Genomic DNA, 113427 nt, shown 5'->3' on the forward strand with positions numbered 1-113427 from the left:
GCCCGTCGGGCGATTCCCAGGGCCCGCCGACGAGGCCGAGTCGCCGCGCCTCGCCCAAGTCGCTCTAGGCGGGATCGCGGGCTTCTGGTAGAGATCCCGCCTGCCCGAGGCCCGATCGCGGACTTCCGGGCGACATCTCGCGAAGATCGAACGAATTCCCCGGGCGGGGGGCCGGACGCCACGTCTTCTTCCGGCGACCCTCGCGCCCCGTCGACGGCCGGCGCGGCCGGACCTTTCCGACCGCGCGTCGCGACGTATCCGCCAAGGAGACTGGTGTGATGGACCGCCGCCGATTCATTCCCGGGCCGGAAGGCATGGAGACCCGGATGATGCTCTCCACGGCGACCACCGCCAACCCCGTCCCGACCAACGCCGCGTCGACCACGGCCGCCGGCAACGTGCCCTACACGATCCAGCAGAAGCTGGAGCGGATCGACCGGATCCCGATCAACATGCGGGCCACCGCGCCCAACCGGGTCCTGCCGCAGTCGCTGATCGGCGGGATCCAGGACGGCATGCGTCAGACGATCAGCACCCTGGGCGCGGCCGCCCCGGAGACGATCGAGACGTTCAACGGCGTCCTTCGCGACGTCGTCAGCCGGCCCTCGCTCCGCGCCCAGGACGCCCGGGCGCTGAACAACGCGTTCACGCAGGTCCTCGTCTCGGCGGGGGCGTCGACCGAGGCGATCGACACGATCGCGACCAACCTGGAATCGCTGGCGACGACCGTCAACACGTCGCAGGGGCTGCCCGTCTTCCTCACGACCAACGACTACGCGCTGGTCCTGCAGATGACCCTGATCGTCGGCCGGCCGATGCCCGCGCCCGCCGCGCCCACGATCGCCCGGGACTCCGGCACCCAGGCCGACCCCCGCACCAACATCTCGAGGGTGGCCCAGCCGACGTTCGTGGGCTCCTACGAGTCACGCGCCCAGCTGCAGATCTTCGACGACGCCAGCGGCGAGGTCTACGGCGAGGCCCAGTCGGGGACGAACGGCCGCTACTCCATCACGTTCAGCCGGCCGCTCGACCTGGGGACGTACCGCCTGCGCATCCGGGCGCTCGACGAGATGGGCCACGTCGGCCAATCCAGCGGGGTCTTCACCCTAAGGATCGTCGAGCCCCGCGGCCCGCAAGGTTGACTCGGGTTGCATCCGGGGCGGGGCGATGGCATAATCGCCTCTCTTCGAAACGGGTTCGAATCGAGATTCCGGATAGAAACGGGCAGGGCGCCATGAAGTCCAAGACGAAGAATCGCAAGAGCAGCAAGTGGCGGAAGAAGGCCAATTCTTCGCCCATCGCCAAGGGCCGCCGCCCCAAGTTCCACGGCGTCCGCAGCCCCCGCAAGCGCAAGCACCTGGGCGGCAAGGGCCTCTGATCGAGGCCCCGGCCCCCGGCCGGGGCGTCAGGCCTCGTCGAATGAGGCCACCGTGCGTCGCAGGCCTTCGGCGAAGTCGACCGAGGGCCTGTACCCCAGCTCCCGCTCGATCAGCTCCAACCCGGCGAGCGAATCGCGCACGTCCCCCGCGCGGGGCGGGAGCAGCTCGGGCTCCAGGTCCGTCCCCAGGATCTGGTTGAGCGCGGCGACCAGGTCGAGCAGGCTGACCCGCCTGCCGCCGCCGACGTTGAACGCCCGGCCCTGGATCGGCGCCTCCCGCCGCATCGCCAGCAGGTTCGCCCGCACCGCGTCGGCGACGTAGGTGAAGTCGCGCGTCTGGAGCCCGTCGCCGTAGATCCTCGGCCGCTCGCCGCGCGACATCGCCTTGATGAACAGCGAGATCACGCCCGAGTACGGGCTCGACGGGTCCTGCCGCGGCCCGAAGACGTTGAAGTAGCGCAGGCTCACGGCGTCCAGCCCCATCGTCCGCGCGTAGACCCGGACGTAGTGCTCCCCGGCGAGCTTCCCCGCGGCGTACGGGCTGAGCGGGTCCGGGACCATCGTCTCGACCTTCGGCAGCGTCGCGGACTCGCCGTACGCGCTGCTGGACGCGGCGAACATCACCCGCCGTACGCCGGCCCGTCGCGAGGCCTCCAGCACGTTGAGCGTCGCCGTCGGCCCGCTCGCGTGCGAGGGGAGCGGCTCGGCCACCGACCGGGGCACGCTGGGGATCGCCGCCTCGTGGAAGACGTACGCGGCCCCCTCGACGGCGCGCTCGCAGGCCGAGAAGTCGGACGCGCTCGCCTCGATCAGCTCGACGCGCTCGCGTACCGGTTCAAGGTTCGACGCCCGGCCGGTCGACAGGTCGTCGAGCACGCGGACGCGATGTCCTTCGGCCAGCAAGGCCTCGACGAGGTGGGAGCCGATGAACCCGGCGCCGCCGGTGACGAGGATCAGTTCATTCTCGGTTCGACTCATGCAGTCCTCAAAAGGGAAGAAGGCGGCCCGGCGTCACGCCCGCACGATCTTCGCGCGGCCGCCCGACAAGCCCCGGAGCGCGCCGCGGGTGTCGACGATGAGGGCCGCTTCGGCGACGAGGCCGGGCCAGTCGTAGGCGGAATGATCGGTGACGATCAGCAGCACGTCGCGCGAGCGGACGTATTCCGGGGTCAGTTCGCGGCTGGACATGTTCAGGTCGGGATATTTCCGCATGGGCGGCAGGGTCGGGATGTGGGGGTCGTTGTAGTCGACCTCGGCCCCCTTGTGCATCAAAAGCTCCATCAGCTCGAACCCGGGCGACTCGCGGGGGTCGTCGACGTCCTTCTTGTAGGCCATGCCCAGGATCGTGACCTTGCTGCCGCGCACCGGCTTGCCCAGGTCGTTGAGCGCGTCGGCGATCCGGCCGACAACGTACGCGGGCATCGACGTGTTGATCTCGCCGGCCAGCTCGATGAACCGCGTGGCTAGGCCGTGCTTGCGGGCGACCCACGTCAGGTAGAACGGGTCGATCGGGATGCAGTGCCCCCCCAGGCCGGGCCCGGGGTAGAACGCCTGGAAGCCGAACGGCTTGGTCTTGGCAGCCGCGATCACCTCCCAGACGTCCACGCCCATCCGGTCGTAGAGCACCTTCAGCTCGTTGACCAGGGCGATGTTCACGGCGCGGTAGGTGTTCTCCAGGATCTTGCAGGCCTCGGCGACCTCGACCGTCGACACCGGCACCACGCTCACGACGATCCGGGAGTAGAGGGCGACGGCCGCCTCGCGGCTGGCCTCGTCGAGCCCGCCGACCACTTTGGGGATCGTCGGCGCCGAGAAGTCGGGGTTGCCGGGGTCCTCGCGCTCGGGGCTGTACGCCAGCAGGAAGTCCTCGCCGGGGCGGAGGCCGGACTCGGCCAGGATCGGCAGGACCACGTCGCGGGTGGTGCCGGGGTAGGTCGTGCTCTCCAGCACGACCAGCTGCCCCGGCCGCAGCCGGGCGGCGATCGCGCGGGCCGAGGCCTCGACGTAGCCCAGGTCGGGGTCGCGCGACTCGCTCAGGGGGGTCGGCACGCAGATCAGGATCGCGTCGGGCTCGTCGAGCCGGCCGAAGTCGGTCGTGGCGTCGAACCCCTTCGCCCGCATGGCGGCGACGACTTGGGAGTCGATGTGGCCGATGTAGCTGCGGCCCTCGCGGAGCTTGGCGACCTTGGCCGGATCGACGTCGAACCCCAGGACCGAGACCCCCTTCTCGATGAACGCGCGGGCCAGCGGCAGCCCCACGTATCCCAGGCCGATCACCCCGACCTTGACGTCGCCCGACCCGAACTTCGCCGTCAGGGCCGAATTGGCACCCATGAATCGCTCCCCCCTACACCGACGATCCTCGGCTGCACGCATCACTCCGAACAGGAGTATACCGTACCGTTTCGGCACCAAGTAAGCGGCCTCTCCTCATGTTGCCCAGCCGCGACGCCCCGTTTGATCTGGACGGGATCGCGGGCCCGGCGCATTGTAGGCCGCCATTTCGCAAGGACGACCCGTCGCGGGCCCACGCCCTCGGCCGTCGTGAAGATCAGGACAGCGATCCGCCCGCCGCGACGGTCGTCCGAACCGCCCGGGGCCCGGCTCGCCCAAGACAAGGATGACATGGCCATGCGGCGACGCACACTCGGCCCGGCGATTCTTCTGACCGCCTGCGCGACCCTCGCGACGGGCTGCGACACCCTGCGGCCCTCGTCCCGCAAGCGGGCCGAGGCCGCCGAGCCCGTCGAGGCCCGGTCGGTCGACCAGCCCGAGGCCGTCGACTTCTCCGGATCCAAGGTCCCCGGCATCGACTCCACCGCCAAGAACCCGACGCCGTTCTTCAAGAACAGCCGGCTCTCCGGCGGCCTGAGCGAGGAAGCCCGCGACATCGAGCGCAGCCTCGGCGTAAAATGAGGCCATGAACCCGATCCTCCGCGCCCTGCTCAACCGGGCCTTCGGCGATCGCGGCGAGCGCGCGGCCGCCCGTCACCTGAGGCGCGAGGGCCTGCGCGTCCTCCGCCGCGGCTACCGTACCGCGCACGGCGAGATCGACCTCGTCGCGCGCGACGGCGACGTCCTCGTCTTCGTCGAGGTCAAGGCCCGCCGCCGCGGCGTCCCCGCCGAGGCGGTCACCCTCGAAAAGCAGCGCCGGCTGACCCTCGCCGCGCTCCACTTCCTCAAGCGTTACAAGCTCCTCGAACACCCGTCCCGCTTCGACGTCGTCTCCGTCCTCTGGCCCGACGACGACGGCGAGCCGACCATCGAACACCTCCGCAACGCCTTCGAAGCCGTCGGACGAGGGCAGATGCATCGCTGATCGGGCCCGGCCCCCCGCCTAGGCCCGGCCGAACAGCCGCGCCCAGAGCGACGAGCGTTCCACCTCGCCGCCCTCGGGGACGAACAGGTGGAACTGGCGGCGCGAATCGTAGCTCGCGGTCGCGCCCGGCCACCGGCTCGCATCGTCCGCGAGGATCCGACGGCCCGGGGCCCAGTCCTTGTTGTCGAGGCGGCAGGTGGCGTCGATCGAGCCGTCCGCCGTGCGGATCACGAAGCTCTCCAGCCAGTGCAGCCGCCGCTTGAGCTTCGCCCGCGCCAGCGGCCCGCCGAGCATCGCGAGGAAGGCCCCCACCTCCGGGTGCGTCCCCCCGTCGCACTCGCCTCGGCTGACGACCGGGCCGGCGATCACGTCGAACCGGCCGGACGGGGCGAGGAACGAATCCGCGGCGACGAGGCAGGAATGGCCCCCCTTCCAGCGGGCGAGTACCGGCAGCACGCCCAGGCACCAGTTGGCCGCCGCGTCCTTGATGCTCTCCGGCGGGAGCCCCACGCACGTGACGCCGATGCCCCGGCGTCGGGCGTCCTCGGAGGCGTCGAACAGGCCGATGAAGACGCCGCCCGCCTCGTCATGCCCCTTGACGGCGCGCACTCGGACGTGCAGGCCGAGCTCGCCCAGACGCAGCGTCTCCGGGTCCGCGAACTGCGGACCGTACTCCTCCGTCGCTTCGGCGATGACCTTCAGGGCTGCACTGCTCATCGAACGACCCCCTCGGATCGGGAACGGGCTCGGAAGCGACGTCGAGCATTTTCCGCGGCGGGGGGCCGTCTCACAAGCGGCCCGTGGGCCGCCCTCGCGGTGATCGTCCTTACCGCGCCTTCACGCCTCGCAGGACCGCGTCGAGGACGCGCATCTGCGCGACGCCGTCTTCGGCCGGGGCTTCAAGAGCGCCGGCGGCGACGGAGCGGTCGAAGGCGTCGACCATCGCGGCGTACTGGTCGACGGCGGGGAACGTCAGCGACTCGGTCCGATCGTCGGACGCCGCCACGTCGCTCGGCGCGGCCATCGTGCGGAGGGTGGCGCCGGGGCCCTCGACCGGCGGCAGGAAGCCGTCGGGGACGGTCAGGACGCCCCGGCTGCCGACCAGTTCATACACGCACTGAAACGGCTGTTCGAAGCTGCAATCGACGGTCGCCAGCACGTCGCCCGGGAACTGCAAGACGGCCGCGACGGTCAGGTCCACGCCGTTCGGGGCCAGCCGGCCGACCGCCTCGACCCGCGTCGGCTCCCCCTTCGCGAACAGCCGGGCCGCGTTCACGCCGTAGCAGCCGACGTCCCACATCGGCCCGCCTCCGCGTTTCGGGTCGAGCCGCCAGTCGCCCGGATCGATCGGGAACGAGAACGTCGCGCGGACCTGCCGAAGCTCGCCGATCGCGCCGTCGTCCACCAGCTTCCGGACCGCGTGCGTGCGGGGCTGGTGCCGCCACATGAACGCTTCCATCAGCAAGACCCCGCGCGACCGGCAGTGCTCGGCCATCGCCCGCGCCTCGTCGGCGTCCAGCGCTAGCGGCTTCTCGCAAAGCACGTGCTTCCCCGCGTCGGCCGCCTTCTCGGACCAGGGCTTGTGCAGCTCGTTCGGCAGCGGGATGTAGACCGCGTCGATCTCCGGATCCGCGAGCAATTCCTCATACGACGCGTAAGCCTTCGGGATGCCGAACTCCGCGGCCCAGGCCTTCGCCTGATCCCCGCTCCGACTCGCCAACGCGGCCAGCGTCCCCGACTCCGACGCCCGGATCCCCGGGATCAAGCCCCGACGGCAGATCCGCGCACAGCCCAGCAATCCCCATCGCAGACTCATGACGTCCACCCCCGCCCCGACCCATCGTCTCAAGCCAGGCCCGCCGCCTGGAGGTGAGGATACCGTGAAAGAACGTCCATTTCGACCGGAGACGCCGGTGTCGGATCGAGGCTTATGTCGATGAAGAGGCCGCCCGAGGGCCATTCTGTACGGTAGCATTGGCCAGGTGCGTGGCGTACGAGCAACGGCGATTGTGACCCGAGAGGTGGTCCAAGCATGAACAATGCTCGGGGGCGACCGACGGAATTGTCGGCCAGGCGAAGATGGCTGAGGCGTGGCTGCCTCTTCGTGATCGTCCTCGTCACGGGCCTGGGCTTCTTGATTTGGGGATTGATCGCTCCTTCGGATTGGGTGGTGGTCACTGTCGGGCCTTTCGACGAAGACGCCCTGGGTTTCTGCCTGTTCGCCGAAGATCGTTCGGGAATCGAAGCCCTTTCCTGGTATCGGTCCAAGCTCTTCGTTGACGAAGAGCCCCCTTTCATTGGGGACGAGGATCTGGACCTGGGCGGGAACTATGACCACGACGGCGACGGATACATCGAGGCCGACGTGAAATGGCGGGAAGCGGATCGATACGGAATCCTCGTGCGGTACAAGGACGACGTGTGGCGACCGTGGTGGTTGGCCCCTGCGGACTTGCAACGTCCGTCGATGCTGGCTCGACTGCTCGGCCGTGGCGAGGCGTCGATGAGGGTTCCACCCGCGAAGGAATCCGTCGTCCCGGACGAGGCGTTACTGGGACGACTCCCGCGTCTATGATCGATCGGATCGCGCCCGGCCCGGCTCGAAGGTGGCTCGATGAGAGGCCGCCCTCCAGGAGTTCGGCCGCATACCGTCGCGTTGCAGGTCGATCGACGTCAACGTCTCGGGATCGCGTCGGGCCAACGAGCCGTCCCCTCAAGAACCTCCGATTCGAGGATGATTATGGAGAGCAAATTTCAATTTTATGAGATCGTTCGAGTCATGGCGAAAGTACCTCGCATTCGTCAAGACCTCATCCACAAGGAAGGCATGGTGGTTGGAATGAGCGACCCCGATGCCGATGGCAAGAGAGATTACGGCGTTCATTTCGACGAGCTTATGGAGACCTTCGCATTATCCGAGGATCTCCTTGCGTCTTGTGGCCGGATCGGCAGGCGAGAGGACGCCGTCACGAGGCCACTCCGCCGAAAAGGAGACTCGTAAAAGTTGGGCGGCGGAATCGGTACGGCACCAGGCGACGCCCCTGCCTCACCACGACAGCCCCTCCCGCCTGGCCGCTCCCCGCCGCCGCCCGCGATCAAGCCCGGGCGGCGACGCGAGCGATCGCGACGGGTCGGCCGCTCCGTCACTGCGGCTCTAGGACCAGCGTCACCTCCTCGACTTGGCCTTCGGCGAGCTTCAAGGTCCGGCTCGCCGGTTGGAAGCCCCCGGCGGTCGCGGTGACCTTGACCTCGCGATCGGGGAGCATCTGCGTGGTGCGATAGCGGCCGTCGTTCTGCTCGTCCTGGATCGACTCGGTCTTCCGCTTGCCGCCCGAGAGGTAGATGTGTCGTTCCTCGCCCACCTCGTCGCCGACGTACTCCGCGACCGCCCGGAAGCCCTCGACGTGGCGGCCGTCCTTATCGACGGCGTTGATCACGACGACCGGCGAGTCGTAGCGGACGATCTCGATCCCCTTGACGTCGCGCTCTAGAGTCCCGAGCTGAACGGCGCGTCCCTCCTGAAGCGGCGCGTCTGGTGCCATCCGATAGAGGGCCGACGCGTGCTCGTTCGTCATGAAGTCGAACTGGGCCTCCTTGAGGCCGAGCGGGGCCTTCACGGTGAACCGCCCCTGCAGGTCGGGGTGCGTCTGGCTGATCCAGAACGTCTCGTCCAGCCGCCCCCAGAAGAAGCTGCTCCAGCCGGACCTCGGGCGACCCTGGCTGTCGACCCAGCCAGCTTCCACGACGACGTGAGGCACCTCGCGCAGGTCGATCTCGAGGGGCGGCGCTCCTTCCGGGATCCTCGCGCTCATCGTCGGGAAGACGCCGGGAATCTCGCGACGCGACCAGCCGGCCGACTTCGGCTGCCGGGCGTCGTAATCCGTAGCCTGGATCTCGTATCTTCCGGGGGGCAGGGGGGCGAACGCAAACCGGCCATCGGCGTCGGTCTCAGTCGTCCGCGTGATCGCGTCGGCGACCCCCAAGCGGCCCAGGACCTCGCCTCGCCCGCGTCGAGCTTCGAGCAGGAGGCCGGCTACCGGGCCGCCTTCGGTGTTCACGGCCCGGCCGGAGAGCTTCACGCCGACCTTCAGGCGGAACGCCCCCAGGTCGCCGCGTCGGCCGCCGGCGAGGACGTGCATCTCCGGCGCGAACGATTCCGGGAGGATCCAGAACACGCCGTCGCCGGGGGTGGTGATCGGCAGGCGAAAGCTCCCGTCGGCGGCCGTCTTCGTCCGCGCGAACGAGCCGTATCCGATCTGCTGGGCGTATTGGATCTGCTCGGGAGGGACCTTGACCGTCCTGGAGTAGGCGAGGACCTCGACCCCTCCGGCCGGTCCCCCCTCGGGCGTCTCGACCTTGCCGGTGATCGGCTTCGCCGGGCGCAGCTCCACCATCTCGAAGAATGGCCGCTCGCCCAGCCCCTCGTTCTTGCGGATCATCCCCAGGGAGTAGCCGACCCCGGCGCGGGTGGCGTAGTCGGGATGTTCCACGTTCAGGTCGATGTAGAGCAGGCGCTCGGCCGTCTGCTCGGGGGGGATCGTGAAGGCGTACGTCCCGTCCTCGGCGGTCGTGTGCCGGGTTTCTTCGAGAATTCGGTTCCCCTGGCCGGACAGGATCGACCGCCCGACCGTCACGACGGCCCCGGCGATGGGCTGGCCGGTGTCCTTGTCCTTCACGGTCCCCTTGTAGTTCAGCGTCTCGCCGGCCGGCTTCGGTGTCTCGGCCGGTTTCGGCTCGTCCTGCACCAACGCCTCCTTCGCGAGAGGTTCTCCGGCGGGCGCGGCGTCGAGGCGGAGGCCCGAGGCGGCGACCAGGACGACGGCCGCCGCGAGGGCGACGGCCAGGGTCCAAGCGGCTCGACAGCGCGTCTCCAGCGGTTCACGGTCCTGCACGAGCATGACGATCCTCCGATACAGGTTCGAACGACGGTCGCCGATCCCCAGGGCGGCCCACGACGGTCCGCCTCCGTGGGCTCGCGTTAGACTCACGAGGAACGCGGCGTAGTCCTCGGCCGAGCCCGAGGCCGCGGCGCGGGCGTCGGCCAGGTGGTCCTGGCTGATCCGCAGCTGACGCCGGAGCCACCAGTAGAGCGGCTGATAGAGCAGGACCAGCCCCGCCAGGCCGGCGAGGTTCCACGCCACCGCGTCGCGGCGGGCGACGTGCGACCACTCGTGCGCCAGGGCGTAGCGAAGGGCCCGCGCCTCGGATGCGTCGGCCATCGCCGAGGGGAGCAGGATCACCGGCCGGGCCCAGGTGTAGGTGAAGGGCAGGGCGATCCGGTCGCTCTCCAGCAGCCGAACTCCCTCGCCGTCGGGCCCCGCCAGTTCGCGGAAGACGTCGCGGACCCTCGGCGAGACCGCCCGCGCCGACCTCGCGACCCGCCACAGGGCGACCTGTCCGATCAGCCACCACGCGGCCCATCCGGCCGCCGCGAACGCGTAAGCCCCGATCGCGATGCCCCGCCAGGAAGGAGCGGTGAACGGGATCGCGGGGAGCGGGATCGGTGCCGGCCGAGCGGCGAGGGGCCCTGCCGTTGGCGGGTACGCCTCGGATCGCTCGACGATGTTCGGCGACGCCCTCGAATAAGCCCCGTCCGTGGGCCCCATCCGGACCGAGGCGGACGGCGTTTCGCCCTGGCGAGCGATCGACCCAGCACCCGAGGCCGGCCAAAGCCCGACCGACCATCGGGGGACGTAGGGGAGGGCGGCCAGGCCGGGGAGCACGGCCGCCCCCAGCAGGGTCAGGACGGCGAGCCGGGCGCGTCGCACCGGCTGCCGGCTGAGGCGGACGGCCAGGCTCCCCGCCGCCAGGACGATCAGGGCCCCGAGTGCGGCTTCCGCCGGCCGGGGCGATTCCAGGATTTGCCAGTCCATGTCAGCCTCCCTTCGAGGAGTCGCCGCCCGCCGCCTTCCGCTCCCGCGCCGCCGCGATCAGCCGCTCCAGCTCGCGAAGCTCGGCCTCGCTCGCGTCCTTGACCTGCAAGAGGCTGAGCACGACCTGGTCGAGCGCGCCGTCGAACGTCCGATGCAAAAGCCGCGAGGTCACCCGATCGCGGCTGTACGTCGGCTCGTACACGAAGACCCGCCCGTCGGCCCGATGCTTCACGAGCCCCTTCGTCTCCATGATCCGCAACAGCGTCTGGATCGTGTTGAACGCCAGCTCGCCCCCCGGACACATCCGCTGGTGCACCTCTCGCACGCTCCCGGAGCCCAACTCCCAGAGCGCCTTGAGGACGTCCAGCTCCCTCGGACTCGGATCCGTCTCGGACATGGCTCCCCTCCCACCTGACTTATTAAGTTAGGTGGATTGTGGCCATACCCACGACGTCCGTCAAGGGCCTCACCTAAAAATCCAGGTGAAGCCTTCGGGCGTGCTTGCGAGGCGAGAGCCGCCTCTCGGGGCGGCCAGGCCGGGGGGATGTCGTGATCCGAAGACGCGTCCGGGGATTAGACGCGGACGAGCGAGGTGGGGGAGAGGTCGTTGATCCTCTTCCAGCCGGATGTAGGATCCCAACGCCAGACGCCCTGGGGGCCGTAGTCGAGGATCGCGTCGGGCGCGCCGGGCGACGTCTTCACGAGGGTCGGCGCGACGCCGTTGAGCTGGGTCCAGCCCCCCGAGGCCGTCCAACGGCGGAGGCCGCCAGCGTCGAAGCTCGCGAAGAGCGAGCCGTCGGCGATCGCCAGCGAGCGGGCGTCGGCGGGGGTCAGCCGGGACGCCTCGCCCGCGGCGTCCCACGTCCAGACACCGTGCGGCCCGTAATCCACGAAGAGGCCCCCCGCGCCGGCGACCAGGGCCTCCGGGTCGGCCCCGTTGATCCAGGTCCAGCCGCCGCCCGCTCCCCAGCTCCAGAGGCCGGACGACCCGTAGTCCAGGTAGACGACCCCTCCGTGGCTCGTCATGGCCTCGGGATGCGGCCCGTCCGGGCTGATCGCCGCGTATCCGCCAGTCGGGGTCCAGGCCCACAGGCCGCCGCGTGTGAAGTCGACGTAGAGCGACCGGTCGTCGCCGGTCATCGCCCGCGGGTCGACGTCATTCAGGTGGGCCCAGCCTTCCGACTCCGACCAGGACCAGAGCCCGCGGGGCCCGAAGTCCAGGAAGGCGCGGCCCGCCCCTTGGATCATGGCCTCGGGCGAGACGTCGTTGATCCGCCGCCATGCCGAATCTCCGCCCCGGGCCCACAGGCCCTCGGCGCCGAAGTCGGCGACGGCCGCCCCCCCGGGGAGGGCGAGCACGCGAGTCGGGTCGAGCGCGGCCAGACGCCGCCAGGCGCCGGCGTCGTCGAGGCTCCAGAGTCCGGAGGGGCCGTAGTCGAACAGGGTCAGGTCCCCCCGGGCCGGGCCGGGCTCGTCGTCGACGATGGTGACGACCGCGGACGCCGCGAGGCCGCTCGTCGGAGCGGTGGCGACCAGCCGGAAGCGGCGCTCGCCGTTCGAGGCGTCGTCGTCGCGGATCGGGACTTCGACCGTCGCCCGGGACTGGCCGGCCTCGAGGACGATCACGCCCGAGACCGGCGTGTAATCGACGCCCGGAATCGCCGCCGGGGGGCCGGACATCCCGCCGCCCGGGTCGGCCGTCTCGTAATGGACGCTGAGGGGCTGCGACAGGTCCCCGGTGCGGGAGATCCCCACGACCGCCCGACCGACGGACTCGGTCACGTCGATCGACCAGGCGCGCAGGGCCTCCTCGGTCGACGGGAGGCGCTGGGCGAACACCTCGCCCGACGCGTCGACGTGCATGAGCCACGACTCGTCGAGGGCGGTCGGCTGGATCGTGAACGAACGCGACGAGGCCCGCCGGGCCTCCGGCGTGGCGATGCGCGAGCCCGCCTGCCAGGCGCTGGGGATCGAGGGGTACGCCCGATGGGCGGTCCAGGTCCGGAGGTAGCTCTCCGCGGGACCACCGGCCCCCGCAGGCCGGACGAAATGCACCTTCAGCTCGCCGACCCCGGAGACCGCCGTGGGGACGCCCCCGGACTCGTCCGAGAACTGCAGGACGTCCCCCCCCGGGGTCAGCTCGCCGAACGAGCCGTAGCGGCCCTGGAGCAGCTCGCGGCCCCGGATCACCGGCCCGTGCGTGGACCCGTCCCGCCAGGTCACGAGCAGGGCCCCGCCGATGTACAGGGGGGGGCCGCCGGTCCCCGCGTCGCGGACCCCGGGGTCCAGCCCGGTCGCCTCGTCCAGGGAGGGGAGCCCGACCTCGTCGGCGACGACGAACGTCCGGCTCTCGAATTCGGGGGAGAGGTAGGCGGCCACGAGCTGCGCGTCGTAGACCGTGACCCTCGCCTGCTCGCGGGCGCGATAGCGAGACCAGGTGACGACCGTGTTCTCGCCGAAGCCGACCGCCGCGCGGGCCGGGTCGGTCGACTCCACCGTCGTCCAGCCTTCCAGGTCCGAGGAGAGCGTCCGCACGGCCTGAGGCGCGCCGTCGAGGCCGTAGCGGCGGAGCTGAAAGCCCCGGGAGTAGACCGTGAACCCCTCGTCGTCCAGGTCGAAGATCTCGAAATCGGGGGAGGTCCCGAGCGTTCCCATGAGCGGGCTCGCGGCGCCCAGCGGCCGCCCCTGGTCGTCGTATCGGCGGTAGTAGAGGCGCGAGTCGGACCACCAGGCCACGATCGCGAGCCCCGGGGCGACGGCCAGGCGGGGGGAGGACTGGTCGCCGGCCGTCTCCGAATTGACCAGGAAAGGGTCTTCCAGCGGCCGGCCCCCGTCGTCGAATCGGCGGGCGTAGATGCCCAGGCCCGAGCCGTCGTCGGCCTCCCAGGCGACCGTCACGAGGCCGCCGCCCGCGTCGCTCCGATAGGCCCCCGTCGCCGTCTCGGCGACTTCGAAGACCGGCCCCGGGGCCCCGTCGGCGAGGAGAGTCCGGCCCTCCAGGAACTCGAGGCGGAGGTCGCGCCGGCCGCGACGGGGGGAGCGTCGAGGGGTGGATTTCATGGCAGGGCCTGGCTTCGAGTGGCCGAGGGGCTGCGCGAACGCCGCCGGCCTCGGCGGGGGTTTGCGTCCCGTACTCCACAAAGCCTAGCGCTTCCGACCGCCCCGCTCCACGAGATTCCGCGGGGCCGGGGGAATTTCCCCGTCGGACCCGGCTCGTCTCGGACCGGCTTCGTCAGGCGGCGAAGCCGTCGCGGACGGCGATGATGGAGATGCCGTAGCGGTCGGCGAGGGCGACGACGTCCGGCTGGTCGACGACGATGGTGCGGTCGGCCTCGATGGCGAGGACCCGGCCGCCCGCCTTGTGGAGGTTCTCGACGGTGGTCAGGCCGATGGTGGGGACGTCGAACCGCATGTCCTGCTGGGGCTTGGCCACCTTCACGAGGGTCCAGCCCCCGGCGCGGCAGAGCTGGCCGGCGCGCTCGATGCAGCGGTCGGTCCCCTCGATGGCCTCGATCGCCAGGGTGGCCTTCTCCTTGACCGCGACCGACTGGCCGACGTCCAGGCGGCCCATCTCCTTGGCCATCATCCAGCCGAACTGGACGTCCGCGCGCTCGGCGGGGCTCGGGACGCGGCGCGTCAGGACGCCTTCCTTGACGAGGAGTTCGGGGGCGTAGTCGAGTGCCGAGGTGAAGGTCATACCGTCCCTCTCGAATTCGGCGATGACGGAGAGAAGCAGGGAGTCGTCGCGGTTGTCGGCCCGGTCGCGGCGGTACCACCACTGGACCGTCCGCAGGTCGGGGCAGAGGTGGAGCCAGCGCATGGGGGTGTAGATCACGTTCTTGGTGACCTTCCCCGCCATGACGATCTCCTTCACGCCGCGGCGGCGGAAGGTGCGGATCATCCGGCCCATCTTGGCGACGCCCGCCACGTCGAACGTGGCGCAGAGGTCGCGCAGCTCGGCGGGGGCCTCGTACTGGATCCCCACGCAGCAGACGGCGTAGCCCTGGCGGCGGGCGGCCTCGGCGAAGAGGATCGGGAACCGGCCGCTCCCGGCCAGCAGGCCGATCACGGGCGCGTCGGGGGCGATCCGGTCGGGGGCCCGGCGGAGGCGTCCGAGGCCCAGCCCCGATACGCTTCGGCTCGTTTCCTGCAAGGTCGGCGAGGGCAACGTCCTGTCTCCCTGGGTTCGTCCCGGCCCCCGAGGGGGCGCGGGGAGTCCTCAGAAGCCGGTCGGGTCGACGGGCTCATCGGCGTCGCCGAAGCCGCCGACGGTGCCGTCGTGATGGGGCGTCATGGGCAGGAGCGCCGAGACGGCCTCGATCTGGGCGGTCAGCTCGCGGAGCTGCTTGTGCATGTCCGGCAGCCGGGCGATCATCTGGAACAGCCGGCGCTGCTCGCGGACGGGGATCGCGGGGGAGCCGAGGACCTGCTGGCCGCTGGGGATGTTGCGGTGGACGCCCGCCTGGGCGCCGATGACGACGCCGTCGCCGATGGTCGTCTTGTCCTTGATCCCGGCCTGGCCGGCCATGACGACGTAGTCGCCGGTCTTGCAGCTGCCGGCGATGCCGACCTGGGCGCAGAGCAGGTTGTGGCGGCCGATCTGGTTGTTGTGGGCGACCATGACGAGGTTGTCGATCTTGGTCCCCTCGCCGATCCGGGTGGCCTCGAAGGTGGCCCGGTCGACGGTGCAGTTGGCGCCGATTTCGACGTCGGAGCCGACCTCGAGCCGGCCGGTGTGAGGGACCTTGACGTGCTTGCCGTCGACCTGGCGGTAGCCGAAGCCGTCGGCCCCGAGGACGGTGCCGGAATGGACCTCGACCCGGTCCTCCAGCACGACGTCGGGATAGAGCACGACGTTGGGGTGAATGACGCAGTCGCGGCCGATCTTCACGCGGTCGCCGAGCACCGCGCCGGGGTGGATCGTCGAGCCCTCGCCGACCTCCGCCTGGTCGCCGACGTAGGCGAAGGGGTAGATGGCGGCGTCGGGGCCGACCTGGGCCGTGGGGGCGACCCAGGCCTGGGGATGGACGCCGACCCAGCGGGCCTTGCCGCCGCCGCTGAGGTGCTTGCGCACGGCGATGAACGCGGCGATCGGGTCGTCGACCTCGATCACGGCCAGGTGCTCCTTGACGGGCGTCCGCTTGGCCCGGAAGTGCGGGCCGACGATGGCGGCCGACGCCGGAGACGTGCGCAGGAGCTTGGCGTACCGCTCGTTCTCGATGAACGTGATGTCGCCGGGGCCCGCCTCGTCCACGGTCCTCGCCGAACGGATGGGGACGTTGCCGTCGCCCTCGAGGCGACCGCTGACCAAGGCCGCGAGTTGTTCGACCGTTGCGACCACTGGCGATTCCTTTCTTCCCTGAAAGGAGCAGACCAGGACACTTGGCGACGAATCAGGAGGTCGAGCTTCCGTCCAGTCCGGTCTCTGGAAATCCGTTTCCCTGGGAGCGATCCGATCCGTCGGCGGCCGTCCTGGCCGAGCGGGAATCTAATCCAACTCGGCCCGTCCGGCAAGCCGAGTCGGGGCCCGCCCTGGGGCGAGGGCCGCCGTTGTCGGGGCCCGCTCGCCGCTCCTCATCGTCCATCGTCCAGCGACCCCGCCGAACTTCAGGCTTCCGCCGCGCGAAGCGCCGCGACCGACGTCAGGTCGGGCACGCTGGGGAGCCCGGCCGGGTCCCCCTCGCGGCTCAGGTAGAGGGCCGAGAGCCCCGCTCGGTGCGCCCCCACGACGTCGTTCTCCAGGTCGTCCCCGACCGAGAGCACCCGATCCGCCGGCAGACCCAGGCGCTCGCAGACCGCCCCGAAGAACGCCGCATGCGGCTTGCGGTAGCCGACTTCCGAGGAAACCACGATGACCTCGACCGCGTCCGCCAGCTCGGGCAGCCCGGCCACCACCTTGTGCAGCCGGCCGTCGAAGTTGGAGCCGATGCAGACCTTCATCCCGGCTTCGCGGATCGCCTCGACCGCCGGCGCAGCGTCCGGGAAGACCCTCCAGTTATCGGGACGGCCGAAATGATCCCACAGCTCGTCGAACGCCCGGTCCGGGTCCGGCACCTCGGGGAGCACCCGGGCCACAATCTCGCGCCATCGCCGCCGCTCGACGCCCTCGTCGGTCGACAGGAATCCGGCCTCGCCCTCCACCAGGTCGCTCCGGAACGCCGCGTTGAACCGGCCCTTGACCTCCTTGGGGTCCAGCTCGACCCCCTGCCGCGCGGCGGCCTGCGTGTAGGCCTCGGCCACAGAAGGCGTGGGTTGGATTAAAGTCCCCACGGCGTCGAGGACGATACCCTGGATACGTTCCCACTTGAGTTGCTTATTCATCGACGTCCAATGGCTCGCATCGTGGATTCGTCCGAAGGTCGTCAAGGCTTCCCTCGCCGCCCCTCCATCGTGACGGCTCGCCAGTCTGGGCAAGCCGCACAAACATTGTCGGGCAAAGTCGGCGGCGGGCAAGTCGCATCTGGTCCAAGTCGGCTGCTCCCCGTCCTTTCACCCTCGGAGGCCGCGCCCATGCGTTCGCTTCACCACGGCCCGAACTCGTTCCGCCAGGGTCCGCACATCCCGGCGCAGGAGCTTCCCCCCGGCCAGGTGCAGGCGCTCGACCGCCGCCGCACGCTGGATGATCAGCAACGCGCATACCAGGGCATGCACCTCAAGCCGGGCGGCGGTGCCGCCGGCCGCCGGCCCCCTTCCTGACAGACCGGCCCGGTCCGCCCGCTCGATCAGGCCCGCTGAGCGGGCCTGACGAGGCCGGCGGTCACGTCCACGTCGAGGTCGGCGGTCTGGCCGGCGGCCAGCTTGAGCAGGGCGACGCCGGCCATGGCCGCGTTGTCGGTGCAGAGGGCCAGGGGGGGGATGAAGGTCTCGATCCCCTTCTTCGCCATGGCTGCGCCCAGCTTCTCCCGGAAACGGCCGTTCGCGGCCACGCCCCCCCCCACGCCGAGACGGGCCAGCCCGGTGCGATCCAGGGCCTGGAGCGTCTTGGCGACCAGGACGTCGACCACCGCCTCCTGGAAGCTGGCGGCGAGGTCGGCGGTCAGCTCGGGCGAGGGCTCGACGGCCCCTCGCTCCTCGTTCTGGCCCCGCAGGGCGTACAGGACGGCCGTCTTGAGCCCCGAGAAGCTGAACGCCAGCCGGGGGTCGCGCAGGAACGACCGGGGAAAGGCGAACGCCTTCGGGTTCCCGGCCTTCGCCGCGCGTTCGATCTCGGGGCCGCCGGGATAGCCCAGGCCGAGCAGGCTGGCGACCTTATCGAAGGCCTCGCCGGCCGCGTCGTCGATCGTGCCGCCGAGCAGTTCGCAATCGACCGGGCCGTTGCAGGCGTAGAGGCTGGAGTGGCCCCCGGAGACCACCAGGCCCACGCAGGGGTAGACCTGGCGGTCGGGGTGGGCGAGCTGGCAGGCGTAGAGGTGCCCCTCCAGGTGGTCCACGGCGACCAAGGGGACGTCGAGCGCCAGGGCCAGGGCCTTGGCGGCGGTCAGGCCGACGACCAGGGCGCCGACCAGGCCGGGGCGGGTGGCGACGGCGATCGCGCCGACGTCCTTCAGGCCGAGCCCCGCCTGCTTCAGAGCCTCGTCGATCATCGGCACGACCTGGCGGACGTGGGCCCGCGAGGCGATCTCGGGGACCACCCCGCCGAACCGCTGGTGCAGGCCGATCTGCGAGGAGACCACGCTCGACAGGATGCGCGGGACGGCGAGGGGCCCCGCGTCCGGGAACGTCGGCCCTTCGAGGACCGCCGCCCCGGTCTCGTCGCAGGTCGTCTCGATCGCCAACAGAATCACGCGGCCTTCTTCTCCTCGGCGGCCGGGGCCTGCGCCGGGGCTTCGAGCTTGCCCTTCAGGACTTCCAGGGCCTTGTCGAGCACCTTGTCGACGAACGGGGGGACGCCGTCGGCCGCCACGGCCTCCTTGGGGGGCTCGGGCTTGGTCGGATCGGCGGCGGGCTTGTCGTCCTTCGGCACGTCCTTGGCCTGCGACTTCTCCTGGTTCTCCTGGGCCTTGGCGGCGTCGGACTGGGCCTCGACCGGCTTCTTGGGGTCGAGCTTGGCGAGGGCCGGCAGGTCGCGGGCGCGTCGGGCGAGGAACCAGTCTCGGTACTCGGCCGGCGCGAGCTTCACCTCCATGTCCGGGTCGGGCGAGACGCCCCACTTGTCGGTGGTCTTGGCGTCGCGGAACCGGTGGATGTTCTCGCCGGAGGGGCGGTGGTAGCTGGCGACGGTCAGCTTGAGCACGCTATTGCCGTCCTCCAGCTCCATGATGTTCTGGACCGAGCCCTTGCCGTAGCTGCGGTGGCCCACCACCACGGCCCGCTTGTGGTCCTGCAGCGCGGCCGAGACGATCTCAGACGCCGAGGCCGAGTTCTGGTTGACCAGCACGACCATCGGCAGGGCCTCGTACGGGCTGTCCTGCTGGGCGACGTACGACTTGGGGATCGTGTTGCGTCCCTTGGTGCTGACGATGTCCCCCTTGTCCAGGAACAGGTCGGAGACCTCGACCGCCGCGCTCAGGAGACCGCCCGGGTTGTCGCGGAGGTCAAGGACCAGGGCCTTCACGTCCTGCTCCTTGAGCGCGTCGAGGGCCTTGCGGACCTCGTCGCCGGTGGACTGGATGAAGCTGGAGATGCGGATGTAGCCGATCTTCTTCTCTTTATCGAGCATGTAGTCCCAGCTGCCGTCCTTCTGGCGGCTCTCGCCCAGGACGCTGGGGACCTCGATGATCGCGCGGGTGAGCTTGATGTCGGTCGGCTGGTCGGAGCCGTCGTGCAGGACCTTCAGCTCGACGTCGGTGCCGGGGCGGCCGGTCAGGGTCTCCACGGCCTTGTCCGAGCTCATCCCCTCGGTCGAGTGGCCGTCGATCTCCAGGATCAGGTCGCCGGCCAGGACGCCGGCCTCGTACGCCGGGGTGCCGACCATCGGCGCGATGACCCGGAGCCGGCCGGTGTCGCGGTCGATGCCGACCTGGATGCCCAGGCCGCCGAACTTCCCCTCGATCTGCTTGCGGAACTGCTGCCATTCGCCCATGTTGATGTACGACGAATGCTGGTCGAGGTTCTGGAGCATCCCCTCCAACGCACTCTCCAGCAGCTCCTTGCGGTTCACCGGCCGGACGTAGTTGGCCTCGACCTTCTCGACGGCGTCGACGAACAGCCCGTAGAGTTCGAGCATCTCGTCCTTGGGCTTGGCCCCCTGGGTCGTCCCCATGCCGGCCACCCAGCAAAGCGGGCTCACGACGGCCGCTGCGGCCAGGGCCAGATAGATCCGTCTCCGTCTCGACATCGGCGAGCCTCCCAGTTTGCGGCTACCAACCCGGCCGGCTCGCCCGCAGATCGTCGGCGGCCGGCCCTCCTACCATTCAAGTCTAGTCGAGGTTCGATCGGACCGGCAAGCTCACCCGGGCTTCCCGGCCGAGAGCGACGCGACGGCCGCCGCGGCCCCGACGACCGGCGCGCGGCAGGCGCGGGCCTCGCAATCGTAGAAGGTCACGCGGTCGTCGACGGCGGTGCGGTCCCGGAGGAGCGGGACGAGGTCGGCCAGGGCCTCGCGGCCTCCGGCCGGGGCCGGGGCGACGACGGCGTGGGGGAGGAACCGGCCGAAGGCGGCGTCGACAACGGCTTCGAACTCGCGGCGGTCGGCCCCGGCGACGATCGCCAGCTCCCGGCCCGGGGCGAGCGCGATGTCCAGTGCGATCAGGGTCTGGCCGCCGGCCGTCGGGGCCGATACGAGCACGGGCGCGGCGGCCTCGATCGCCTCGCGGCCGATCCGCTCGAAGTCCTCGCGGCCCGTCAAGGCGGCCAGGCGGAGCAGGGCGGTCGCCGCCATGCCGTTGCCCGAGGGGGTCGCGTCGTCGAACAGCCCCTTCTGGCGGGCGATGAGCGTCTCGTGACTCTTGCCGGTGAAGAAGAAGCCGCCGTGGGACTCGTCCAGGAACTCGGCGATCATAACCCCGGCCAGCTCCACGGCCGACGCGATCCAGCGTGCCGTGCCGGTGGCCTCGTAGAGGCGCGTGAGGCCGTCGATCAGGCAGGCGTAGTCGTCGAGGTAGGCGTCCAGCTTGGCCACCCCGTCCTTGGAGGTGTGCAGGAGCCGGCCGTCCGGGGCCCGCAGTCGGTCCAGCAGGAACGCCGAGGCGCGCTCGGCGGCCTCCAGGAAGCGAGGCTCGGCCAGAGCCCGGCCGGCCTGGGCCATCGCGGCGATGGCCAGGCCGTTCCACGAGACCAGCACCTTCGTGTCCTTGGCCGGGGCGACCCGGCGCTCGCGGACGGCCAGGAGCTTCGCTCGCGACTCGGCCAGCTCGATCTCCAGCTCCTCGGGGTCCCGCCTCAGGCCTTTGGCGGCCTCGGCGATCGACCGGGGGAGGTTCGGGACGTTCTTCCGATCCCAGTTCCCCTGGGCCGAGACGTCGTAGGTCAGCGCGAAGTTCCGCCCCTGCTCGACGCCCAGGACTTCCAGGACCTCGCCCAGCGACCAGACGTAGTACTTGCCCTCCTCGCCCTCGCTGTCGGCGTCCTCGGTCGAGTAGAAGGGGCCGTCGGGGTCGGTCATCCGGTCCAGAACGTAGTTCAGGGTATGCCGCGCGGTGCGGGCGAACGAGGCCTCGCCGGTCGCCTGGAAGGCCTCGACGTAGGCCGAGGCGAGCAGGGCGTTGTCGTACAGCATCTTCTCGAAGTGGGGGACCAGCCAGCGCTCGTCGGTCGAGTAGCGGGCGAAGCCCCCGCCCAGGTGGTCGTAGATCCCCCCTCGCGCCATCTTGCCCAGGGTGAGGGTCGCGGCGTGCAGGGCCTGGGCGTCGCCGGTGCGGGCGTACTGGCGGAGGAGCACCCGCAGGTTCATCGGGTTCGGGAACTTGGGTGCGCGACCGAAGCCGCCGTGCTGCGCGTCGAGCGAGTGGATCAAGGCCGTCGCCGCGTTGTCGAGCAGGCCCGTCGAGAGCGGTGCGGCGACGCCCTCGCGACGGCCGACGTCGGCCGCGTTGCGCAGGTGAGCCGTCATCTCGGCGGCCGACTTGCGGATGTCCTCGCGGCGATCGGCCCAGGCCCGGTGGACGCTCAGGAGCACGCGGGGGAATCCCGGCATCCCGCGCGAGTCGGTGGGGGGGAAGTAGGTGCCGCCGTAGAAGGGCTCCAGCTCGGGCGTCAGGAAGACCGACATCGGCCAGCCGCCGTGGCCGGTCATCGCCTGCACGGCGTTCATGTAGATCTGGTCGAGGTCGGGGCGTTCCTCGCGGTCCACCTTGATGTTCACGAAGTGGGCGTTCATGATCCGGGCGATGTCCGGATTCTCGAAGCTCTCCCGTTCCATGACGTGGCACCAGTGGCACGCCGAGTAGCCGATCGACAGGAAGATCGGCCGGTCCTCGGCCTTCGCCAGCGCGAGGGCCTCGGGCCCCCAGGGGAGCCAGTCCACCGGGTTCCGCGCATGCTGGAGCAGGTAGGGGCTGGTCTCGCCCGCCAGGCGGTTGGCGGGGCGGGAGGACGTTCCGACGCGATCGGGGCTTGCATGTGATGGCGACATGACGGGATTCTAGGCCCCGTCGCGCGTCGAGGTCAACGACCCGCCGCAAGGCCCCCGCGACGACTTCGCCACCTGGTCAGATCTCGTTGGCGAGCGAGTAGACGCCGCCCCCTTCGCGGCGGAGCTTGCCGTCGGCGACGAGTTCCTCCCAGATGCCGGCCGGGTGGCCGGCGGGGGGGGTGATGCCGCCGATGTGCGAGGTCTTGCTGCCGGGGCTGAGCCCGGAATGGTCGTCGAGGCGGGCGATCTTGAGCCGCTTCTTGAACGCCTTGTACGCGCGCTTGCGCTCTTCTTCGGTCGCCATGTTCATGATCCTGGGCGAATGGAGGGGGCGGGGGGGAGGACGACCCGCCGCGATGGGGATGACGGGTCAGACCGCGTCGGCGAGCCGGCGGCTGAGGACGTCGAGCAGGCGCCCGACTTCCTCGGTCTGGAAGTTGCGATTGAACCGGACGCTGTACGTCGTCTCGTCCGGTCGGGGATGGTTGCCCGCGTCGTCACGGGAGTGGATGACGACGCCCTGAAACGTGGTGCGGCCGAGGAGTTCCTCGATGAGATCCTCGGTCGCATAGAGCTCCAGCTCGCGAACGGTCATTCTCGTCCTCGATGAGAATGGGGAGCCCGACCGACGCCCCGCGACCGCGCCGTTGCGGTGACGCATCCGGGTCGGCGAACTCCGCTGCGCATTCTAGCGGCCCCCCGCGACCCCGGGAAGGTCAACGCCGGCCCCGGCCCCGCATGCTCCGGGAAAGCGACGAAGATCCCTCCCGTCGGCTGCGGCGGCACGAGGTCTGCATCGGATGAAGTGATTGAACGATCACCCGTTGAAGAGACGAGGACCGACCGCGATGGTGCATCCCGACGAAGACCTGATCGTGGCGATCGCCGACCGGCCCGGAGACCCCGACAAGGGGATCGCCGAGGCGCTCGGCCACCTGGACCTGGACGATTTCCGCGACAAGGTCGTCTGCATCAAGCCCAACGACACGACGGCCGAGCCTGACGACACGAAGGCCTGCACCCAGGCCGACACGCTCCGGGCGACGATCCGCCACATCAAGACCCTCCGCCCGAAGTCGATCGTCGTCTCGGGAGGCTCGGGGGCGAAGAAGACGCCCGAAGTCTTCAAGATCCTGGGCTACGACGAGGTGATCGCGGCCGAGGGGGTCGAGTTCTTCGACCACAACCAGCCGCCGTTCCTCGAGGTCGACTTGCCGTACGGGCCCCAGCGGAAGATCGTGGTGAACCCCCGCGTGCTGGAGTACGAGCGGGTGGTCTCGCTCGCCCAGCTCAAGGTGCACCGCACGGCCACGGTGACCATGGCGATCAAGAACATCGCCATGAGCTACCCCTGCGCGGAGTTCTACGGCTACCCCCGCGTGGAGCAGAAGAAGCACCCGCACAACATCCTCAAGGATAAGCAGGCGTTCCTGGTCGGGATGGCGATGCGGTTCCCGATCCACCTGGCGATCGTCTCCGGCCACCCGGCGATGATCGGCACGGGGCCGATCGACGGCAAGGCGGTGGAGACGGGCCTGGTGATCGCCGGCCGCAACGCGACGGCCGTCGACTCGGTGGGGGCGTTCCTGCTGGGCTTCGAGACCAACGGCGTGCAGCACCTGCGGCAGGCCGAGGAAGTGGGCCTCGGAGAGACGTACAGGCCCTCCACTCGCGACGGGGGAGATGGCCGGCTGAAGATCAAGGGCCTGGCGGTCGAGAAGGCCGTGGAGGTCTTCCGCACGGCGGCCTACGGCGAGGCGTTCTGAACGGCGCGCCTCGCCCGGGGCGGTTCACGACGAGAGCGACGAGATTTCGACGTCGCGATACATCCGAATCCGAGATCGAGCTTCCCCACGCTCGACGGACGTGCCGTCCGGATATTCGATGGCCAACCGCACCCGGTCGCCCCGAATCTCCACGACCGTGACGACCACGTCGTCGCCGATCATGACGCCTTCGCCCTCTTCCCTGGGGATGATGATCACGATTCACCTCGTTGTAAGCCTTGTGGGTCCGAGCCGGGCCCCGTCCGGTGCGGACGGGGCCGGCGACGACGATCCCGATTGTAGCGAGGCGCCCCACCCCGTCAATCGCTTACCAATCACGTTGCCGGAGCGGCCTGGAGTCAACCGCCTTGCGCCCCGTCGGCGCGGCGCTTTTCCGCACGCCCCGGGCGCCGCGAGATCGCGGCCCCGGTCCTCGCGGCGGGATTCAGGCCCCGCGCCAGGCCAGTTCGGCCCGCTCGCCGTGCTTCGAACGATCGCCGCCGATGCACCGCAGCTCGATCGTCGCGCCCCGGCCGTCTTGATGGGATTCGAGCCGGCACCAGCCCAGCGGCTGGGGCTCGTCGAAGGGGTAGGCGACCGCCGGCAGGTTGACGAGGTGGAGCCCGTCGTCCAGGCCCCGCCGCCAGGCGTGCGTGTGGCCGAACACCAGGGCCTTCACCTGCTTGCGGGGCCGGAGGATCTCCATCAAGAGATCGGTGTCGGCCAGCGCCTTCAGGCTCGCGAGCGAGTCGGCCGCGGGATTGTGGTGGACGAGCACCAGGGTCGCCGCGTCGGGCTCGGCGTCGAGGGCCTTCGCCAGCCAGGCCCTTTGGGGGTCGCCGAGCAGGCCGGGCGCGAGGTTCACCACGTCCAGCGAGTCCAGCAGCACGAGCCGCATCCCGGCCGCCTCGACGACCCCCACGCAGCGGTCCTCGACCGTCCCCGGACGCGCCGCGCCGGGATCGGCGACGACCTTCCGGAAGTTCTCGCGGTCGTCGTGGTTCCCCAGGATCAGGTGCACGGGGACGCCTCGATCGCGCAGCGGCTGGACCAGGGAGAGGAACTGGCGATAGTCCCCCTCCCGACCGTCCTTGATCGCCAGGTCGCCGGCCACGACCACGGCGACGGGGGGGCGAGGCCGGGAGAGGACGTCGACGACCGCCGCTCGCAGGTTGTCGCTCGGGTTGTACGCCTCGCCGACCACCATGCCGGGGTCGTGGCTGATGTGCGTGTCGGCCAGCAGGGCCAGGTAATCGCCCCCCCGATCGGGCTCGTCGGCCTCAGCTCGTCGGCGGGGGTGGGGCAGGATCATCGCGGCCCCGCCAAAGGCGACGCCCCCGAGGAACGAGCGACGCGAGGTGGGGGGCAGGTGGATCGGCATCGGCGGGGTTATCCTCGGAATGGTCGTTTCGGGGTTCGGCCGTCGCGACGGCCGGACTTCCGAGCCCGCCGACGCGACGGCTCCCATCCCTTGCAAGGATCGAGCCGAGTCCCGGCCGGGCGAGGGCCTCGGCCGGGGATCCCGGGTGGCGGGGCGCGTCGACGTTCCGTTATGGTGGCTTGACGCTTCGCGTCGGGCCGCCCGCGATGCGGACTCGCGGGCGACGGCCCGACCCCCAGGCCGCCCCGGAAGGCCGGACCATGAGCTTCGAAGTCGAGGTGAAGTATCGCGACGTCGACCACGATCGGCTGGCCGACGCGCTGAGGGCGCTCGGCGCCGAGGCGGTCGCGGGCGTGGACCAGGAGGACTCCTACCTGAACCACCCCGCGCGCGACTTCGCGGCGACCAACGAGGCGTTCCGCCTCCGTCGCGTCGGCCACGACAACCGGGTCACCTACAAGGGGCCCAAGGAAGCCGGCCCGACGAAGACCCGCGAGGAGATCGAGATCCCCTTCGACGCCGGCCCGGAACGCTACGAGGAGCTGGCCCGGATGTTCGACCGGCTGGGCTTCCGGCGCGTGGCCGTGGTCCGCAAGCGGCGGACCTCGTTCCGCCTGCGGTTCGAGGACCTCGACCTGGAGATCGCCCTCGACCGCGCGGAGGGCCTCGGCGACTTCGCCGAGATCGAGGCCCTCGCCCACGGCCGCGACGACCTGCCGAACGCCCAGCAGGCCGTCCTGGACCTGGCCGCGAAGCTGGGGCTGACCGCCGTCGAGCCCCGATCCTACCTGAGGATGCACATGGAAGCACGCGAACGGGCTGGGTCCTGAGCCCCGCCCGGCCCGCACGGATTCAAGCCGCGCCGGGGTCCTCGACGGACTCCAGGCTGACGGCGCGGGAGTGCGGGCCGCGATACGCCGCGTCGTCCGGCGCCGGGCCGCGGAGCCGGGCGAGGATCGCCTCGGCCGCCCGCGAGGTCGCGCCCGGACGGGCCGCCGTGTAGCGGAGCGCGGCCAGGTCGGCCGTGGTGCGGGCCATGGCCTCGGGATCGCCCAACCACTTCTCGGCGTGGCCGACCAGGTCGTCGGAGACGTCCTTGCTGGTCAGGTATTCGGGCATCAGCTCGGAGTCGGCCAGCAGGTTGACGAGGGTGATGTACTTCGCCTTGATGAACGGCCGGGCGATCACCAGGTCGATCGGCCGGACCTTGTACAGGATGACGGTCGGCAGGGCCTCCATCATCAGCTCCAGGCTGACCGAGCCGGAGACCGACCAGGCGACGTCGGCGACCCGGATCAGCTCGGGAGTCCGGCCGGCGAAAACTTCCAGGTCGGGCGAGGGGAGGCCGTCCACCGCGGCGTCGGCCAGCGCGTCGGCGAGGATCGATTCGGACAGGGTGCGATGCTTCTCGTGCAGGCAGGCCACGGCGAACCGGACGTCGGGCCGGGACCTCGTCAGCTTGGCCGCGGCGCGGGCCAGGATCGGCAGGTTCCGCTTCAGCTCCAGCGTCCGCGATCCCGGCAGGATCGCCAGCAGCGGCCGGCCGAGGGCCTCCTGCGACGTCGTGAACTTCTCGTCGAGGTCGCGCTCGCACAGCTCGTCGAAGTAGGGGTGGCCGACGTGCACGGCGTTCGGATACCCGCGCTCGCGATACCAGGCCGGCTCGAACGGCAGGCTGCACAGCACCATGTCCACGAACCGGCGGACCTTCTCCACCCGCCAGCCGGCCCACGCCCAGAGCTGGGGAGGGACGAAATAGAAGACCGGGACCCCCCGCGCGTGGGCCTTGCGGGCGATCCACCAGTTGAACCCCGGGTAGTCCACCAGGACGACGGCGTCGGGCTTCTCGTCGCGGAAATAGCGGTCGGCCTGGGCGAGCAGCCTCAGGAAGGTGGCGATGTTCAGGAACACGGAGAGGAACCACATGATCGCCAGGTTGACCAGCGGGTAGAGCAGGGTCGCCCCCGCCTCGGTCATCTTCGGGCCGCCGAAGCCGACGAACTCGGCGTCCGGGGCGCGCTCGCGGATGGCGTGGATCAGGTTGGCGGCGTGCAGATCGCCGCTGGGCTCTCCGGCCGAGATGAAGATCTTCATCCGAGGTCGCTCGCTTCCGTGCTCGGTGTGGAGGGGCCCCTGGGGACCTGCCAGGGATCGTCGCGGCGCGGTCGCTCGCGCCGACGGTTTCCGTACCAGAAAACCGGGCCCCTGAGAAGGCGAACCGAGGCTCAGCCCTCCTCCTCGACGTCCGGGAAGCCCAGCTCCTTGAGGCGTCGGTAGAGTCTCGGCCGGGAGACGCCGAGGATCTCGGCGGCCCGCGACTTGTTCCGGCGGCAGCGCGCCAGGGCGTCCTCGATCAGCCGCCGCTCGACCTCGACCAGGGTCTCGTCGAGGGGACGGGGCGGGGCTGGTTTCGGGGCCGGGTAGGCGTCGCCCAGATGGCCCCGGATGTCGGCCGGCAGGTCTTCGACGACGATCAGGCTCGGGCCGCCCCGGCCGTGCGCGTGCTCGACGACCCGCGCCAGCTCGCGGAGGTTGCCCGGCCAGTGGTAGGCGGCCAGAATGTCCTCGGCGGCCCTCGCGAAGCCGGGGCGCTGGCGGCCTCCCCGGCGATTCAGGCGCTCCAGGAAGTTCTGGGCGAGCAGGGGGATGTCATCGCGGCGGTCGCGGAGCGGGGAGAGGTGGACGACCAGGACCGAGAGGGCCAGGTACAGGTCTTCCCGGAGGATCTCCGAGCGGACGGCGGCCTCGGGATCGCCGGTCGCCACGGCCAGGACCCGGACGCGGCCCTCGTCGCCCTCGAGCGCGGCGGCAAGCCTGGCCTGGAGGTCGCGCGGCAGGGCCGCGAGGTCGCCGACGAGGATCGACGAGCCGTCGGCCGCGGCGAGGCGGGGCCGCGAGGGGGGGGCCTCGGGATCGACCGGCCCGAATAGCTCGCGATCCAGGATCGCGGCGGGGAGGGCCTCGCAGTCGAAGGCGCGGAGGGTCGAGCCGTCGCCCGCCCCGAGCTGGTGCACGACGCGCGCGGCGTGCCGCTTGCCGACCCCGGGCTCGCCGACGAACAGGGTCGGCCGCCCCGACCCGGCGGCGACCCGGAGCTGCTCCAGCAGCCGGCGATGCGCCGGCCCGCCTCCCAGCAGGGAGTCGAAACCGTGGCGGGCCCGGAGCGCCGCACGCGCGTCCATCAGGCGGACGCGGAGGGCGTGGGCCTCCGATTCGGCCTCGGCCGGCGACGGCTCGGGCCGCGCGTCGGCGTCGAGCACCCGGCCCAGCACGCCGAGCAGTTCGCCCTGGGGGTCGCAAAACGGCAGGAAGGCCAGGACCCGTCGCACGCCCGCGCCGTCGGGACGGACGAGGAGCGAGGGGGCCCAGGAGGCACGCCCCGCGAGGGCCTCGGGCGGCGGCGCGAGGCCGGCCGCCAGTTCCACGACGTCCCCATCGCCCGACGGCCCGTGAGCCGGGCAGGAGACGCCGACGATCGCATCGGCCGGAAACCCGGTCAGTTCCTCGAAGGCCGGGTTCACCCAGGCGACGCGGAGGTCCGGGTCGAGCCAAAACAGCGGCTCGCGCGCCGATCGCCAGATTTGTTCCGGGCGCAAGGGGGAGGGGCGGGGGGGCGGCATGGCTCGCCTCGCTCGGGGAGCCGGCTCAGTCCTCGGCGAACCGGCTCCAGGACCAGACGACCCGGCCGACGAGGAAATCGGCCGGCTGCTCGTCGACCTCGACGGCCACGAGCGGATGATCGCGTCCCGGTTGGTTGGGCCGGAGGATGACGTGGCGACCGCTGACGTCCAGCCAGCGGATGAGCAGCCGGCCCTCATGTCGTGCGGCGACGATCCTCCCCTGGAGCGAGGTCGGGTCCTGCTCGGTCCGGTCGATGGCGACGATCGAGCCTTCGGGCAGGATCGGGCTCATCGAATCGTCGCCGACGCGGACGGCGATCGTCTCCGACGGGTTCGGGAACCAGTGGGGGTAGGCCAGCACCCGGCCCTCCACGTGCGTCGGGTCGGGCGTCGGGCGGGCCAGCTCCTCGAGAGGGTAGATGCTCACCGCCAGGAATTCCATCGCCTCGACATCGCCGGAGTGGTCGGCGGCGGGCTTCGGGGTCGGCTGGACCGCCCGCTCCCGCTCCAGCTTCTCCAGCCCTCGGCGGATCAGCTCGACCGAGGAGAGGTCGGCCACGCGGTGATCCTCGAGCGGGCTGACGTAACGGGCGCCTTCGCCCGAGACGAGGTAGGTCGGCGAGGCCCCGGTCAGCTCGATGAACGCCAGCAGGACCTCGGCGGGGACGGTCACGCCGGTCTCGTAGTTGTACCAGGTGCGCGCGGGCAGGTTCAGCCGGCGCGCCAGTTCCGGCCCACCGTGATCGCCGAAGAGTTCCTGTCGGATCTCCCGGAGGCGTCGCGAAAGGGACGTTTTGATGCTGAGGCGGACTTTAGGAGTCTTCTTCCGAGCCACGGCGCTCGATCCCGTAAAAGGGAGCCACTGGGCCCCACACCCTGGGTCGTTGGTCTCGAAAAGATAGGCTTGAAGCGAAGAGCCCCAAAACCTTATGGACGGCAGGACTTCACGCCCGAGACGACCTTGAGGGATTCCCGGCGGATCGACGCTCGCTCACCTCCCACCCATGCTGGGCCAACTTAACACACCGGGACCACGCCGTCAGTATCGGCGCAGCTTTTTACAGGACCGAACGTCCGCCGCGTGGCGTCCGGGCAACGCATCCACGCGCCCAGGGTGCCCAGGAGCGACAATCGCCATATTTATCAACCTAACCTTCCCATTCCGCGAGATCACCCGCCGCGGCGGCGCGGGGATGCAAACTCGCTGGCGATCATGGGAGGGCGGGATCAATACATGCCCAGCTCGTCGCGGGCGTCGTCGGACATTCGGTCGGGGGTCCACGGCGGGGACATGACGAGCTTGACGTTGGCCTTGGCCACCCCCTCGACCTTCTCGAGCGCGGCGACCGCGTTGCGGAGGATTTCCGGCCCCATCGGGCAGGCCGGCGAGGTCAGGGTCATCTCGACGTCGGCGTGGTCTTCCCCCGCCTGGATCGAGTAGACCAGGCCCAGGTCGACTACGTTGACGTTCAACTCGGGGTCGATGACGGTCTTCAGGGCCTGGACGAGCGTCTCATGCTCGATCATCGCGGGGCTCCTCGCTCGGTGTCGGGTCGGATCGGGTCGTTCGGTTCAGTCGTCGATCCGCACGTAGACGCCGTCGTCGCGGACTTCGACCGGGTGGGTGGGGACCGGCTCGACGGCCGGGAAGCAGGTCACGGCCCCGGTGCGGACGTCGAAGCGGGCGCCGTGGCGGGGGCACTCGATCTCCGTCCCCTCCAGGTCGCCTTCGGCGAGCGGGCCGCCGTCGTGCGTGCAGACGTCGTCGACGGCGTAGTAGTCGTCGCCGACGCGGAACAGGGCGAGCGCGTGGCCGTCGACGTCGACCAGTTTCTTGCCGCCGGGGGCCAGCTCGGCCGTCTCGGCGATCTTCACGGCTTCCGACATGGGTGTTCGTCCCGTCCGATCAGGTCAAGATGTGGAGCCGTTGTGGGCGAACGCGACCCGGGTCACGTCGCGCTTGATGCGCCGCAGGACGCCGCTCAAACCGCGGACCCGGAGCATGCCCAGGACCTCGGTCAGTCCGCAGAGGTCGACGAGGTCGCCGGGGACCTTCAGGACCTCTTCCGGGGAGGCCCCGTTGAGCCCCTCCAGCAGGAGCGAGACGAAGCCGCGGACGGTCGGGGCCTCGGCGGGGGCGTCGCCGTACAGGGCCACGCGGTCGCCGATCATCTCGACGAAGAGGTAGACCGGCGACTGGCACTCCTCGACGCGGTGCTCGGCGTCCCTGCGGGCTTCCAGCTCCGGCGGCAGCGGGGGCAGGTTCTTGGAGAAGTCGATGAGCAGGTCGATCCGCTCCTGGCGGTCGGACTCGCGGAGTTCCGTGAGGATGGCGTCGAGTGCGGCGGGCATGGGATTCGTCTGCTCCTTCCGGCTGGGGGAGAGGGCCGGGGCCGGGGCCGGCGAGGGCGGCGTCCGGCCTCGACCTGCGCCGCACGTCGCACGCGCGACGCCGGCGGATCGGGCGGATCGCCGTCCTTCCGGGTTCGTTTCCATTCTTCACCACAGGGCGGGGGTCGGGCAAGTCGGGTTCTTCAGGCGCCGGCCCCGCGCTCGATGGGGACGCGGACCAGGTTGCCCCATTCGGTCCACGAGCCGTCGTAGTTCCGGACCCGGGGGTAGCCCAGCAGGTAGGTCAGGGCGAACCAGGCCAGGCTGGAGCGCTCGCCGATCCGGCAGTAGGCGACCACGTCGTCGCTCGGCTTCAGGCCGGCCTCGCCCTCGTACAGGGCCCTCAGCTCGGCGGCCGACTTGAACGTGCCGTCCTCGTTGACGGCGCGGCTCCAGGGGACGCTCTTCGCGCCCGGGATGTGGCCGCCGCGGAGCGAACCCTCCTGCGGATAGTCCTCCATGTGGAGCATCTCGCCGGTGTATTCCTTGGGGCTGCGCACGTCGATCAGGGGCCGCTTGGCGCGGATGTGCTCGAGCACGTCGTCGCGGAAGGCGCGGATGGCCGGCTCGTCGCCGCCGGCGACCTTGTACTCGGTCCTCGGGTACTTCGGCGTCTCGCGGGAGATCGGCCGGCTCTCGTCGATCCAGAGCTTCCGGCCGCCGTTCATGACCCTCAGGTCCTTGTGGCCGAACAGGGTGAAGGCCCAGAAGGCGTAGCAGGCCCACCAGTTCGACTTGTCGCCGTAGAAGACGACCGTCGTGTCCTCGGCGATGCCGTTCTTCGAGCAGAGTTCGGCGAACTTCTCGGCGTCGATGTAGTCGCGGAGGACCTGGTCCTGCAGGTCGCCCTGCCAGTCGATCCGCACCGCCCCCGGGACGTGGCCCAGGTCGTAGAGCAGCAGGTCCTCGTCGCTCTCGACGATCCGCACCTTGGGATCGTCCAGGTGGTCCAGCACCCACTGGGTCGAGACCAGGACTTCGGGACGCGCGTAATCTTCCCCCATCGGAACAAACTCCCTGGCTTTCCGTGCGATCAAGAATTGCCGAGCTTCTCGGCGACGGCGCGCCGGAGCGTCTCGCGGACGGGCTCGAGCGTGATGCGGTCGTAGACGTTGGCGAAGAAGCCCTCGACGATCAGCCGGACCGCCGTCGCCCGGGGGATGCCGCGGGCCTGGCAGAGGAAGACCATCTCCTCGTCGACCCGGCCGGCCGTCGCCCCGTGCGTGCAGCGGACGTCGTTGGCCTCGATCTCCAGGCCGGGGATCGAGTCGGCGCGGGCGGAGTCGGACAGGATCAGGCTGTCGTTCTTCTGGTAGGCGTCGGTGCGCTGGGCGTCCTTCTCGACGCGGATCATGCCCTTCCAGACGACCCGCGAGCGGTCCTTGAGGCCCCCCTTGTAGAGGAGGTCGCTGGTCGTGTGGGGGGCCTGGTGATCCTGCCGGGTGAAGTAGGCCAGGTGCTGCCTGCCGGTCGTGAACATGACGCCGTTGACCTGGGCCGCGGAGCCCTCTCCGGCCAGGGCGACCTCCTGATTCACCTTCGACAGCCGCGACCCGAGGGCGCCCACGGTCCACTGCAGCGACGCGTCCTTGCCCACCACCGCCCGCTCGCGGGTGAAGTGCCAGGTGGCGTCGTCCCAGTTCTGGATGTTGACCAGGGTGAGCTTCGACGCCGCCCCCTGGAGCACCTCGAGCGCCCCGACGTGGAGCCCCGGCGTCTCGCCCCGGCCGACGCTGGCGGTCTCGCGGACGAGCGTCGCCTCGGCCCCGTCCTCCAGCACGACGAGCGTGTGGCCGAAATCGACCCGGCCGTCCGCCGAGAGGCCCGCGATGCTGAAGAGCGGCAGCTCGACCTTGACCCCCTCGGGGACGTAGAGCAGCGAGCCGCCGCTCCAGAAGGCCCCGTGGAGCGCCGCGAAGACGTCGTCGGAGGGCTTCACGACGTCGGTCAGGAGGTGCTTCCGGAGGATCTCGGGATGGTCCTTGACGGCCGTCTCCAGGTCGACGAAGACCGCGCCGCCGAGACTGGCCGGGTCGGGCTTGCGGACGACCGCGCCGTCGACGTGCGCGACGCCGGTCCCGTAGTGCGAGCTGAGCGACTTCCACAGGGGCTCGAACGCGGCCTTCGCGGCCGGGCCCGGCTCGTGGAGGGCGGGGGGGGCGAAGGCGTCGAGCTTGAACGCGCGGACGTCGGTCCGCCGCCACTCCTCGTCGCGCGAGGTCGGCCAGGCGAAGGCCTTGAACCGCGCGAACGCCTCGCGGCGGCGGTCGACCAGCCACCCGGGCTCGTCGCGGCCCTGCAGGAAGGTTTCGAAGGCTTCTTCCGAGAAACCGGTCGGCGCCGTCGTCGTCGCGGGGGAGGTGCTGCTCATGTTGCTTCCAGAACTTGAACGTCGTCAAAATGATTCGATGGATCGATTTCAGGCCCGGCGGGGGGCTCGACGGCGGTTATTCTTGACGGGCTCGTTGGCCTCGCGGATCAGCAGACCGATGAAGACGGCGAGGGCGCCCAGGCAGCCCAGGAAGAGGAAGACCGGGGCAAGCTGCCGATTCCCCGCCAGCCGTACGGCGTATTCGGAGCCCGGGACGTACTGGACCGGCACCTCGTCGCCGACCGAGATCTCGGAGTCGCCGTGGACGACGTCGGTCGCCGACCTCGCCCCGCCGTCCTGGTCGCGAAAGGTCACGGTGACGATCAAGGCTTCGGCCCGACCTCGTCGATTCGGGTCGGGCCCGACGTAGGCTTCGGCCACCTGCCCTGGCGCGGTCCGGCCCCAGATGAGGTAACGCAGCTCGTTGACCGAGTAGAAGCCCGAGATCATGAACGCCAGGAAGGCCCCGAAGGCCAGCCGGATCTTCAAGGTCTCCACGCTTCGGCGCCTCCCGGAGCCCGCGCCCGAGCCTCCCCCGCCGCGGCCGGGGGACGGATCGGCCCGATCGAATCGAGCCGCCCCGGTCCGGTCGCCGCGCGGAAGGCTCGTCAGCCGACGGAGCCTTCCATCTGGAGCTGGATGAGCTTGTTCATCTCGACGGCGTACTCCATCGGCAGCTCCTTGACGAGGGGCTCGATGAAGCCGCTGACGATCAGCGTGGAGGCCTCGGCCTCGGAGAGCCCGCGGCTCCGCAGGTAGAAGAGCTGCTCCTCGCCGATCTTGGAGACGCTGGCCTCGTGGCCGATCTTGACGTCGTCCTCGTCGATCTCGATGTACGGGTACGTGTCGGACCGGCTGGCGGGGTCGAGGATGAGCGCGTCGCAGACGACGTTCGACTTCGAGCCCTTGGCGCCGTCGGTGACCTTCAGGAGGCCGCGGTAGCTGGCCCGGCCGCCGTTCTTGCTGATGCTCTTGGAGATGATCCGCGAGCTGGTGTGGGGGGCGGCGTGGACCACCTTGCCGCCGGCGTCCTGGTGCTGGCCCTTGCCGGCGAAGGCGATCGAGAGGATCTCGCCGCGGGCGCCCGGGCCGACCATGTAGACGGCCGGGTACTTCATCGTCAGCTTGCTGCCGAGGTTGCCGTCGACCCACTCCATGAGCGCGTCTTCGTGGGCCACGGCCCGCTTGGTGACGAGGTTGTAGATGTTGTTGGCCCAGTTCTGGATCGTCGTGTAGCGGCAGCGGCCGCCCTTCTTGACGACGATCTCGACCACGGCCGAGTGGAGGCTCTCGGAGGAGTACATCGGGGCGGTGCAGCCCTCAACGTAGTGCACCTGGGCGCCCTCCTCGACGAGGATCAGCGTCCGCTCGAACTGGCCCATGTTCTCGGCGTTGATCCGGAAGTAGGCCTGGAGCGGGATGTCGACCTTCACGCCGGCGGGGATGTACACGAACGAGCCGCCGCTCCAGACCGCCGAGTTGAGGGCCGCGAACTTGTTGTCGCCGATCGGGATGATCGTGCCCAGGTACTCGCGGACGAGGTCGGGGTAATCGCGGACGGCCGTGTCGGTGTCGGTGAAGATGACCCCCTTCGCCTGGAGGTCCTCGCGGAGGCTGTGGTAGACCACCTCGGACTCGTACTGGGCGCCGACGCCGGCCAGGAACTTGCGCTCGGCCTCGGGGATGCCGAGCTTGTCGAACGTGTTCTTGATCTCGGCCGGGACGTCGTCCCAGGTGCGGCCCTGGCGGTCGGTGGCCTTCATGAAGTAGCGGATGTCGTCGAAGTTCAGCTCCGAGAGGTCGCCGCCCCAGGTGGGGGTGGGCTTCTTGAGGAACGTCTCCAGCCCCTTGAGGCGGAACTCCCGCATCCAGGCGGGCTCGTTCTTCATCTCGGAGATCTGCTCGACGACGGCCTTCGTGAGCCCCTTGCCGCTCTTGAAGGCGTAGTTGTCGTCGGAGTCGCGGAAGCCGTACTTGTACTCGTCCTTGATGCCCGCAACCTGCAGGTTCAGATCGGTCGCCATGTCGGTTCCCTTCGTCGTAGGGGGGTCGTCCCCGCGTCTCTTCCCTTCGCGTGTGTTCGGAACGGCCGCGACGCCGGTGGCGGGCGTCGCGGGGTCGGTCGGCGGGGCCGGGGGCGTCGGGTCGGTCAGACGCCCACGCCCTGGTCCTGCTGGGAGGCCTCGAGCTCCGCAGCGAGGCGGGCCGCCTCGGGATACTTGGCGCGGATCCAGTCGTAGCCCTCGGCCTCGAGCTGCTTGACCAGCTCCGGGCCCCCTTCTTCGACGATTTGGCCGCCGAAGAGGATGTGGACGAACTGGGGCTTGATGTAGGTCAGGATCCGCTCGTAGTGGGTGATGACCAGGACGCCGGTCGAGTGCTTGGCCGAGACCCGGTTGACCCCCTCGGAGACGATCCGCACGGCGTCGATGTCCAGGCCGCTGTCGGTCTCGTCGAGGACGGCGAAGGCGGGGCGGAGCATGGCGAGCTGGAGGATCTCGGCCCGCTTCTTCTCGCCGCCGGAGAAGCCCTCGTTGAGGTACCGGCGGGCGAACTCGTGGTCCATGCCCAGCTCGTCCATCTCCTGGCGCATCTCCTTGCGGAAGTCGCGCATCGGGATCAGGTCCTGGCCTTCCTTGCGCTCCGGGTTGCGGACGTTGGTGACCGCGTGGCGGAGGAAGTTGGCCACGGTGACGCCGGGGATCGCCGTGGGGTACTGGAAGGCCAGGAAGACCCCGGCCTTGGCCCGCTCGTCGGGCTCCATGCCGAGGACGTCCTCGCCGTCGATCGTGACCGAGCCCCCCGTCACCTCGTAGTTGGGGTGGCCCATCAGGGCGTAGCTCAGGGTGCTCTTGCCCGAGCCGTTGGGGCCCATCAGCGCGTGGACCTCGCCCTGCTTGATGGTCAGGTCGACCCCGCGGAGGATCTCCTTGCCCTCGATGGCGACGCGCAGATTCTCGATCCGAAGTACCTTGCTCATCAGCATTAGACCCTGTTGACGTCCTCTTCGTATGATCGCGACGCGAACCCCGGGGGCTTCGGCTCCAGGACCAGCGAGGCCGGGACCGTCGGCTTGGCCTCGAAGTCGCACGAGCGGCCGCCGTCGAGCCGGCACTGGCTGAGCTTCAGGCCCCGCCCCAGCACCTTCTCGAACATCTTCCGCTCCAGGGCGCAGATGGCCCGATCCAGCTCGGCCAGCTCGTAGTACGGGCAGGAGTGCTGGCGGAGGTAGGGCGGCAGGCCCTCATGGTCCCGCGCCACCTCGGCCTCGACCCCCCGGACCTGGAGCAGGCCGCTGAGTTGCGTCAGCCGACCCTCCCACCCGTCCCCCTTGACCTGGGTCCGATACATCTCGGCCAGGCGTTCGGTGATCCTCGTGAACAGGGCGCGGCGGAGCTTGCGGTCCTCCACCGTCCCCATCATCTCCTCCCAGAGCGCCACGGCGAGGTCGGCGTAGTTCTGGCCCAGCCGCTTGTGGGCCTCCACGCTGGCCTGGTAGGTGTGCTTGGGGCGTCCCCGGCCGTCCTGGCGAGTCTTCCTCTCCACCAACCCGGCCCCGAGCAGCCGCGACAGCCGGTTCCGCACCGCGGTCCCGGTCACGCCCGTCTCCTCGGACATCTCGCAGACGGTCAGCGGGCCCCGGCGGCGGATGAGGTCCAGCAAGGCCCGATCCGACGATTCCGACATCGAATCCGCCCCCCATGGCTCGTCGACTCGCCGGGGGCGGACCTCCCGCCCCCGCCCCTTCGCGGAACCTTATTGTAGACGCCCCCTTCCGCTCCGTCCACTCGCCCGGCGGGGCATTCTCCAATTTTTGACACCAAGAATTGCGAAAATTCGAGCCGGGGGCCTCGGCCCGATCCGCGCGGCCCGTTGCCCGCGGCCTCGTGATCGTTCAGAATGCAGGCGTGAGGGTCCCGACGGGCGACGGGCCGGGGGGCCTTCGAGGTTTCCGGGGGAGGGGTCCGGTGGGCCAGGGCGACGACGAACAGGTCCTGGGGACCGTGCTCGCGGGGCTGACGGGGGCGATCTCCCGCGAGTCGGCCGCGTCGCTGCTGGCCAGCTGGTCGATCGCGCCGGGGAACTCGCTGGTCGCCATGCTCCGCGAGGCGGGCGGGCTCGACGAGGACCGGATGCGCGCCCTGGCGAACCTGGCCTCGGCCCACTACGAGGCCCACGGCCGCGACCTGGAGCGGAGCCTGGCCGCCTGGAACGTCGCCACGATCCCGATCGACGGGTCGAGGGCCGTGGACCCGACGTCGATGCTCACGACCCTGGCGGAAGGCGGCCTCGGGGCGACGGCCCCCGCCGGCCCGGGGCGACACCCGCTCGACGAGCGCTACGAGCTGATCAGGATCCACGCGAAGGGGGGGATCGGCCAGGTCTGGAAGGCCCGCGACCGCCAGCTCCAGCGCGAGGTCGCCCTGAAGGAGCTGCAGCCCCGGCTCGCCGACCGCGAGGACCTCCGGGGCCGGTTCCTGCTGGAGGCCGAGATCACCGGCAAGCTGGAGCACCCGGGGATCGTCCCGGTCTACAGCCTCGGCGAGGACGAGGCGGGCCGGCCCTTCTACGCGATGCGGTTCGTCCAGGGCGACAGCCTGTCCGCGGCGATCCGCGAGTTCCACAAGGCCCGCAAGCAGGCCGAGGCCGCCGGCTCGCCGCCCGAGCAGGCCTGGGGCGTCGAGTTCCGCCAGCTCCTCCGGCGGTTCCTGGGCGCGTGCGAGACCCTGGAATACGCTCACAGCAAGGGCGTCATCCACCGCGACCTCAAGCCCGGCAACATCATGGTCGGCCCCTACGGCGAGACCCTGGTGGTGGATTGGGGGCTGGCGAAGGTGGTCGGCACGGGCGAGGCGGGCGAAGTCCCCCCCTCGGGCGAGGGCTCCTGGACGCCGTCGGGGTCGGGGACGAGCCCGGGCGACTGGATCGGCACGCCGTCCTACATGAGCCCCGAGCAGGCCCGCGGCGACCTGGATCGGGTGGGGCCGAAGAGCGACGTCTACAGCCTGGGGGCGACCCTGTACGAGCTGCTCACCGGCGAGCCGCCGTTCCGGGGCCCCGACCACCACATGATCATCGTCGCGGTCCTGCGGGGGTCCCCGTCGCCGAGGGACGCCGTGCGGTCGATCCCCCCGGCGCTGGAGTCCATCTGCCTCAAGGCGATGGCGCTGAAGCGGGGGGACCGCTACGCATCGGCCAAGGCCCTGGCCCGCGACGTCGAGAACTGGCTGGCCGACGAGCCGGTCGCCGCCTACCCCGAGGGCCGCCGCGAGCGGCTCTCGCGCTGGATCCGACGGCATCGCACCTGGGCGTACGCCACGGCCGCCGCGCTCCTGGGGGTCAGCCTGATCGCCACCGCCGCCGCCTTCGCCATCAACCGCGCCTGGCGGAACGAGCGGGTCGCCCGCGGCGAGGCCGAGACCAGCTTCGACCAGGCGCAGCGGGCCGTCGACGAATACTTCACCCAGGTCAGCCAGGACACCCTCCTGCGCGAGGGGGACTCCGTGGACCTGCGTCGGCTCCGGGGCGAGCTGCTGGGGACGGCCCTGAAGTACTACGAGGGCTTCCTGGTGGAGCGTCGGGACGACCCCAGGCTGCGACGGCGGCTGGCCGCGGCCTACCACAACGTGGGGGTGATCCGGGGGGTGATCGCCACCCCCCAGGACGCGATCGCCCCGCTCGACTCCGCCCTGGCGACCTGGAACGGCCTGCTGGCGGCCGCGCCGGGCGACGCCGACCTGATCGCCCGACGGGCCGACACGCTCGTCTGCCTCGCCAACGCCCGGAACGACCTGGACGACCCCCGCGCCGCCTACGACGCCCTGACCCGCGCGGTCGCCGACCTGGAGGCCCTGATCGCGGTCCCGACCTCGGAGACGGCGCTGGAGGTCGACCTTGCGAAAGGCCTCTCGGTCCTCGCGGCCACGTCGGCCAGGCTGGGCCGGCTGGACGAGAGCCGGGCGGCCTCCGACCGCGCGCGGAGGCTCCTCCGCCGGCTCCTCGACGCCGACCCCCGCAACGCCGCCTATCGGAAGACCCTGGCCGAGTTGGCCAACAACCAGGGCTACGCAGCCTATCGGGCGGGGGACCACGACGCGGCCCTGCGGTCGTTCCGCGAGTTCCAGGGTCTCTGCCTGGACTTGCTCGACGACGCGCCGGCGGGCGAGCCCCGGCCGATCCGCCTCGTCGAGCTGCTCGCCGTCAGCTACGAGAACGAGGGGGACATCCTGACGGACCGGGGGCGGTTCGCCGAGGCGCGGGGGCCCTACGAGCGCAGCCTCGGCTACGCGACGGAGCTGGCGGCGGCCCACCCCTCGGTCCAGCGTTATCGACTCCAGCTCGGCCGGGTCCATCGCGAGCTGGGCCTCGTCGAGCACCGGGCGGGGGACGACGCCGACGCCTTTCGCTCGCTGGCCCGCGCCCGCGAGGCCTTCGAGGGCCTCATACGCCAGGACCCCGACCGCCCGTCGCTCCACCATCAACTCGCCCGGACCTGGAACACCCTCGGCTGCGTCCACGACGACCTCCGCGACCACGAGGCGGCCGCCGGGCCGTTCCGGTCGGCCATCGCCGAGCACCGCCTGGCGATCGCCGGGGCGGCCGACACGCCCGACTATCGCTACCACCTGGTCCTGAGCCTCGCGAACCTCGCCGAGCAGGACGCCGACCGGGGCGACCTTGAAAGCGCCCTGCCGGCCGCCGAGGAGGCGGCGCGGGCCGCCCTGGACGTCCTCCGGTCCGACACCGCCCGGCCCGGCTCCTTCTCGATCTGCGTGGACGTGGCGACGACGGCCGGCGAGCTGGCGCTGCAGGCCGGCGACGCCCCCCGCGCCCTGGCCCGGTTCGACGAACTGGCCTCGACGATCCGCGAGACCCGGGCCGCCCCGTCCGCCCCGGCGCGGGCCGACGCCCTGGCCGCCGTCCAGGCCCGCCGCGCCGCCGCATTGCTCGCCGAGGAGAAGGCCGCCGAGGCCGCCGCGACCCTGAGGGACGCCGAGGCCGACCTGGCCGCGAAGGCCGAGACCGACGCGGCCGCCCGCTCCCGTCTCTCCGAGATCCTCTGGCTCCGGGCCCGCGCCGCCCGTCTCGCGGGCCGCGCCGAGGTGGCTGGGGCCGCAGAGGCCGCCCGCCTGTCCCTCTGGGACGTCCGAAACGCCCCGGGGCTCGTAGCTTCCGCGTCGCGGGCGGCCGCGCGGGCCTGCCTCGTGGGCTACGGCCGGTCCCCGCTCGCCGACGCCGGCGAGGCCGCCCGCCGGCTCGACGCCGACCGGGCCGTCGACGACCTCCGACTCGCCCTTTCCCTCGGGTACGAAGACCGGCCCCGCCTCCGCGCCGACCTCGGCCTGATGACGATCCTCGACCGCGAGCCCACCCGGACGCTCCGCGACGACCTGGCCTTCCCCGACCCGCCCTTCGACCTCTCGCCGTCGCCCGAGGGCCGTTCGCCTCGATGACTGTAAGACGGGCCTCTAGGCCGCGTAAGATAGGGGTGGATCGCGACCCCGCACCCTTCGATTCCGCGAGAGGAGGACGACATGGCCGAACCTGGCGACGAGACCCCTGACACGACCGAAACGACCCAGGACGAATCGACGAGCCCGGCCCCGAGTTCCGTGGTCGGCTCGCCCGACCCGGTCCCGACCCCCCCGGACCGCGACGACAAGGACAAGGGGCCCAGGAGCGACAAGTGATCCCGAGCCGCCGGCAGGCCGCCTCGTCTTCAGGCGGGGCGGTCCACGGCGTCGGGGGCGACCGCCGGCGGGACGTCGGCGATCGGCGTCGGTGACGGCGGGGCGGCCGGCGTAGCGGTCGAGGAGGGGGCCGGGAACGCCGCGCGGGCGGGCGGCGCGACGGGCGGGATCGTCCAGGGCGTGGCGCCGGGGGCCGGCGCGACGGCCGTCGCCGGGCGGCCCGCCTCGACGGCGCGGATGATGACCTCGGCCGCGATCTCCAGGCCGAGGCTGTTCGAGTCGAGCACCAGGTCGTAGTTGTGCGGGTCCGCGCAGTTGACCCGGTGCATCGTCCGTTCGAACGCCGCGCGGCGGGCGTCGAGGTCCTTGGCGGCCCGCCTGGCCGTCCGCGTCGAGACGCCCATGCGCTCGCCCAGCCGGGACGCTCGCGTCTTGAGCGGGGCGACGACCCGGACCGACAGCGTCGTCTCGCGGGGGAGCAGGAACCCGGCGCCGCGGCCGACCAGCACCGACTGCCCGGCCCGGCCGATCGCCTCCAGGAGCTTCGCCAGGTGGTCGAGGTAAGCTTCCTGGGGGGCGTAATGCTCCTCGCGGAGCGGCAGCAGCCAGTCCTGGATGACGCTGGGGGCCAGCTCGTCGAAGGTGCGGACCTCGTCGACCGTGGCCTGCATCCGGTGGGCGATCGCCTCCAGCAGCTCGTGGTCGAACACCTTCCAGCCCAGCCGGCGGCCGACCATCCGCGCGATCGCGCCGCCGCCGGCGCCCGCCTCGCGGCTGATGCAGATGTTCTGGAACCGGGCCGAGCGGCCGGTGGTCAGGGGCAGCTCGCGCTCGTCCTCGCCCCAGCCCAGCAGCCAGCGGACGACCGACCGGGGCCACTCTCCGAGCCCGCCCCAGCCCCGATCCGGGGCCGGCGTCTCCGACGTCGAGATCGAGAACGGTTCCCACGCGCCCATGTCCGTTCCTCCAGCTGGGGAGCCCTGTCTTCCCGCCACTCTAGGGGATCGGAGGCCCCCCTGGAAAGACGTCACGCCCCCCGGCTCGCGTCGAGCCGCGCGGTCGTTCCGACCGAAATCCCGCCCGGGTGTAACTCTTACAAGTCTGAAGGGGCGGACGCAACCCCTCGCGAAAATTGTCGATTTTCGCTCAAGTTCCGAGCACGACCCAATTTGAGCCAAGGCATCGACGACCTGCCCGGTGCCGGCACGCCGCTTGCTTTTCAGGGGTGACGTCGGCGACGGCCGGAGGCGTCGGCGGCCCCCGCGGAGGCGGATCGGCCGCGTTCCCCGATCACGATGGACCCGGATGAAGGATCATTCCACGATGAGAAATCGGCGACACACCCTCCTGTGGATGAAGGATTTGCTCGAGCACATGTCCCAGTGCCACGACCAGCTCCAGTGGGCCGAGGACGACCCGACCCAGTCCTTCCTGGCCGAGTCCCTCCTCGGCGACCTGGTCGAATGCCAGAAGCTCTGCCAGGAGCTGCGAGGCGACCCGAAGTCGCGCAAGGCCGCCCGCGAGCTGGCCCTGTCCTGAGCCCTCCGCGACGTCCGCCGTGCCCGTTCGACGCCGAACGGTGGCGGACTCGGGCGGAGTTCGCTATCGTCTAGGGGTCGATCCGGACCGTCCGACGCCCCGATGACGAGGCTTAGCCGCCCAACATGACGCCGCCCCACCCCGATCCGCTCGCCCGTTTCGCCGTCGATCAACTCCAGGTCCTGGTCTTCGAGGACCGCGGGCAAGCCGGCAGGGCGGCCGCCGGGGCCGTGGCCCACGCCATCGCCGATCGCTGCAAGGTCGCGGGCCGGGCGAACGTCGTCTTCGCCGCGGCCCCCAGCCAGAACGAGTTCCTCGCCGGCCTCGTCGCCGAGGAGATCGACTGGCCGCGCGTCGACGCCTTCCACATGGACGAGTATCTGGGCCTCTCCGGCGACCATCCCGCCTCATTCCGCCGCTACCTGTACGAGCATCTGTTCGGCCTCGTCGACCTGCACGCCCTCCACCTGATCCCCGGCGAGCAGACCGAGCGGCCCATGCTCGCCTGCCTAGCGTACGAGGATCTGCTCCTCGCCAACCCCACCGACGTCGTCTGCGCGGGGATCGGCGAGAACGGCCACCTGGCGTTCAACGACCCTCCGGTCGCCGACTTCCACGACCCGGTCCTCATCAAGGTCGTCAAGCTCGACGAGCCCTGCCGCATCCAGCAGGTCCACGACGGCTGCTTCGAGCAACTCGACGACGTGCCCCGGCACGCCTACACGCTGACCGTCCCCGCCTTGCTCCGCGCGCCGGTCGTCTCGGTGGTCGCCGTCGGGCCGAGGAAGGCCGAGGCCGTGCTGAGCACGCTCAAGGGCCCGATCGGCGAGGCCTGCCCCGCGACCGGCCTCCGCAGACACCCCGGCGCGGTCCTCTACCTGGACCGCGACGCCGCCAAGCTCGTCCTCTGATCGACCCGATCGGACCGAATCTCTCCACCTTCAAGCCATCGCCATTGGGAAGGGAGCCGGAACCGTGCGCTTCGTCACCGTCGAGACCGATCGAGGGCCGCGCGCGTGCGGCGTCCGCGAAGATGGATACGTCGACCTGAACGCGGCCGACCCGTCCCTCCCCGCCAGCCTCAAGGCCGTCCTCGCCCTGGGCCCCGACGGCGTCCGACGCGCCGCCGAGGCGACCGTCGGGGCCCCGACCGCGATCGCCCCGGCCTCCGCGAAGCTCCTGCCGCCGATCCCGGACCCCCAGAAGATCCTCTGCATCGGCCTGAACTACCGCGACCACGCCATCGAGAGCGGCGCGGAGATCCCCCCCGAGCCGGTGCTCTTCAGCAAGTACCCCAACACCCTGATCGCCCACGGCGAGCCGATCGTCCTCCCCCCCGAGAGCGCCGAGGTCGACTTCGAAGCCGAGCTGGTCGTGGTCATCGGCCGCGGCGGCCGGCGCATCCCCCGCGAGTGGGCCTTGAAGCACGTCGGCGGCTACATGCCCGGCCACGACGTCTCGGCCCGCGACTGGCAGCTCAACAAGCCCGCCAAGCAGTGGACCGCCGGGAAGACCTTCGACACCTTCGCCCCTACCGGCCCGATGCTCACCTCGGCCGACGAGGTCCCCGACCCCCAGGCCCTGGGCATCCGCCTCCGCCTCAACGGCGAGACCATGCAGGACTCGTCCACCTCGCAGTTCATCTTCCCGGTGGCCGAGGTCGTCGCCTACCTCTCGAACATCATGACCCTCCAGCCCGGCGACCTGATCTTCACCGGGACCCCCCCGGGCGTCGGCATGGCCCGCAAGCCCCCCCGCTGGCTCAGGCCCGGCGACGAGGTCGAGGTCGAGATCGACGGCCTCGGCACCCTCAAGAACCCCGTCGCCGCCGAGGTCCAGATCCGGGCCGGCACCGGCGCAGGGTGAAAGTCGGGATGCGAGTGGTGAGGGAAAGCGATCCCGGAATCGCCCGTCCGACCTCGAACGATTCCTGACTTTCGAGAAGGATCCCGACATGCGTGCGTCCCTGCCTTGCGGAGCCGTTGCGCTGGCCCTCGTCCTAATCGGAGCCATGGTCGGGGCGAGTGGGCTCCGGGCCCCCCAGAAGCCCGACGACCTGGCGAGGGCTCGGGTCGACCTCGCCCGCCGGATCTACGGACAAACCGAGGAGCAGCTCAAGAACCTCCCGGCGGTCGGGGCCGAGGGCGATCGCCTCTCCCAGACGTTCGCGGAACTGGCCCTCTGGTCTCGCCGCTGGATGGAGGCGGAGCACGACCTGGACGGCGCCAGGGCGTCCCGCGTCACGGCCCTGGAGGCTCATCTCAAGCGGCTCAAGTCCTGGGAGGACGTCGGCGTCGAGCTGATCCGCGGCGAGGCTTCGAGCCTGACCCAGCTCGCCCTCGACAAGCTCAGCTACGATCGCCTCGGGGCGGAATACGAGCTGTCCAGGCTGAAGATCGGCGACTAAGCTTCTTCTGACATGTGAACAAGTCCATGATCTGCCATTTGCGGCGCCAACCCCGGGGGCTGAGCATGTCGGCGTTCTGGAATCTCGCGACAGGCCGAATCCTGGGAGCGATGCTCCTCGTCGCCCTGGGTTTTGCTTCCGCCGCCGAGCCGGGGCCGGACTATCCGACGATCGGGCCGCCGCTCGCGGGAACGAGGCCGCTTGAAAAAGACGGCGACCTGGCCGACCGGCTGGTCGCGGGGGCCGATCGGTTCCTGCTCCGGATGCTCGACGAATCCAGGGGGAGGCGCGAGTCGCACTGGAAGCGCGACCTCGGCTCTCCCGAGGCTTACGCCAGGTCGATCGAGCCCAACCGCCAGCGGCTGGCCCACATCCTGGGCGTCCGCGACCCGCGCGTGCCGTTCGCCTCGCCCGACGTGATCCGGGGCGAGGGCCGAGCGTCGTTCGTCGGCGAGGGGCTGGAAGTCGATTCGATCCGATGGCCCGTGATCGGCGACGTGACCGGCGAAGGGCTCCGCATCAGAGCCGGGGCGGGCGGGCCGTCGCGGGGGCTGGCGATCGTCGTCCCCGACGCCGACCAGACGCCCGAGCAGCTCGCCGGCGTCGCCCCCGGACTCGCGCCCGAGCGGCAGGTCGCGCGAAGGTTGGCCGAGAGCCGCTTCGTCGTCATCGTCCCGACCCTGATCGACCGCACGGTCGCGCCCCGCATGGGAGGCGCGAAGCTGACGAGCCGCGAGTTCCTCCACCGCCCCGCGTTCGTGCTGGGACGGACCCTGATTGGGATCGAGGTGCAGAAGGTCCTGGCCCTCGTGGACTGGGCGATGGGGTCGAAGGCGACCGAGGGCGGATCGCGAGGGCCGGTCGGCGTCTTCGGCTACGGCGAGGGGGGCGGGATCGCGCTCGATGCCGCGGCGCTCGACCCGAGGATCGACGCCGCCTGCGTGAGCGGCTACTTCGACGATCGCAACGACGTCTGGCGCCAGCCGCTTGATCGCAACGTCTTCGGCCTCCTCGACACGTTCGGTGACGCCGAGCTGGCCGCGATGATCGCCCCCCGGCCGCTCGTCGTCGAGGCCGCGCGGGCCCCGGAGTTCGAGTTCGCCCCGGGGCAGGGCGGGGCGCCGGGGAGAATCGCGACGCCCGCGATCGAGACGGTGCGGGCCGAGGTCGAACGGGCCCGAAAGCTCGTCGAGGGCCTCACGCCGAAATCCAGCCTTTCGCTGGTCGCCAGCGGCGACGACGGCCGGGGCCCGTTCGGATCCGAGCCGGCGCTGGCGGCGTTCGTCGAGGCCCTCGGGCCGGGCCTCCGGCTCGCGCCGGCGGGGCCGCCGCCGTCGGTGCCGAGCGAGGCCCAGGGGGACCCCGCCGCCCGCCAGGCCCGGCAGCTCCACGAAATCGACCGCCACACGCAGCAGCTCCTGGCCGAGAGCGCCGACGTGCGCCGCGCGTTCCTCAAGGACCTCGACTTCAGCTCGATCGCGGCCTATGAGAAGTCGACCGAGCCCTATCGCGAGAAGTTCGCGAGGGACGTGATCGGCCGGTTCGACATCGACCGACTCCCGCCGAACGTCCGCTCCCGGCGGATCTTCGACGAGCCGGCCTTCGAGGGCTACGAGGTCGTGATGGACGTCTTCCCCGACCTGTTCGCGACCGGGATCCTGCTAATGCCCAAGGGGATCCAGGAGGGCGAGCGGCGGCCGGTGGTCGTCTGCCAGCACGGCCTGGAAGGACGGCCGACGGACCTGGCCGACCCGAACGTGGAGAATTCGGCGTACCACAAATTCGCGGTCAGGCTGGCGGAGCGGGGCTTCATCACGTTCGCCCCCCAGAATTTGTACCTCTTCGAGGACCGCTTCCGCACCCTCCAGCGCAAGGCCAACCCGCTGGGCAAGACCCTGTTCTCGATGATCATCCCCCAGCATCGACAGATCACCGACTGGCTGAAATCCCTGCAACAGGTCGACCCGGCCCGGATCGCCTTCTACGGCCTGAGCTACGGCGGGAAGTCGGCCATGCGGATCCCGCCGCTGGTGGAGAACTATTGCCTGTCGATCTGCTCGGCCGACTTCAACGAGTGGGTCTGGAAGAACGCCTCGACCCACAGCCCATACAGCTACGTGAAGACGGGCGAGTACGAGATCTTCGAGTTCGACCTGGGGAGCACGTTCAATTACGCGGAGATGGCCGCGCTGATCGCCCCCCGGCCTTTCATGGTCGAGCGCGGCCACTTCGACACGGTCTCGTCCGACGAGGCCGTGGCGTACGAATTCGCCAAGGTGTTCCACCTCTACGACGCCCGGCTGAAGATCGGCGACCGCTGCGCGATCGAGGTCTTCGACGGCCCCCACACCATCAACGGCAAGGGCACGTTCCGATTCCTCCACAAGCACCTGGGCCGGCCCGAACCCGAGTGACCCGGGCCGGCGCAGGGGCGATCACGGACGGGGTCCGCCCATCGAGCGGAGCACGTCGACCATCGCCTGCTGGCCGACGCGCAAGACCCCTTCGTGCGCGCGGTCCAGGTCGACGATGAGGAAGAGCACCGCGGCGAAGCCCAGCGTGAGGATCGGCATCTCGGGCGAGCGGCGGGTTTCCGACAGCCCCGCCTGATAGCCGACCGAGGCCATGCCGAGCGTGGAAAGGCCGAACAGGACCAGCCAGATGCTCAGGGGGATCCGGCTGCGAAGCCCCACCATCACGCGCTTGGCGTGCAGGTCGATGAGGGTGTTGAGCGACTGAACGTAGAGCCCGGTCGTGATCGCCTCCGGGTTCCGCTCGGCGACGGCCACGGCTCGCGACCACAGTTCCTCGTGCAGCTCGCCGGACCTTGCGAGGACCTCGGCGATCCCGGCCTCCGTGAGGCCGCGAATCCGAAGGTCGGCATATTCGCGAAGCCGATCCATGCTCTCGGTCCGCTGCGGCTCGGGCAGCAGTCGACAGCGAAGGAACGTCGTGCCGATGGCGTTCGCCTCCTCGAGGACGGCCTGCCGGCGTGCGTCGAATCGCGACGCCGCCAGGCTGAACGTGAAGCCGAGCAGCAAGGCCAGCAGGCCGAGCACCGCCACCATCGCGGCCACCGGCGCGGGCAGTTCCTCCGACGCCCTCGCGTGTCGCCATCGCCCGAATCGATACCCCGACTCCACCGCGGCCAGGCCGGCGGCGAGGGCCAGCGGCAGGAACAGCCACATCGGGATCGCATCGAGAGGTTGGTGATTCATGGCGTCTCCGATTCTCCGCATCGGGGGCGGTCGAGGCATGAACCGGGCGGGCGCCCGTCGCCGCGTCAGGCGCGTCGGTCGCTCCCCGGGCGATCGCCGCCGAGGAGGCTCCGCAATCGGGCGAGGACGGCCTCGGGGTCGAGCCCGGCCTCGAGGCTGGCGTATTCGAGGGACTTGCCGCCGCAATGCTGGTCGACGCCGAGTTCCTGGAAGACCGCCAGGGTCTCGGGGTGTTCGATCAGCCAGTCCGGGACCGTGTCGTCCAGGTCGCATTCCGTCATCGCCGTTCCCTCCATCGCGTTCGCTCCATCATGCCGCATCTCCGGGGCCCGGGGCAGGGCCGACCGCGCGACGCGGGGTGGTTGAACGAAGGCGGCCGACGTGGCATCTTGCCGGCAGACGTCTTGAAGTCGAGCCGGTCGGTCGAGGGAGGCGGGATGATGAGCGGTCTGGTCGAAGCCCTGGTCGCGCGTTGCCGCGCGAAGGCCGGAGTCACGGACGGAGAGCGTGACGATTTCAAGCTCCTGGACGGCTTCCTCGACACCTTCGCGCGGTTCCATCGCGACGAGCAGCCGCCGATGGTGATGGTGCGATGCCCCGACGCGCTTCGCGAGCGTCTGGCCGCGGACCATCCCGGCATCGTGGTCTCCGAGCGCATGTGCTGGGAGACCGAGGGCTGGGCCTGGGCCGACGTCCCGATCGACGGCTCGATCCCAGTCGCGACGCTCCTGGAGCTGATCGACGAATCGCACACGCTCCTCCACGAAGGGCTGGACGATTCCAAGCGATTCTTGATCGAGCTGATCGCCCGCGACGCCGCTCCGGCCGAGGCCCTGTCAGACCTGATCGAGCACCACGGCCTGGAAAGCCGTCGAGGCGAGATCGAGTCGCTCGCGCGGCCGGCGTTCGCGATCGTCACCTCGGCCGCCGGCGACGACGAGCCGCCGGTCGGGTCGACGCGGATCGGCGGCCGGCCGGACCTCGACGACTCGACCGAATGGCCCCGTCACGAGGACGGCCGGCCGATGACGTTCCTCGCGCAGATCAACCTCGACGAACTCCCCGAGGGGGCCGACCGGGGCCCGCTGCCGCCGCGAGGCCTGCTCTCGATCTTCTCGGCCTGGGGTCGGCAGGATGAGGACGGCGCCGATCCCCTGCCGCCCGACGGCGAGCCGACGCCCGAGTGGACGTGCATCTTCCACTTCCGGGACCCGTCCGGGCTGCGACGGAGGTCCACGCCCGACGGCGTGAACGATTTCCCGGCCGCCCCGGGCGTGATCGTGCCGATCGTGAGCCTGCCCCAGGATCCCGAGGAGCCGGACGTCGAGGCCCTCGGCTGGGACGAGGCGACGTGGGACGCCTTCTCCGGGCTGCTCTGTTCCTACGACTTCCTCCAGGCGCGGCGGGTCGGACGCCCCCTCCACAACCAGCTGCTGGGCTACGCCTCTTTCATCCAGGGGTTCGACCCCGCGGCGGGCGAAGGTCGTCGCCTCCTGTTCCAGCTCGGCAGCGACGACGAGGCCGCGATGTGCTGGGGGGACGGCGGCTGCCTGTACTTCTTCGCGGATCCCGAGGCGAGGGCTCGCGGCGACTTCTCGCGCGTCGAGTCCGCCTATCAATGCAACTGATCGTCGGGGCCCGCGAGGGACGGCCGCCCCGCCCTAGCGGCGGAGGCGTTCGCTGAGGCTGAGGGCGTCGAGGTCGTCGGGGGCGAGGCGGAGGGCCTCCTCCACGGCTTCGAGGGCGGCGGCGGGGCGGCGGGCGGCGTCGAGGGCGAGGGCCAGGGAGAGGTGGACGTCGGGGCGGTCGGGCAGCCGCTGGGAGGCGTTGCGCAGGTCCTCCACCGCCTGGGGGACGTGGCGGAGGGCCAGGTGGGCCCGGCCCCGCAGGAAGACGGCCTCGGAGTCGCCGGGGGCGGATTCGATGGTCTGATCGAGCCGCACGAGGGCCTGGTCGGCCTCCCCCCGCGAGAGCTGGATGGAGGCGATGCGGCGGTTGGCCTCGGCGAGGAACGGGTCGTTCTCCAGGGCCCGGAAGTAGGCCGCGAGGGCCTCGTCGGTCCTCCCGAGCGCCTCCAGGACGGCGGCCAGGGCGAGGTGGCCGGAGGCGTCGTGGGGCTCGATCTCGATGGCGGTCTCGAGCCGCTTGAGGGCCGAATCGAGCTGGCCGCGACCGGCCTCGATCCGTCCCATGCCGATGAGCGCGGAGACGTAGTCGGAGTCGAGGTCCAGGGCCTTGCGGAAGCCGGCCTCGGCCTCGGCGGGCCGGCCCCGCAGGAGCAGCACGGCGGCCAGCCGCTGGTAGGCCTCTGGCGACCGCGGGGAGACGGCGACGAGCTGGTTCAGCTCGGCTTCGGCGCGTTCGAGGTCGCCGGCGTCGACGGCCGCCTGGGCGCGAACGCTGATCGCCTGGGCCTGGGCCGCCTTCTCGGGGCTGAGCCCATCCTTCGGCCCCCCCCGGCGCGTGCCGGACCAGCTGCAGCCGGGAAGCCCCGGGAGCAGCCAGAACAGGACGCCGACGAAGGCGATCATGCCCTTGCGCCGCATGCGATCGATCCCCCCTCCCTGGGGTGGGCTGACACCGTCCAGCCCCGGCGCGATCGCGGCCGGACGCACCCGGCCGACCCGCCCGCTCCTCCGTCACCGCGAGCCTCGAAGGCTACGCCCAATCGGGCGGATGGTCAATGGCGATCGGCCTCGGTCCGACGGGCCCCCCGCGAGTGGGCCGGCGGCGGCGGCGACGGGGCGGCCCGGGGGAAGACGACGCGGACGACGACGCCGCAGCCCTCCTCCGAATCCAGGATGATCCGGCCCTGGAGCTGGTTCGCCAGCTCCAGGCCGATCGAGAGCCCCAGGCCGTTGCCGTCCGCGGACGAGTGCTCCTCGCGGTTGAGGCGGTAGAACGGCTCGAAGATGCGCTGGTGCTGGGCCGAGGGGACGCCCGGGCCGTCGTCCGCCACGGTGAGGCTCCAGGAGTCGGCCTCGGCCCTCCCCTCGACGCGCACGCGGCCCCCGGCCGGCGTGAACTTGATGGCGTTGGAGACCAGAGCGGCGAAGATCTGCTGGCAACGCGAGGCGTCGGTGACCACCAGGACCTCGCCGTCGACGGCCTCGGCGCTCCAGTCCAGCCCCTTGTCCCGCGCCGAGGCGCCGAACGTCCGGTCGACCTCGTGGACGAGGGCCCGGATCGAGAAGGTGCCCAGGCTGGGCGCGCGCGTTCCTCGGATGACCTCGGCGTAGTCCAGATAGCTGCGGGTCAGTCGGAGCAGGTCGTCGCAGAGGGTCCGCATGGTCCCGACGTGCCCCTTCTGGGTCGCCGAGAACTCGGCCGGGCCGTCGCCCAGGAGCAGGTCGAAGCCCGTCCGCAGCGAGGCGAGCGGCCGGCAAAGCTCGTCGCTGAGGCTGCACAGGAGATTGTGCAGCTCCTGCTGGTCGAATCGCGGCTGGGGGACGCCGGCGTCGGGTTGCGCATCCATGGCGGGCTCGGGGTTGGGGCTCCGGATCGGATTCACGCACGCGGGCCACTCACCCGCGGTCCGGGCGCGGGGCGGATCGGCCCGCCGCGGGTCAGGAGACGACGATCTGGTTGGCCAGCAGCGGATAGCCGTCGGTCAGGTCGAGGACCGCCTGCTGGGCGATCTGCTTCGCGTGGTAGGTGCGGGACCGCCCCCGGAGCAGGATGCGGTCGTCGCTGCAGTCCACGCGCAGGTCGCGGATCCGGCCGTTGGCGATCCGGTTGACGTGGCCTTCGATGAACGCGGCGAGTTCCTGATGGGTCCGGCCCGGGCCCGGCCGCGCGAGTTCGGCATGGGTGTGTTGTGTCGTCATGACCGTCTCCTCATCCTTGGCGTCGCGATGTCATGCTGCCGATCCGGGCGGGATCCCGACGGTTCGGGGCCGATCGCGGGCCTCGAAAGGCCGGCCCTCCGCCCTCGCGCCGGGCCGGAGCCCCGTCGTCCGATCGGGAGCTCCGCGGCGAGACGAGAACGCCGGCGGCCGGGCTCGGGGGGGGTCCCCATGAACTCGATCGCCGGCGCATTGCAGACTAACTCGCCCGGGGGGCGGCGTCAACTCAGTCGAGCGGCGGCTCGACGGGGCGGCGCAGGGGCCGCGAGACGGGGGCGGCGGAGGGGCCCGAATTCGAATCCAGCAGCAGCTCGTCGGTCTGGATGATCGACTCGGCCAGCTTGGCCATCGGCACGCGACGATCCTGGCTCTGACGCTGGAGGAGCCGGAAGGCTTCGTTCTCGTTCAGCCCCTTGCGGGACATCAGGATCCCCTTGGCCCGCTCGATCAGCTTCCGCTCCCGCAGGGTCATCTTGAGGTTGTCGACGTTCTCCTGGAGCGCCTGGATCTCGCGGGCGCGGGCCACGGCGATCTCGACGGCGGCCTGGAGGCTGGGGGTGGTCATCGGCTTGAGGAGATACGAGATCACGCCGTCCTCGACGGCCTGGTCGATCAGGTTCGGGTGGCCGTGGGCGGTGACGATGATGACCGGGGTGCCGGGGTCCTCGGCGATCTGCCGCGCCGCGGCGAGTCCGTCGAGGCCGGGCATCTCGATGTCGAGGAAGATGGCGTCGGGCATGAGCCGGCGGCACATCTCCACCGCCCGCTGGCCGTCGTGGACCACCGCGACGACGTCGTACCCCAGCGACTCGAGCTGGTTCTGCAAGCCCGCGGCGACCGCCTTCTCGTCGTCCGCGATCACGAATCGATAGACCTGTGACATCGTCGTTCGGACCCTCCCGCTGGTGGACGCCTTGATTGACCTGGACTGCCGATCGGGCCGTCGCCCGTCGACGCGAGCCGGATGCTGGAGATGAACGCGGGGCGGCGTCCCCCCCCCGAGCCTCGCGCTTCCGCCCTCGCGGCGGAGCGGTTAGACTCGCGAAGGGCGCCTCGGCCCACCACTCACGGATGAGGAGCAGGACGAAGATGACGCGACATCGCAACGACCCGCTGGGATACAACGACCTCAAGCTCGGCGACGAGTGGGAGAGCCCGGCGAGGACGGTGACGGAGACCGACGTGGTGACCTTCGCCGGCCTCTCCGGAGACTTCAACGCCCTGCACGTCGATCACGACTGGGCGTCGAAGGGTCCGTTCGGGAAGCCGGTCGCGCACGGGCTCTTGGGGTTGGCCCTCGTCTCCGGGCTCGCCAGCCACGCCCCTCGCGTCGACACGCAGGCGTTCCTGGCGATCCTGGAGTGGAAGTTCCTGCTCCCCATCGCGTTCGGCGACACCGTCCGGGTGATCTCCCGGGTCGAGTCCGTCGAGCCCCAGGCTCGGGGTCGACGGGCGCTTGTGGTCTGGCGTCGCCGCCTGCTGAACCAGGACGACCAGGTGGTCCAGGAGGGGCTCACCCGGACCCTCGTCCGGGCCCGCGCCCTCGCCACCGAGGCCGAACCGTCGCAAGACTGACGAGGCCGTCTCCCTCGTTCGCCCCCCTTCGCCGGATTCCTTCGTTTTCGAGCTTCCCTATTTCATCGCCACATCGAAGGAATTCAAGCAAATTCGGGGCCGGCGCCCGGGATTCCCCCAAGCCGCGCCGGGTTCATTCCCACTCGATGGTGCCGGGCGGCTTGCTGGTGACGTCGTAAACGACCCGGTTGACGCCCTTGACCTCGTTGATGATGCGGGTCGAGGTCCGGGCGAGCATCTCGTGCGGGAGCCGCGACCAGTCGGCCGTCATGAAGTCCTCGGTCTCGACGGCGCGGACGGCGATCACGTTCTCATAAGTGCGCGCGTCGCCCATGACGCCGACCGACTGCACCGGCAGCAGCACGGCGAACGCCTGGGCCGTCTGGCGTTCCAGCCCGGCGGCCCGCAGCTCGTCGAGGAAGATGGCGTCGGCCTGGCGGAGGACGTCCAGGCGGGGGGCGGTGACCTCTCCCAGGCAGCGGACGGCGAGGCCCGGCCCGGGGAACGGGTGCCGCCAGACCAGGGAGTCGGGCAGGCCCAGCTCCAGGCCCAGGCGGCGGACCTCGTCCTTGAAAAGGTCGCGCAGGGGCTCGATCAGCTCGAAGCCCAGCTCGGCGGGGAGCCCGCCGACGTTGTGGTGGATCTTGATGGTGGCGGCCGGGCCGTCGGGCTCGCCGCCGCTCTCGATGACGTCCGGGTAGAGAGTCCCCTGGGCGAGGAAGTGCGCGCCCGGGATGGAGCGGGCCTCCTCGCGGAAGACCTCGATGAAGACGTGGCCGATCCGCCGCCGCTTCTCCTGGGGGTCGGTCACCCCGGCGAGCGCCGCGAGGAACTGGGCCGAAGCGTCGACGACCCGAAGCTCGGCGTCGCTGTGGCCCCGGAAGACCTCCTCGACCTGGGCGCGCTCGCCGCCGCGCAGCAGGCCGTTGTCGACGAACACGCAGACGACCCGCGGCCCCAGGGCCTTCGCCAGGAGCGCCGCGCAGACGGCCGAGTCCACGCCGCCGGAGAGCCCGCAGACGACCCGCTGGTCGGCGCCGACCTGGCCCTGAATCCGCTCGATCGCCTGCTCGATGAACGCCTCCATCGTCCAGGCGCGGGGGTTGCCGCAGATCCGGTCGAGGAAGTTCCCGAGCATCAGGGCCCCGTAGGGGGTGTGCGAGACCTCGGGGTGGAACTGGAGGCCGTAGAACGGGTAGGTCCGGTGCTTGGCCGCGGCGATCGGGCAGGTGGCGGTCGCCGCGAGGGGGAGGAAGTCCGAGCCGGCGTCGAGGATCTGGTCGCCGTGGCTCATCCAGACGGTCGTCTCGCGGGGGACGTCGTGGAAGAGGGGCTCGGCGGGGTCGATCACCTTGCAGTCGGTCCGGCCGTACTCTCGGGCCGGGGGGGCGTCGACCTTGCCCCCCAGCGCCTGCACCGCCAGCTGCATCCCGTAGCAGATCCCCAGGACCGGGACGCCGAGCTGGAAAAGCTCCGGGTCGCACTGAGGGGCGCCGGGCTCGTAAACGCTGCTGGGGCCCCCGGAGAGGATCAGGGCCAGGGGGTCGAGCTCGCGGACGCGGTCCGCCGTGATGTCGTGGCGGACGATGCGGGCGAAGGCGTGACGCTCGCGGACCCGGCGCGCGATCAGCTGGACGTACTGCGCGCCGAAGTCGAGCACCAACACCGGCCGCGACGAGGGATCGGAGGGACCCATATCTGGCTTGTCTTCCCAGCGACGAGGTTGAGGATATCCCGGCCCCGGGGCGTCGCCTCGCGGGCCGGCAAATCGCCAGTCTAGCACGCGGGCGCGCGATCGAGAACCCGCCCCGGGTGCCTTTCGCCGCCGAGCGGGCCGGCGACGCCGGTCGTCCGGCCGCCCCCGACGTCCCCGCCCGCTTGACAGGCGCGATCGGGCGAAGTCAGATAAGCTTAACGGCGAAAGCCCTCGCGGACGACTCGTGCGAAAGGTGGCAGGCGATGGCATCGGCATCCGGCGGCGCAAACCCCGCGACCCCCACGGCCCACGTGTCGGCGCCGACGCCGACGCCGACTCCCGCGCCGGCCCGCCTCCCGGGCGCCCCGCCCCCGCGCCCCCAATACGAGTTCAACGAGCCCGAGAACCGGATCATCCGCGACCTCGGCTCGAAGATGAGCTTCGTCGGCCTGTACATGGTCGGCATCGGCCTCTGCTTCGCCCTGGTGACCATCCAGCGCTGGTCGCGCTACCAGCAGATGGAGATCGGGTTCCTGTTCCTGGCCATGCTGTTCATGGTCTTCGGCGCCTGGACCCACCGCGCCGGCCGGGACTTCCGCCAGGTGGTCGACTCCCAGGGCCGCGACGTCGCCCACCTGATGGCCGCCCTTTCCTCGCTGCTGAAGTGCTACCGCCTCATCTACATGCTCTTCTTCGTCGGCCTGATCTTCGCCATGATCCTCCTCGCCTCCACCCACCTGGGGGGGTGAGCGACCGTCGCCGGGTCGATCGATCCCGGCGACGATCAATCGGGCGGGAAGACTCCTTCCTCGATCAGCGCCTCGCGCAGGGCGACGCGATACTCGTCATTGATGTCGAGCAAGGCCACCGTGACGCGACCGATCGCGGAACGGCCAACCAGGACCGCCCCCTCCCAACGGAAGTTGGCCGACCATTTGTGGCGGCGAGGGTTGAACAGGGGCGTCAGCTTGCGTCCACGGCCGTCCAGCCCGGCGATGTCTGACCCTTTATGCGAGTTGCAGTAGTAGCAACTCAGGCAGAGGTTGCCGGGCGAAGAGGGGCCGCCGTGCTTCCGGGCGATGACGTGGTCGATCTCGAAGCCGGCGTCGTCGAAGGCCTGAGGCATCCGACATTATTCGCAGCGGTCGTCCACGCGATTCCGAACGAGCCTCGCCAGAGCGGCTTCCATGCGTTCAGGCCTTCGGAGGGCGCGTGGCGGAGGTGCGAAGGGTTCGCCGGGCCTTCGATTTCAGGATCGACAGGAGCGAAGCGGCCTTGGCGAAGGCGAGCATCTCTTCCTTCTCCATCTGCGACAGAGCGTCGTCCTGATTGCGGACGGCCAGTTCGTGCATCCGGGCCTTGTCGCTCTCGCTGAGGTTCAATTCCAGGAAGTGGCGAGCGAGGGCGTCGGACATGCGACCCGACTGGTCGCCGAGGATCCGCGCGAGGATCGCCACCTCGGTCTCGCCCGAACGCCGAGTCGCCGTAGCCATCGTCTCCCTCCCCACAGATGGGACCGCCATTCGATCAGACCACGCGAAGCGACGTCCGTCCAGAGCCCCGGACCATTGGATGGTGTCGCGAGCGACACCCCGTCAAGACCGCGCGATGGCCGCCAGCTCGGCCGAGCGGCGGGAGGCGGCCTCCACGGCGTCGATGAGGGCGCCGCGGAGGGCCCGGCGTTCGAGGACCTGCACGCCGGCGATCGTCGTGCCGCCGGGGCTGGTCACCTGGTCCTTCAGGGCGCCGGGGTGGAGCTTCGTCTCCAGGACCATCTTCGCCGCGCCCAGGACCGTCTGGGCGGCGAGGGTCGTGGCCACGTCCCGAGGGAGCCCGGCGCGGACGCCGCCGTCGGACAGGGCCTCGATGATCATGTAGACGAACGCCGGGCCGCTGCCGGAGAGCCCCGTCACGGCGTCGAGCTGCGATTCCGGCACCCGCACCGCCCGGCCCACCGAGTCCAGGAGGCGATGGACGGCCTCGGCGTCGGCGTCGGTCGCGTTGGGGCCGAGCGCGAAGGCCGAGGCGCCCTCGCCCAGCAGGGCCGGGGTGTTGGGCATCACCCGGACGATCCGGGCCGAGGCCCCCAGCGCGTCGGCCATCGTCACGATCGAGACGCCGGCCGCGATCGAGACGATCAGATGTCGCGGGGCGAGCGCCGGGGCGATCTCGGCGAGCACCGCCGCCATGCTCTGCGGCTTGACCGCCAGGACGATCACGTCGGCGGAGTCGAGCACCGGCCGGTTCGTCGGATGCACGGAGATCCCGGCCTCGCGGCCCAGCTCGTCCCGGGCGGCGGAGATCGGGTCGCTGGCGGCGATCCGGTCGGGCGTCGCCACCCCGGCGCGGATCATGCCCTTCACCAGGGCCGAGGCCATGCGGCCCGCGCCGAGGAAGCCCCAGCGGAGGGCGTTGGGTTCGGACGTTGGGGTCGCGGTCGCTTGGTTGGTCATGGTTGGCTCGGGAAGGCGGCGTGGGCGAGGCCCTGGAGGACGAGGTCGGGGACGACGCGGGCGGCGGGCCCTTCCACGGCCGGGGCGAGGCGGAAGGCGTCGCCGCCGGTCCAGACGACCATCGGGTCGCCCAGGTCGGGCCGCTGGCGCGCCAGCAGCTCGCGGACGGCCCCCGCCGTCCCCCAGAAGACGCCGGCCTCCAGCGAGGGGACCGTCGATCGGCCCCAGGCCGGGGCGTCGGGTCCCGGCGCGACCATCGGGAGCTGCGCGGTGAAGTGGTGCAGGGCCCGGGCGCACAGGCCGAGGCCCATGGCGATGACGCCCCCTTGCCAGACGCCGTCGGCGGTGACGCGCTCGATGGTGATCGCGGTCCCGCACGAGACGACCAGGATCGGCCGTCCCGCCCCCAGGAGCCGCAGGGCCCCGAGCACGGCAAGGGCGCGGTCGGAGCCGCCGGTCTCGGCCCCCTCGACGTCCTTCGCCAGGGGGACCTCGGCGGCGGTGCGGAACCAGCGGAACTCGGCGGGCCCGCGCCCGGTGAGGAACGCCTCCAGGCGGTCGGCCAGGGGGGGGTTGACCGACGAGACGGCCCACGACGCCGCGCCGGCCGCGTCGCGGAGCCAGCCGTCGAGGACGACGCCCCAGGTGGTGGGGTCGTCGAGCGGGAGGGCGACGGTCGGGCCGAGGACCCCTCGGTCGTCCAGGCGCGCCCACTTGAGCCGGGAGTTGCCGATGTCGGCGACGATCCGGGGTGGGGGCATGGTCATTCGCTCGCGGCGGGGACCGGATCCTGGATCGAGGGGGGCGACTGGGGCCGGTCCTCGGCCTCCTCCTCGTCGTCCGGACGGCTGCGGAGCTTCTCCTGGATGGCGCGAAGGAGCTGGGGGACGCCCTTGCCGGTGACGGCCGAGATCGAAAGGACCTCGCGGCCGATCTCGCGGGCGATCCGGTCGCGGGCCTCCTCGGCGTCGGTGAGGTCCATCTTGGTGACCACGACCAGCTCGGGCCGCTCGGCCAGCGCCAGGCTGTACTGCTTCAGCTCCTGGCGGATCATCTCGTAGTTGCGGACCGGGTCCGAGCCGTCCATCGGCGCGGCCTCGACCAGGTGGACGAGCAGGCCGGTGCGCTCGACGTGGCGGAGGAACTCGTGGCCCAGGCCGTGGCCGGCGTGCGCGCCCTCGATCAGGCCGGGGATGTCGGCCACGACGAACGCGTTCTCGGAGTCGACGACCACGGTCCCCAGGTTCGGGTACTTGGTCGTGAACGGGTAGTCGGCGATCTCGGGATGGGCGCGGGAGATCCGCGAGAGGAGGGTCGACTTGCCGGCGTTGGGCAGCCCGATCAGGCCGACGTCGGCGATGACCTTCAGCTCCAGGACGAGCCAGCGTTCCTCGCCGGGGAGCCCGGCCTCGTGCTGCCGGGGGGCGCGGTTGGTGGACGACTTGAAGAAGGTGTTGCCGTGGCCGCCCCGCCCCCCCTTGGCGACGACGACTTGGTCGCCGTCGTGCTTGAGGTCGCGGAGGACGTGGCCGCGGTCGCGGTCGCGGATGATCGTGCCCGGGGGGACGTCGATGGTGATGGGCTCGCCCCGCTTGCCGAAGCAGTTCGACCCCTGGCCGTGCTCGCCCCGCTCCGCCTTCCAGTGCCGCTGGTGCGACAGGTGGGCGAGGTTGGTGAGCCCCTCGGCCGCGCGGATGATCACGTCGCCGCCGTCGCCGCCGTCGCCGCCGTTGGGCCCCCCCTTGGGGACGTACTTCTCGCGCCGGAAGCTGAGGCAGCCGTTGCCCCCGTCCCCCCCGCGAACGTTGATGGTGACGCGATCCGCGAACATGGAGCGACTCGATCCGGTGGAAGTCTGTCGAAGGTCGGTGAAGCGAACGGAGAGCGAGCGTCCCGGCCCACGGCCTGGGGACGCTCGCCCTCCTTGGTTTGGTCTTCGCTCGGGATCGAGGTCGTCAGTTGGCGACGGCCTCGGTCGCGGCGTCCGCCACGACGTTGATCCGGCGGCCGTCCTGGTCGAACTTCACCCGGCCCTGGACCAGCGAGAAGATGGTCCAGTCGCGGCCGACGCCGACGTTCTTGCCGGGCCTCCAGCGGGTGCCGCGCTGGCGGCAGATGATGCTCCCCGGCTGGGCCGCCTGGCCCCCGTAGAGCTTGATGCCGAGCATCTGGGGGTTCGAGTCGCGGCCGTTGCGGCTGGAGCCCTGTCCTTTTTTGTGAGCCATCGCTCTACCTTCTCTGAGAATCCGTTGCGTCGATTGATCCAGGTCCCCCGCGTCCGGATTCGGCCGCGCCGGGGACGGGCGGTCCGGGGAAGTCGGGGCGCAGCGCAAGGCCGCGCACGCCGGTCCCCCGCCGATCGTGATACAATAGCCGAACGCTCGGCCCGCCGACAAGTCCGGATCGCGGACCGGCGGGAGTCCGGCGGGGGAGGGTTCGCCTCGTGAGCGGTATCGAGAACGAGAAGCGTCCGGCGGTGGTCCTGCTCAGCGGCGGGCTGGACTCGGCCACGGCCCTGGCCGAGGCGAAGGCGGCGGGGTTCGAGCCTTATGCGCTGTCGATCGCCTACGGGCAGCGGCACGCCGTCGAGATGGCGGCGGCCCGGCGGGTGGCGGCGGCCCAGGGGGTGGCCCGCCACGTCGAGCTGACCATCGACCTGCGGGCCTTCGGCGGCAGCGCCCTGACGGCGGACGTCGACGTCCCCAAGGATCGCGACGAGGCCGAGATGGCCGGGTCGATCCCGATCACCTACGTCCCCGCCCGCAACACCGTCTTCCTCTCGCTGGCCCTGGGATGGGCCGAGACGCTGGGGGCTTTCGACCTGTTCGTCGGCGTCAACTGCGTCGACTACTCGGGATATCCCGACTGCCGGCCCGAGTTCCTCCGGGCCTTCGAGGCCCTGGCGAACCTGGCGACGAAGGCGGGCGTCGAGGGGGCGGGGGCGTTCCGCATCCACGCCCCGCTGCTGAAGCTCACCAAGGAAGAGATCATCCGTCGGGGGCTGGAGTTGGGGGTCGACTACGGCCTGACCCACAGCTGCTACGACCCCACGCCCGAAGGCCTGGCCTGCGGCCGTTGCGACTCATGCCGCCTCCGCCTGGCCGCCTTCGCCCGCCTGGGCCTGACGGACCCGGCCCCCTACGCCGGCTGAGGCTCGGGGGCGGGGCCGATCGCGGGCTGGCTCACCAATAGACCCAGTCGTACGGCGGGTCGGCGGGCTCGATCTCGTTCTCGGCGATATTCCGCTCGTCGCCGCGGCGGATGAAGTCGAGGCGGAGCGTCTTGTATTTGACGAGGGGCTTGCCGCCGTCGGGCGGAGTAATTTCTTTATAACCGTCGGAGAGGCCGCGGACGTAGATGCTGAAGCGGTCGGAGGACCGGTCCCAGTCGTCCCACACGGCCACGCCGAAGACGGCGTCGTCGACCCCTTCCTTGGTGCTGGGCGGGATCACGCCCATGATGTCGACCGCGCCTCGGAGGGGGATGGTGGGGTCCTCGCGGTTCTGGATCACGGGGATCGCCTCGCGGACGACGGCGTCCTCGAACCGCTGGCCGCGCTCGTTCACCATGATGAACTGGGGGTAGAACGGGCGGGGGGACGAGGTCCGGTTCACCACCTTGTAGTAGAGGTAGTGGAGCGAGCGACGGCCCTTGCCGGGGACCTCGACGGTCTGGATCCGGAGCGGCTTGTAGGCGAAGTCGAGCACCCAGATCCCCTCGCGGTCCTTGGGGAGGGGGGCGGTCTTGATCGAGGTCCAGCCGAAGGCGAGGCGGTCGTGCCGCCAGGGGACCGTGGGCAGGTCGGGGACCAGCTTCGGCGGCTGGTCGGGCTCGGGCCGGACCGCGTCGGCCGGGTCGGGCGCGGGGGCGGCGTCCTGCGCCCGGGCGACGCCGGCGGCGGCCGTCGTCGAGAGCGCGAGGGCAAGCGCGATCCGCCTAGTGAGGATCCACACGGGACTGTCTCCCCTGGTCTATGACTGTCGAATGGGACGAGGCCGAGGCGTTCAGACGGGGACGGGCTTCGGCGGGCGCGGGAGGACCCTCCCGGGCGGCGCCGGGGGGGAAGCTAGCCCGAACCGTCAAAGTCCGTCAAGTCGTCTTCAAGTTTAGCCGTTCTTTTCGCAAACTGGCGCGGAAGCTTCGCGGGGGCGGCCGGATTTTCGGGAAGCCGCTCCCGTCGCCAGGGTTGCAACGGCCGCGCGGGCTTTTACAATGGACCGCCCGGGACGTGAAGGATGCGACGAGATCCGCGGGACGAACCAAGAAGGACTCCGCCGCCTATGCGTGGGATTCGAGTGATCGGCGCCGCGACCCTGCTCGGCCTGGCGGCCGGCGTCGGGGCCGGCGAGACGCCCGGCGACGGCTTCGAGACGCTGACCCTCAAGGACGGCCAGCGGGTCGTCGGCCGGGTCGTGGCCGAGAAGCCGGAGGCGATCTACGTCGACCTGGGGCACGACCTGCTGAAGCTCCCCCGCGAGTCGATCGCCCGGCGGTCCGCCGGCGAAGAGGCGGGCCTCGCGGCCCCGACGGCCCCCGGCTCGACCGCCGTGGACGCCTCGGGCTTCTTCTCGACGGGCCTGCTGCGGCCCTCCCCAGTCAAGGAGGTCGTCGCCAAGTTCGGCGAGTCGGTCGTCTCGATCGAGACCCCCTCGGGTAAGGGTTCGGGCTTCCTGATCAACGACCAGGGCTACGCGATCACCAACGCCCACGTGATCGAGGGGGAGACGCGGATCTCCGCCATCCTCTACCAGAACACCGCCGGCGGGGGCCTCGCCCGCCGCCGCATCGACGACGTCGAGATCGTCGCGCTCAACCCGTTCTTCGACCTGGCCCTGATCAAGGTCCCCCTGCCGGAGGACGTGAAACCCAGCCACGTGATCCTGGGTAATGGGGAGGACGTGAACGCGGGGGACTCGGTCTTCGCGGTGGGCAACCCGCTGGGCCTGGAGCGTTCCGTGACGCAGGGGATCGTCAGCAATCGCAGCCGGAACCTCGAAGGCCAGCTCTACCTCCAGACCGACACGGCGATCAACCCGGGGAACTCGGGCGGGCCGCTCTTCAACGCGAGGGGAGAGGTCATCGGGGTCACCAGCCGGGGCGCGCGGGCCGACATGGCCGACAATCTCGGGTTCGCCATCCCGATCGCCTACGTCAAGGACTTCCTCCGCCATCGCGAGGCCTTCTCGTTCGACAAGACCAACCCCAACAGCGGCTACCGCTACCTCGACCCGCCGCGGCGGCCCCGTGGGGAGAAGCCCGAGGCCCTGGCGGGGCCGAGGGCCGACGCGGCGACGGCGAAGTGACCCCGAAGGCGGGGCGCGAAGGCCGGGACGGGCCCGGTCGCGAGGAATCGCGGGTTCGGAATCAAAGGCTCGTCGGTCACCGCCGGCGATCCGTCGGGCTGTTTGGAGCCCGGCGTGCGTGCGTAGGGTCATCGGCCTTGAGGCCGCGTGACAGGTCTCGATTCCTCGGTCGGTGAACCGTGGCGTGCCAGAACGAATGGAGTGACAAGAGATGCCTAAGGCCAAGGGGGCGATTCTTCGCCTGGCCCTCGTCGGGATCCTGGGAGCGACGGGCCTCGGACTGCGCGCGAACCTCGCCGCCGCCGCGACCCCGCCGGAGCAGGTGCTGCCCGACTCGACCCTGTTCTTCCTCAAGATCGCCGACGTCGGCAAGTTCCGCGAGGCGTTCCTCGCCAGCACGTACGGCCAGCTCTGGAGCGACCCGGCCCTCGCCGCCCTGCGGGCCGACGTGGTCGAGAAGGTCAAGCCGACGAGCGAGGCCATGAAGGAGAAGGTCGGCGTCACCCTGAAGGAGCTGTTCGAGCTGCCCAAGGGCGCCGTCGCCATCGCCGCGATCGCCGGCTCGGACCCGGCCAAGCCGGCCGTATCGCTGGCGATCATCGCCGACGCCGGTTCGAACGCCGCGAAGATGACCGACGTCCTGACCCGCAGCGACAAGCAGGCGGAGCAGAACGGCGCCACCGTCAAGGTGGAGACCTTCCAGGACAACGCCCTGCACATCATCACGCCGCCGGACAAGCCGGCCGGCGGCGACGACAAGACGCCCCCCCCGCCGCCGGTCGTCTGGACCAGCGCCGGCGAGGTCTTCTTCCTCGGCAGCGACGTGGCGGCCATCAAGGACCTGGCCTCCAACGCCGCCGGCCGCGGCTCCGCGGCGCTCGGCGCCGGCGAGGCGTTCCTCAAGACCCAGTCCAAGGTCGGGGCCGAGTCCGCCCAGGCCGTCTGGTACATCGACGTGGTCAAGGCCGTCAAGTTCGCCATCGCGGCCAGCGCCCGGGGCAATGAGGCCCAGGCCCAGCAGATCGCCTTCCAGATCCAGGCCCTCGGCCTCGACGGCCTCAAGTCGGTCGGCGGCGCCCTGACCCTCAACGCGGGCGAGTACAGCAGCCTGACCAAGACCTTCTTCAACGCCCCGGCCGGCGGGATCAAGGGCCTCCTCAAGCTCTTCTCGTTCCCGCCCGCCGCCCTGCGGCCCGAGCCCTGGGTGCCGGCCTCCGTCGCCAGCTACCAGACCTTCAGCTGGGACCTCGACAACGCCTACAAGGCCATCGACGACCTCGTCAACCAGTTCCAGCCCGGCATGCTCAACGTCCTGGAGCAGCAGCTCATCGGCCCCGAGGGGGGCCAGCCGCTCAGCTTCCAGAAGGACGTCTTCGGCCCCCTCGGGAACCGCCTCACCCTGATCGGCGACTTCAAGAAGCCCATCAAGGAAGACAGCCAGCGGCTCGTCCTCTCGGTCGCCCTCGAGGACGCCAAGGCCTTCCAGGCCACCCTCGACCGGGTCGTCGAGATCTCCCGCGCCGCCCCCCGCAAGCGCGACTTCCAGGGGACGACCATCCTCGACTTCGACCTCCCCGAGATGCCCGCCCAGGCCGGCGTCCAGCCCCAGCTCAAGGGCCCCATCAGCGTGGCCGTCGCCAAGGACTCGCTGCTCATCACCAGCGACACGACCCTGCTCGAACAGGTCCTCCGGCCCGGCGCCACGCCGCTCGCCGAGAGCCCCGAGTATCAGCGCGTCGCCAAGGAGCTGCCCGAGAAGGTCAGCGGCATGACGTTCGTCCGCCCCGACGAGCAGGCCCGCCTCACCTACGACATGCTCAAGAGCGGCCGTTTCGAAGAGGCCCTCAAGCAGGGCATGGCCGCCGGCCGCCCCGGCCAGCCCGTCCCCGACATCCCGCAGATCATCGACCCCGCCAAGCTCCCCGACTTCGAGGTCTTCGCCAAGTACCTCACCCTCGGCGGCAGCTACAGCGTGATGGACGACGACGGCTTCACCCAGACCGGGTTCAGCCTCCGCAAGGCCACCCCCTGACCGGAGCGGGGCCCGAAACCCGACCCCAGCCAACCCCGCGGCGAGCCGGACACCCCGGCTCGCCGCTCCCATTTCCCCCCGGCCGACCGGCGTCGGACGCCGTCGGACGCACGCGCCGGAGGTCGCCGCGATGCCCCAGCCCGACGCCCGCATCCGCCTCCGAGGCGCCCGCACCCACAACCTCAAGGGGATCGACCTCGACCTCCCCCTGGGCCGCCTCATCGTCGTCTCCGGCGTCAGCGGCGCGGGCAAGAGCACGCTGGCCCTCGACACCCTGTACGCCGAAGGCCAGCGCCGCTACGTCGAGACCTTCTCGGCCTACGCCCGGCAGTTCCTCGAACCGCTGGAGAAGCCCGACGTCGACCGGATCGAGGGCATCCCGCCGGCCGTCGCCCTGGCCGCCCCCTCCCGCCCCTCGGCGCGGGCCACCGTCGGCACGCTCTCCGAGGCCCACGACCACCTCGCCCTCCTCTTCGCCCGCCGCGGCGAGGTCCTCTGCCGGAACTGCGGCGACCGCGTCCTGCCGGCCACCCCGCGCACCGTGTCCGAGGCCGTCGACGCCCTCCCCGAAGCCGCCCGCTACGAGATCGCCTTCCCCGTCGAGATCCTCGCCGGGACCGACGCCCCCGCGCTCGGGAGGACGCTCCTGGAGCAGGGGATGACCCGGGTCCGCGTCGGCGCGAGCCTGGTCGATCTGACAGCCGGCCCGCTCGAGGCCGAAGGCCCCGCCCAGCTCGACGTGATCGTCGACCGCCTGATCCGGGGCCGCGACGCGATGAAGCGCCGATTGGACTCGATCGAGACCGCCTTCGCCCGCGGCCAGGGGCGCTGTCGGATCGTCTTCGAGGCCGGCGTGCGGACGTTCGTCCGGGGCTGGCGATGCAGCCGATGCGGGACCGACCACGTCGAGCCCCAGCCCAACCTCTTCCGCTGGACGAGCCCCCTGGGCGCCTGCCCGCGCTGCGAGGGGACCGGCGCGGTCGTCGACCTCGACCTGGACCGGATCGTCCCCGACCCGTCGAAGTCGCTGCGCGACGGGGCCGTCGCCGCCTGGAACGCCCGCGGCCAGAAGGCCGAGCGCGACCGCCTGCTCCGCGTGGCGCCGAGCCTGGGCCTCCCGGTCGACGTGGCGTTCCGCGACCTGTCGCCCGACCAGCTCCGCCTGCTCGTCGAGGGCGCCCCAGACGCCGGCTTCCCCGGCCTGGCGGGCTTTTTCGAGCGGATCGAGCGAAAGGCGGGCCGCGAGGAAGGACGGGGCGGGGCGGCGCTCCGGCGCCTTCGCAGCCGACGCCCGTGCCCCGACTGCCGGGGGGCGCGGCTCCGGCCCGAGGCCCTCGCCGTGCGGATCGAGGGGCTGAACGTCGCCGAGTTCTCGGCCCTCGCCGTCGCCCGCTCCCGGCCGGTGCTGGCGTCGTGGGCAAGTCCCGACGAGCCGGCCGACGTCGCGAGGCTCCGCGCCCGGATCGCCGCGCGGCTCGACGCGCTGGAGCGGATCGGCCTGGGCCACCTGACGCTCGACCGCCCGGCGCGGGGCGTGGCCGCCGGCGAGCTGCGGCGGGCGATGATGGTGCGGAGCCTGGGGACCGGCCTCGTCGGGACGCTCTACGTCCTCGACGAGCCGACGAACGGCCTCCACCCGCGCGACGTCGGCCGGGTGGTCGAGGTCCTCCGGACGCTCCGCGACGAGGGCAACACCCTCGTGGTCGTCGAGCACGACGCCGACGTCCTCCGCGCCGCCGACCTCGTCGTCGACCTCGGCCCCGGCGCGGGGGAGGCGGGGGGCCGCGTGGTCTACAGCGGGCCCGTCGCCGGGCTGCTGACGGCCGAAGGGTCGGCCACCGGGGACTTCCTGGCCGGTCGAAGGCGGATCGACCGCCCCGCGACCCGCCGCCCGCCGTCGCGCGGTTTCCTGACCTTGAAGGGCGCCTCGGGCCGGAACCTCAAGGCGATCGACGCGGCCTTCCCGCTCGGCGTCCTGGGCGTCGTGACCGGCGTCAGCGGCGCGGGGAAGTCCACGCTCGTCGAGGAGACGCTCTACCCGGCGCTCCGCAATCGGCTCGCCGGCCAGGCGCTCCCGACCGCGCCGTTCGACGCGATGGAGGGGGGCGAGGACCTGGCCGAGGTGGTGCTGCTGGACCAGTCGCCTTGCGGGCGGTCGGGCCGGTCCAATCCGGCGACCTTCCTGAAGGTCTTCGACGAAGTCAGGCGCACGTTCGCCGCGACCCACGAGGCCAAGCTGCGGCACTACGGCCCGGCCATGTTCAGCTTCAACGTCGACGGCGGGCGGTGCTCGGCCTGCAAGGGGGAGGGGTTCCGGCGGATCGACATGCAGTACCTCCCCAACGTGACGGTCCGCTGCCCGGACTGCAAGGGGACGCGCTACCGGCCGGAGATCCTGGACGTCACCTACCGCGGCAAGACCATCGCCGAGGTGCTCGACCTGACCGGCCGCGAGGCCTTCGGCTTCTTCCGCAGCCGGCCGAAGATCCAGGCCCGGCTCCGCCCGCTCCTGGAGGTCGGGCTGGACTACCTGCGGCTCGGCCAGCCCGCCGCGACCCTCTCCGGCGGCGAGGCCCAGCGCCTGAAGCTGGCGGCCTTCCTCGCCAGCTCGACCGCCGCTCTCAACCGCGCGGGGAACGTCGCCCACACGCTCTTCCTGCTCGACGAGCCGACCGCCGGGCTCCACCCGGCCGACATGGCCCGGCTGATCGAGGCCCTGTCGAACCTCGTCGACCGAGGGCATTCCGTGATCGTGATCGAGCATAGCACGGAGGTCATGCTCGCCGCGGACTGGATCCTGGACCTCGGCCCAGGTGCGGGCGAGGACGGCGGCCGGATCGTCGCCGCCGGGACTCCCGAGGACGTGGCGAGGTCCGGCACGGCCACCGGCGAGGCCCTGGCGCGGGCCCTGGCCTGAAGGTTGCGAGGAGATTCCCGGAGGCCCGGCGAACCCGACGCCCGCCGGCGGCGTCCTTGACCCGACGAACGCGAATGGATCGACGAGGGCGTCTCGACCGACCGAGACGGGTGGGAGGCACGACGATGGCGACGACGAAGGCCGGATACGCGGGGCCGCTGGAGCAGGTGTCGCCCTTCCAGTATCGGATCCCGAAGTCCTACCGCGAAGACATGCGGGTCGACGGGATGATCTTCGCCGATGAGCACCTGATCGGCCACATCAAGGCCGACCAGGGCCCGGAGCAGGTGGCGAACGTCGCCACGCTGCCGGGCATCCAGAAGGCCAGCCTGGCGATGCCCGACATCCACTGGGGCTACGGCTTCTGCATCGGCGGAGTCGCCGCGACCGACCCGGAGCAGGGGGGCGTGATCTCGCCCGGCGGCGTCGGCTACGACATCAACTGCGGCGTCCGGCTCCTCCGCACCGACCTGGAATGGTCCGACGTGAAGGGCAAGATCCGCCCGCTCGTGGAGCAGCTCTTCCGCGACATCCCCACCGGCGTCGGCCAGCGCGGGGTGTTCACGTTCACCAAGCCGCAGCTCGCCGAGCTGATGGAGCAGGGGGTCTCGTACGTCGTGAATAAGGGCTGGGGGGCCGACCGCGACGTGGAGTTCGCCGAGGCCCGCGGCCGTCTCGACGGCGCCGACCCCGGCCGGGTGAGCGACCGGGCGATCATGCGGGGGGCCGACCAGTGCGGGACGCTCGGCTCGGGCAACCACTTCCTGGAGGTCCAGGTGGTCGACCGGATCCTCGACGAGCCCGCCGCGAAGGTGATGGGGCTGCACGAGGGCCAGGTCACGGTGCTGATCCACTCGGGCTCGCGCGGGCTGGGCTATCAGGTGTGCGACGACTTCCTGGGCGTGTTCAAGGACGCCCCCAAGAAGTACGGCTTCACCCTCCCGGACCGTCAGCTCGTCTGCGCGCCGGTGCGGAGCCCCGAGGGTCAGGCCTACCTGGGGGCCATGCGGGCCGCCGCCAACTACGCCTGGTGCAACAGGCAGTTGCTCACGCACCAGGCGCGGCAGGTCTTCGCGAAGGTCTTCGAGAAGCCCTGGGAGGAGCTGGGGATGGACCTGATCTACGACGTGGCGCACAACATCGCCAAGTTCGAGGAGCACGACGTCGGCGGCGGGGTCCGCAAGCAGGTCTGCGTCCACCGCAAGGGGGCCACGCGGGCCTTCCCCCCGGGCCACCCCGAGATCCCCGAGCTGTACGCCGAGACCGGCCAGCCCGTCATCATCCCCGGCAGCATGGGGACGGCCAGCTGGGTCCTCGCCGGCCAGCCCGGCAGCATGATCCACTCGTTCGGGTCGAGCTGCCACGGCGCGGGCCGGATGATGAGCCGCACCGCCGCCGTCCGCCTGGCCGAGGGCCGGCGCATCGACCGCGAGCTGGACGCCATCGGCATCATCGCCCGGGCGCGCGGCCACAAGGGCCTCGCCGAGGAGCAGCCCGCCGCCTACAAGGACGTCGACCTCGTCGTCGACGTCGTGGACAAGGCCGACATCTCCAAGAAGGTCGCCCGCCTCCGGCCTGTGGGCGTCATCAAGGGGTGAGCGGGTGACGCCGTCATCGGTCAAGCCGACCGGGTCCGAGACGTTCCTGCGCTTCGTGGTGTCCCGGATCGACGAGGATTCCTCGAATCGTCAGGGCGTCTTCGCACCGGCCTATGAACTCTTCAAGGGCGGCGCGCTTGCCCCGGACGAGCAAGAACGACTCGGGCTCACCCTCGAATGGTTCCAGGCCCATCTGCCGCTGCCCGACCGATCGAGGATCCGCCCCGAGGCGATCTTCTGGTTCAAGGCCGGCGCGGACGACCTGGTGCGACACATCTGGCGGCTCGTCGAGATCCTGATCGAGCACGACCATCATTTGGACATCTTGAGGACCAGTAAACCCGGTTACATCGTCTACCAGGACACGGTCCAGGTCTGCGCGGTCCCCTTCAACGACACACCCAGGTAGGGCGTCCGCATCGCCTCGTCTCTTCTGGTCCCCCGGCATCACCCCGCGTGGTCAGGGTCGAATCAACCGAGATCCCAAGAGCAGAAGCCGCCCTCCAAAATCACATCCTGAAGGCGACGGAAGAGCGTTGAACCGTAGTCGGTCTCGAAGGGCTCATCGGCCATGTAGACGGTGATCGGAGGCTCGGTGAAGAAGCGGAAGAACCGGCGATCGGGCGAATGGAACCAGTCGCGATCCGCGACGTAGGCCCGGCCGCGAACGCCGAGACCAAGCCTGGCCAGCAAGCGATAGAACCAGCCGTCATGCGGCCACTGGGCGATGTCCAGGAACCGGACGACGACCCATCGCCCCTGGGAGAGCAACTCCAGGCGGTCCGGGAAGAAGACGACCTCCGCGACGTCCGGCAGGCCGTCGACGCCGCTCGGGACGAATCGCAGCGAGCTTTCCGGGCCGTTCACGTCAGCGGCTCGCGACGCCAGACGAGCTGGCAGCGGTTGCCCTCGGGGTCGTGGAAGAACGAGGTCTGGATCGCGTCGTCGAAGTTCGCGGTGTCGGTTTCGAAGACGAGTCCCAGCTTCTCCAGCTCGGCCTGCTTGGCGGCGACGTCGTCGACCCAGAAGGCCAGGTGGCAGACCCAGCGCTGGCGGGCGTTGGACTCGCCTTCGGGGCGGGCGATGATCTCGATGGCGCCGCCGTGGTCGTCGGCCAGGAAGTAGCCGCCGGGCGGGTTGCCGCCGCCGACGCGGGCGAGCTTCAGGCCCATGACCTCGACGTAGAAGTCCTTGAGGGCCTCCAGGTCGGCCGCGTAGATCGCGAAGTGTTCCAGTTTCGCCATGGCTCTCTCAGCCTTTCATTGACTTCGCCTTCTTCGGCTTCGTGGTTGCCTCGATCCCCGCCAGCTCCAGGACGACCTTCCACTCGTCGTCCGTCACCGGCTGCACCGAGAGCCGGCTCCCCTTGCGGAGCAGCTCCATGCCGGCCAGCGCGGGGACCTCGCGGAGCCTCGCCAGGGGGATCGGCGGGTCGACGGGCCGAACGGCCTGGATCGTCACCTGGAACCAGGTCGGGGCGTCGGGCTTGCTCTTGGGGTCGTGGTAGTCCGAGTCGGGGTCGAAGGCGGAGGGGTCGGGATGCCCCGCCTCGACGACCTCGGCGATCCCCGCGACGGCCGCCGGATCGGCGTTCGAGTGGTAGAACAGCACCCCGTCGCCGACCCGGATCGAGTCCCGCAGGAAGTTCCTCGCCTGGAAGTTCCGCACGCCGTTCCAGCCCGTCGTCCCGTCCCGCTCCAGGTCGGCGAACGCGTACGATTCCGGCTCGGACTTGAACAACCAGTACGCCATGCGCGATCCTTGCTGGGGCCCTCGGCTTCGAGACGCCCGGGTAATCTATCATGACGAAGGGGTCGCGTCGAGCGACGGTGGACGAGGGAGGGTCGAGCGGCTTGCGAGCGAACGAACCGGCGAATCGGCCCATGGCCTGCGTCCTCACCCCCACCGGCCGGGGGGCCGTCGCCGTCGTGCGCGTCTGGGGTCCAGGCGCCCTCGATGCGGCCGACGCGGCGTTCCGGCCGGCCAGCGGCCAGGGCCTGGCCGCGACGCCCCCGCGACGCCCTCGCTTCGGACGCCTCGGAGCGGGGCTGGGGGACGAAGTCGTCGCGGTGGTGCTCGACGGCGAGCCGGGCGGGGTCGAGATCCAGTGCCACGGGGGTTCGGCGGCGATCGCGATGGTCGTGGAAGCCTTGCAAGGGGAGGGGGCGCGGATCGTCGAGCCCGAGGCGATCCTCGCGGCCTCGACGCCGAGCCCGATCGTCGCCTCGGCGTGGGAGGACCTGGCTCAGGCCCCGACGCTCCGGACGGCCGAGATCCTGCTGGAGCAGGCCCAGGGGGCGCTCGATCGGGAGATCGCCGACCTGATCGGGGCGGGCGATCGGGACCTCGCGTCACGGCTGGAAACGTTGATCGATCGAGCGCGGGTCGGTTTGCGGCTGGTCGGGGGCTGGCGGGTGGTGATCGCGGGGAGGCCGAACGTGGGCAAGAGCCGGCTCCTCAACGCGATGGCCGGCTACGCGCGGGCGATCGTCTCGCCGACGCCGGGGACGACGCGCGACGCGGTGACGATCCGCACCGCGTTCGACGGCTGGCCGGTGGAGCTGGTCGACACGGCCGGCGTCCGCGAGGCCGAGGACCTGGTGGAGCGATCGGGCGTCGAGCGCGCCCTCCGCGAGCGGGCGCGAGCCGACCTGACGCTGCACGTCCTCGACCGATCCGGGCCCCTGGACGACCGAGCCGAGCCGACGGGCCCCACCCTGATCGTCGCCAGCAAGGCCGACCTGCCGGCCGCCTGGGAACCGGCCGAGGTGCTCGGGACCGCGCCCTTCGTGGTCGTCTCGGCCGAGTCGGGGACGGGGCTCGACGACCTGGGCGCGGCGATCGCGCGGACGCTGGTCCCGGCCCCCCCCGTGCCCGGCGCCGCCGTCCCCTTCCGCGCCGAGCAGCTCGCCGCCCTGACCGCTGCCCGGGCCGCGCTGGAATCCGGCGACCGCCGGGCGGCCGAGCAAACCCTGCGAGCGATGCTCCCAACGTCCTTCCCCCCTGGCGGGGGAAGGTGGCCCGTCAGGGCCGGATGAGGGGGAAGACGCGTGAGAAGGCCGTCCGGATCCCTCGTGAGCCGCTTCAGGACCCCGCGCCGGGGGCGGCGGGGATGGCGGCGAAGTCCGGGCCCTTGCGGGCGAGGGGGCTGCGCGGGGCGAGGCGGAGCGACTCGGGCGAGAGCAGGCGGGCGGGGAGCGAGGGGGCCTTGCGGTCGGCGAACTCCACGTCGATCACGGCCGCGTCGTCCCGGGAGACGAAGTTGTTGAGCCAATCGTTGCGAGCGTAGCGCTGGGGGGGGACGCCGGTCTGGCCGCCGTCGTCGGCGCGGTAGATGGTGATCTCGTGGTAGCCGACGTCCTCGCCGGTCCAGCGGATGCGGTCGGCCAGGTCGTCGGCCCGGCCCCGGCCGTCGACGCGGAAGAGGGGGGCTCCGTCGGCCCCGGTGCTGAGGATCGAGTCGCGGGCGTCGACCTGGGCGAGGGGCAGTTCGACCTCGTCGATCGAGGTCTCCAGGTGGACCAGCCCCCCCTTGACGCGGCACAGGGCCCGGTCCAGGCGGAGCGACAGCGACGGCGTCTCGCGCGAGGGCGTGGTGCAGCCCTGGGCGTGCAACAGGCCGCCGTCGGCGGCGACGACCACGTTGTCCAGGCGGGCGTCGAGCCTCTGGTTGGAGGAAACGGCGATCGCGTCGCCCACGGTCCGGACGAACGCGTCGCGGATGCGGACCACGGCCGGATCGACCGCGGGGCCGGCCGGGGCGGGGGCGGCCTTCGGGGGGAGCACGGCGACGGCCGCGTGCGCCGGCGCCTGGCCGACCAGGCTGACGGTGCAGTCGGTCATCTCTAGCGCCGCGCCGGCCGTCAGTCCCACGGCGGCCATCCGGCCCATCGACTGGTGGTCGAGGTCCTGGACCAGGATGTCGAGCCCGTGAAGGTTCAGCTCGCCCCCCTGGACGTTGAACAGGCAGGTCCAGCTCGACGCGGAGGGCGAGCCGAACGGCGAGGGCCGGAACCGCAGTCGAGGGCGGCGGTCGCCGGGCTCGGCCCTGAGGGTCCACGAGCCGGGGGGGAGGTCGATCGTCGACAGCTCCAGGTCCACGCCGGCCGCGACGTGCACCTCGCCCCCGCCGGGGCCGAGGTGCGCGATCAGGTTCTGCAGCTGCTCCGCGCTCCGCGCCACGTCCTCGGCGGCCGCGCCGAGGGGGGGCTCGGGGCGAGGACGGGGGCGGTCGGTCGCGGCGGGCGCGGCGACGGCCTTCGGCTCGATCGCGGCGGCGGCGGCGGGGGCGGCCGTCGTGACCTCGAAGCGGGGCTCGTCGTCGGGGTCCAGCTTGGCCATCGGGGGCATGGTCGGGATGCTGGGGGGCTCGTCGTCGATCGAGGCGACCACCTCCGGCGGGGGCGTCGGAAGCATGTCCGAGCCGGTCCCGGTCGCGTTGGCGTCGGCGGTCGAGGGATTCGAGGCGGGGCGGTCCGCGGCCCGAGGGGCGGGCTCGGCCGCGGCCGAGGCCGCGTTCGGGGCCGTCGGGCCCACCTGGGGGGGCTCGGAGGCGGCGGCGGTCATCGCGGCCGCCGGGGACGCGGCCGAGGCGCGGGAGGCGTCGGCGATCGGGGCGCCGAACGGGCCCTTGCCCGCTCCCAGGGGGGCGCTGCGGGCGTATCCGGCCGCGAGCCGGAAGGCGCGGGAGGGTGCCTCGCGGCCGAGGGACAGCTCCCGCGCCGCGTCGGGCGCCTCCCACACGGGGGAAGAGGCGATCGTCGAGCGGACCTCGCGGAGGTCGGACCGCCAGCGGTCGAAGTCGCGAACGGCGTCCTCGGAGGAGGGCTTGCCGGCCACTTCCAGGAAACCCTCGAACTTCCCGAACAGGTTGGCGCGGCCGGACCAGGCCAGGGCCTTGGGGGCGTCGACGAGGGCCAGGCTCCGGCCCGGCGCGACGGGGTCGGCCGGGGCGAAGACGCAGTCGTCGACCTGGAATCGCGCCTGCGACCCGCGGACCTCGAACAGCGGGGAGGCTCCGGCCATGAAGCTGCAGCGGCGGAGCAGGACGTCGCGAGTGCCGGGAGACGTCGCGTCGGAGTCGTCCAGCCGCAGCGCCGCGGCGCCGGGGCCGAAGGTGCAGTCGACGAGCTGCAAATCGGCCGGCCCGTCGCAGTCGATGGCGACGGCGCCGGGGTCGAAATGGCACTGCTCGGCGACGACGGGCGGGGGCCGGTCGCCGGCCGACGGGTCGGGTCGGGCGGAGCGGCTGCGGACCGCCGGCAGCCCGGGTCCGGCCGAGGCGTCGGGCGGGCGTCGGAACGTGCAGCCCTTGAGCCTCAGCTCGGCGTCGTCCAGGAGGATCGCCGCCACGCGGTCGTCGAGCGCCCGGTCCTCGGCCTCGAAGGTCAGCCCCTCGATCGCCACGCGGCCTCGCGAGAAGGCGAGCAGCGAGGGCGCCGGGCGGTCGCCGCCCCGGCCGTCGGAGGCGAACCGGAGCACGGGCCGGCGGCCGGCCTCGGCCCGGATCGTCACGTCCCTGGGGGCGTCGGATCGGGGGGCCGTCGCGCGGGCGGCGGGGCCGAGCAGGTAGGGGCCGTCCTCGGTGAGGGTGACCACGGCCTTGTGGGGGGCCGCGGCGATCACCGCCGCCAGGTCCTCCCCAGGCCGGACGTCGATCTTCCGGGGGGCGGCGGCCGTCGGCGCGGCCGGGCCGGCGGCCGAGGCGAGGGCGGGCGGGGTCCGCGAGGCCGCCCGCAAGGGGCCGTACTCGACCACCGGGGCCGACGCCGAGGGGTCGGCCAGCTCGCGCGACCAGAAGAACAGGCCCGCCGCCAGCAGCACGAAGCCCAGGGGGGTCAGCAGCATCAGGGGGCGTTCCCAGGACGGGCGGGCCGCCTGCGGGGCCGGGACCTCGAAGTGGGGGAGCGCCAGCCCGGCCCGGCCGGCGACCTGGAGCAGGTCGCGCACCAGCTGCTCGGGCGACTGGCAGCGGCGGTCCCGATCCTTCGCCATCAGCTTGTCGATCACTTTCGCCAGCGCCGGGGGCACGGCCGGGTTCAGCTCGCGGACGTCCGGCGGCTCCTCCTCCTGGTGCTGGAGCAGCTTCTGGAGGACCGTCCCGCCGGGGAACGGGGGCTGGCCGGTCAGCATGTGGAAGAGGGTGCAGCCCAGAGAGTAGAGGTCGCTGCGGACGTCCACGTCGCGGGGGTCGCGCGCCTGCTCGGGGCTGATGTAGTCGAACGTCCCCAGGGTCATGCCGGTCTGGGTCAGCCCGCCGCGCTCGCTGCGGCGCTCGAACCGTCGGGCCAGGCCCATGTCCACGAGCTTGGCCCGGCCCTCGGGGGTGATGATGATGTTCGACGGCTTGACGTCGCGGTGGACGACCCCCCGGATGGCGGCGTGGACCAGGGCCTGGGCGATCTGGAGCGTGACGTCCACCGCCTCGACCACCGGCATCGGCCCCCCCTCGTCGACGCGGCGGCGGATCGTCTCCCCCTCGACGTACTCGAAGACGATGTAGTGGAAGGGCCCGTCCTGGCCGAGGCTGTAGACCCTCGCGATGTTCTCGTGGTCGAGCCGGGCCGCCGACCGGCCCTCCTGGTAGAACCGCTGGACCACCTCCGGGTCGTCCACCTGGTCGGGGGGGAGGAGCTTCAGCGCGACCTGGCGGTCGAGGGTAGCGTCGTGGGCGCGGAACACGGCCCCCATGCCGCCGGCGCCGATCGCCTCCTCGAGCACGAACGTCCCCATCACGTCGCCCGGCCGGGGGGCCGGCGGGGGCGCGGCCGCTCGGGCGGGGTCGGGCCCGCGCCCGGAGTTCGTGCTCCCCCCCCGGACGATGGTCGGCGAATCGCCGTCGGCCGCGGCGGCCGCCGATCCTGCGCGGGGACGCGGCGTCGCGGACGACGGCGACGGTCGCGAGGTCCCCTGGGCGCGCGAGCCCGAGGCGGGCGTGCGGCCGCTGGCGGATTCCGGGGAGGGTGGCTGCAACTCGTGCTCGCTCAACGGGGCTCATCCCCAACAAGACGTCCGTGCGCGTCCCTGACGTAGGAGTATCGGTATCGAGGCGGACCTGCCTGGGTCGCGGAGATATGGGGCCCGCACGTGCATGCGCGGACGTAGGGCCAGCCCAACTATAGGCCCCTCGCCCGCCCCTGTCAATGACGGCCGCCCGCCTAGGATGGCCAAGTCGTGACGCCCCAACGACCTGGGGATCGCCCGCGGCGCGGCGGCGGTCGGCCCGGGGGGCAAGTCGGGCCGGCGGGCGAAACCGACTCAAGCGGAAAATCTCGGAGGGCCGATACAACCCCTGGTCGCGTCGGCTTCGGACGCCGGCCGGCCCGCCTCGGCGGCCGGATCGGGACGCGGTCGGGGCCGGGATGGACAGGACGGGAATCGCCAGGAGGCAGCGTATGTGGCACCGAGTCTTTCGGAGGAACCCGTCCCTTGCGAGGTCGCAAGCGAGCGGAGCACCCCAGAACGCCGCCCAGCGATCCAAGCGCCGGCCCGCCCTGGAGCCGCTCGAGACCCGCCAGCTGATGACCGCCTCGCTCGCCCCGATCCCCGACGTCGCGGCCCCCGCCGGGCAGGGCTATCAGCTCGCCCTGGACGGCAGCGCCAGCAACGCCCCGAGCCAGACCTTCACGGCCACCTCCGACAACCCCAACATCAAGGTGGACGTAGCCGACGGCCAGTTCTGGACGATCCACGTCCAGCACCTCTCCTCCGAGACCGGCGACCCGACGATCCTGAACGAGCCGATGACCTTCCAGTTCTTCCCGGAGGTCGCCCCCAACACGGTCGAGCGGATCACCAACTTCAGCAACAACGGCTACTACGTCAACACCGGCCGGTTCTTCCCCCGCATCCTGGCCGGCTTCGTCGCCCAGGGCGGGTCCAACAGCGCGACCGGCACCGCGTCGTCGAGCGGGCTGCCGACGATCGGACTCGAGGTGGACCCGGCGGTCGACTTCAACAGCTACGGCCAGCTCGCCCTGGCCCGGTCCAGCTCGCCCGACTCGGGCGACGCCCAGTTCTTCATCACCTTCGGGCCCCAGTCCGCCCTCAGTCAGCAGTACACGATCTTCGGCCAGCAGGTCTCCGGCTTCGACACCCTCACCGAGCTGTCGCAGGTCGCCGTCAGCGCCCCGGCCGGGGGCAGCGAGGTCTCGGTGCCGGACAACCCGGTGACCATCGTCGGCTCCACGATCACCGACACGAACCCCAACGGCGCCCTGCTGATCGACACCACGTCCGCCGGGCCGGGCCAAAGCGCCACGATCACCGTCACGGCGACCGACCCCGCGGACGGCACCACCAGCGTCCAGCGGTTCCGGGTCTTCACCGCCGGCGACACCACCGCCGTCCGCCAGATCGGCGACGTCCTGATCGCCCAGCCGCCGGCCCTCGGCAAGTTCTACGGCGGCACGAACACCATCGAGGTCAACCAGGTGCCGGCCCCCACGATCCCGGCCAGCCAGCGGATCCAGGTCGTCGTCAACGGCATGCTCGACCGGATCCAGCCCTCGGCCGACGAGCTCTCGCAGATCGTCGCCTACGGCTCCAAGGCCAACGACCGGATCACGGTCTCCGACGACGTGCTGGTCCCGGCCACCGTGAACGGCGGCCTCGGCGGCCGGAACCACGTCAAGGCCGGCGGCGGCTACTCGATCGCCCACGGCTGGTTCGGCCACACCACCCTGGTCGCCGGCGAGGGGCCCAACCGCCTCATCGGCCGCGCCGGGCGGGTCCAGTTCCGGGCCAACGAGAACACCGCCTACGCCTTCGCCGGCAACGCCCGGGGCCGGGCCACCAACGGCCAGACCCTCAAGCCTGCCGGCACCTACTATCGGTTCCTCAACAACCGGCTCGTCCCGGTTCTCAAGATCAAGAACTGACGGTACGCTGGGATCCCGGACGATCGTCGCGAAGCGGGGCGGCCCCCCGCTTCGTCGCGTTTCGAAAGCCCCGCGTCCCGGCCGAGCCGAGCCTCCCGCGCCATGATCCCGCTCCCCATCGACCCCAGCCTGCCCAAGGTCCTCGACGCCCTCCGAGGCCGCGGGGCGCTGGTCCTGGTCGCGGAGCCGGGCTCGGGCAAGACGACCCGCGTCCCCCCCGCGATCGTCCGCGGCGGCGTCGAGGGCCGCGTGATCGTGCTCCAGCCCCGCCGGGTCGCCGCGCGGTCGACGGCCGCCCGGATCGCCGACGAGCAAGGCTGGACGCTCGGCCGCGAGGTCGGCTACCACGTCCGGTTCGACCGCCGCGCCACGGCCGCCACGCGGCTCCTCATCATGACCGAGGGGATCCTCACCCGGAGGCTCCTCGCCGACCCGTTCCTGGAGGGGGTCGGGACCGTCGTCCTCGACGAGTTCCACGAGCGGAGCCTGCACACCGACCTGGCGATCGCCCTGCTGCGCGAGGTCCGCCGCGAGGTGCGGACCGACCTCCGCCTCGTCGTGATGTCGGCCACGCTCGACGCCGGGCCGGTCGCCCGGTTCCTCGACGCCCCGGTGATCGAGGTCCCCGGCCGCACCTTCCCGATCGCCCTGAGCTACCGCGACGCCCCCCGGCCGGCCGACCCGGCGACCATCGCCGGGGCCGTCGCCGACGCCCTGGCCGAGCCCGCCGCCGACGCCCGGGGCCACGTCCTCGTCTTCCTCCCCGGCATGGCCGAGATCCGCCGCGCCCAGCGCGAGCTGGCGCCGGTCGCCGCCCGGTTCGACGCCCGCGTGCTGCCGCTCCACGGCTCGCTCCCGGCCGACGAGCAGGACGCCGCGCTCCGGCCCTCGCATCAACGCAAGATCATCCTTTCCACGAACATCGCCGAGACCTCGCTGACGATCGACGGCGTGACGACCGTGATCGACTCGGGCCTGGCGCGGGTGGCCCGCCACGACGCCTCGCGCGGGCTCGACCGGCTGGACCTCCAGACCATCAGCAAGGCCTCGGCCGACCAGCGCGCCGGGCGGGCGGGCCGCACCGGGCCCGGGCGCGCGATCCGGCTCTGGTCGGAGCAGCGGCACGCCCTGCTGGAGCCGTTCGACGAGGCCGAGGTCCACCGCGTCGACCTGGGCTCCACCCTGCTGACGCTCCACTCCTGGGGCGTGACCGAGCCCGCCGCCTTCGGCTGGTACGAGCCCCCCGCCGCCGACCGGATCGAGGCTGCCGAGTCGCTTCTCGCCCGCCTCGGCGCGTTCGACGCCGCCACCCGCCGGATCACCCCCGTCGGCGGACGGATGCTCGCCCTGCCGGTCCAGCCCCGGCTCGCCCGGTTGCTCCTCGCCGCGGCCGACGAGGGGCTCCTCCACGAAGGCGCGGCGCTCGCCGCCCTGCTCTCGGAGAAGGACGTGGCCGAGCGCCGGCGCCCGGCGGGCCACCGGGGGCTCTCCGACATGCTGGGCCGGCTCGACCTGCTGGCCGAGGCCGAGGCCTCGCGGTTCGCCCCGGCGCTCCAGGCCCGGGGGATCGACGCCGTCGCGGCCCGGCAGGTCGCCAAGGTCCGCGACGACCTCGCCCGACTGGCCTCGGGCCTGGGCCTCCCCGACCGCCCGTCGGCCCTGGACGACGACGCCCGCGAGGACGCCCTGCTCAAGCTCCTGATCCTGGCCTATCCCGACCGCGTCGTCCGGCGAAGGGGATCCGAAGAGACCGGCGTGATGGTCGGCGGCCGGGGCGTCCGGCTGGCCCGCGAGTCGGTCGTCCGCGAGGGGGAGTTCTTCCTGGCCCTCGACCCGCGCGAGGAACGCAACCGCCAGGGGGTGCTGGAGCTGATGGTCAACCTCGCCAGCGCCGTGCGGTTGGAGTGGCTGGAGGAGTTGGTGCCGCAGTCGATCCGCCGCGAGCGGAGCGTGGAGTACGACCTCGACCGGGAACGGGTCGTCGCCATGAACCGGCTCTGGTACGAGGATCTTTTGATCCGTGAAGATCCCGCCAAGCCCCCGGACTCTCGCGAGGCTTCCCGCGCCCTGTTCGAAGCACTCCGCCCCCGCGCCCGCGAGGTTTTCCAGGACGACGCGGCGGCCTCGGCCTGGCTCGCCCGCTACGACTTCGTCCGCGAGGCCGTCCCCGAGCTGGGTTGGTCGGAGCTGACGGACGAGGCCCTCGTCGGCCCGCTGGAGGTCCTCTGCCACGGCAAGACCCGGGCCGATCAGGTCCGCCAGGCGGGGAAGGTCCACTTTTTGGAGACCCTGATCGCCCCCGCCCAGGCCCGGGAACTGGCCGCCTGCGCCCCCGAGACCCTGACCATCCCCAGCGGCCGGGTCGTCCGCCTGACCTACGAGCCCGGCCGCCAGCCGACCCTGTCGGCCAAGCTCCAGGAGCTGTTCGGCTGGCCCGAGACCCCGCGCCTGGCCCGAGGCCGCGTGCCGCTCCTCCTGGAACTCCTCGGCCCCAACCAGCGCCCCGTCCAGGTCACGGCCGACCTCAAGAGCTTCTGGACCAACACCTACCACCAGGTCCGCAAGGACCTCCGCAACCGCTATCCCAAACACCCCTGGCCCGAAGACCCCACCACCGCCCAGGCCCCCGTCCGGACGCCGCGGCCGCGATAGCCCCGGGTTTGGCTTCGTTCGCGCCACCCCGAAGACGAACCCATCGGCCGCAACCACACAACGCATAATCACTTAACCCGCGAACACGGCCCTCGAAATTGGCTTCGTTCGGCGCGCTTTCTCGATCACGCCCGCCCGATGCCGTCTCGGGCCACTCGATCGATCTTCCTCCACGCAACCTCTGCGCGATTGGCTTCGTTCGCAGACGCGAAAGAGCGAAGCCATCGAACGCAACTCCTTTCCATAAAAGACATAAAACCCCAGACCCGCCCCTTCGAAATTGGCTTCATTCGGCGCGCTTGCCATGTTTTTCCTTCGACCTTACGAGGCTGAGGCGACGCCGCTTCCAGGTTCTCAGGTCGGCCGGCCCGGCGTCCCTCGTCGGCTCGCGAAGGATCGTCGAGATTGCGGCGCGCACCATCCCCCAGGCTGACAGTGCCTCCCGTTCGCGAGATGGAGAGGCCCGATCCCGGAGGGTCAGGGGGAATCAAAGCGAAGCGTCTCGCCCGGCCGGAGGGTCGCGCTGCGCCGAGCGATCTCCCTCGGGGCGGCGAGGTAGGGGTGTTCGACGACGCGGAGCTGGTATTCGCCGGGCTTGAGGCCGTCGGCCTCGAACTCGATCGGATCCGCTGGAGACGGCGTGCGGGTCCAGGACCGGGCCGCGAAGCCGACCGTGACCATCTGGACGGGCCGTCAGCCGGGCGATGAGGTGCACGGGCCAGTCCAGCCGGCGAACGTGGGCCATCTCGTGGGCGAGGACGGCCCGGCGCGTCGGCTCGGGCCAGGTCGCCGCCTCGGCGGGGAGTATCACGACGGGCCGGAGCACGCCCCAGGTCGCGGGGATCGTGGCGTCCTCGCCCATCCGCACGTCGACCCGACGGCGGATCGCGAAGGTCGCGCGGAGTTCGGCGACGAGGTCGGCCCAGTCGGCCACCGGCCGGGAACGGCGTCGGCGGCGAGCGTTGATCGCGAGGCCGGCCAGCACGGGCAGGGCGGTCGCGAGGGCACCGCCGGAATAGGCGAGCGTCCAGGCGTCGGGGAGCCGGGACGCGAGAGGAGGGGATTCGGGCGAAGCCCGTTCCGCGGGCATCGGCTGGGCTTCGCGGAAGACGACCCGTTCGGGCTCAGGCAGCAGGTCGGGTAGGACGCTCGGGCGGATAGGCCCGGGGGCCGTCGGGAGGATCGACATGGGTTCCCGCTTTGGCGCGGGGAGGATCGGCAGGGGCCACGCCGGGTCGAGGGCCGAGGCGACGGGGACCGCGATCAGGCCCAGGAGGGCGCTCGCCCAGACGCGATGGCGGAAGGCCGCCGAGCCGCGACGGGCGATCGCGGCGACGAGGGCCGCGAGGAGCAGGAGGGCCGTCGAGCGGACGGCCGCGTCGACGATCAGGTCGCGTGCCATGTCATTTCTCCTGGTCCCGGGCCTGGCGGATCAGCGCCTCCAGGCGGTCGAGGTCGTCTTCGGAAAGCTTCGCAACCGAGGGGTCCAGGATCGCCTCGACGGCCGCGGCGGCCGAGCCGGCGAAGAACGTCCGCATCAGGTCCTTGAGCGCGGAGGTCTTCGCCGCATCTCGCGAATGGGCGGGGCGGTAGACGTACCGGATCCCTTCCTGACGGTGCCGCAAGAGCCCTTTCGCCTCCAGGGAGCGGACCATCGTCCGCACCGACGAGTAGCTCGGCGGGTCCGCCAGCTCGGCCAGCACCTCGGCCACCGACGCCTCGCCCAGGCGGTAGACCGCGTCCATGATCTGGCGCTCCCGGGCGCCCAGGCCGTCCCTCGGATCGCGCTTCGGCATGGCCCACTTCCCTCCCGAATCCTGGCAACCAATTGCCATGTGGCACTGTATTGCCATGACGGGGCGGCGTCAAGCGGGTTCGCGATCGGGCCGCTGAAGGTCTTCCCCCCTGGCGGGGGAAGACAGACCGTGAAGCGGTCAGATAAGGGGGAGGACGAGCGCGGGGCCGTCGGGATTCGAAAGCCCGCGCGATCGGGCCGCCGCGAAAATCGAGGGCTCTCGCGCTCGTCTTCCCCATCATCCGGCCTTCGGCCACCTTCCCCCGCGAGGGGGGAAGGATAGATCAGTCGTGACGGCCGTTGGCGAGGGAGCGGAGGGGCGGGGCGACGCCGTTGCCGTTGGCGTGGGGGGGGCTCGGAGGCGGCGGGTTGGTGGGGGCGTAGGTGGAGCGGGCGAGGCGGCGGCTGACGTCGACGGAGAGGCAGAGGAGCGCGGCGGCGGTGACGAGGAGGACGACGGCGGCGACGGGGCGGAGGAGTTCGTCCGAGAAGAAGCGGGCGTCGTCGAAGGTGAGGGCGGCGATCGCGATCCGCGCGAAGATGATCGTGGCGCCGAGCAGCAACAGGACGGCCCAGGCCTGGAACAGGCGGATCCGCCAGACCGAGGGGCGGAAGGCCCAGGCCGGGACGCGGTCGACGAGCCTGGCGGGGGTCGCGGCCCGCGGCGCGGCGGGCTCGATCGGGTCGTCGTCGGCCCAGGGTTCGTCCCAGGCGGTCGCGGCGTCGGCGAAGTCGTTCAGGGGGTCGAGTTCGTACGAGGACTCGCTGGGGTCGAGCCGGGGGCGGGCGAGGTCGTGGCGGAGGTCGGCCCGGCCGGAGGGCTCGGCGGCCTGGGCGGCGAGGGCGCCGACGTCGAACCGGGACCGGCATTTCGGGCAGCGCGCCTGGTGGGGGGCGAGCGTCGCGTGGTCGGGGAGGCGTCCCGAGAATCCGCAGTTCGGGCACTCGATGATCATGGTCGGCTCGCGTCCCGTGCGGGGAATCTTCGTGCGGAACCGACATGGTAAGCGGGCGTTCGCGGGGTGCAAAGGAAAACTTATGCGCCTTGCCGGAAACTCCACGAGTCCTCGCGCCATGATGCGACCAATCAGCGCGGCGGGGCGAACGCGGCGACCAGGGAACGCGCGGTGCGCAGGCCGTCGACGGCGGCGCTGACGATGCCGCCGGCGTATCCGGCACCCTCGCCGCAGGGGTAGAGGCCGGCGACGGCGGGGCTCTGGCGCGAGTCCGGGTCGCGGGGGATTCGCACCGGCGAGCTGCCGCGGGATTCGGGGCCGGTGAGGGTGGCGTCGCGGAGGAACCGGCGGTCGAGGCGGCGGTCCATGATCGGCAGGCCCTTCAGGAGCGCCCGCGCCACCTTCTCGGGCAGGAGCGGGCCCAGGTCCATCGCGCGGGTGGCGCTCCGGGTGTAGCTGGAGGGGAGGGTCCCCTTGCTGGCGCGGCCGTTCAGGAAGTCGCGCGCCCACTGGATCGGCGCGGCGTAGCTGCGGCCGCCGGCGACGTAGGCGGCGCGCTCGTAGCGCTGCTGGAAGTGGACGCCGGCCAGGGGGTGGGAGCTGGTCTCGGCGGGGTCGATGGTGACGACCAGGCCGCTGTTGGCGAACGGGGAGTCGTGGCGGCTCTCGCTCATTCCGTTGGAGGAGAAGTAGCCGGGCTCGCTGACGCTGGGCATGACGTAGCCGCCGGCGCACATGCAGAACGTGAACAGGTCGCAGCCCCCGGCGCGGACGGAGAGGCCGTAGTCGGCGGCGCCGAGGGCGGGGTGGCCCTCTCTGGGTCCGTGCTGGGCCTTGTTGATCTGCTCCTGGGGCTGCTCGATCCGGACGCCGAACTGGAAGGGCTTGGCGAGCAGGGGGACGCCCCGGCGGAGGAGCATGTCGTAGGTGTCGCGGGCGCTGTGGCCGACGGCCAGCACGGCGGCGTCGGCGGCGATGTAGCCGGAGCTGGTCCCCAGGCCCCGGAGGCGGCCGTCGGCGAAGTCGAGGTCCTCGACGCGGCAGGAGAAGCGGACCTCGCCGCCGAGGTCTTCGAGCTTCTTGCGGAGCGTGCGGACGATGAGCGGGAGGCGGTTGGAGCCCAGGTGGGGGCGGTGCTCGTAGAGGATGGAGGGCTTGCCGTGGCAGTCGGCCAGGATCTCCAGGACGCGGTGGACGTCCGGGCCGCCGCTGCGCGAGGTGAGCTTGCCGTCGCTGAAGGTGCCGGCCCCCCCCTCGCCGAAGAGGTAGTTGCTCTCCGGGTCGATCGCGCCGCCGGAGTCGAACCGGCGGACGTCGGCCACGCGGTCCTTGACGGCGCGGCCGCGCTCCAGGACGAGGGGCCGGTAGCCGTTCAGGGCGAGCAGGTAGCCGGCGATCAGGCCGGCGGGGCCGGCGCCGATCACGACGGGGCGGTGATCCAGGGGACGGGCGTCGGGCCCCGACCCGGGCCAGTCGAAGGATTCAGCGAGGTAGGGCTGGACGGCCAGGCCGGCGCGGGCCGAGGCGGCGAGGGCCCGCTCGGCGGCGTCGGCGGGGAGTTCCAGCTCCATCGCGTAGCTGAAGTGGAGGTCGTCGGCGCGGCGGGCGTCGAGCGACTTGCGGAGGATCCGCCAGCGCAGGACGGAGTCGGGCCCCAGGCCGAGGCGGCCGGCGGCCCGCGTCGGGAGCGTCTCCTCCGGGTCGTCGAGTTCGAGGCGGAGGTTGTTGATCTTGACCGACGTGTTCATGAGAGGGCGGGGCTTTCCGGGAACGTCGCGGTGGCGCTCGAATCGGGACGGGGCTCGGGGGTCCACGCGGCCGAGGGGCCGAAGCAGACCAGGGTGATGTCGTCGGCCTGCTCGTGGCCCAGGGAGTACTCGCGGATGTCCTGGAGGATCGCCTTGCCGACCGCCTGCGCGCCCCCCGAAGCCTCGGCCACGCGGCGCAGCAGGCGGCGGTCGTCGCGGCAGTCGTAGAGCTCCTCCGCGAGGTTGCGGGAGTCGGTCACGCCGTCGGAGTAGACCACGACCACGTCGCCGGGGGCGAGCTGCACCTCGGCCTGGCGGTAGGAGGTGCCGGGGATGATGCCCAGGGGGAAGCCGGTGATCGTCTCGCCGACCTCCTCGACCGTGCCGTCGGCCCGGCGGACGATGATCGGCAGGTGGCCGGCCGAGGCCATCGCGAGCACCCCGCGGCGGGCGTCGAGCACGCTGAGGCTCAGGGTGATGAACTTCTCCTCGATGCCGGCCGCGAAGAGCAGCGAGTTGAGCTCGGCGGCGGCCGCCCCGGGGGCGTTCTCGGTGAGGATGCAGTAGCGGGTGTCGCCCGAGAACTTGGCCATCATCAGGGCCGCGGCGACCCCCTTGCCCGAGACGTCCCCCAGCGCCACGGCCAGGCGGTCCTGCGAGAGGGGGACGAAGTCGTAGTAGTCGCCGCCGACCTCGTAGGCCGGCTCGTAGTGGGCGAAGAACTCGTAGTCGGCGATCCTCGGCGTCTCCTGGGGGAGGAACCGCTTCTGCACCTGCTCCGCCAGCTTCAGGTCGCGGTCCACGCGCTCGCGTTCCAGGAGCGACTCGTGGAGCTGGGCGTTCTGGATGGCGATGGCCGCCTGGCCGGCCACGGCCGCCAGCACGTCCAGGTCCTCTTGGTGGAACTGCTTGCGGTCGCTGGTGTCGAGCTGGATGATCCCCACCGCCTCGCCGTCGGGCGTGAGCATCGGCACGCACATCACCGACCGGATCTTCAGGTCGGCGATCGAGGCGCTGGTGGGGAGGTTCTTGTCGGTGCTGGCGTCCTGGCTGAGGACGGCCTTCTTCTGGCCCAGGACGTGGCTGACCAGCGACCGGCTCATCTGCATCGGGGCCTCGTCGGCCGGGACGCTGGGGTGGAAGTTGGTCCGGCCCCGGCCCTGGCGGATCTTGGTCGCCTTGCGGACGAGCCGCTTGGTCTCGGGGTCGACCAGGACGAGGAAGAGCCGCTCGGCCTGGGGGAAGAGCTGGGCCAGCGAGTCCAGGACGCGGGGGGCGACCTGGTCCATCTTCAGCTCGGTGGAGAGGTCGCGGGTGATCTCCAGGATCGCCTTGAGCTTCACCTCGGGCTTCACCATGCTGGCGACCGAGCTGGAGCGGGAGGCGTCGAACGTGTGCAGGGGGGGGATGTCGCACGCCTCGCCGTCGGCCACGATCACGACCTCGCCGTCGTCGCGTTCGGGCTCGACGGGGGCGATCGGGTGGAAGACGAACTCCACGTCGCAGATGTTGATCCGGTCGCCGGGCAGGAGCTGGCGGTCGGCCCCGGGGAGGAGCTTGACGTTGTTGACCTTCGTCATGTTCCGCGACTTGAGGTCGCGGACGAAGAAGGCCTCTTCCTTGCGGTAGATCTCGGCGTGGCGGCGGCTGACGCCGTTGGGGTCCAGCACGATGTGGCACTGCTCGGGCGAGCGGCCGATCACCGTCCGCTCCTGGATCAGCTCGATGATCTGCCCGGCGGAATCGCCGTTGGCGCGTTTCAGGAAAGCCATCCCCGTCCTCCGAGACCAGAGCCCACTTCGACCCGCCTCCTAGAGTATCACGCCGGCCGCCCGGCGTCACCGGACGGCGAGGTCGACCGTCAGCACGCGGTTGCGCAGGAGCAACAGCCGGCCCCGGAGCGTCGCCAGGGCGGGACGCTGGGCGGCGGCCCCGGTGGCGCCCGGCTGCTCCGTGGCGTGGAGCGCGTCGACGACCAGCTCCACGCAGAAGTCGACCAGGCCGGGGTCCGAGAGCGGCCGGTCGCGGGACTCCACGATCCGGCCCAGCCGGCCGATCACGCCGTCGACGTCGCGCCGGAGCACCCCCTCGGCCGCCTCCAGGACGTCGGCGAGCTGCTCGTCGCGGGTCTGCCGCGACCGCCAGGTCCGGACCTCCCGGGCCAGGGCCCGGACGCGGTCGGCGTCGCGCTCGCGGTAGAGGACCCGGCCCAGCTGCAGGTAGGCCGGCGACGCCCACTCGTAGGACTCGGGGAAGTAGCCGGGGACGGCGAGCCAGGCGGCGGCCAGGCCCGCCGGCGGGGCGACGAGCTGCGCGTGGCGGTACTGCTGCTCCGCGTTCTCCATCCGGGGGGCCGCCTCCCAGCGCGGGCCGAGCCCCAGGGCGGGGGCCGTCGCCGCCAGCCGGCCCCGCTCCGCGGCCCGCTCGTCGGCGCGCTGCCGCCAGCCCAGCAGCGCCCCGGCCGTCACCCCGAGCACGGCCATCGCGATCAGGGTCCGGGGCCGGGGCCATCCCGAGCCCTCCGCCGACAGGGCCGCCGCCAGCCGCGCCGGCGTCCAGCCGCCGCCGGCCGGGTCCGAACCTCGGGTCGTCGCGGATCGGGCCGCCGAGCCCACGCCGGAGGTCGCCGGGGCCGCCTCGACGACGAGCGACGGCGAGGGGGGCAGGGCGGTGAACTCCACGGCCGTCGCGCCGGCGATGGTCGTCATCAGGCCGCGGATCCGGGACAGGTCCGCCAGCATCTCGGCCGCCGACTGGTAGCGGTCCTCGGGCTTCTTGGCGATCAGCTTGAGCACCAGCCGGTCCAGCTCGGGCGGGACGTCGGGCCGGCGGGCGCGTAGGCTCGGGGGCTGCTCGCGGACGTGCTTCAGCGCCAGCGCCAGCGCCGAGTCGGCCCGGAACGGGGGCTCGCCGACGATCATGTGGTAGAACGTCACCCCCAGCGAGTACAGGTCGCTGCGGTGGTCCATCGCGTGCCCCTGCGCCTGCTCCGGGCTCATGTACAGGGGCGTCCCCATCGTCGTCCCCTGCTGGGTGACGTGGTGGCCCTCGGACTCCAGGTCGCGGCAGAGGCCGAAGTCGGCCACCTTGATCCGCCCCTTGCGGGTCAGCAGGAGGTTCTCGGGCTTGACGTCGCGGTGGATCAGCCCGACCTCGCCCGCCGCCCCGATCGCCGCGCCCGCCTGGCGCATGATCGACAGCGCCAGCGGCAGGTCGAGCGACCCCTTGCGGATCAGGTACTCGCGGAGGTTCGCCCCCTCCACATACTCCATCGCGATGTAGTGGATCCCCTCGGCCTCGCCCAGCGCGTACACCTGCACGATGTTGGGGTGGTTGAGCTTCGCGACGGCCGTCGCCTCGATCGCGAACCGGCTCAAGTAGGCGGGACGCGACACCCACTCCGGCAGCAAGACCTTGAGCGCCACCGGCCGCTTGAGGCTGATCTGGTCGGCCAGGTAGACCTCGCCCATCCCCCCCCGGCCGATCAGCCTCTGGACCCGGAAATCGCCCAGCACCAGCCCCGTCAGGTCGCGGGCCGCGGCCTTCGAGGACTCGGGCCAGGCCCCGGTCCGCTCGTTGCTGGCGTGCTGGGGGTCGGGTTTCATCGCGACGACCATTCCCTCGACGGGGTTGGGTAGAGTCCGGGCGCGACCTTCGTCGGGCGCGGCCGCCGGACCGTCCAGCTTAAAGCGGAATGCAGCCACGCGGAAGGAGGCCCCCGACGGGCTTCCCGCGATTCCGGGGGCCCGGTCGGCTCCTGCTCCGACGATCTTCTACCAGGATGTACGACGAAAGTCCGCCGGGGTTTGCGCCAGGATTCCCGGTTTCCGTGGACGCCGGCCGAAGATGCGGATCCCGTCGCGTTGAACGGGGGCCGTCGGCGGGGCTCCTGGAGGATGAAACGAGTACGCGCCGGTCGGCGCGTCGGCCCGGATTCCGATTTTCATCTGACCGTCCCGGAGTTTGGGGCTGCGACCCAAAAAGCCTCAAAAATCAGGCGATTCCTGAGGCGAGAAGTGACTTGAGCACGCTATTGGCCGGCCGGCCGGGTTCAGCTTCCCGGCATCCGACCGCCGGGCTGACCGAGCGGCACCTTGAGTCCGTGGGTCGGGCCTGGAGATCGCGGAGCCGTCGACCGGAAACGTGCGCCGACCGCGCCAGGGTGATCGGCGTGGGCACGGGGATCAGCGCCTTAATCACGTCGATGAGGACGATCGGAAAGCTGGCCGGCGGCAAGTCATCGCTTCCAGACGTGCCGGAAGTCGCCCACGCGACCGGGCAAGGAGAGCAGGATCGGCGCAGGGGCTTGCTCGGAACTCACGACGCAGCGAATGCAGCGGCGTGCGAGCTTTTTCCGTTCCTGCATTCAGCACGCCGGGAGGATGCGCCGAGGGTGATCAGGGTCGAGCAGTCGGCGTCGACGATCGACTGAGGATTTGACGAAGTGGGGATGGAGTTGATCGTCGAGGATCCGGAGAAAGGTGCGGGGCGTGTCGTCGAGTTGATCGACGCTCGTCGCTTGTACCGGATCGATTCAAGCGGCATAGCGAGGCGGTGGGCGCTCAGGATCGATCGGTGGCGACGGGGCGTCGGTCGGGGCACTGGGACGGGATTTGAGGTCCACCTTCCCAACTTGCGACCGACGCCCCATGGGAAACCGTGCTCAGTAGCTGTCGGCGCCGATCACCTCGCCGTTAGCCCTGGTCCCCAGGGCCCACCAGGTGCCCCAGGCGATCGAATCCTTGGCGAAGCGGACGCTGCCGTCGGCCATCATGATGTTCACCCCGCCGGAGTGGTTGCTCTGGGCGTTGGTGAAGACCGACGCGTCCGGGCTGCAGCCGCCGCAGTCGTTCCGGCACGAGGCGAAGGCGTACTGCGTCGAGTTCGGCGGGACGATGGTGTGGAACATGGTCATGCCGGTCTCGCCCCAGGCCCAACGCTCGCCCTTGTTGTTCTTGACATTGTTGGCATTCCCAGGGTCCCGGAGTTTCGTCACGCAGGCCTGAAGGGCCTCGGTGACCACCGGCCCCGGAGGGGTGCCGCCCATCGGCACCAGCTGGTAGACGTCCGACTGGAGTCGGATGTTGTCGTTGGCCGTGGGACCCTGGACATCCACCACGGAGTGGGCCCGCGTCCGCCCCCCGGTGCTGTTCGCGACCAGCCCCTCGGAGAAGGCGATGGTGTTCGACGAGCCGTCCGTGATGTCGCGCAGGCCGTAGCAGAAGTTCCGCCCGAAGACGCCCGTGAAGTCGACGTCGTGATATCGGTGGGTGGTCGTGCCGGCGCTGGCGTAGTAGCTGTTGGTGTAGTTGCGGCCGGCGTTGCCGTCGGACGGGCAGAGGAAGCCCGCGAGCCTCGTGTTGACGACCGTCGAGTTCATCACGTCGGCCGGACTATGGCCCATGGCCGTGACCGAGAAGTTGGCGGCGCTGTAGAGGGGCTGCTGCTCCAGGTAGGGCAGGAGCATCGAATGCGCGCTCCAGTCGCCCCACCAGGCGTTGTCCCGGGGGTTGGTCGCGACGGGGGCGCGTGACGAGCCCATCGGGAAGCTGTTCAGGGAGCCGTGGTAGCTGTGCATCGCCAGCCCGATTTGCTTCAAGTTGTTGATGCACTGCGAGCGCCGGGCCGCCTCCCGCGCCGACTGGACGGCGGGCAGGAGCAGGGCGATCAAGACGGCGATGATGGCGATCACCACCAGCAGTTCGATCAGGGTGAATCCTCGTCGCAGACTCTTCGTCTTCATTACATGATTCCTTGGATGAAGGATCGATCGAAATTAGATGCTTTCCACCTCGCTCGCATCAGCGGCGGCTGTCCTGCCCGCCCTTCGCCGGGGCGTACATGTTCGGCCGGTCCTTGACCGCCTGCTCGATGGCGGCTCGCGACTTGACCACATCCTCGGTCGGGGTCACTAGTTGACCATCCGTCTGGTCGGGATTGCCGCAGCCGGCGCCGACCAGGACGATTCCCATGAGCGGGACCGCCAAGACGAATCGCATAATAATTTTCATGTCTGCAGTCTTTCGAGATGATTGGCTTCCAGTCACGGCTCGGACCAGAAGCTGCACGGGGAGAAGAAGGGCACTCTAAGGTTATACGCAAATCCCGCGCCTGCCGATATCTCGCTCCAGAAGAGGAGAGAGGGTGGTGCGGAATTCTGGTCGTCCCGCGGTACGGCGGCGACCAGTCCAGGTCGATGCCGCAGGGTGATCGACGGGCTAGTTCGCATGTCGACCGCGAGGCACCACTCGAAGCATGAAGCTCACCCCCTTTTCGGGGCTGTACTTCGGTCAGATCACCACCCTTGGGGGCAATGAAGTTGCACGAACTCGGCGATCGCCGAAGATAAGCACGATTGGCGGCCGTCGGCCGCACGTCCGACAGAATCTGAGAACTTTATACAGCCTCGGGCCGCAGGAAACAAAGCGCATCTCCGACAAGCGGAACATAATTGTCTTGACGTCTCGTCCACCCGAGACCTAAACCCCTTGCCCACATGGAGATATCGACCGCCACGCCTCCGAATGGATTCAACCCACATGATCTTCGGATCCAGCCCTGTCGGGCGTGGGTGGGAGGGAGCGACGGAGGAGGGCGGGTCGGTCCCCATGGAGATCGATGTGAGGCGATGCCAAACCGGTCCGGGTAGGGCTCGCCGACGACGCCATGCGGAACCCGCAAGCCCGATCGCGCGGAGCCGAAAATCGGCCGGCCGAATTCCGAGATGGGTCGGCCAGAAAACGGGCCGAAGACGAACGACCCCGTCCCCAAGCGCCAGGCAATATCGACGCGATGAGCGGGGAAACGCGGTTGGCGACGGGCGTCGGCATCCAGGCGGCGGCGCCGGCGACATGGGCTTGGTCGGCCTCCTCGTCGGGGAAGGACGCGCGCGGGCCCGTCGCGTCGTCGTCGCTCCCGCGGTCGCGGATCGAGGGCTCGCCCGACGCCCGCACCGCGAAAGCGACGGGCCAGATCGCCGACCGAAACGATCTTGCCTCGGCCCGCCCGCCGGCCCTGATTCGCCCGGACGCCCGGCTCGCCGACGGTCAAGAGCGCCGCCGGGGGATTTCCCGGTCCAAGTCGAATCCCGCGCCCCCGGGTTGAATGAGGTCCCATGAGGCGCTATCTTGAAGGTAAGAACGTGCGCGCCGATCTCTCGACGCCACGGGAGGACATCAGGTCGAGGGGGGATCGTCATGTACGCGATGAAACGGGTCCGCGCCGGACGACTCCGGTTCGCCGCTTTCCTGGGCCTCGCGACCGCCCTCGGCCTCGGCCTGAGTCGGGGCGCGGCGAGCGGCCAGGACTTCGACCCCGTGCAGGCGGCCGTCGAGGGGGCGATCAACGGCCGCTCGCGAGGGCTCCCGCCGGCCCCCCCCGAGGGGGCCTGGGGCGAGGTCATCAACGTCACCGACCGGTGGATCGTCGTGCAGAACCACGCCGGCCAGCAGTTCCCGATCGCGATCGACGACGTGCAGGAGTTCCTGATCCGCTGGCCCGGCCGCGCCGACCTGATCACCCCCGAGGCGCTGGTGGAGGCCGTGGGCTACAGCCCCGGCTCGAACATCATCCGGACCGATCACGTCGACTACTTCGAGGGGGCCGACCGCACCCTCGTCTCGCCGACGTACGCCGAGATCCTCCCCAACAACATGGCCGTCACGACCATCGACCCCGGCTTCAACCGCTTCATGAACGCCTGGGACTACGGCGGCCAGAATCTGCTCTACGGCTGGGCCTATCCGATCCCGGCCGGCATCCAGGGGAACCCCGCGCGGCTGCACGTCGTCGGCGCCCTGATCAACCCCCAGCCGATGCAGCTGGAGATCCCCGGCAACAACTTCGCCTTCATCCTGCCCGAGAACGCCGGCGGCATGACGGTCACCCAGATCACGCGAGGCGACACCCGCCGCGTCCGCAAGGGCGACTACGCCTTCATGATGCCTATCGAGGCCCGCCTCCGCGGCCTCCGGCTCTCGCAACTGGTCGTCTACAAGCAGATGCCCCTCCGCCAGTTCAACCCCGACGCGAAGTGAAGTCGGGCCGGTCCCGCACACGCCGACGCAATCACCCCGGCTTCCGGATCTTCCTGCCGTCGCTCGCCCGGTGGCGAGGCGCGTCGAGGACCCGCTCGATCGGGACGGCCCAGAGGCGTTGCGGGGTGGCGGCGACGAGTCGGCCGGATGAAGCGGCCCAGTGCAGCGAGCGGATCTCGTCCGGGTCCTCGTCCGCGAACAGCTCGGGGCGGATGCGCAGAAACGCGCCTTCCTCGGGTAAGTAAAGCTTCCCCAGATCCCCGTGCTTGTTATCCCCTTGATGGATCAACACGCCGCCGGGGGGTCCGGGTTGGAGCTGCATCAGGTTCTCGACCGAAGGCAGGTGCCGGATCGGGTCCTGGCCTCGCCGGGCGTGGAAGAGCTGGCGCTGGCACAGGTGGAAGAAGCCGTCGGGCCCGAAAGGCGTCGTGGCCCATCGCTCGAAGAAGTTCCATTTCGCCCCGAGCGCGAAGGTCTTCTCGAGCCCGCGCCGCGCCGCTCGTAGCCGTCGCCCCCCCAGATCAGGACGTCGCCCTCGTCCAGGTGGACGACGCCGAAGGTCGGGAACTTCTCGGCGATGGGCGGGAACCCTTCCAGAGGCGCGAGGCGGCCGTCCTGCTCGATGAGGAGCAGGGCCGGCAGCATGGTCTTCTCGGGGTAGACCTCCTTCGCGTCCAGGACGGCGACCACGCTCTCGCCGAGGAAGTCCGCCCACTTGATGCCGTTCTCTCGTTCGTCGGGAGGCAAGAGGAGCGTCTTCGCGCCTTCCGGGCGGTCCGCGACCCGCACGCGGTAGAGATAGGGGCGGTCGGGGGTCATCGAGGCCGTCACCCAGCGTCCGCCGCGGGATCGGGCGGCGCTCAGTGCGTACTCGTCCGCGATCGAGAAGCTCGGCGGCCACGCCGTCAGGTCGGCGAACGCGGTGCGACAGTCATTCGGAAACCCCAGGGCGTGGGAAAAGGCGACGATCGGCCCGGCACGGCCGACGCAGGCCAGGTGGATCCCCTCGGGGCTCGGGTGCTCCTCCAGGTCCGCCCGGCGCAGGTCGGCCGGGGGCCTGATCGTCACCATCATCGGGACGGGCAGATCGGTCCCTTCCCAGTAGGCGAGGCCGCGGGAAGCCGCCTCCTTCAGGACGAGCAGGAGTCCGCGATAGGGACGGCGATCCCCTTCGGGGAGGGCCTGCACCCGTGGTTCGACCCACTCCAGGAACGCCGGGACGTTATCGGCCGAGGCGAAGCAGCCGGGGCTGAAGTTGGATTCGATCTCCAGGGGGAACCGCCCCGCGAGCGCCGGGTGCTCGGCGACCAATTCGGTGAAAAGGCCTTCCGGGTCGTCCAGGAGTTCCCCGGGCGCGGCCTCGGGCGATTCGGCCTCCGGCCAGAGCGACAGGCAGAACCCTCGCTCGTAGTGGTAGGGAAGTTCCGCGGCGCAGTACGCGATCGCGAGTTGACACGCGGTGTTCGCCGCCCGTCCGGCCGAGTCGGCGTCGCGGCCGGAACCGGCCAGCAGCTCGCGGACCTGCGCCCAGAGGGCGTCCGCGTCCTCCCTCTCGTCGAACGGGCACCGCTCGTCGGAACGCCCGAGCAGTCGCGGGACGAACCCATCTCGGATCCGCTTCTCGTCGACGACGTGCAGCGTGCAGTCGAAACCCATCGCTCGCCTCCGATCCGCGAGGGCGGCCGGGCCGGTCGCACGCCGGCTCTACGCCCCCCACGCGGCACCATTTCGCAGCAGCGGCGGCGAGTCGTCAACGGTCCCGATCACGCCTTCTTGGCCGGCTTCTTCGACTCCTCCTGCGGGTTCGGCGGGGGCTCCATCCCCTCCTCGTCGCCGGTGCGGTAGAGGGGGAGGTAGCGGTAGTAGACCTCCAGCGTGAGGATCGAGAGCGAGGTCTGGAAGAGCCGGCCGCCGGTGTTGCCCCAGCGGTCCTGGCTGGGGGAGGCGGGGTCCCAGCTCCCGTTCGGGCAGCCGTCGTCGCGGACCTGGGTGCGGATCAGGGCCTCGCGGACGTGGGGATTCCAGCGCTCCCAGTCCTTGTTCCGCATGTTGTGGAGGAGCTGGGTCGCGTAGTACCAGTAGTAGATGTTCCGGTCTTCGGACTTCTCCAGGTGGGCGGCGACGCGGCCGGCGCCCTTGATGAGCGACGGATGATCGCGAGACCAGCCGAGGATCTGGCGGCCGACGAGGGCCTCGGCCGTCATCACGGGCGAGGCTTCCCCCCGGCCCGGCTGGTAGGCGTAGAGCACCTTCTTGCCGTCGGCGGCGGCCAGGTTCAGGTACTCGGTGCAGCCGCGGAGGGTCTGTCGGGGGATGGGAAGGCCGGCGAGGTCGGCGCTGCGGAGGGCGAAGATGTTCCAGCCGAAGACGGAGGTGTCGCCCGCCTGGCCAGGCCGATACCGCCAGCCGCCGGTCTGAGGGTCCTGGGCCTCGACGATGAACGCGACGGCGCGGGCGGCGGGCTCGCGGAGCGTCGGGTCGCGCGAGAGGCCGTAGGCCTCGCAGAGGGCCATCGAGGCGATGGCGTGGCTGTAGAGCCAGCCGATGCCGGTCCCGCCGACGTGGAGGTCGCCGTTCTCCTGCTGGTTGGCGCAGAGCCATTCCAGCCCCCGACGCACGGCCGCCTGGTGCCGGCTCTTGACGGTGTGGCTGTAGCCCGCGCCCAGCAACGGCAGCAGGGCCAGGCCGGTCGCCCCGGTCGGCGAGAGGATCGCGCCCTGCGACGGGCAGGACTGACAGACCTCGCTCGCGTCCAGCACCCACGAGCCGTCGGCCTTCTGGTGGCGGACGATCCAGGCCAGGCCGTCCTCGACGGACTTCTCGGATTGGACCGTCCCCCCCTCGCGACGCACCAGCTCGGCGCGGCCGAGGCCGGATCGGCCCGAGAACGGCGCCTGGATGTTCGCGGCCAGGCCGGGCAGCGGGGCGACTCCCATCAGCGAGGGCGCCAGGTCGCGGCTCGGGGCAGGGCCCTCCGCCTCGGGGGCGAACGCCACCAGGCCGGGAAGCTCGGGCTGGTTCGTCAGCTTCATCAGCGGGTCGTCCGGGCCGAAGCCCATCGACGGCGGGTTCGGGTCGTCGACGTCGGTGAACGGGTCGCCCGCCCGGTCGGCCTCGACGAGCGAGGTCAGGTCGGCGATCTCGCCCGGGGCGATCTCCGAGGCGAACGAGCGCTCCGGCTCGATGGGCCCGGACGTCTGGATCAGGAAGGCCAGGACCAGCAGGACGAAGGCGTGCAGGAGCACGCTCACGCCCCAGGATGGGACCGACCGCAGCGTCTCGACGTCGATCTCGCGGCCGTTCCACGCCATCGAGACCCGCCCGACGCGGTCCAGGATCCTCAGCGGCAACTCGCGGAGCCTCATGGGTGGAACTCGATGGGGACGAGGGGGCCGGGCGTCGTCGGTCGGTTCATTCTAGGGTCCCCGCCTTCGCGATGGCCAGTGCCTGCGCGAGACCGCCATTCCGACGACGAGCACCCCATGCCGAGACGGGCGACGTGCGCCGCTCTCTCGTCCGAGGATTCCCGGCGATTCCCTCCCCATTTCCAGTACGGTTCCAGTTCGGCGCAAAAAAAATCCCCGACCGGGATGGTCGGGGACGAATGCGATTCGTGGAGATCCGCTCGCTCAAGCCTGGGGGGCGTCGGGCGTGGGGACCGGGGGGGCCGGGATCGAAGGGGCCGCGGGGGTCGCCGGGATGCTGGGGGCCTCGGGGGCCGGGGGGACCGAAGGAGCCGGGGCCGGCGGGGGCTCGTCCGAAGCGGGGGCCGGGGCCGGGGCGGCCGGGGCGGCTTCAGCCGGAGCAAACTGGCCGGCCGGGGCGACCTTGGCGGGAGCATAAGGGGCCTGGGCGACCGGCGCCACCTTGGCGGGAGCGACCGGGGCCTGAGCGACCGGGGCGACCTTCGACGGGGCGTAGCCCTGGGGGGCGGCGGCCGGAGCCGGGGCGACCTTGGTGGGCGCGACCGGGGCCTGGGCGACCGGCGCGACCTTCGACGGGGCGGCCGGGGCATAGCCCTGGGGGGCGGGGGCCGGAGCCGGCGCGACCTTGGTGGGCGCGACCGGGGCCTGCGCGACCGGCGCGACCTTCGACGGGGCGGCCGGGGTGTAGCCCTGGGGGGCGGGGGCCGGAGCCGGCGCGACCTTGGTGGGCGCGACCGGGGCCTGCGCGACCGGAGCGACCTTCGACGGGGCGGCCGGGGCGTAGCCCTGCGGGGCGGCGGCCGGGGCCTGCGCGACCGGAGCGACCTTCGACGGGGCGTAGCCCTGCGGGGCGGCGGCCGGAACCTGCTTGGACGGGACCTGAGCATGAGCGGTCGAAGCCGCCAGGGCTACCGCCGCCACGCCGAACAACCGAGTGCGAAGCATTGTTGCAATCTCCACGGAGACCGGATCCAGGAAGCGGAACACTCGAAGACGTTTCCGAGTACGCAGTCTGGCCCGACCTTTCCCACTATACTAGATAACCAACTGCGTGCTCTGGGCGTTCTGCGAATTTTCAGCAGAATAAATCGACCCTAAGGCCGTGTCCAGTATTTCTCGGAAGGAACTTCGAGAATTCAGGACCACCTGAACGCCCAGGTTGACCACGTTGTCTGCAAAAGATAGACCGAGGGGGCGAAATTTTCAGGGCCTCGTCCCGCTCGGAACCTCGTACTGAGCCTTCCGGGCGAAAGGCCGGTGTTTGTCCCTGTTCTGGAGAGTCTAGCATGCCGATTCCTCTCAAGGAGGATCGCCGGGCGGCCCAAGGCCCGCGACGACGGTTTTCTCGCGGAGGGTTGAGCCGGGCGAAGGACGGCCGATAATAGAGGTCTTGCCGGCGGGCGGAGCGGGGGGCGGGATGGATCGACCGCTCCTATCGCGGCGGCCTTGCGTCCGATTGCTAGTACGCGGCGATCGCCCGGAACGTTGGGGGGTCGACCGCGACCAGGGAAGGGGTGGCGATTGATCGGCCTCGTCGCGAACGAGCGTTTCGGGGGCCAGCGAGCCGGACGGGCCCGGCTTGCGCCCGGGGCCCTGCTCCTGCTGGCGTTGCTCGGACTCGGAGGCGGGGGCTTCGGCCAGGACGCCGCCGCCCCGGCCTCGCGAATGCCCGAGGGGCTCCGGTTCGCCCACGGCCTGTTCCGTCAGCGCAAGTTCGACCTGGCGGCCGACGAATACGCGAAGTTCCTGGAGACGGATCCTGGGCCGCCCCACGGGGACGACGCCCGCTTCGGCCTCGCCAGCGCGAGGCTCCTCCAGGGCCGCTATCAGGAGTCCCGCGACGCCTTCCGCGAGTTCCTCCGCCGGGCTCCCGACCACGCGCGAGCCCGGACGGCCCTGTACCGCCTCGGCGAGCTGTCCTACATGCTCGGCGACCTCCCCGCGGCCCGCGAAGCTCTGGAGCGGTTCACGGACGACCCCGACGACCATCCCAATTTGGAGACCGCCTGGACCTACCTGGGCGACGTCCGCACCGCGCTGGACGACCCGGCGGCGGCCCGATCCGCTTATGAACAATCCTTGAAGCGATTTCCCGAGGCGAGGCTGGCGGACCGGGCCCGCTACGGCCTCGGCCGGGCGCTGGCGACCCTCGGCGAGTCCCAGCCGGCGCTCGACGTGCTGGAGGGGTTGATCCGCCGCGAGCCGGCCGAGTGGGTGGACAAGGCGCGGCTCCAGGTGGGCCGGATCGAGTTGGCCGCCGGCCGGTTCGAGGCCGCCGAGAAGACCCTGGCGAAGGTCGCCGGCCCCGGCCCGCTCCAGGCCGAGGCCCGACTCCGCCGCGCCCAGGCCCTCGCGAGGCTCGACCGCCTCGAAGAGGCCGCCGACCTTTTGCGGCCGCTCGCCGCCGACGCCGCCGAGCCGGCGTCGCTGGAGGCGAGCCTGGAGGCGGCCGGCGTCGACCTCCGACGCGACCGCGCCGCCGACGCGCTCCGGATTCTGGACGACGCCATCCCCCGCGCCGTTGAATCGCCCCTCGCCGCCGCCCTGACCTACCGATCGGCCGAGGCCCTGCGCGCCCAGGGCCGCGACGCCGAGGCGCGCGGGCGATTCCTCAAGGCGGCCGAGGCCGCCCCCGCCGCCGCGCCCTGGGCCGACGACGCCTGGCTCGAAGCCGCCCGCCTCGCCCACCAGGCCGGCGACCACGACGCGGCCGGGAAGCTCGCCGACGACTTCGCCGCGAAGTTCCCCGACAGCGAACGGCTCCCCGACGTGCTCCTGATCCAGGCCCGGTCCGCGACCGCCGCGAAGCGCCCCGAGGCGGCCGTCGCCGCGCTGGAGAAGCTGCTCGGCGAAGGCGGTGGGAAACCGCTCGACGCCTCGCCCGAGGTGCTCGACGCCGCCCGTTACGAGCTGGCGCTGGCCTATCGCGCGACCGGCAAGGCCGAACGGGCCGACGCCCTGCTGGCGACGCTGGCGGGGTCGTCGAAGAAGGGGACGGCGGCCGATGCGGCCTTCCTGCTGGGCCAGGACCACCTGGAGGCCGGCCGCTTCGCCGAGGCCGCCGCCGAGTTCGAACGCTCGCTCGCCGCCGCGCCCGACGGCCAGGTCGCCGACTACGCCCTCGCCCACGAGGCCGCCGCCTACCTGGGGCTCGGCCGTCGCGACGACGCGATCGCGACGCTCGGCCGGCTCGCCGAGCGGTTCCCCAAAAGCCTCGCGCTGCCGCCGGCCCGGCTGCGGCTGGCGGAGGCCCTCGTCGCGGCCGGCGAGCTGCCGAAGGCCGTCGACCAGTTCCGGCCCCTCGTCGAATCCACGGAGCCGGTCCCGGCCGAACTTCGGGAACGGGCCGAGCTGGGCCTGGCCCGCGCCCTGGGGAAGCAGGGCGACGGGGACGCGGCGGCGAAGGCCTTCGACGCGATCCTCGCGCGGACGACCGACGAGGCCCGCGCGGCGGACCTGGCCCTCGAACGCGCCCGGGCCGTCGAGGCGACAGGCAAGCCCGAGGAGGCGATCGCCGCCTACGAGGCGGTCGAGGCCCGCGCGCCGAAGCTCGACGCGGCGCTCTTCGCCGCGCTCGCCCGGTCGCGGCTGCTGGCCAAGGATCACCCCCAGCAGGCGGCCGAGCTGATCGGAAAGCTCGTGGACGGCGACGAGGCCCGCGCGCGGCTGAAGGCGATCGGCCAGCCGCTCGACGCCCTGCTCGCCGAGCGCGGCTGGGACTGGATCGACGCGGGGAAGCTCGACGAGGCCGACCGGGCGTTCGCCGAGCTGCTCCGGGACTTTCCGGAGGGCCCGTACGCGGCCGACGCCCGCTTCAACCTCGCCGAGTCGGCCAACGAGCGGAAGGATTTCGCCGAAGTCGTCCGCCTGCTCGAGCCGCTGGTCGAGCCCGCCTCGCCCGACGCGCCGAAGCTCCCCGAACGGCTCGCGGCCGACGTCCTTTACCGCCTGGGCCGGACCCGCGTCGAGCGCGGCGAGTGGGCCGAGGCCGCCGCGACGCTCGACCGCCTGATCGCGGAGGCCCCCGCGAGCCCCCGGATCCGCGAGGCCCGCTTCCTCCGCGCCGAGGCCGCGCTGCGGCAGGACCAGTTCGAGCCGGCGGAGAAGCTTCTGGCCGACCTGATCGCCGAGCCCGCCTCGCCCGACGACCCGCCCGATCTCCTGAGGCTGGCGAGGGAGCGTCGCGTGCAGTGTCTCCTCGGCCTGAAGCGCTGGCAGGCCGCGCTCGACGAGGCCGACGCGCTCAAGGGGACGATCGCCGAAGCCGCCGCGAAGGACCCGGTGGAATTCGCCCGGGGTCGCGCGCTGCTGGGCCTCGGCCGCCCCGAAGACGCCCGCTCGGCGTTCCAGGCCGTGATCGACTCGCGCCAGTCCGGCGACCTCGCGGCCCAGGCTCAGCTGATGCGCGGGGAGGCGTTCTTCCACGAGGACAAGTTCCTCCAGGCCCTCACCGAGTTCCTGAAGGTCGACGTCCTCTACGACGCCCCGCGCCGCCAGGCCGCGGCCCTTCTGGAAGCCGGCAAGGTCTACGAGCGCCTCGCCCGCTGGCCCGAGGCCGCCGAGACGTATGAACGCCTGACGACCCGTTTCCCCGAAGACCCCTGCGCCGTCGAGGCCGAGGCCCGCCGCAAGGCCGTCCTCGCCGAGCACGGGGCGAAGCCGTGAGGGAGGCCATGTGTGATCTCCCGTTCCCCCCGGTTGGGGAAGGGCCTTGAGAATGGGAATCGGACGGACCGCGGAAGACCTGGGAAGGAGCCCGTTGATGAGCGCTGGGAATCGGAGCAGGCGGGCCTTGGCGGCGTTCGTGGGGGCCATGTTGCTGACCTCGGCGACGGCCTGGGCCGGGGAGCCCCGGGCGGACCTCTCGGTCGAGGTCCAGCGCCGGCTGGCGCGGGCGGCGGGCGACGTGCTCGTTTGGTACGAGCGGACGCCGGCCGGCGAGCGGATGGCCTGGGGCGGGCTCGGCGCCTGCGTGGTGCTGGGCGTCTGCGTGACGCTGGAGCGGCTGTTCCGCCTGCGACGACGCGCCGTCATCCCGAACGACTTCCTCGCCCGGTTCCTGGACCGGCTCCACGAGGGGAAGCTCGACGGCGGCAAGGCGCTCGACTACTGCGAGATGAACCCCAGCCCCGCCGCGCGCGTGGCCCTGGCCGCCGTCCGGCGCTGGGGACGCCCGGCCGTGGACCTGGAGCGAGCCGTGGGGCTCGCGCATCGCTGGGAGTCGGAGCAGCTCCGTCGCAACGTGGGCACGCTGCGGCGGATCACGGCCCTGGCCCCGCTCGTCGGCCTGCTCGGCTCGCTGCTGACCGCCGACCGCCTGATGCGCGAGGCCGGCGAGGCCGCGCCCGGCTGGCCCGCCCTGGCCGACGCGCTGGCCCCGCTGATCTTCGGCGTGGGCGTGGGGGTGGTCGCGATGGTCCTCTACGACCTGCTGACGACCCGCGTCGAACGCCTGGGAGCGGCCCTGGACCGGCTGGGCGCCGAGACGATCGACGCCGTCGCCATGACCACCGTCGTCGCCGCGCCGACGCTCGGGTCGCATCCGTCGTCGCCGCACATCCGCCTGGGAGAGCCCCTCGTCGACCGCCGGCCGACCGTGGCGGTCCCGGTCCGCGAGGCGGCCCCGCGTCGCCTCCGCGAAGACCCCTCGATCGGGGCCTGAGGCCCGAGGCGGCGCGTCGCGTCGGGTGCGGAATCCGGGGCGTTCGGTTATGCTGGCGACGTCGTAGGGATGCGAGCCCCGGCCCCCAGGCGAGACGAGGCGTGAGGCGATGACCGGACTGGACCTGGAATCGTTCCTGCTCCTGCTCAAGGCCGATCTCGGCGGATGGGCGCTCGTCGCCCTGGGCTGCCTGATGCTGGCGATCCTGGTCTGGGTGAGCTGGGGGTCGCGGCAGGCGATCCGCAAGTGCCTGGCGCTCTCGATCGCGCTCCACGCGGCGCTCTTGCTCGGCGGCAGCAGCGTGCCGGCCGTCATGCGGGCCCTGAACCCCCAGAAATCCGAGGACGACGGCGAGGGGCACATCCGGAGGATCCGCGTCTCGCCCGTCGCCGATCCCGATTCCGCCGACCCTTCGGACGACGTCCGGGCCCTCGCCGCGCTCGACGGGGCCCGGCCGGCCGGCCCCGCGCCGGTCGACCGGCTCGACGAGCCGATCGCACTGGCGGCCCGCCGGGTCGACGCGGCGAGGCCGGCGATCGACCCCGAGTCGGCCCGCGCGCCGATCCCCGAGCCGTCGCAGCCGCCGCCCCTGGAGACGGCCGAGGCCACGCCCGCGCTCCCCGCGCTGCCGGTCTCGGCACCGCCCTCGACCGAGGAGGTGACCCCCGCCGGGCCCGCCCCGCTCCCCGCCGTCGCTCCCCCGGAGGCCGTCGCCTCGGCGGGGGACGAGACGCTGAGCGCGCCCGAGGTCCCCCGGCCCGAGCCCCCTCCCGAGGCCGAGTCGGCCGAGCCCGCCCGGGGCAACGTCCCCCTGGCGAGCGGCGGGAGGCTCCGCTCGGTTCGGCCCGAGTCCCGCCCCCGCCCGGAATCCGCGCCCCGGGTCGAGCCTCCGGCGGAGAAGCCCGCGTTCCCGCCCCTGGCCCTGGCGACGCCCCTGCCGGTCCCCGCCCCTCGGCCCGAGCCGGCGCTGGCCGACCTCTCCGCGCCCCGGACGCCGATCACCGAGGTTCCGCGGATCTACCGTTCGCGGCTCGACGCCGACCGCTCCGCGCGGGCCGAGCGGTCGGGGGCGAGCCCGGCCAGCGAGCAGGCGGTCGAGCGGGCCCTGGACTGGCTCTCCCGCCACCAAGACTCCGACGGCCGCTGGGACGGCGGCACCGCCCGCTACGCCGACGGCGAGGTCGTCCCCGGCGACGACGACTTCACCGTCCACTGCCCCGCCGGCCAGGCCTGCTTCGGCGAGTGCGCCTACTGGGAGGCCGACACCGGCCTGACGGCCCTCGCCCTGCTCACCTTCCTGGGGGCGGGGTACACCCACGAGGACGGCAAGTACGCGACCACGGTCTCGCGCGGGCTCGGGTTCCTCCTGCGCCAGCAGAAGCCCGACGGCGACCTGCGGGGCGTCAGCAACACCGTCGGCATGTACTGCCACGCGATGGCCACGCTCGCCCTGTGCGAGGCCTACGCCCTCTCGCTCGACGAACGGCTCCGCACCGGCGCCGAGCGCGCCCTCGGCTTCCTGGCGAAGGCCCGGGCGCGCGACGGCCTCTCGTGGCGCTACGCCCCCGGCGCGTCGGTGGGGGACACGAGCATCCTCGGCTGGGTCGTCATGGCGCTCAAGTCGGCCAGCGAGATCGGCGTGCCGATCGCGGACCAGCCGTCGCTGGAGAAGGGGGCCGCAACCTGGCTCGAACGGGTGGCCGACGGCGACGCCAAGGGGCTGGCGAAGTACCAGCCGTGGGAAGACGTCACCCCCACGATGACCGCCGAGGCCTGGGCCTGCCGCCAGTTCCTCGGCCTGGGCGGGCCCGGCCCCGCCAGCACCGAGGCCGCCGCGTTCCTCCTCAAGCACGACTCCGACAAGGGCAAGACGAACGTCTACTATTGGTACTACGCCACCCTGGCCATGTATCAGCACGGCGGCCGCCCCTGGGCCGAGTGGAACGGCCGCATTCGCGACCGCCTCGTCGCCCTCCAGCGCCCGACGGGCCACCAAGCCGGGAGCTGGGACCCCGACGACAGCGTCTACGGGGCCCGCGGCGGCCGCGTCTACACCACGGCCCTCGCCGCCCTCAGCCTGGAAGTCTACTACCGCTACCTCCGCCTCTACGACAAGCCGAGCCTCGCCGAGGACCACGTCGAAGGCGACGACGACGAACTCCCCGACCCCGCGCCCGCGCTCGAACCTCCCGCCGCCGCGACCCGGCGGCGCTGACCTCTCGACGAGGCCTCATCCATGACCCGATTCCAGGCGATCCGGCGGACGATGGGCGGCCTGGCTGCTCTGGCGACGAGCCTCGTCGCGGCCGGGGCCGAAGAACCTGCCCCCCGGCCGCACGCCGATTACACCGAGACCATCCCCGGCTCGGACGTCCGCTTCCCGATGGTCGCGATCCCCGGCGGGACCTTCGCGATCGGCAGTCCGCCCGGCGAGCCGGGCCGCCGCGACCACGAGGGCCCGCGCCGCCCGTTGAAGATCCGCCCGTTCTGGATGGGCAAGTTGGAGGTCACCTGGGACGAGTACGGCGAGTTCCGCAAGGTGATCGGCTCGAACCGCAAGAACGCCGAGGCCCTCGCGAAGGACGCCGACGCGGTCACGCATCCGACGGCGCCTTACCCCGACGAGACGTTCGGCTACGGCCGCAAGGGGCGGCCGGCGATCCTGATGAGCCATCACGCGGCGATGGAATACTGCTACTGGCTTTCCAGGAAGACCGGCAAGGCGTACCGGCTGCCCACCGAGGCCGAGTGGGAATACGCCTGCCGCGCAGGGACCGAGACCGCCTACTCCTTCGGCGACGACCCGAAGAAGCTCGACGACTACAGCTGGTTTTTCGGGAACGCCGAGAAGCCCATGCCGGTCGGCAAGAAGAAGCCCAACCCATGGGGCCTCTTCGATATGCACGGCAACGTCGCCGAGTGGTGCCTCGACCGCTACGCCGCCGACGCCTATGCCGGGCTCCCTCAGGACCGCCCCGCCGTCGGTCCCGTCCTCTTACCGACGGCGGCCCTCTACCCGCACGTCGCCCGGGGCGGTTCCTGGGACGATGACGCGCCGAAATGCCGGAGCGCCGCCCGGCGGGGCTCGGAACCGAAGTGGAACGAGATGGATCCCGACGGCAGCATCTGGTGGGTTTGGGACGCCCCCTTCGTCGGCTTCCGCGTCGTGCGGGCGGTCGAGGAGCAGGAGGACCTCGAAGGGCTTCGCTCGCAGGTCCGCAAGCCGGCCCGTTGAGAAGAGGGCCGGTCACCCGTCACTCGTGCCGCAGGGCGTCGATCGGGTTGAGGAGCGACGCCTTGACGGCCGGGACGAGTCCGAAGACGACGCCGGTGAGGGTGGAGACGCCGAAGCCGAGGGCGACGGCCCAGAGCGGGATGACGACGTCGACCATCTGGGGGTGGAGGCTCGCCAGGGCGCAGAGGCCGTAGCCGAGGGCGATGCCGGCCGAGCCGCCGAGGAGGCTGAGCGAGACGGCCTCGGTCAGGAACTGGAGCATGACGTCGCGCCGCCGAGCGCCGACGGCCTTCCGCAGGCCGATCTCGCGGGTGCGCTCGGTGACGCTCACCAGCATGACGTTCATCACGCCGATGCCGCCGACCAGGAGCGACACGCCGACGATCCCCGCCAGCACGGCCGTCGCCACCAGGCTCATGCTGTTGAACGCGTCCAGGATCTCGTCCTGGGTCATGACCTTGAAGTCGTTGGGCTGGTACGCGTCCAGCCGGTGCCGACGCCGCAGCAGGTTGACGATCTGCGCGCGGGCCTCGGGCACGGCCTCCTCCGAGACCGCCTGCGCCGTGGCCGCCATGCGCCGGAGCTGCGCCGGGTACATCTTCAGCGCCGTGGTGTAGGGGATCAAAACCAGTTCGTCCTGGCTGTTGCCCAGGAAGCTCCCCTTCTCGGACAGGACGCCGACGACCGAGAACCGCCGGCCGGCGACCAGCAGGTTCCGGCCCACGGGGTCGTCCCCCAGCTCCAGCTTGCGGACCACCTCGCGGCCGAGCATGCAGACGGCCCGGCGCTCCTCGACGTCGACGATCGAGAACGGCCGGCCCAAGGCCACCTCGTAATTGCGAATCGCCAGGTAGTCGGCCGACACCCCCTCCAGCGGGGCCCGAAACTCGTCGCGGCCGGCCTGCACCAGCACGGTCTCCGAACGGATCAACGGCGAGAGCCGCCGCAGCGCGGGGCAGTTCTGCTCGATCGCCGCCAGGTCGCGCTCGTCCATCGCGATCCGCCCCAGCCGTCGCCCCGCCTCGCCCGCCGGGCGCTCGGGCCAGACCCACATCGCGTTCGTCCCCAGCCCCTGGAGGAACTCGGACACGTACCGCGTGAAGCCCTGCACCACCCCCACGACCGTCAGCGTGGAAGTCACCGCGATCACGATCCCCAGCACCGTCAGCATCGACCGCAGGCGGTGCGCCCAGATCTGCTCGAACGCGTTCCCGATGTTCGCCAGCGCGATCCGCATCAACGTCTCCTCGATCACGCGAACAGGCGACCGACCGCGACCTCGAACTCCGGCAGTATCTCGTCGAACCGCAGCACGTCGTCCCCCCTCAGGGTGACCGGCGGCTTCCCGTCCTCGAATACCGTCGCCGTCCGCGCCTGAGGATCCAGGATCAGGACGACGACCACGCCGACGGCGAGATACTCGCCCACCTTCACCAACACGTCGTTCCAGCGATCGCTGGGCGAGAGAACCTCGCACGTCAGTTCAGGCGGGGACGGGCAGTAGCCGGCGGGGGGCTCCCCCTGGGGCATCCGCGAGTAGCTGTAGTACGAGACGTCGGCCCCGCGGACCGTGTCGGGGCCGCGCCGAGTGATGACGCCTGAGTCGTTGTTCAGGACATGTCCGACGTCCTGATCGGCCACGAAATTTCCCAGAAGCCGGCCGAAGGTGTTGCAGACCTTCCCGTGCCTCGCGCCCGGCATCGGCGACATGACGATCCGTCCCCGCACCAGTTCTTCGACCGCCCCCGAATCGGGCCGTCGTGCGAACTCCTCGGCCGTCATCAGGGCGGGGACCTGTTCCACCGTCGCCATGGGCGAAGCTCCTGTTTCAGTCGAAGAAGCGGCCGACGACCACCTCGAACCCCGGCAGGATCGCATCGAACCGCAGGATTTCGTCGGGCCCGAGCCTGGTCGGCTCGGCCTCGGCCCCGAAGACGTGGGCGGTCTTCTCCTCGGGGTCGAGAACGACGACGCACAGCACGCCGGCGTCGAGGTACTCGCCGACCTTCACCATGGCGTTCTTCCAGCGGTCGCTCGGCGAGAGGACCTCGAAGACCAGTTCGGGGATCTCCGGCCCGTAGCGGGAGTTGTCGGCGTCTCGGGGAAGCCGCTCGAAGCTGTAATAGGCCGCGTCCGCGCCGCGCACGGTATCGGGGTTTCGACCGACGATGATCGCCGAATCGTTGCCCACCACGCGACCGAGCGGATGGTCCTCTAAGAACCGACCCAGCAGGTAGGCCACCTGGGCGCAGACGAAGCCGTGGCGACGATTCGGGAGAGGCGACATGACGATGCGTCCTCGGACCAGCTCCTCGACGGCGTCCGCGTCGGGTCGGCGCTCGAACTCCTCGGCGGTGATCAAGGCGGGCTTCTGTTCGACCGTCGCCATCGTGGGGTCTCCTTTCGCGCGGGGACGGGGCTATTGTCCCAGACCGGACGTCGCGGCGTCCACCGAGGCTGGGCGGGCTCCGCTTCGCCTCACGGCGTGCGGGCTTCGTCGGACTCGACCAGGCCGTCGCGGATGCGGACGATCCGGCGGCAGCGGGCGGCGACGTCGGGCTCGTGGGTGACGACGACGATGGTTTGGCCCTCGCGGTGGAGGTCGGCGAACAGGTCGAGGATCTCCTCGCCGGTCTGGGTGTCGAGGTTGCCGGTCGGCTCGTCGGCGAGGAGCAGGGCGGGGCGCTGGACGATCGCCCGGGCGATGGCCACCCGCTGGCGCTGGCCGCCGGACATCTGGTTCGGCCGGTGGCCCATCCGGTCGCCCAGGCCGACGCGCTCGAGCGCCTCGACGGCGCGGCGCCGGCGCTGCGAGGCCGAAGCGCCGGAGTAGATCATCGGCAGCTCCACGTTGCGCAGGGCCGTCTGCCGCGCGAGCAGCTCGAAGGTCTGGAAGACGAAGCCGATGCGGCGGCCCCGGACCTGGGCCAGCTCGGCCTGGGAGAGCGCGGCGACCTCGCGGCCGTCGAGCCGGTAGGTCCCGCTCGTGGGGACGTCGAGGCATCCGAGGATGTTCATCAACGTGGACTTCCCCGAGCCCGACGGCCCCATGACGGCCACCAGCTCGTTCGAGCCGATCGCCAGGTCGACGCCCCGGAGCGCGTGGACGGTCTCCTCGCCCACGCGGTAGAGCTTGGCGACCGCTTGCAGCTGGATGACCGCCGCGTCGTCGATGTCAGCCCTCCTTCTCCAGCTCGGCCGGGGAGTCGACGGGGAGCACGGCGTCGCCGTCCTTCAGCTCGTCGAGCGCGTGGAAGGGGCCGACGACCACGCGGGCGTCCTCGTCGAGCCCGGCGCGAACCTCCACGCGGCGCTCGTCGCTCAGGCCGGTCTCGATCGGCTGGGCGCGGGCCACGCCGCCGTCGAGGACGAAGACGACCTTGAGGTAGCGCTGCTCGGCGTCGCGGGCCTTCTCGCCCGGCTGCCGGGCGGTGCGTTCGGACCAGTCGCGGATGAGGGGCGAGTCGGGCAGCTCCTTGCGGCGGCGGTGGACGACGGCCTGGGCCGGGACCGAGAGGGCGTCGTCGCTCTGGCGGACCTCGACCTCCACCGTCACGCTCATGCCGGGCCGGAGCATGGGCCCGTCGGACTCGGACCCGGTGGGCTTCGGGACGTCCAGGTCGACGAGGGTCTCGAAGCCGACGACCTCGTCCTTCTTGACCTTGCCCTGCGGGGAGACGCGGTCGATCCGGCCGGGGAGCGGGCGGAGCTGGTCGGCCTGGAGGAAGACGCGGGCGACCTGGCCGCGGCGGACGAGCGGCACGTCGGTCTCGTCGACGTCGGCCCGCACCCGCATCCGGTCCAGGTCGCAGACCTTCATCAGCACCGAGCCCGGCAGGTTGGTGGTGCCGGCGATGACGATCTCGCCGACGTCGACCTCCAGGTTCGAGACCACGCCGTCGATCGGCGACCGGATGGTCGTGCGGCGGAGTTCCTCCTCGCCGGCCCGCCGCATCGCCTGGGATTCCGTCAGCTCGTTGCGGCACATCGCCAGGGCGGCCTCGGCCTTGGCGAGCAGGGTGAACGAGTCGGCCAGCTCGGTCGGGGTGGAGAACCCGCGGCCGGCGAGCTTGGAGGAGAGGTCGGCGTCGCGCTGGGCCTTCTTGAGGTCGGAGTCGGCCTGGTTGATGGCCGCCTCCAGGCGGGAGATCCGGGCGTTGGCGGAGTCGAGCTTCGCCTGGGCGTCGGTCGGGTCGATCGCGACGAGGACGTCGCCCGCCTTGACGGGGTCCCCCTCCTTGAAGTTCACGGCGACCACCCGGCCGATGATCTGGCTGGCGATCTCGGCCTGGTCGACCGACTCGATCACGCCCGACGCCGTGACGGTGCGGATGATCGTCGCCCGCGCGAGCGGCTCGGCCAGGACCTTGCGCGGGGGCGTGCGCACGAGGGTCCAGTCCAGCCGGACGGCCCCCGGATCGCGCGCGGCGTTCATCGCGGCGAGCCCCGCCGCCAGGATGCAGACCCCCAGGACCGTCGCCAGTCGCAACATCCGTCAGCCCCCCGCGCCCGTCAGGGCGCGCTCAACGCCAGCCTCATCGCCGACCCCAGGAACAGCCCGACGCCCACCCTCGCGGCGACCTCGACGGCCGCCAGGCTCCCGCACAGGGCCAGGGCCGTCGCCAGGTTCGCCTCGCCGCGTCGCCGCCCCGCCAGGGCGGTCGCCAGCCACCCCAGCAGCGCGAAGAAGTCGACCCGACGCGCCGCCAGGCCGATCGCCGCCGGATAGGCCCCGGGCGGGAGGAACAGGGCGATCGACGTCTCCACGTCCTCCTCGCTGCGACGCAGCCAGGCCACCAGGCCCAGCCGCACCGCCAGGCCGAGCACCCACCAGCCCTGGAGCCGGGCGCAGTCCGCCCAGGCGCGGTCGAACTTCCAGCGCCGCCCCGCGAGCGCCGCGCACGCGCAGAAGCCCACGGCGGCCGCGGCGGCTCGGATCGCCAGCGCCGCCGGCTCGAACAGGAAATCCCCCAGCAGCCGGACGACGGCCCAGAAGGGGAGGGCGGCGCGTTGCAGCTCCACCGCCTTGCGCACGACCTCGTCGCTCGGCGCGGCCGCGCCGTCGCGCTCGATCCGCGTCACTCCCCCCTCGACGGCCGTCGCCAGCGCGGCGGTCCGGCCGCCGGTCGCCCACATCGCCAGGTGCAGGGCCAGCGTGAGGCCGATCCAGAGCCCCAGGATCGGGGCCCCTCGGGCCTCGCCCGCGCGGGTCGTTCCGGTCGTCACCGGCGATGCAGCGAGGTCCATCGAGGCTGGCTTTCTTCCCTGACTCAGGGACGGGAGGGGGTCGGACGGTCGGGCTGAATCGCATTACCCCCGCCGCGGGCGCAAGGTTTCAGCTCGACGGGCCCCGCCCGGCCGGCCGTTCGCCCGGAGATCCGTCCCCCCGGCCCACGCCGCACGCCGCACGCCGGCCGATCTTCGCGGCGATCGGCCGGCCGCGACCGCTCACTGCTCGGCCAGGGCCTTCTCCAGCGCGGCCTGGACCTCGGGCGATTCCGGGGTGGTCCTGGGGTCGAAGCGGGCGACGACCTCGCCCTTGCGGTTGACCAGGAACTTGGCGAAGTTCCAGCCGATCGGGCCGGCGTAGCTGGGGTTGGTGGACTCGCCGGTCAGGTACGCGTACAGCGGGTGGATGCCCTGGCCCTTGACCACGATCTTCGAGAACATCGGGAAGGTGACGTTGTACTTTGTGGAGCAGAATTCCTTGATCTGCTCGTCGCTGCCGGGCTCCTGGGCGCCGAACTCGTTGGCGGGGAACCCGAGCACTTCCAGGCCCTGGTCCTTATACTTCTTGTAGACTTCCTCCAGGCCCTTGTACTGCGGGGTCAGGCCGCACTGGCTGGCGGTGTTGACGATGAGGAGGACCTTGCCCTGGTACTTGGAGAGGGCCACGTCGCCGCCGTCGATGTCCTTGACGTGGAAGTCGAGGACCGAGGCCGGCTTCTTGTCGTCGGCCCGGGCGGCCGGGTTGGTCGCGAAGCTCGCCAGGATGAGGCCGAGGGCGGGAAAGATCGAACAGGCGATCAGGATTCGTCCGGGCACGGTGGGAGTCCTCAATGGGGGCGGATCGGGGGGCGGGCCGGCGTCATCGGCCTTGGCGGTCGCCGCGACGCGACGATCACCATTCATCTTCATGCCGCCCGATGGGTTTTTCAAGACAAGTGGATCAAGAGTTCAACCTTTCGGCCCCGGGCCGGGGCGTCCCGGGGCGGGCCGGAGAGGATCGAGGTCGCGATGGATGAGACGTTGACGCCCGGCGCCCGGCGGGCGATGGAGCGGGCCGGGGCGCGGGCGCGTTCGCGAGGGGCCGAGACCGTGGGGCCCGACGACCTGCTCGCCGCCCTGGTCGACGAGCCCGAGTCGCGGGCCGCGGAGCTGGTCGCCGAGTTCGGCCTCGACCCCCAGGGCGTGCGCGAGGCGCTGGGCGTCCCCCGCCTCGTCCCGGACGAGGGCGACGGCTACGACCTGCTCGACGAGGCGGCCGCGGCCCCGGCCGCGCCGGCGCCGGAGCCCTCGCGGACGGTCCGCGCCGCGGTCGGCGAGGCGCGCACCCGCGCGAGGGCCTCGGGCTGGTCGGCGGGGGTGGGGACCGAACACCTGCTGGCCGGCCTGCTGGTCGAGGCGGCCTCGGCCCTGGAGCCCCTGCGCGGCGCCGGGCTGGACCTCGACGGCCTGCGCGACGCGCTGACCCGCGCCGAGGTCGACGTCGAGCCCCTGCCGCCGCTGGAGGGGCCCCCCCTCGACCTGTCGGACTCCACCCGGACGGTCGACCTGGCCCGCGTCCTCGACGCCTCCGCCAACCGCGCCCGCGAGGGCCTCCGCGTCGTCGAGGACTACGCCCGATTCGTCCTCGACGACCCCGGCCTGACCCGCCGCCTCAAGGAGGCCCGCCACCGCCTGGCCGACGCCCTGCGAGGCTTCGACCCCGACCTGCTGCTCGCCGCCCGCGACACCCGCGAGGACGTCGGCACCCACATCATGACCCACTCCGAGCAGGTCCGCGAGAACCCCCGCGCCGTGCTCGCCGCCAACTTCAAGCGCACCGGCGAGGCCCTCCGCTCGCTGGAGGAATACGGCAAGCTGGTCGACGTCTGGCTCGCCGGCCGCTTCGAGGTCCTTCGCTACGACGTCTACACGCTCGAAAAGCTCGT

At 71.4% G+C, this 113427-nt stretch carries 100 protein-coding genes (1 of these 100 running past the window's edge); 33 read left to right on the top strand and 67 right to left on the bottom strand.

Going from position 1 to position 113427, the window contains the following annotated elements; genetic code table 11:
* Positions 1-278 precede the first annotated feature (278 nt).
* Entirely contained in the window at positions 279-1142 is an 864-nt protein-coding gene (locus G6O68_RS12820) for an Ig-like domain-containing protein (RefSeq protein WP_165248306.1), read from the top strand.
* A 92-nt stretch (positions 1143-1234) separates the two neighbouring features.
* Positions 1235-1378, top strand: a complete 144-nt coding sequence (locus G6O68_RS12825) for a hypothetical protein (protein WP_165248308.1) — start codon at positions 1235-1237, stop codon at positions 1376-1378.
* Positions 1379-1405: 27 nt separating this feature from the next.
* On the opposite strand, the gene G6O68_RS12830 is transcribed toward G6O68_RS12825, so the two are convergent.
* Together G6O68_RS12830 and G6O68_RS12835 are read right to left on the bottom strand one after the other, a co-directional pair.
* Positions 1406-2356, bottom strand: a complete 951-nt coding sequence (locus tag G6O68_RS12830) for an SDR family oxidoreductase (protein ID WP_165248310.1) — start codon at positions 2354-2356, stop codon at positions 1406-1408.
* A 33-nt stretch (positions 2357-2389) separates the two neighbouring features.
* Positions 2390-3712, bottom strand: a complete 1323-nt coding sequence (locus G6O68_RS12835; protein ID WP_165248312.1) for a nucleotide sugar dehydrogenase — start codon at positions 3710-3712, stop codon at positions 2390-2392.
* A gap of 297 nt (positions 3713-4009) precedes the next feature.
* Between G6O68_RS12835 and G6O68_RS12840 the strand changes: the two genes are divergently transcribed.
* Both G6O68_RS12840 and G6O68_RS12845 read left to right on the top strand, forming a co-directional pair.
* Entirely contained in the window at positions 4010-4294 is a 285-nt protein-coding gene (locus tag G6O68_RS12840) for a hypothetical protein (protein WP_165248314.1), read from the top strand.
* Between the two features lie 4 nt (positions 4295-4298).
* Positions 4299-4697 (top strand): YraN family protein, encoded by a 399-nt coding sequence (locus G6O68_RS12845; RefSeq protein WP_165248316.1) that lies wholly within the window; start codon positions 4299-4301, stop codon positions 4695-4697.
* A gap of 18 nt (positions 4698-4715) precedes the next feature.
* Here the strand turns inward: G6O68_RS12845 and G6O68_RS12850 are convergent, their stop codons facing one another.
* Both G6O68_RS12850 and G6O68_RS12855 read right to left on the bottom strand, forming a co-directional pair.
* Complete coding sequence (locus G6O68_RS12850; protein ID WP_165248318.1) at positions 4716-5414, bottom strand: DUF6348 family protein; 699 nt, start codon at positions 5412-5414, stop codon at positions 4716-4718.
* A gap of 109 nt (positions 5415-5523) precedes the next feature.
* Positions 5524-6513: a Gfo/Idh/MocA family protein gene (locus G6O68_RS12855; protein ID WP_165248320.1), complete on the bottom strand. Its 990-nt coding sequence runs from the start codon at positions 6511-6513 to the stop codon at positions 5524-5526.
* 216 nt (positions 6514-6729) lie between these two features.
* Here G6O68_RS12855 and G6O68_RS12860 point away from each other — a divergent pair, with 216 nt between their 5' ends.
* A complete protein-coding gene (locus G6O68_RS12860; protein WP_165248322.1) occupies positions 6730-7272 on the top strand; it encodes a hypothetical protein in 543 nt (180 codons plus the stop codon).
* Positions 7273-7840: 568 nt separating this feature from the next.
* On the opposite strand, the gene G6O68_RS12870 is transcribed toward G6O68_RS12860, so the two are convergent.
* The 6 genes from G6O68_RS12870 to G6O68_RS12895 form a co-directional block, all read right to left on the bottom strand.
* A complete protein-coding gene (locus G6O68_RS12870) occupies positions 7841-10570 on the bottom strand; it encodes a M56 family metallopeptidase (protein ID WP_165248326.1) in 2730 nt (909 codons plus the stop codon).
* A 1-nt stretch (position 10571) separates the two neighbouring features.
* Positions 10572-10967: a BlaI/MecI/CopY family transcriptional regulator gene (locus G6O68_RS12875; RefSeq protein ID WP_165248328.1), complete on the bottom strand. Its 396-nt coding sequence runs from the start codon at positions 10965-10967 to the stop codon at positions 10572-10574.
* A 176-nt stretch (positions 10968-11143) separates the two neighbouring features.
* A complete protein-coding gene (locus G6O68_RS12880; protein ID WP_165248330.1) occupies positions 11144-13630 on the bottom strand; it encodes a Calx-beta domain-containing protein in 2487 nt (828 codons plus the stop codon).
* A gap of 172 nt (positions 13631-13802) precedes the next feature.
* Positions 13803-14693, bottom strand: coding sequence for a UDP-2,3-diacylglucosamine diphosphatase LpxI domain-containing protein (locus G6O68_RS12885; RefSeq protein ID WP_165248559.1), 891 nt, complete (start codon positions 14691-14693; stop codon positions 13803-13805).
* A 96-nt stretch (positions 14694-14789) separates the two neighbouring features.
* Entirely contained in the window at positions 14790-15911 is a 1122-nt protein-coding gene (gene lpxD / locus G6O68_RS12890) for a UDP-3-O-(3-hydroxymyristoyl)glucosamine N-acyltransferase (protein ID WP_165248332.1), read from the bottom strand.
* A 266-nt stretch (positions 15912-16177) separates the two neighbouring features.
* A complete protein-coding gene (locus G6O68_RS12895) occupies positions 16178-16891 on the bottom strand; it encodes an HAD family hydrolase (RefSeq protein ID WP_165248334.1) in 714 nt (237 codons plus the stop codon).
* A gap of 189 nt (positions 16892-17080) precedes the next feature.
* On the opposite strand from G6O68_RS12895, the gene G6O68_RS12900 reads away from it, so the two are divergent.
* Positions 17081-17266 (top strand): hypothetical protein, encoded by a 186-nt coding sequence (locus tag G6O68_RS12900; RefSeq protein WP_165248336.1) that lies wholly within the window; start codon positions 17081-17083, stop codon positions 17264-17266.
* A gap of 26 nt (positions 17267-17292) precedes the next feature.
* On the opposite strand, the gene tsaD is transcribed toward G6O68_RS12900, so the two are convergent.
* The 5 genes from tsaD to G6O68_RS12925 form a co-directional block, all read right to left on the bottom strand.
* Positions 17293-18354, bottom strand: coding sequence for a tRNA (adenosine(37)-N6)-threonylcarbamoyltransferase complex transferase subunit TsaD (gene tsaD, locus G6O68_RS12905; protein WP_165248338.1), 1062 nt, complete (start codon positions 18352-18354; stop codon positions 17293-17295).
* Positions 18351-19847, bottom strand: a complete 1497-nt coding sequence (locus tag G6O68_RS12910; RefSeq protein ID WP_240911161.1) for a S41 family peptidase — start codon at positions 19845-19847, stop codon at positions 18351-18353. Before G6O68_RS12910 ends, tsaD begins: the two co-directional genes overlap by 4 nt.
* Positions 19848-19958: 111 nt before the next feature.
* Entirely contained in the window at positions 19959-22082 is a 2124-nt protein-coding gene (locus tag G6O68_RS12915; RefSeq protein ID WP_165248340.1) for a thioredoxin domain-containing protein, read from the bottom strand.
* A 76-nt stretch (positions 22083-22158) separates the two neighbouring features.
* Entirely contained in the window at positions 22159-22386 is a 228-nt protein-coding gene (locus G6O68_RS12920; protein ID WP_165248342.1) for a hypothetical protein, read from the bottom strand.
* A 66-nt stretch (positions 22387-22452) separates the two neighbouring features.
* A complete protein-coding gene (locus G6O68_RS12925; RefSeq protein WP_165248344.1) occupies positions 22453-22677 on the bottom strand; it encodes a hypothetical protein in 225 nt (74 codons plus the stop codon).
* 253 nt (positions 22678-22930) lie between these two features.
* Between G6O68_RS12925 and G6O68_RS12930 the strand changes: the two genes are divergently transcribed.
* Complete coding sequence (locus G6O68_RS12930; protein WP_165248346.1) at positions 22931-23848, top strand: DUF362 domain-containing protein; 918 nt, start codon at positions 22931-22933, stop codon at positions 23846-23848.
* Between the two features lie 24 nt (positions 23849-23872).
* Here the strand turns inward: G6O68_RS12930 and G6O68_RS12935 are convergent, their stop codons facing one another.
* Together G6O68_RS12935 and G6O68_RS12940 are read right to left on the bottom strand one after the other, a co-directional pair.
* Complete coding sequence (locus tag G6O68_RS12935; protein WP_165248348.1) at positions 23873-24067, bottom strand: carbon storage regulator; 195 nt, start codon at positions 24065-24067, stop codon at positions 23873-23875.
* A gap of 226 nt (positions 24068-24293) precedes the next feature.
* Positions 24294-25229 (bottom strand): metallophosphoesterase family protein, encoded by a 936-nt coding sequence (locus tag G6O68_RS12940; protein ID WP_165248350.1) that lies wholly within the window; start codon positions 25227-25229, stop codon positions 24294-24296.
* A gap of 260 nt (positions 25230-25489) precedes the next feature.
* On the opposite strand from G6O68_RS12940, the gene cyaB reads away from it, so the two are divergent.
* Entirely contained in the window at positions 25490-26059 is a 570-nt protein-coding gene (gene cyaB / locus G6O68_RS12945) for a class IV adenylate cyclase (protein WP_165248352.1), read from the top strand.
* Positions 26060-26081: 22 nt separating this feature from the next.
* Here the strand turns inward: cyaB and lpxB are convergent, their stop codons facing one another.
* The 12 genes from lpxB to G6O68_RS13005 all read right to left on the bottom strand — a co-directional run bounded on the left by lpxB (position 26082) and on the right by G6O68_RS13005 (position 37298).
* Positions 26082-27323 (bottom strand): lipid-A-disaccharide synthase, encoded by a 1242-nt coding sequence (gene lpxB, locus G6O68_RS12950; RefSeq protein ID WP_165248354.1) that lies wholly within the window; start codon positions 27321-27323, stop codon positions 26082-26084.
* 131 nt (positions 27324-27454) lie between these two features.
* Positions 27455-28849, bottom strand: a complete 1395-nt coding sequence (locus G6O68_RS12955) for a sigma 54-interacting transcriptional regulator (protein WP_165248356.1) — start codon at positions 28847-28849, stop codon at positions 27455-27457.
* A gap of 25 nt (positions 28850-28874) precedes the next feature.
* On the bottom strand, positions 28875-29684 hold the full coding sequence (locus tag G6O68_RS12960) for a S24 family peptidase (RefSeq protein ID WP_165248358.1): 810 nt from the start codon (positions 29682-29684) through the stop codon (positions 28875-28877).
* A gap of 392 nt (positions 29685-30076) precedes the next feature.
* Complete coding sequence (locus tag G6O68_RS12965; protein ID WP_165248360.1) at positions 30077-30376, bottom strand: metal-sulfur cluster assembly factor; 300 nt, start codon at positions 30374-30376, stop codon at positions 30077-30079.
* A gap of 45 nt (positions 30377-30421) precedes the next feature.
* Positions 30422-30736 carry a non-heme iron oxygenase ferredoxin subunit gene (locus G6O68_RS12970; RefSeq protein ID WP_165248362.1) on the bottom strand — a complete coding sequence of 105 codons (315 nt, stop codon included), beginning with the start codon at positions 30734-30736 and terminating at the stop codon, positions 30422-30424.
* A 24-nt stretch (positions 30737-30760) separates the two neighbouring features.
* Positions 30761-31201, bottom strand: coding sequence for a SufE family protein (locus G6O68_RS12975; RefSeq protein ID WP_165248364.1), 441 nt, complete (start codon positions 31199-31201; stop codon positions 30761-30763).
* 182 nt (positions 31202-31383) lie between these two features.
* On the bottom strand, positions 31384-32244 hold the full coding sequence (locus tag G6O68_RS12980) for a sulfurtransferase (RefSeq protein WP_165248366.1): 861 nt from the start codon (positions 32242-32244) through the stop codon (positions 31384-31386).
* Positions 32245-32273: 29 nt separating this feature from the next.
* Entirely contained in the window at positions 32274-33611 is a 1338-nt protein-coding gene (sufD, locus tag G6O68_RS12985; protein WP_165248368.1) for a Fe-S cluster assembly protein SufD, read from the bottom strand.
* Between the two features lie 48 nt (positions 33612-33659).
* Complete coding sequence (locus G6O68_RS12990) at positions 33660-34109, bottom strand: DUF3592 domain-containing protein (protein WP_165248370.1); 450 nt, start codon at positions 34107-34109, stop codon at positions 33660-33662.
* 110 nt (positions 34110-34219) lie between these two features.
* Positions 34220-35635 (bottom strand): Fe-S cluster assembly protein SufB, encoded by a 1416-nt coding sequence (sufB, locus tag G6O68_RS12995; RefSeq protein WP_165248372.1) that lies wholly within the window; start codon positions 35633-35635, stop codon positions 34220-34222.
* A gap of 125 nt (positions 35636-35760) precedes the next feature.
* Positions 35761-36591, bottom strand: a complete 831-nt coding sequence (gene sufC, locus G6O68_RS13000) for a Fe-S cluster assembly ATPase SufC (protein ID WP_165248374.1) — start codon at positions 36589-36591, stop codon at positions 35761-35763.
* A gap of 5 nt (positions 36592-36596) precedes the next feature.
* Positions 36597-37298, bottom strand: a complete 702-nt coding sequence (locus G6O68_RS13005) for a helix-turn-helix transcriptional regulator (protein ID WP_165248376.1) — start codon at positions 37296-37298, stop codon at positions 36597-36599.
* A 281-nt stretch (positions 37299-37579) separates the two neighbouring features.
* Here G6O68_RS13005 and G6O68_RS13010 point away from each other — a divergent pair, with 281 nt between their 5' ends.
* Both G6O68_RS13010 and G6O68_RS13015 read left to right on the top strand, forming a co-directional pair.
* A complete protein-coding gene (locus G6O68_RS13010; RefSeq protein ID WP_165248378.1) occupies positions 37580-41065 on the top strand; it encodes a serine/threonine-protein kinase in 3486 nt (1161 codons plus the stop codon).
* A gap of 81 nt (positions 41066-41146) precedes the next feature.
* A complete protein-coding gene (locus G6O68_RS13015) occupies positions 41147-41302 on the top strand; it encodes a hypothetical protein (protein WP_165248380.1) in 156 nt (51 codons plus the stop codon).
* A gap of 29 nt (positions 41303-41331) precedes the next feature.
* Here the strand turns inward: G6O68_RS13015 and G6O68_RS13020 are convergent, their stop codons facing one another.
* Positions 41332-42258, bottom strand: coding sequence for a cytidylate kinase-like family protein (locus G6O68_RS13020; protein WP_165248382.1), 927 nt, complete (start codon positions 42256-42258; stop codon positions 41332-41334).
* A gap of 367 nt (positions 42259-42625) precedes the next feature.
* On the opposite strand from G6O68_RS13020, the gene G6O68_RS13025 reads away from it, so the two are divergent.
* The 5 genes from G6O68_RS13025 to G6O68_RS13045 all read left to right on the top strand — a co-directional run bounded on the left by G6O68_RS13025 (position 42626) and on the right by G6O68_RS13045 (position 47662).
* The gene (locus G6O68_RS13025; protein ID WP_165248384.1) at positions 42626-42841 is read left to right on the top strand and encodes a hypothetical protein; all 216 of its coding nucleotides are present in this window, start codon (positions 42626-42628) and stop codon (positions 42839-42841) included.
* 125 nt (positions 42842-42966) lie between these two features.
* Positions 42967-43752, top strand: coding sequence for a 6-phosphogluconolactonase (locus G6O68_RS13030; RefSeq protein ID WP_165248386.1), 786 nt, complete (start codon positions 42967-42969; stop codon positions 43750-43752).
* Positions 43753-43816: 64 nt separating this feature from the next.
* Entirely contained in the window at positions 43817-44707 is an 891-nt protein-coding gene (locus G6O68_RS13035; RefSeq protein WP_165248388.1) for a fumarylacetoacetate hydrolase family protein, read from the top strand.
* An 88-nt stretch (positions 44708-44795) separates the two neighbouring features.
* Positions 44796-45248: a hypothetical protein gene (locus G6O68_RS13040; protein ID WP_165248390.1), complete on the top strand. Its 453-nt coding sequence runs from the start codon at positions 44796-44798 to the stop codon at positions 45246-45248.
* A gap of 65 nt (positions 45249-45313) precedes the next feature.
* Positions 45314-47662, top strand: a complete 2349-nt coding sequence (locus G6O68_RS13045) for an alpha/beta hydrolase family protein (RefSeq protein ID WP_165248392.1) — start codon at positions 45314-45316, stop codon at positions 47660-47662.
* Between the two features lie 21 nt (positions 47663-47683).
* Here the strand turns inward: G6O68_RS13045 and G6O68_RS13050 are convergent, their stop codons facing one another.
* Positions 47684-48466: a bestrophin-like domain gene (locus G6O68_RS13050; RefSeq protein ID WP_165248394.1), complete on the bottom strand. Its 783-nt coding sequence runs from the start codon at positions 48464-48466 to the stop codon at positions 47684-47686.
* A 65-nt stretch (positions 48467-48531) separates the two neighbouring features.
* On the bottom strand, positions 48532-48747 hold the full coding sequence (locus G6O68_RS13055) for a DUF542 domain-containing protein (RefSeq protein ID WP_165248396.1): 216 nt from the start codon (positions 48745-48747) through the stop codon (positions 48532-48534).
* A 156-nt stretch (positions 48748-48903) separates the two neighbouring features.
* Between G6O68_RS13055 and G6O68_RS13060 the strand changes: the two genes are divergently transcribed.
* Complete coding sequence (locus G6O68_RS13060) at positions 48904-50094, top strand: DUF1963 domain-containing protein (RefSeq protein ID WP_165248398.1); 1191 nt, start codon at positions 48904-48906, stop codon at positions 50092-50094.
* Between the two features lie 33 nt (positions 50095-50127).
* Here the strand turns inward: G6O68_RS13060 and G6O68_RS13065 are convergent, their stop codons facing one another.
* From G6O68_RS13065 to G6O68_RS13080, 4 genes are all read right to left on the bottom strand, one after another.
* On the bottom strand, positions 50128-51012 hold the full coding sequence (locus G6O68_RS13065; protein ID WP_165248400.1) for a tetratricopeptide repeat protein: 885 nt from the start codon (positions 51010-51012) through the stop codon (positions 50128-50130).
* A 134-nt stretch (positions 51013-51146) separates the two neighbouring features.
* The gene (locus G6O68_RS13070) at positions 51147-51941 is read right to left on the bottom strand and encodes a sensor histidine kinase (protein ID WP_165248402.1); all 795 of its coding nucleotides are present in this window, start codon (positions 51939-51941) and stop codon (positions 51147-51149) included.
* A gap of 91 nt (positions 51942-52032) precedes the next feature.
* Positions 52033-52293, bottom strand: a complete 261-nt coding sequence (locus G6O68_RS13075; RefSeq protein ID WP_165248404.1) for a hypothetical protein — start codon at positions 52291-52293, stop codon at positions 52033-52035.
* Positions 52294-52537: 244 nt separating this feature from the next.
* Entirely contained in the window at positions 52538-53194 is a 657-nt protein-coding gene (locus G6O68_RS13080) for an ANTAR domain-containing response regulator (RefSeq protein WP_165248406.1), read from the bottom strand.
* A 206-nt stretch (positions 53195-53400) separates the two neighbouring features.
* Here G6O68_RS13080 and G6O68_RS13085 point away from each other — a divergent pair, with 206 nt between their 5' ends.
* Positions 53401-53886: a MaoC/PaaZ C-terminal domain-containing protein gene (locus G6O68_RS13085; RefSeq protein WP_165248408.1), complete on the top strand. Its 486-nt coding sequence runs from the start codon at positions 53401-53403 to the stop codon at positions 53884-53886.
* Between the two features lie 133 nt (positions 53887-54019).
* On the opposite strand, the gene guaA is transcribed toward G6O68_RS13085, so the two are convergent.
* Positions 54020-55582 (bottom strand): glutamine-hydrolyzing GMP synthase, encoded by a 1563-nt coding sequence (guaA, locus tag G6O68_RS13090; protein WP_165248410.1) that lies wholly within the window; start codon positions 55580-55582, stop codon positions 54020-54022.
* A 263-nt stretch (positions 55583-55845) separates the two neighbouring features.
* Here guaA and G6O68_RS13095 point away from each other — a divergent pair, with 263 nt between their 5' ends.
* The gene (locus G6O68_RS13095; protein WP_165248412.1) at positions 55846-56331 is read left to right on the top strand and encodes a hypothetical protein; all 486 of its coding nucleotides are present in this window, start codon (positions 55846-55848) and stop codon (positions 56329-56331) included.
* Positions 56332-56366: 35 nt separating this feature from the next.
* On the opposite strand, the gene G6O68_RS13100 is transcribed toward G6O68_RS13095, so the two are convergent.
* The 6 genes from G6O68_RS13100 to rpmA form a co-directional block, all read right to left on the bottom strand.
* A complete protein-coding gene (locus G6O68_RS13100; RefSeq protein ID WP_165248414.1) occupies positions 56367-56708 on the bottom strand; it encodes an HNH endonuclease in 342 nt (113 codons plus the stop codon).
* Between the two features lie 67 nt (positions 56709-56775).
* Positions 56776-57075 carry a hypothetical protein gene (locus G6O68_RS13105; protein WP_165248416.1) on the bottom strand — a complete coding sequence of 100 codons (300 nt, stop codon included), beginning with the start codon at positions 57073-57075 and terminating at the stop codon, positions 56776-56778.
* Positions 57076-57177: 102 nt separating this feature from the next.
* Complete coding sequence (gene proC / locus G6O68_RS13110; protein ID WP_165248418.1) at positions 57178-58035, bottom strand: pyrroline-5-carboxylate reductase; 858 nt, start codon at positions 58033-58035, stop codon at positions 57178-57180.
* Complete coding sequence (locus tag G6O68_RS13115; protein ID WP_165248420.1) at positions 58032-58796, bottom strand: type III pantothenate kinase; 765 nt, start codon at positions 58794-58796, stop codon at positions 58032-58034. Before G6O68_RS13115 ends, proC begins: the two co-directional genes overlap by 4 nt.
* Before the next feature lie 2 nt (positions 58797-58798).
* Positions 58799-59866: a GTPase ObgE gene (obgE, locus tag G6O68_RS13120; RefSeq protein ID WP_165248422.1), complete on the bottom strand. Its 1068-nt coding sequence runs from the start codon at positions 59864-59866 to the stop codon at positions 58799-58801.
* A gap of 124 nt (positions 59867-59990) precedes the next feature.
* Positions 59991-60260, bottom strand: a complete 270-nt coding sequence (gene rpmA, locus G6O68_RS13125; RefSeq protein WP_165248424.1) for a 50S ribosomal protein L27 — start codon at positions 60258-60260, stop codon at positions 59991-59993.
* A 218-nt stretch (positions 60261-60478) separates the two neighbouring features.
* Between rpmA and queC the strand changes: the two genes are divergently transcribed.
* The gene (gene queC, locus G6O68_RS13130; protein WP_240911162.1) at positions 60479-61186 is read left to right on the top strand and encodes a 7-cyano-7-deazaguanine synthase QueC; all 708 of its coding nucleotides are present in this window, start codon (positions 60479-60481) and stop codon (positions 61184-61186) included.
* 31 nt (positions 61187-61217) lie between these two features.
* Here queC and G6O68_RS13135 read toward each other — a convergent pair whose 3' ends face one another.
* Entirely contained in the window at positions 61218-61988 is a 771-nt protein-coding gene (locus tag G6O68_RS13135; protein WP_165248426.1) for a hypothetical protein, read from the bottom strand.
* A 327-nt stretch (positions 61989-62315) separates the two neighbouring features.
* Between G6O68_RS13135 and G6O68_RS13140 the strand changes: the two genes are divergently transcribed.
* The 5 genes from G6O68_RS13140 to G6O68_RS13160 all read left to right on the top strand — a co-directional run bounded on the left by G6O68_RS13140 (position 62316) and on the right by G6O68_RS13160 (position 70294).
* On the top strand, positions 62316-63338 hold the full coding sequence (locus tag G6O68_RS13140; RefSeq protein WP_240911163.1) for a S1C family serine protease: 1023 nt from the start codon (positions 62316-62318) through the stop codon (positions 63336-63338).
* Between the two features lie 211 nt (positions 63339-63549).
* Positions 63550-65370, top strand: coding sequence for a hypothetical protein (locus G6O68_RS13145; RefSeq protein ID WP_165248431.1), 1821 nt, complete (start codon positions 63550-63552; stop codon positions 65368-65370).
* A gap of 130 nt (positions 65371-65500) precedes the next feature.
* Positions 65501-68287, top strand: coding sequence for an excinuclease ABC subunit UvrA (uvrA, locus tag G6O68_RS13150; protein ID WP_165248433.1), 2787 nt, complete (start codon positions 65501-65503; stop codon positions 68285-68287).
* 125 nt (positions 68288-68412) lie between these two features.
* Entirely contained in the window at positions 68413-69885 is a 1473-nt protein-coding gene (locus G6O68_RS13155) for an RtcB family protein (protein ID WP_165248435.1), read from the top strand.
* A gap of 4 nt (positions 69886-69889) precedes the next feature.
* Positions 69890-70294, top strand: a complete 405-nt coding sequence (locus tag G6O68_RS13160) for a hypothetical protein (RefSeq protein ID WP_165248437.1) — start codon at positions 69890-69892, stop codon at positions 70292-70294.
* Between the two features lie 62 nt (positions 70295-70356).
* Here the strand turns inward: G6O68_RS13160 and G6O68_RS13165 are convergent, their stop codons facing one another.
* From G6O68_RS13165 to G6O68_RS13175, 3 genes are read right to left on the bottom strand one after another with little or no spacing between them, the layout of a single operon-like run.
* A complete protein-coding gene (locus G6O68_RS13165; protein WP_165248439.1) occupies positions 70357-70752 on the bottom strand; it encodes a hypothetical protein in 396 nt (131 codons plus the stop codon).
* Positions 70749-71129: a VOC family protein gene (locus G6O68_RS13170; RefSeq protein WP_165248441.1), complete on the bottom strand. Its 381-nt coding sequence runs from the start codon at positions 71127-71129 to the stop codon at positions 70749-70751. The genes G6O68_RS13165 and G6O68_RS13170 overlap by 4 nt, the downstream gene beginning before the upstream one ends.
* A 7-nt stretch (positions 71130-71136) precedes the next feature.
* On the bottom strand, positions 71137-71637 hold the full coding sequence (locus G6O68_RS13175; RefSeq protein ID WP_165248443.1) for an EVE domain-containing protein: 501 nt from the start codon (positions 71635-71637) through the stop codon (positions 71137-71139).
* Positions 71638-71768: 131 nt separating this feature from the next.
* Here G6O68_RS13175 and G6O68_RS13180 point away from each other — a divergent pair, with 131 nt between their 5' ends.
* Positions 71769-72923, top strand: coding sequence for a GTPase (locus tag G6O68_RS13180; RefSeq protein WP_165248445.1), 1155 nt, complete (start codon positions 71769-71771; stop codon positions 72921-72923).
* 46 nt (positions 72924-72969) lie between these two features.
* Here the strand turns inward: G6O68_RS13180 and G6O68_RS13185 are convergent, their stop codons facing one another.
* Positions 72970-76872 (bottom strand): serine/threonine-protein kinase, encoded by a 3903-nt coding sequence (locus G6O68_RS13185; protein ID WP_165248447.1) that lies wholly within the window; start codon positions 76870-76872, stop codon positions 72970-72972.
* Between the two features lie 407 nt (positions 76873-77279).
* Between G6O68_RS13185 and G6O68_RS13190 the strand changes: the two genes are divergently transcribed.
* Complete coding sequence (locus G6O68_RS13190) at positions 77280-78764, top strand: peptidylprolyl isomerase (protein WP_206108088.1); 1485 nt, start codon at positions 77280-77282, stop codon at positions 78762-78764.
* A 102-nt stretch (positions 78765-78866) separates the two neighbouring features.
* Positions 78867-81416 (top strand): ATP-dependent helicase HrpB, encoded by a 2550-nt coding sequence (hrpB, locus tag G6O68_RS13195; RefSeq protein WP_165248451.1) that lies wholly within the window; start codon positions 78867-78869, stop codon positions 81414-81416.
* Positions 81417-81903: 487 nt separating this feature from the next.
* Here the strand turns inward: hrpB and G6O68_RS13200 are convergent, their stop codons facing one another.
* The 8 genes from G6O68_RS13200 to G6O68_RS13235 all read right to left on the bottom strand — a co-directional run bounded on the left by G6O68_RS13200 (position 81904) and on the right by G6O68_RS13235 (position 91914).
* The gene (locus tag G6O68_RS13200; protein WP_165248453.1) at positions 81904-82818 is read right to left on the bottom strand and encodes a M56 family metallopeptidase; all 915 of its coding nucleotides are present in this window, start codon (positions 82816-82818) and stop codon (positions 81904-81906) included.
* Between the two features lies 1 nt (position 82819).
* A complete protein-coding gene (locus G6O68_RS13205; RefSeq protein ID WP_165248455.1) occupies positions 82820-83212 on the bottom strand; it encodes a BlaI/MecI/CopY family transcriptional regulator in 393 nt (130 codons plus the stop codon).
* A 283-nt stretch (positions 83213-83495) separates the two neighbouring features.
* Positions 83496-84167, bottom strand: a complete 672-nt coding sequence (locus G6O68_RS13210; RefSeq protein ID WP_165248457.1) for a hypothetical protein — start codon at positions 84165-84167, stop codon at positions 83496-83498.
* A 131-nt stretch (positions 84168-84298) separates the two neighbouring features.
* Positions 84299-85915 (bottom strand): NAD(P)/FAD-dependent oxidoreductase, encoded by a 1617-nt coding sequence (locus G6O68_RS13215; RefSeq protein WP_165248459.1) that lies wholly within the window; start codon positions 85913-85915, stop codon positions 84299-84301.
* Positions 85912-87687: a SpoIIE family protein phosphatase gene (locus G6O68_RS13220; protein ID WP_165248461.1), complete on the bottom strand. Its 1776-nt coding sequence runs from the start codon at positions 87685-87687 to the stop codon at positions 85912-85914. The genes G6O68_RS13215 and G6O68_RS13220 overlap by 4 nt, the downstream gene beginning before the upstream one ends.
* Before the next feature lie 66 nt (positions 87688-87753).
* The gene (locus tag G6O68_RS13225; RefSeq protein ID WP_165248463.1) at positions 87754-89520 is read right to left on the bottom strand and encodes a protein kinase domain-containing protein; all 1767 of its coding nucleotides are present in this window, start codon (positions 89518-89520) and stop codon (positions 87754-87756) included.
* 1058 nt (positions 89521-90578) lie between these two features.
* Entirely contained in the window at positions 90579-91658 is a 1080-nt protein-coding gene (locus G6O68_RS13230) for a DUF1559 domain-containing protein (RefSeq protein ID WP_165248466.1), read from the bottom strand.
* Positions 91659-91716: 58 nt separating this feature from the next.
* The gene (locus G6O68_RS13235; RefSeq protein ID WP_165248468.1) at positions 91717-91914 is read right to left on the bottom strand and encodes a hypothetical protein; all 198 of its coding nucleotides are present in this window, start codon (positions 91912-91914) and stop codon (positions 91717-91719) included.
* A gap of 1197 nt (positions 91915-93111) precedes the next feature.
* Here G6O68_RS13235 and G6O68_RS13240 point away from each other — a divergent pair.
* A complete protein-coding gene (locus G6O68_RS13240) occupies positions 93112-93951 on the top strand; it encodes a hypothetical protein (protein ID WP_165248470.1) in 840 nt (279 codons plus the stop codon).
* Between the two features lie 31 nt (positions 93952-93982).
* Here the strand turns inward: G6O68_RS13240 and G6O68_RS13245 are convergent, their stop codons facing one another.
* From G6O68_RS13245 to G6O68_RS13260, 4 genes are all read right to left on the bottom strand, one after another.
* Entirely contained in the window at positions 93983-94273 is a 291-nt protein-coding gene (locus G6O68_RS13245) for a hypothetical protein (protein WP_165248472.1), read from the bottom strand.
* Positions 94273-95607, bottom strand: a complete 1335-nt coding sequence (locus G6O68_RS33260; protein ID WP_165248474.1) for a hypothetical protein — start codon at positions 95605-95607, stop codon at positions 94273-94275. The genes G6O68_RS13245 and G6O68_RS33260 overlap by 1 nt, the downstream gene beginning before the upstream one ends.
* A gap of 107 nt (positions 95608-95714) precedes the next feature.
* Positions 95715-97316 (bottom strand): hypothetical protein, encoded by a 1602-nt coding sequence (locus G6O68_RS13255; protein WP_165248476.1) that lies wholly within the window; start codon positions 97314-97316, stop codon positions 95715-95717.
* A gap of 264 nt (positions 97317-97580) precedes the next feature.
* On the bottom strand, positions 97581-98321 hold the full coding sequence (locus G6O68_RS13260) for a hypothetical protein (protein WP_165248478.1): 741 nt from the start codon (positions 98319-98321) through the stop codon (positions 97581-97583).
* A gap of 576 nt (positions 98322-98897) precedes the next feature.
* Between G6O68_RS13260 and G6O68_RS13265 the strand changes: the two genes are divergently transcribed.
* From G6O68_RS13265 to G6O68_RS13280, 4 genes are all read left to right on the top strand, one after another.
* A complete protein-coding gene (locus tag G6O68_RS13265; RefSeq protein WP_165248480.1) occupies positions 98898-102041 on the top strand; it encodes a tetratricopeptide repeat protein in 3144 nt (1047 codons plus the stop codon).
* 97 nt (positions 102042-102138) lie between these two features.
* Entirely contained in the window at positions 102139-103038 is a 900-nt protein-coding gene (locus G6O68_RS13270; protein WP_165248482.1) for a MotA/TolQ/ExbB proton channel family protein, read from the top strand.
* A gap of 109 nt (positions 103039-103147) precedes the next feature.
* Entirely contained in the window at positions 103148-105253 is a 2106-nt protein-coding gene (locus G6O68_RS13275) for a hypothetical protein (RefSeq protein WP_165248484.1), read from the top strand.
* 21 nt (positions 105254-105274) lie between these two features.
* Complete coding sequence (locus G6O68_RS13280) at positions 105275-106273, top strand: formylglycine-generating enzyme family protein (protein ID WP_165248486.1); 999 nt, start codon at positions 105275-105277, stop codon at positions 106271-106273.
* Positions 106274-106292: 19 nt separating this feature from the next.
* On the opposite strand, the gene G6O68_RS13285 is transcribed toward G6O68_RS13280, so the two are convergent.
* The 7 genes from G6O68_RS13285 to G6O68_RS13315 all read right to left on the bottom strand — a co-directional run bounded on the left by G6O68_RS13285 (position 106293) and on the right by G6O68_RS13315 (position 112318).
* On the bottom strand, positions 106293-107510 hold the full coding sequence (locus G6O68_RS13285; protein WP_165248488.1) for an ABC transporter permease: 1218 nt from the start codon (positions 107508-107510) through the stop codon (positions 106293-106295).
* A gap of 14 nt (positions 107511-107524) precedes the next feature.
* On the bottom strand, positions 107525-108085 hold the full coding sequence (locus tag G6O68_RS13290; protein ID WP_165248490.1) for a Uma2 family endonuclease: 561 nt from the start codon (positions 108083-108085) through the stop codon (positions 107525-107527).
* A gap of 16 nt (positions 108086-108101) precedes the next feature.
* Positions 108102-108662: a Uma2 family endonuclease gene (locus G6O68_RS13295; RefSeq protein ID WP_165248492.1), complete on the bottom strand. Its 561-nt coding sequence runs from the start codon at positions 108660-108662 to the stop codon at positions 108102-108104.
* An 89-nt stretch (positions 108663-108751) separates the two neighbouring features.
* The gene (locus tag G6O68_RS13300; RefSeq protein ID WP_315852132.1) at positions 108752-109396 is read right to left on the bottom strand and encodes an ABC transporter ATP-binding protein; all 645 of its coding nucleotides are present in this window, start codon (positions 109394-109396) and stop codon (positions 108752-108754) included.
* A 52-nt stretch (positions 109397-109448) separates the two neighbouring features.
* Entirely contained in the window at positions 109449-110765 is a 1317-nt protein-coding gene (locus G6O68_RS13305; protein ID WP_165248494.1) for an efflux RND transporter periplasmic adaptor subunit, read from the bottom strand.
* Positions 110766-110785: 20 nt separating this feature from the next.
* A complete protein-coding gene (locus G6O68_RS13310; protein WP_165248496.1) occupies positions 110786-111520 on the bottom strand; it encodes a hypothetical protein in 735 nt (244 codons plus the stop codon).
* A gap of 201 nt (positions 111521-111721) precedes the next feature.
* Complete coding sequence (locus tag G6O68_RS13315) at positions 111722-112318, bottom strand: glutathione peroxidase (RefSeq protein ID WP_390625369.1); 597 nt, start codon at positions 112316-112318, stop codon at positions 111722-111724.
* Between the two features lie 192 nt (positions 112319-112510).
* On the opposite strand from G6O68_RS13315, the gene G6O68_RS13320 reads away from it, so the two are divergent.
* Positions 112511-113427: the 5' portion of a thiamine phosphate synthase gene (locus tag G6O68_RS13320; RefSeq protein WP_165248500.1), read on the top strand. Its footprint extends 667 nt past the window's final position; only the first 917 of its 1584 coding nucleotides appear in the window; its start codon is at positions 112511-112513; its stop codon lies off the right edge, out of view.

This window comes from Paludisphaera soli, from assembly GCF_011064595.1.
Lineage (GTDB): Bacteria > Planctomycetota > Planctomycetia > Isosphaerales > Isosphaeraceae > Paludisphaera > Paludisphaera soli.

Bases quoted from the DNA above. Each gene is read 5' to 3' on its own strand.
- G6O68_RS12860 (WP_165248322.1), top strand. From the start codon at position 6,730: ATGAACAATGCTCGGGGGCGACCGACGGAATTGTCGGCCAGGCGAAGA.
- G6O68_RS13175 (WP_165248443.1), bottom strand. From the start codon at position 71,637: ATGGCGTACTGGTTGTTCAAGTCCGAGCCGGAATCGTACGCGTTCGCC.
- rpmA (WP_165248424.1), bottom strand. From the start codon at position 60,260: ATGGCTCACAAAAAAGGACAGGGCTCCAGCCGCAACGGCCGCGACTCG.
- G6O68_RS12845 (WP_165248316.1), top strand. From the start codon at position 4,299: ATGAACCCGATCCTCCGCGCCCTGCTCAACCGGGCCTTCGGCGATCGC.
- G6O68_RS12970 (WP_165248362.1), bottom strand. From the start codon at position 30,736: ATGTCGGAAGCCGTGAAGATCGCCGAGACGGCCGAGCTGGCCCCCGGC.
- sufC (WP_165248374.1), bottom strand. From the start codon at position 36,591: ATGAGCAAGGTACTTCGGATCGAGAATCTGCGCGTCGCCATCGAGGGC.
- G6O68_RS13050 (WP_165248394.1), bottom strand. From the start codon at position 48,466: ATGAATCACCAACCTCTCGATGCGATCCCGATGTGGCTGTTCCTGCCG.
- G6O68_RS13155 (WP_165248435.1), top strand. From the start codon at position 68,413: ATGGCGACGACGAAGGCCGGATACGCGGGGCCGCTGGAGCAGGTGTCG.
- G6O68_RS12895 (WP_165248334.1), bottom strand. From the start codon at position 16,891: ATGAATAAGCAACTCAAGTGGGAACGTATCCAGGGTATCGTCCTCGAC.
- G6O68_RS13025 (WP_165248384.1), top strand. From the start codon at position 42,626: ATGAGAAATCGGCGACACACCCTCCTGTGGATGAAGGATTTGCTCGAG.
- G6O68_RS13140 (WP_240911163.1), top strand. From the start codon at position 62,316: ATGCGTGGGATTCGAGTGATCGGCGCCGCGACCCTGCTCGGCCTGGCG.
- G6O68_RS13240 (WP_165248470.1), top strand. From the start codon at position 93,112: ATGTACGCGATGAAACGGGTCCGCGCCGGACGACTCCGGTTCGCCGCT.
- G6O68_RS13305 (WP_165248494.1), bottom strand. From the start codon at position 110,765: ATGTTGCGACTGGCGACGGTCCTGGGGGTCTGCATCCTGGCGGCGGGG.
- proC (WP_165248418.1), bottom strand. From the start codon at position 58,035: ATGACCAACCAAGCGACCGCGACCCCAACGTCCGAACCCAACGCCCTC.
- G6O68_RS12900 (WP_165248336.1), top strand. From the start codon at position 17,081: ATGCGTTCGCTTCACCACGGCCCGAACTCGTTCCGCCAGGGTCCGCAC.
- G6O68_RS13220 (WP_165248461.1), bottom strand. From the start codon at position 87,687: ATGGCTTTCCTGAAACGCGCCAACGGCGATTCCGCCGGGCAGATCATC.
- G6O68_RS12940 (WP_165248350.1), bottom strand. From the start codon at position 25,229: ATGCCGATCCACCTGCCCCCCACCTCGCGTCGCTCGTTCCTCGGGGGC.
- G6O68_RS13030 (WP_165248386.1), top strand. From the start codon at position 42,967: ATGACGCCGCCCCACCCCGATCCGCTCGCCCGTTTCGCCGTCGATCAA.
- G6O68_RS13170 (WP_165248441.1), bottom strand. From the start codon at position 71,129: ATGGCGAAACTGGAACACTTCGCGATCTACGCGGCCGACCTGGAGGCC.
- G6O68_RS13310 (WP_165248496.1), bottom strand. From the start codon at position 111,520: ATGGACCTCGCTGCATCGCCGGTGACGACCGGAACGACCCGCGCGGGC.
- cyaB (WP_165248352.1), top strand. From the start codon at position 25,490: ATGAGCTTCGAAGTCGAGGTGAAGTATCGCGACGTCGACCACGATCGG.
- G6O68_RS13200 (WP_165248453.1), bottom strand. From the start codon at position 82,818: ATGGCACGCGACCTGATCGTCGACGCGGCCGTCCGCTCGACGGCCCTC.
- G6O68_RS13280 (WP_165248486.1), top strand. From the start codon at position 105,275: ATGACCCGATTCCAGGCGATCCGGCGGACGATGGGCGGCCTGGCTGCT.
- G6O68_RS12850 (WP_165248318.1), bottom strand. From the start codon at position 5,414: ATGAGCAGTGCAGCCCTGAAGGTCATCGCCGAAGCGACGGAGGAGTAC.
- G6O68_RS13075 (WP_165248404.1), bottom strand. From the start codon at position 52,293: ATGACGACACAACACACCCATGCCGAACTCGCGCGGCCGGGCCCGGGC.
- G6O68_RS13105 (WP_165248416.1), bottom strand. From the start codon at position 57,075: ATGGCTACGGCGACTCGGCGTTCGGGCGAGACCGAGGTGGCGATCCTC.
- G6O68_RS13180 (WP_165248445.1), top strand. From the start codon at position 71,769: ATGGCCTGCGTCCTCACCCCCACCGGCCGGGGGGCCGTCGCCGTCGTG.
- G6O68_RS13020 (WP_165248382.1), bottom strand. From the start codon at position 42,258: ATGGGCGCGTGGGAACCGTTCTCGATCTCGACGTCGGAGACGCCGGCC.
- G6O68_RS13005 (WP_165248376.1), bottom strand. From the start codon at position 37,298: ATGTCGGAATCGTCGGATCGGGCCTTGCTGGACCTCATCCGCCGCCGG.
- G6O68_RS12820 (WP_165248306.1), top strand. From the start codon at position 279: ATGGACCGCCGCCGATTCATTCCCGGGCCGGAAGGCATGGAGACCCGG.
- G6O68_RS13255 (WP_165248476.1), bottom strand. From the start codon at position 97,316: ATGAGGCTCCGCGAGTTGCCGCTGAGGATCCTGGACCGCGTCGGGCGG.
- G6O68_RS13260 (WP_165248478.1), bottom strand. From the start codon at position 98,321: ATGCTTCGCACTCGGTTGTTCGGCGTGGCGGCGGTAGCCCTGGCGGCT.
- G6O68_RS13070 (WP_165248402.1), bottom strand. From the start codon at position 51,941: ATGGATGCGCAACCCGACGCCGGCGTCCCCCAGCCGCGATTCGACCAG.
- G6O68_RS13055 (WP_165248396.1), bottom strand. From the start codon at position 48,747: ATGACGGAATGCGACCTGGACGACACGGTCCCGGACTGGCTGATCGAA.
- G6O68_RS13210 (WP_165248457.1), bottom strand. From the start codon at position 84,167: ATGATCATCGAGTGCCCGAACTGCGGATTCTCGGGACGCCTCCCCGAC.
- G6O68_RS12880 (WP_165248330.1), bottom strand. From the start codon at position 13,630: ATGAAATCCACCCCTCGACGCTCCCCCCGTCGCGGCCGGCGCGACCTC.
- G6O68_RS12925 (WP_165248344.1), bottom strand. From the start codon at position 22,677: ATGACCGTTCGCGAGCTGGAGCTCTATGCGACCGAGGATCTCATCGAG.
- sufB (WP_165248372.1), bottom strand. From the start codon at position 35,635: ATGGCGACCGATCTGAACCTGCAGGTTGCGGGCATCAAGGACGAGTAC.
- obgE (WP_165248422.1), bottom strand. From the start codon at position 59,866: ATGTTCGCGGATCGCGTCACCATCAACGTTCGCGGGGGGGACGGGGGC.
- G6O68_RS13275 (WP_165248484.1), top strand. From the start codon at position 103,148: ATGACCGGACTGGACCTGGAATCGTTCCTGCTCCTGCTCAAGGCCGAT.
- G6O68_RS13085 (WP_165248408.1), top strand. From the start codon at position 53,401: ATGACGCGACATCGCAACGACCCGCTGGGATACAACGACCTCAAGCTC.
- G6O68_RS12930 (WP_165248346.1), top strand. From the start codon at position 22,931: ATGGTGCATCCCGACGAAGACCTGATCGTGGCGATCGCCGACCGGCCC.
- G6O68_RS13235 (WP_165248468.1), bottom strand. From the start codon at position 91,914: ATGCGATTCGTCTTGGCGGTCCCGCTCATGGGAATCGTCCTGGTCGGC.
- G6O68_RS13145 (WP_165248431.1), top strand. From the start codon at position 63,550: ATGCCTAAGGCCAAGGGGGCGATTCTTCGCCTGGCCCTCGTCGGGATC.
- hrpB (WP_165248451.1), top strand. From the start codon at position 78,867: ATGATCCCGCTCCCCATCGACCCCAGCCTGCCCAAGGTCCTCGACGCC.
- G6O68_RS13290 (WP_165248490.1), bottom strand. From the start codon at position 108,085: ATGGCGACGGTGGAACAGGTCCCCGCCCTGATGACGGCCGAGGAGTTC.
- lpxB (WP_165248354.1), bottom strand. From the start codon at position 27,323: ATGAAGATCTTCATCTCGGCCGGAGAGCCCAGCGGCGATCTGCACGCC.
- G6O68_RS13230 (WP_165248466.1), bottom strand. From the start codon at position 91,658: ATGAAGACGAAGAGTCTGCGACGAGGATTCACCCTGATCGAACTGCTG.
- uvrA (WP_165248433.1), top strand. From the start codon at position 65,501: ATGCCCCAGCCCGACGCCCGCATCCGCCTCCGAGGCGCCCGCACCCAC.
- G6O68_RS12825 (WP_165248308.1), top strand. From the start codon at position 1,235: ATGAAGTCCAAGACGAAGAATCGCAAGAGCAGCAAGTGGCGGAAGAAG.
- G6O68_RS12855 (WP_165248320.1), bottom strand. From the start codon at position 6,513: ATGAGTCTGCGATGGGGATTGCTGGGCTGTGCGCGGATCTGCCGTCGG.
- G6O68_RS13100 (WP_165248414.1), bottom strand. From the start codon at position 56,708: ATGCCTCAGGCCTTCGACGACGCCGGCTTCGAGATCGACCACGTCATC.
- G6O68_RS13215 (WP_165248459.1), bottom strand. From the start codon at position 85,915: ATGAACACGTCGGTCAAGATCAACAACCTCCGCCTCGAACTCGACGAC.
- G6O68_RS12830 (WP_165248310.1), bottom strand. From the start codon at position 2,356: ATGAGTCGAACCGAGAATGAACTGATCCTCGTCACCGGCGGCGCCGGG.
- G6O68_RS13060 (WP_165248398.1), top strand. From the start codon at position 48,904: ATGATGAGCGGTCTGGTCGAAGCCCTGGTCGCGCGTTGCCGCGCGAAG.
- G6O68_RS13040 (WP_165248390.1), top strand. From the start codon at position 44,796: ATGCGTGCGTCCCTGCCTTGCGGAGCCGTTGCGCTGGCCCTCGTCCTA.
- G6O68_RS13270 (WP_165248482.1), top strand. From the start codon at position 102,139: ATGAGCGCTGGGAATCGGAGCAGGCGGGCCTTGGCGGCGTTCGTGGGG.
- G6O68_RS12920 (WP_165248342.1), bottom strand. From the start codon at position 22,386: ATGGCGACCGAAGAAGAGCGCAAGCGCGCGTACAAGGCGTTCAAGAAG.
- G6O68_RS12875 (WP_165248328.1), bottom strand. From the start codon at position 10,967: ATGTCCGAGACGGATCCGAGTCCGAGGGAGCTGGACGTCCTCAAGGCG.
- G6O68_RS13115 (WP_165248420.1), bottom strand. From the start codon at position 58,796: ATGCCCCCACCCCGGATCGTCGCCGACATCGGCAACTCCCGGCTCAAG.
- G6O68_RS12955 (WP_165248356.1), bottom strand. From the start codon at position 28,849: ATGCCGCCCCCCCGCCCCTCCCCCTTGCGCCCGGAACAAATCTGGCGA.
- G6O68_RS13285 (WP_165248488.1), bottom strand. From the start codon at position 107,510: ATGCGGATCGCGCTGGCGAACATCGGGAACGCGTTCGAGCAGATCTGG.
- G6O68_RS12975 (WP_165248364.1), bottom strand. From the start codon at position 31,201: ATGCCCGCCGCACTCGACGCCATCCTCACGGAACTCCGCGAGTCCGAC.
- G6O68_RS33260 (WP_165248474.1), bottom strand. From the start codon at position 95,607: ATGGGTTTCGACTGCACGCTGCACGTCGTCGACGAGAAGCGGATCCGA.
- G6O68_RS13095 (WP_165248412.1), top strand. From the start codon at position 55,846: ATGGCATCGGCATCCGGCGGCGCAAACCCCGCGACCCCCACGGCCCAC.
- G6O68_RS13205 (WP_165248455.1), bottom strand. From the start codon at position 83,212: ATGCCGAAGCGCGATCCGAGGGACGGCCTGGGCGCCCGGGAGCGCCAG.
- G6O68_RS12980 (WP_165248366.1), bottom strand. From the start codon at position 32,244: ATGGGGGAAGATTACGCGCGTCCCGAAGTCCTGGTCTCGACCCAGTGG.
- G6O68_RS12835 (WP_165248312.1), bottom strand. From the start codon at position 3,712: ATGGGTGCCAATTCGGCCCTGACGGCGAAGTTCGGGTCGGGCGACGTC.
- G6O68_RS13015 (WP_165248380.1), top strand. From the start codon at position 41,147: ATGGCCGAACCTGGCGACGAGACCCCTGACACGACCGAAACGACCCAG.
- guaA (WP_165248410.1), bottom strand. From the start codon at position 55,582: ATGGGTCCCTCCGATCCCTCGTCGCGGCCGGTGTTGGTGCTCGACTTC.
- G6O68_RS12915 (WP_165248340.1), bottom strand. From the start codon at position 22,082: ATGTCGCCATCACATGCAAGCCCCGATCGCGTCGGAACGTCCTCCCGC.
- G6O68_RS12910 (WP_240911161.1), bottom strand. From the start codon at position 19,847: ATGTCGAGACGGAGACGGATCTATCTGGCCCTGGCCGCAGCGGCCGTC.
- G6O68_RS12965 (WP_165248360.1), bottom strand. From the start codon at position 30,376: ATGATCGAGCATGAGACGCTCGTCCAGGCCCTGAAGACCGTCATCGAC.
- G6O68_RS13245 (WP_165248472.1), bottom strand. From the start codon at position 94,273: ATGCAGCTCCAACCCGGACCCCCCGGCGGCGTGTTGATCCATCAAGGG.
- G6O68_RS12870 (WP_165248326.1), bottom strand. From the start codon at position 10,570: ATGGACTGGCAAATCCTGGAATCGCCCCGGCCGGCGGAAGCCGCACTC.
- G6O68_RS12840 (WP_165248314.1), top strand. From the start codon at position 4,010: ATGCGGCGACGCACACTCGGCCCGGCGATTCTTCTGACCGCCTGCGCG.
- G6O68_RS13225 (WP_165248463.1), bottom strand. From the start codon at position 89,520: ATGAAACCCGACCCCCAGCACGCCAGCAACGAGCGGACCGGGGCCTGG.
- sufD (WP_165248368.1), bottom strand. From the start codon at position 33,611: ATGAGCAGCACCTCCCCCGCGACGACGACGGCGCCGACCGGTTTCTCG.
- G6O68_RS13080 (WP_165248406.1), bottom strand. From the start codon at position 53,194: ATGTCACAGGTCTATCGATTCGTGATCGCGGACGACGAGAAGGCGGTC.
- G6O68_RS13295 (WP_165248492.1), bottom strand. From the start codon at position 108,662: ATGGCGACGGTCGAACAGAAGCCCGCCTTGATCACCGCCGAGGAGTTC.
- G6O68_RS13065 (WP_165248400.1), bottom strand. From the start codon at position 51,012: ATGCGGCGCAAGGGCATGATCGCCTTCGTCGGCGTCCTGTTCTGGCTG.
- G6O68_RS13045 (WP_165248392.1), top strand. From the start codon at position 45,314: ATGTCGGCGTTCTGGAATCTCGCGACAGGCCGAATCCTGGGAGCGATG.
- G6O68_RS13190 (WP_206108088.1), top strand. From the start codon at position 77,280: ATGTGGCACCGAGTCTTTCGGAGGAACCCGTCCCTTGCGAGGTCGCAA.